The sequence below is a fragment of the Pseudomonas sp. 273 genome, from assembly GCF_029201425.1.
GTDB lineage: Bacteria > Pseudomonadota > Gammaproteobacteria > Pseudomonadales > Pseudomonadaceae > Pseudomonas > Pseudomonas delhiensis.
Window position 1 is genome coordinate 6,204,643 of sequence record NZ_CP116775.1, and the last position, 111,014, is coordinate 6,315,656.

A 111,014-nucleotide genomic window follows, 5' to 3' on the forward strand; every position below is an offset into this window, starting at 1 on the left:
CGGCCACGGCGGGCATCTTCTGCTTCAGGTCAGAGGAGCTGTAGTAGACGCCGTCGATCAGGTAGCTGGGGGTGCGCACGAACTCCGGTGCCGGCACCGCCTTGAGCTTGAGGGTGTCCAGGTAGCCGTTGAGGGTCGGCTGGGCCTTGGCGTTGCCCAGCCATTCGCTGGTGGCCAGGCCCGAGCGCCCGCCGATCTGCGGCTTGGCCTCCAGCAGGGTGACCTGCCAGCCCGACTGCTGCAGTTCATAGGCGGTGCTGAGGCCCGCCAGCCCGCCGCCGACCACGATCGCGGTCGGTTGCCTGTCCTTGCCCAACGCGAACGCGCTGAACGCCGCCAGCGCCAGCAGCGAAGCCGCGCGCAGCCATCGAATCTTCATCGTGCATCCCCCAACATGGTGCGAAGGCGCGCAGCATACGCCAGCGCCCAGTGGCCGGCCAGATGCCATCCCCTGCCGTGTGTCGCGGCGCGCGCCTTGTCCGTCCATGTCCCATTGCATAGGCTTGCCCGACGACGTCAAGAGGAGACCTGCCATGGGCCTGAACGCCGAGTGGATGCAGCGCGACCTGGAGGTGCTCTGGCACCCCTGCACCCAGATGAAAGACCACGAGCGCCTGCCGGTCATCCCGATCCGCCGCGGCCAGGGCGTGTGGCTGGAAGACTTCGAGGGCAAGCGCTACCTGGATGCGGTCAGCTCCTGGTGGGTGAATGTCTTCGGCCACGCCAACCCACGCATCAACCAGCGCATCAAGGACCAGGTGGACCAGCTGGAGCACGTGATCCTCGCCGGCTTTACCCACCAACCGGTGGTCGAGCTGTCCGAGCGCCTGGTGCGCCTCACCCCCGAAGGCCTGTCGCGGGTGTTCTACGCCGACAACGGCTCCTCGGGCATCGAGGTGGCGCTGAAGATGAGCTACCACTACTGGCAGAACTGCGGCCAGCCGGCGAAGCAGCGCTTCGTCACCCTGACCAACAGCTACCACGGGGAAACCGTGGCGGCGATGTCGGTGGGCGACGTGGCGCTGTTCACCGAGACCTACAAGTCGCTGCTGCTGGACACCCTCAAGGTGCCCAGCCCGGACTGCTACCTGCGCGCCGAGGGCGAAAGCTGGGAGGCTCATTCGCGGGCCATGTTCGAACACATGGAACGCACCCTGGAACAGCACCATGCGGAAGTCGCCGCGGTCATCGTCGAGCCGCTGATCCAGGGCGCCGGCGGCATGCGCATGTACCACCCGGTGTACCTGAAGCTGCTGCGCGAGGCTTGCGACCGCTACGGCGTGCACCTGATCCACGACGAGATCGCCGTCGGCTTCGGCCGCACCGGCACGATGTTCGCCTGCGAGCAGGCCGGCATCGCCCCGGACTTCCTGGTGCTGTCCAAGGCCCTGACCGGCGGCTACCTGCCGATGGCCGCGGTGCTCACCACCGACAAGGTCTACCAGGCCTTCTACGACGACTACGCCACCCTGCGCGCCTTCCTCCACTCGCACACCTACACCGGCAACCCGCTGGCCTGCACCGCAGCCCTGGCGACCCTGGACATCTTCGAGCAGGACAACGTCATCGAGGCCAACAAGGCCCTGGCCGCGCGCATGGCCTCGGCCACCGCGCACCTGGCCGACCACCCCCACGTGGCCGAGGTCCGCCAGACCGGCATGGCCCTGGCCATCGAGATGGTCCAGGACAAGGCCAGCCGCGCGCCCTACCCCTGGCAGGAACGCCGCGGCCTGAAGGTCTACCAGCACGCCCTGGAGCGCGGCGCCATGCTGCGCCCGCTGGGCAACGTGGTGTACTTCCTGCCGCCCTACGTGATCACCCCGGAGGAAATCGACTTTCTCGCCGAAGTGGCCAGCGAAGGCATCGACATTGCCTGCAAGGGCTCGGTAAGCGTGGCGGTCAGCCAGCGTTTCCCGGACCATCGCGATCCGGGTTGAAAGCGGCGGCAGGCTTCAGGCCACAGGCTGCAGGCGATACACTGCCGGCCTGTAGCCTGCAGCCTATAGCCTGAAGCCCTATAACATGCGCCTTTCCCGCTTCTTCATCGACGCCCCCTCTCCCTCGGCCAGCATGAGCTGCCCGAGGCCCAGGCCCACTACATCGGCCGTGTACTGCGGCATGCCGCCGGCGACGCCGTGCAACTGTTCGATGGCTCCGGCCAGGAGTTCCTCGGCGAGCTGGTGGAGGTGGGCAAGAAGAGCGTGCGCGTGGAGCTGCGCGAAAGCTTCGCCGGCCTGGCCGAGTCGCCGCTGCGGCTGCACCTGGGCCAGGGCCTGTCGCGCGGCGAGCGCATGGACTGGGCGATCCAGAAGGCCACCGAGCTGGGCGCCGCGCGCATCACCCCGATCGTCAGCGAACGCTGCGAGGTACGCCTGAAGGACGAGCGCGCCGACAAGCGCACCGCCCACTGGCGCCAGATCGCCATCAGCGCCTGCGAACAGTGCGGCCGCTCGGTGCTGCCGCAGATAGACGCGCCCGTCGGCCTCGCCGAGTGGCTGCAAGCCGCCGAGGCCGACCTCAAGCTGGTGCTGCACCCGGTGGCCGAGCCCCTGGCCAGCCACGCCCGCCCGGGCAGCCTGGCCTTCCTCATCGGCCCGGAAGGCGGCCTCAGCGACGCCGAGGTGGAACAGGCCAAGGCCGCCGGCTTCCACGCCGCGCGCCTGGGCCCGCGGGTGCTGCGCACCGAGACCGCGCCGGTGGTGGCGCTGAGCGTGGCGCAGCAGCTGTGGGGCGATTTCTGAGGCCTCGCCGGGCAACCACCGGTACATTCCTGAAACCTTATCCGCCGTTGCGAACCGTGTAGGAGCGGGCCCTGCCCGCGATTCGCGCGCAGGGCGCGCTCCTACAGGGGAATGGCGCGGGTGGGGCGGCGGTAGGAGCGGATCTCATCCGCGAATCGCGCCGGAACGCCCGGCTATCGCGGAAACGGGGGAATGCCATGCCTCACGGCGACCTGTAGGAGCGGACTCCGTCCGCGATTCGCGCGCAAGGCGCGCGCCTGCGCGCCTCAGAGCCCGCGCAGCGCCAGGCCGGCCAGGCCGAGCAGCAGCACGCCGCAGCCGGCGTAGCTGACGCGGTGCCAGAACAGCGAGGTGTTGCGCCGCAGCCAGTCCACCAGGCCGGCGCAGAGGAAGCACCAGATCAGCGACGAGAGCATGAAGCCGGCAAAGAACACCAGCGACTGCGACTGGCTCGGGGCGCCTTCGACGATGCCGGCCAGGGCGCTGCCCAGCGCGCCCCAGTAGACCACGTTCTTCGGGTTGGACAGCGAGATGGCCGCCCCGGAGGCGAAGGCGTTGCCGGCGCTGGTGGCCGCCTCCAGGTCGTCCAGCGGCGGGCGCCAGGCGTCGCGCAGGCCCTGGATGCCGAGCCAGGCCAGGTAGGCCGCGCAGGCCAGGGTCAGGGGCACACGCACCTGTTCGTGGGCCAGCAGCAGGGCCAGGCCGGTCAGCCCCAGCAATGCCCAGACCGCGTCGCCGATCAGCGAGCCGAGCTGTACCAGCAGCGCCGGGCGGAAGCCGCCGGTCAGGCCGCGGCGCAGGGTTTCGCTGAACACCGCCCCCGGCGAGACATTGAAGGCGAAGCCGAACAGCAGGGCGGCGAGGAAGATGGCGAGCATGGGGCGGTACTCCGGAAAGCGGGAATGCGCCCATTCTCCCCGGGCGATGGCGGAAAAACTTGAACCGGATTGCGCTGCTTCAGCCGCGCAGCGTGCGCTGGTAGCGGCCGGGGCTGACGCCGTAGGCGCTGCGGAAGTGGCGGGTCAGGTGGCTCTGGTCGGCGAAGCCCAGGGCATGGGCGGTATCGCCCACGGCGACGCCCGCCCGCAGCAGCGCCAGGGCGCGCCGGGTGCGCAGCTGCATGGCCCACTGCCGCGGGCTCATCCCGGTGTGCTGCTTGAAAGCCCGCAGCAGGTGGAACCTGGAGACCTGCACCTGCTCCGCCATGGCTTCCAGGCTCAAAGGCTCGGCGAGGTTGGCGGCGAGCAGCTCCTGCAGGCGCTCCACCGGGCGCCGGCCAAGGGCCGCCGTCTCCGGCGGCCGGGTACCCGCGTGCCGCGCCAGCTCGGCCAGCACCAGGGTCAGGCACTCCTCGCCGCGCTCGCGCAGGAAGGCGTCGCCGGACAGGGCCAGCTCCACCGCACGGGCCAGCTCCCCCGCCAGCTGCGGGTGCGCCAGCAGCGGCCGCTCGAAGGCCAGGCGTTGCAGGCCGAGGCTCGCGGCCAGCACGGCTTCCGGCAGGTAGAGGCTGACGAAGCGCCAGGGCTGGCCGTCGGCGGCGCCGCCGCCCTGGATCTGCCCCGGGTTGTAGAGGGTGATGTCGCCGGCACTGGCCTGGAGGCTACGGCCGTCCAGCCAGATGTCCTCGCTGCCGCAGAGGTTGGCGCTGATGACGAATTCGTCGTGGCTGTGCTTGTCGAAGCGGTGCCCGCTCAGGGCCGCGCTGGCCACTTCGAAGCCGTCGCCCAGCCAGGCGTGACGCAGCGCCATGGCCGGGCCTCAGATCAGCCCGGCATCGGCGAGCTTCTGCTCCAGCGCCACCAGGTCGGGGATGCGCACCAGCTCGTCGCCGACGCTCACCGCCGCCAGCTCCAGCGGTGCCAGTTCGGCTTCTGCGCGAGGCAGCTCGGGGCCGACCTTGAGCGAACGCGGGATGCCCTGGGCCAGCAGCGCCAGGAACTTCACGTGGGGGCGGCCGCCCAGGGCGTTGAGGACGATGACCCGCGCCCCCGGGCCGGCCTGGGCCGAGCCGCCGGACGCCGCCTCGAAGGACAGCAGCGGCAGGCGCAGGTCGCGCCAGGCCACCTGGCCCAGGTACCAGGCCGGCAGGCCCGGCTGCGCCTGGGGCGCGCGGTAGGCGATCAGTTCGGCCACGGCCACGTTGGGCAGCAGCAGGGTGCGGTCGGCCAGGGGCACCAGCAGCCCGGTCAGGCTGGCGGGTGCCTCGTCGTCGCCGAGGTTGGCCGGGGTGCCGTTCACAGGGGCTTCCTGCGGCAGGGAAAGATCACTCATGACTCCACTCCAGTGGCCGCACACTGCGCGGCCAGGTGTTCGACCAGCGCCGCGGCGAGCTCGCGCGGGTCGGCCGAGAAGGTACTGTAGCCGCCCTCGCGCAGGCTGTCGGGCATGCTCGAGCAGGCGCAGCCGTCCGCGCGCTGCGTCCAGATCTCGGCGCCCTGGCGGCGCACGTAGGCCGCCGCGGCGCTGCCGTCGCTGCACATGCCGCTGAAGACTATCACCCCGCAGCGGCTGCCGAACTGCTGGGCGAGGTTGAGCATCATCTGGTCGATGGACGGGCTGTAGGGCTCCGGCCAGGCCCGCTGGCCCAGGCGCATCCGGCCGTCGTCGACGAAACCCAGCTCGTGCTGCACCGGCACCACGACCACTTCGCCGCAGCGCAGCCAGTCGGCGTCGCGGGCGAGGTTGACGCGCCACTGGCTATGCCGCCCCACCGCCTGCGGCAGGCTCTGCTCGAACGAGGGGGCGATGTGCTGGGCATAGAGGAAGGCCAGCGGCAGGCCGCCCGGCAGCGCATCGAGGAACGCCTTGACCGCCGCCGGGCCGCCCAGGGACGCGGCCAGCAGCCAGACCTGGCGCGCCGGCTCGCCCACCTGCAGCGGCGAGGCCGCCAGCCCGTCGGGCAGGGCGATGCGGCTGGGCCGCTGGGCCTCGCTCAGCAGCGCCTCCAGGCTCTGGCCGACGTTGGCGCTGGGGTCGCCCACCAGGCGCCGCAGCTTGCCCACCAGGCGCCGTTCCCAGCGCGGGTAGTGCTCGGAAAGCCGCTCGGGGGCATGGCCCTCGCCGAACAGCACCGGCACCTGCGCCTGTTCCAGCAGGTTGTCCAGCAGCGGCGTGTCTTCCTGCTGGGCCAGGTCGACCAGCCACAGGTCGGTCTCGCAGGCGGCCAGCTGGGCCTCGTCCAGGCGCCCGGGGTCGGCATTGAGCACCACCTGGTAGCCATGCCCGGCCAGGGCCTGCTGCAGCACGTGGCGCTGCAGCGAGGTGTCGGCGATGATCGCGATCCTTGCGCCACTCTGCTCAGGCATGGGCATTCACCAGTGCCTGGATGCTGTCGAGCAGCTCGGATTCCTGGTAGGGCTTGCCCAGGTAGCGGTTGACGCCGATGGCCAGGGCCCGCTCGCGGTGCTTCTCGCCGGTACGCGAGGTGATCATGATGATCGGCAGGTCCTTCAGGCGTTCGTCGTGGCGCACCAGGGTGGCCACCTCGAAGCCGTCCATGCGCGGCATCTCGATGTCCAGCAGCATGATGTCGGGCTTGTGTTCCTGCAGCTGGGCGATGGCGTCGACACCGTCCTTGGCGGTCAGCACGTTCATGCCGTTGCGCTCCAGCAGGCGGCTGGTGACCTTGCGCACGGTGACCGAGTCGTCCACCACCATGACCAGGGTCGGGCGCTGCTGCTCGCTGTCCGCCTGCGGCGCGCTGGGCAGCGCGCGGCGCGGCTGGGCATGCAGGGCGAGGCTGGCCAGGCGGGCGCGGATGGTCGCCAGCAGGTCGAGGATCACCACCACGCGGCCGTCGCCGAGGATGGTCGCGCCGGAAATGCCGCTGACCCCGGCGAACTGCGCGCCCAGGCTCTTCACCACGATCTCGCGGGAGCCGGCCAGGGCATCCACCTGCACCGCCACGGCATGTTCCGCGGAGCGCACCAGGATCACCGGCAGCGGCAGCGACTGGCCCACCAGCTTGGGCTGCTGGCCGTTGTTCAGCAGGTCGCCCAGGTACTTCAGCTCGTAGTCCTGGCCGGCATATTCGAAGTGCGGCGCATGGCCCTGCCTGCCGCCTTCCTCGTAGAGGGCCTCCAGCTCGTAGGGCGAGACGCGGACGATGCCCTCGATGGTGTTCAGCGGCACGGCGTACAGGTCCTCGCCGGAAAGCACCATGAGCGCGCGGTTCACCGACACGGTGAAGGGCAGGCGGATGGCGAAGCGGGTGCCCTTGCCCGGCTCCGACTGGATGCTCATGGAGCCGCCGAGCTGCTTGACCTCGGCGTTGACCACGTCCAGGCCGACGCCGCGCCCGGAAATCTGCGTGAGCTTCTCGGCGGTGCTGAAACCGGCCTCGAGGATGAACTGCAGCACCTCATGGTCGGAAAGCTCGGCATCGGCCGCCATCAGCCCGCGCTCGACGGCCTTGCGGCGCACCGCGTCGAGGCGGATGCCGCCACCGTCGTCGGCCAGGCTGAGGAGGATGTCGCCACCCTCGCGGCCCAGCTCCAGGCGGATGCTGCCGGCCTCCGGCTTGCCGGCGGCGCGGCGCGCGTCGGCGGATTCGATGCCGTGGTCGACGGCGTTGCGCAGCATGTGCTCCAGGGGCGCGACTATGCGCTCCAGCACGGTGCGGTCCATTTCCCCTTCGGCGTTGCCGACGATGAACTCCACCTGCTTGCCCAGTTCGCCGGCGACCTGCCGGACGATCCGCCGCAGGCGCGGCACCAGGCGGTCGAAGGGCACCATGCGGGTGCGCATCAGGCCTTCCTGCAGCTCGGTGTTCACCCGCGCCTGCTGCAGCAGCAGGGTCTCGGCGTCGCGGTTCTTCGCCGCCAGGGTTTCCTTGAGGTCGAACAGGTCGGACGCGGACTCGAACAGCGCGCGGGACAGCTGCTGCAGTTGTGAGTAGCGGTCCATTTCCAGCGGGTCGAAGTCCTCGTAGCCGGCACGCTCGGCGTCGGCCTGGTGGCGCGAGAGAATCTGCGCCTGGGTCTCGGTGTCGAGGCGGCGCAGCTGGTCGCGCACCCGCTCGATGGTGGCGTCCATCTCCGTGAGGGTGGAGCCGACGTCGCTCACCTGTTGCTCGACGCGGCCACGGAAGATGGAGGTTTCGCCGGCCAGGTTGACCAGGTTCTCCAGCAGCGGCGCCGGGACCTTCACCAGCTCCTGCGGGGCGCGCCGCGCGGCGGCCTGCTGCGCGGCTTCCTGGGCGCGCTGGACGAAGGGCAGCACCTTGGGCGCCTCGCTGCGCGGCGGCTCGGCGACGGCCATGATGGCACCGGCGGCCAGGACCGGCAGCGGCGGCTCGGCCGGCTCCGGCTCGCTGGCGGGCGGCGGCGTGACGGCCGCGGCGCTTTCCGCGGCGGCATCGGCCTCGCCGACCTGCTGGCGCAGGTGGTCCACTTCGTTCTGCAGGCCGTCGAAGCCCGACTGCACGTCGAGCAGCAGGCTGTCCGGCCAGGGCGCGCCCTGGCGCTGGGCTTCGGTGAGGTGCTCCTCGAGGTCGTGGGCGAGGTCGCCGAGGGCGTTCTGCCCGGCCAGCCGAGCGCCGCCCTTGAGGGTGTGGAGGATGCGCAGCAGCTCGTCGAGGGCGCCGTGGTCGCCATCGGCGTCCCAGCGGCCCAGGGCGTGCTCCATGCCTTCGAGCAGGTCGTCGGCTTCTTCCAGGAAGATGTCGATGATGTCCGCCGCCGGCTCGTCGCCGCCCAGCAGGGTCGAGGCCAGCGGCTGCAGGCTGACGCTGCTGGGCATGCTCAGCTGTTCGTCGGGGTTGGCGCGGAAATCGCGGATCGCCGCGATCAGCGACTCGCCCTCGGGAACCGGCCGCCGGCCCTGCACCGCCTCGAGCATTTCCGCCAGGCGGTCGTGGCAGCGCTGGAGCAGCGCGAAGAGTCCGTCGCTGGCGCGCAGGCGCCCGCCGCAGAGGCCTTCGTAGAGGTATTCCAGTTCGTGGGCGAGGTCGCCGACGGGGCGGATCTCGGCCATGCGCGCGCCGCCCTTGAGGGTATGCAGGTCACGCTGCAGGGCCTCGAGCTCGACGCCGTTGTCGACGTTGCCCATCCAGCGCTGCAGCGCGCCGGCCGCGCTTTCCAGGATGTCGAAGCCTTCCTCGAGGAAGATGTCCACCAGTTCCTGGTCGTGCACTTCCAGCGGCTCGAACGCTGGCTCAGCCACGGGTTCGGTGTCGTCGGCCTGTTCCAGGGCCTGGGCGCTCGGGTCGCTTTCCGCCTCGTGGAGGAAGGTGGCGAGGTCGATCTCCTCCAGCACCGGATCGGCCGCCCCGGGCGCCGCGCTTTCGCTTTCCGGCTCGGGTTTGGGCTCCGACTCGGCTGCGATCCCGTCCACGACCGGCAGCGGCGGCTCGTCCAGCAGCGGTTCGGCTTCGGCTTCGGCTTCGGCTTCGGCTTCGGCTTCGGCTTCGGCTTCGGCTTCGGCTTCGGCTTCGGCTTCGGCTTCGGCTTCGGCTTCGGCTTCGGCTTCGGCTTCGGCTTCGGCTTCGGCGTCAGGCTGCTGCTCGGCCGGCGTGGCGGTCAAAGCCGTTTCGGGGTTCTGGCGGAAGGCGCGGATGCGCTGGATCAGGTCGTCGGGGTCGGTCAGCGGCTGCCCGGCCTGCAACTGGTCGAGCTGCTGCGCCAGGCAGTCGTGGCAGGCCTGGAGCAGCCCGGCAAGACCGGGGTTGGCCTGGAAGCGGCCATCGAGCAGGCCTTCGTAGAGCGACTCCAGTTCATGGGAAAGGTCGCCGATCTCGCGGATCTCGGCCATGCGCGCGCCACCCTTGAGGGTGTGCAGGTCGCGCTGCAGGGTGGACAGCGGGGCCGGAACGTCCGGGGCCTGGGCCCACTGGGCCAGGGCCTGGCCGGCGCTGTCGAGGATGTCCACGGCCTCTTCGAGGAAGATCGCCACCATTTCCTCGTCCAGCGTCGGCGCTATGCCGGACGTGCGCACGGCCTCCGGCTCGGCGGGCGCGGGCTCCGGCGCCCCGGCGAGCGGCGCCGCCGGCCATTGCAGGCCTTCGGGCAGGTCTTCCGGGGCGGTGGGACGGTCGAGCAGCAGTTCCTCGTCTTCCAGCGGGAAGTCGTCGGCGGTGAGCTGGTCGAGGTCGATGAAATCGCTCTCACCGTCGGCCTCCGGCTGCGCCGGCGCAGGATCCTCGTCGGCCTGGGCCGGCGCTTCGAGCAGGCGGTGCAGGGCCTCGACCTGCTGCGGGCAGGCGCTGACCTGCAACGCGGCGGCCACCTGGTCCATCATGCCGATCAGTGCCTCGTGGGCGTCCTCGGCGGCACCGAAGAAGTCGTCGTCCACCGCCAGCCGGCCCTGCTGCACCGCGCCGTAGACGGCCAGCAGCGCGTCGCACAGCTCGGCCATCTGCGGCAGCTCGGCCTGCTGCGCGCCGTTGGCCAGGGTCGCCAGCTCGTCGTGCAGGGCGCCCAGTTCCTGGCCTTCGTGGGGGTGTTCGCGCCAGCGGCCGAGCAGGTCCTCGGCGTCCAGCAGGATGTTCATGCCCTCGGCGAGGAACAGGCCGAGCATCTGCGGATCGCCAGCGCTCTCGCCGCTTTCGCCGCGGCGCTTGGCCTCCGCGGCCTCCAGGCGCTCCTGCTGGACCTGGGCAATGCGCCGCAGCAGCTCGTCGCCGCCGTCGATGCGCGCCAGCGGGCGGCCGGCGTCCAGCTGCTGCAGGCCGACCCTGAGCAGGCGCCCGGCCTCGCGCAGCAGCTCGGCCTCGCGCAGGTCGACCTGCAGCAGGTTGGTCTTGAACTCCTTCACCAGCCGCTCCAGCGGCGTGGCGATTTCCGCGATCGGCAGGATGCCGGCCATGTGCGCGCTGCCCTTGAGGGTGTGCAGGGCACGCTGCAGGTCGTCGGTGACTGGCTGGGGCAACTCGCGGTCGCAGTCGGCGAGGAAGCCGCCGAGGGTTTCCAGGTGGGTCTCGGCCTCGTTGCGGAAGATTTCCAGCAGTTGCGGGTCGAGCCCTTCGTCCAGGGCCGCGGCTTCGAGCGCGGGCTCCAGCGCCGCCTCGGCCGCCGGGGTTTCCCCGCCTTCCGGCGGCGGCACCGGCTCGCCCTTGGCCAGGGCGTGGGCGGTGGCGGCGAGCTGGTCGACGTCATCGCGCTGGCGCTGCACGCTGGCGGCGAACTCGTCCACCAGCGCCGGCATCAGGGCCACCACGTCGCCCACCACCTGCAGCACCGGCGCGCTGGCCGCGATGCTGCGGTCGAGCACGCGGTTGAGCAGGTTCTCGATGGACCAGGCCAGTTCGCCGACCACCAGCGCCCGGACCATGCGCCCGCTGCCCTTGAGGGTATGGAAGGCGCGGCGGATCTCGGTCAGCGCCTCGCGGTCGTCGGTGTCGGCCTGCCAGCGCGGCAGGTATTCGTTGATGGTTTCCAGGACCTCGCCGGCTTCTTCGATGAAGACCTCGCGCAGTTCCTCGTCCACCGGCTCCTCGTCGGCCGGCGGCGGCAGCAGGCTGGGCGGCACCTCGCGGGCCGGCGGGTTGATCGCCTGGGCCGGGGTGGCCATCACCTCGGCCAGGGACAGCGGCCTGGCCACCTCGGGTACGGCCGCGGGCTCGGCCGGCGGCGTCGGCAGCTCGACCTCGGGCAGGTCCAGCGCGGCCATGTCCAGGTCTTCCCAGGCCTGGTCGGCGGCACTGGGCTGGGCGACGGCCGGGGCCTCGTCGAGGTCCGGGGAGGATAGCTCGGGTAGCGCTTCCGCCAGCGGCTCAAGCGCATCGAGCGGGGCGTCCAGCTCCAGCGTGGGCAGTTCCTCGGCCGCCGGTGGCTCGTCGGCGAGGGGCTCCAGGCTCCACTCGCCCAGGCTCGGTGCGGCGTCGCCGGGTTGCGGGGCGTCGAACGAGAGGTCCCATTCGAGTTCGCCGGCCGACGCCGGCAGGGTGGTTTCCGGCTCGGCACCGGCATCCAGGGCCGGCAGCTCGTCCAGGCTCCACGTCGTATCGGGGGCGGAGGGGGTTTCTTCGTCCAGCGTCCACTGGATTTCGCCTTCCGCGGCAGCGGGGCTCGCGGCGGCATCCAGGCTCGGCAGGTCGTCGAGGGTCCAGGAATCGCCGGCGGCCGCCAGGCCCGGGGCTGCGTGCGCCACTTCGGAGCCGGTCAGCGGCTCCAGGCTGTCCAGGGACAGGCTCTCGTCCAGCGACCAACTCGGCTCCACCGCCTCGGCGGGCGATTCCAGCGGCGCGTCCAGGCTGAAGTCGACGCCGGCATCGTCGAGCGCCGGCGTCTCGGGCCCGGCCAGGGTCCAGTTGTCGTCGGAGACCAGCAACGGCGCCTCGACGTCCTCGCGGATCGGCGCCGCTTCCTCGGTGGCCGGCAGCTCCCAGGAAAGCTCGTCGCCGGCTTGGGCGAGATCGCCGGCATTGGCTGGCTCCCAGCCGGGCTCGGCGGCGAAGGCCTGCGCGGCCTCGGGCACTATGTCGTTCGGCGCCTGTAGTTCGTCGACGACGCCCTGCTCCGCCAACACGTCGGCGGCGGCGCTGCTCGCCAGCAGGTCGATTTCCGCCAGCGCCTCGTCCGCCGGGGCGGCGGGCGTGGGCGTGGGCGCATCCAGGATGGAAGGCCGCGGCTTGAGCGGGTAGCCCAGCTGATCCAGGCTCTCCTCGGCGACGTCGAGGATCAGCTCGCCGGAGCTGCCCTGGTCCTCGGAGAGGCGTTCGAGGTAGTACTCCACGCCGGTGATGGCGTCGGCCAGGGTGTCCAGGCTGTGCCAGTCCGGCACCGCCTGGCGCGCCAGCAGCTGTTCCTGGATGTAGCGGTTGCAGGCTTCCAGCAGCCGCGCCGCGCGGCCCTGGTCGATCATTTCCAGGCCACCGCGGACCTGGGTCAGCAACTCCGGCACCCGGGCTAGGTGCTCGTGGTTCCACTGCGAGGCGATGAACTCGATGATGGCGTCCTTGGCCAGCTCCAGGCCGTTGCGCGCCTCCTTGATCACCACCTGGTGGATCTGCGCCACGTCGGTGGTCGGCAGGCGGCTCTCCTCGTCGCCGTGTTCCTCGCTGGGCCCGGCCATGCCGGCCAGGGTGGCCTCGACGTAGAGCAGCGCGCCGGCGACGTCCATCAGGGTCGCGTCGCTGGGCTCGCGGCGCCCGTCGGCCAGGGCGCCGACCACTTCGAGCTGGTCGAGGATCACCCGGCGCGGCTGGCCGAAGCCGAGCACCGCCAGGGTGTCGGCGATCTGCTTGAGCGGCATCACCAGGGCCTGCAGGTCCGCCACCGCGGAGCGGTCGCTGCGCACGAAGAGGTCGAGGCTGTCCTTGACCCGCACCAGCTCCTCGCACAGGGCGCCAACCACCGAGCGCATGGCGTCACGGTCGGGGCCGGCCAGGCGGGCGCGTTCCTCGTCCACCACGGCGGCGCCGGGCAGCGCCTCGTCCAGGCGGTATTCGTCCTTGACCTCGCGCACCTTGGGCGACTGGTCGGAAGCCTTGGCCACGTAGAACAGCAGGTTCTTAATCAGTTCGTCGGGCGCCGCCTGGTTCATGCCGTCGGCGCCCTCCTCGACCAGGCGCTTGAACTCGCGGTCGACCTGGCGCAGCAGGTTGCGCACCGTGGTGCCGTTGGCGATGCTGCCGTTGGCCAGGCCCTCGACCATGGCCGAGGCGATGGTCCACAGGCGGCCCAGCGGGGCCTCCCGGCACAGCGATTCGAGGCGGGCGAAGACCCGCGCCATGTAGCCCAGGTTGGTCGGCAGGTCCTGGTTGCGGATCACCCCGACCAGCGCCACCTGCAGCATCTGCCGCAGCTTGCGCAGCAGCACCGGCAGTTCGGAGGTGCGCAGGCGCGCCAGGGCATCGTGGGGCAGCAGCGGCTTGCCACCGGACAGGTCGGGGGCGAACAGGCTGGTTTCCGAGAGCAACTTCTCGCCGCGGGCGGCGCGCAGGTCGTTGAGCAGCGGCAGCACCACCATCGGCAGGTCGCGGCGGGCGCTCTGGATGCGGTCGAGGTACACCGGCAGCTGCAGGATGGCCTGCATCAGCACTTCCAGGGCCTCGCCCTGGCTGGGCACGCGCTGGTCGATCAGCGCCTGGGTGAGCTGCTCCATTTCCTCGGCGAGCAGGGCGGCGCCATAGAACTCCACCATCTGCAGGGTGCCCCGCACCTGGTGGACGTGGGCCAGGCAGAAACCCATGCGCGTGGGGTCCTGCGGGTTCTCGACGAACGCCTCCAGGGCTTGCCGCGCCTGCTTGAGGGTTTCGGCGATCTCGCCTTTCACCCATTCCAGGGCGACATAATCGTGCCGATCACCCATAGCCACTCCACTCATGTGTCTGTGTCATCCCTTCCGGGTAAAGGCCAGAACCCGCTCGTCGGCCACCGGCACCAGGTCCGGGTGCTGCCATTCAGCCACCTCGCCGACGCCTATCACCAGCAGCCCACCCGGCGCCAGGCGCTCGGCCAGGCGGTTGAGGATGTCCCGGCGCCGCCAGCGGCGGAAGTAGATCAACAGGTTCTGACAGAAGATCACGTCCAGGCCGGACATGGGCGCCTGCCCCAGGTCCAGCACGTTCAATCGCGTACAGCACACCCGCTCGGCCAGCTCGGGTCGTACCCGGTAGCGGCCGTCGGCCTCTTCCCGGAAATAGCGTCGCTTCAGTTCGTCCCCGACATCCGCCAGCTTGCGCGCCGGGTACAGCGCCTCGCGGGCCTTGCCCAGGGCGCTGAGGCTGATGTCGGTGCCGCTCACCCCGTACAGCGCCGGCAGCTCCAGTTCGCCCAGCGCCTCGGCGACCACCATGGCCAGCGAGTACGGCTCCTCGCCGCTGGAACAGCCCACGCTCCACAGCGCCAGCGGCCGCCCCAGCGCCGGCAGGCGCTCGCGGACGTAGCCGGCGAGCAGCTCGAAGGACGGAAGGTGGCGGAAGAAGCGGGTTTCCTGGACGGTCAGGCGGTCCAGCAGGTTCGACCACTCCACCGCGCCCCGCGGGCCGTCGGTGACCTGGCGGTAGTAGCTGGCGTAGTCGCCGATGCCCAATTCGCGCATGCGCGCGCCCAGGCTGGTCTGCAGGAAGGTCCGGCGCTGTTCGTTGACCACCACGCCGGTGCGTTCTTCCAGCAGAGCCTGCCAGTCGCGGAACTCCGCCGCCGACATGTCGGCCAACGGCTGCAACGACCAGACGCCAGTTGCCTGCATGTCGCGCCTCTCGCTCAAGACTGTCGTGCGCGGTGCCCTTCAGCCCCGCGCACCTCCGCTCAGGCCCGTTCTGCCAGGTCCGGCAGCTTGAAGCCGGATACCGAGTTGCGCATCTCGCTCGCCATCTTCGCCAGGTTGCCGATGCTGCGCGCAGTGGCGGTGGTACCGGCGGAGGTCTGCGAGGTGATCTCCTGGATCACGTTCATGGTGTTGGAAATGTGGCCGGCGGACGACGCCTGCTGACGGGCGGCGTTGGAGATGTTCTGGATCAGCGCCGCCAGGGTCTTGGATACCTTCTCGATCTCTTCCAGGGCCACACCGGCGTCCTGCGCCAGGCGGGCACCGCGGACCACTTCGGAGGTGGTCTGCTCCATGGAGATCACCGCTTCGTTGGTGTCGGTCTGGATGGTCTTCACCAGCGCCTCGATCTGCTTGGTCGCGGCGGAGGAACGTTCCGCCAGGCGCTGTACCTCGTCCGCCACCACGGCGAAGCCGCGGCCCGCGTCACCGGCCATGGACGCCTGGATCGCGGCGTTCAGGGCGAGGATGTTGGTCTGGTCGGCGATGTCGTTGATCAGGCTGACGATGTCGCCGATCTCCTGGGACGATTCGCCCAGGCGCTTGATCCGCTTGGAAGTGTCCTGGATCTGCTCGCGGATGTTGTCCATGCCGGTGATGGTGTTGTGCACCACCTCGTTGCCCTTGTTGGCGATGGCTACGGAACGTTCCGCTACCGCCGAGGACTCGGAGGCGTTCGCCGATACCTGGTCGATGGACACCGCCATCTCGTTGATCGCCGCGGAGGCGCCGGCGATTTCCTGGGCCTGGTGCTCGGAAGCCTCGGCCAGGTGCATCGCCGTGGCCTGGGTTTCCTGGGCGGCGGCGGCCACCTGCACGGCGGTCAGGTTGATGGTTTCCACCAGCTCGCGGAGCTGGTCGATGGAGTAGTTGATGGAGTCCGCGATGGCACCGGTGAAGTCCTCGGTCACGGTCGCGGCCACGGTCAGGTCACCGTCGGCGAGGTCGGCGATCTCGTCGAGCAACCGCAGGATCGCCGCCTGGTTGCGTTCGTTCTTCTCGGCGGTCTCGGCCAGCCGGCGGTTGGTCTCGCGCACCATCACCAGGCCGATGAGGATGATCGAGCCGAGGGCGAGGATCGCCAGCGCGACGCTCGCCACCTGGTTGAGGTGACGGCTGCCGGCCAGGTTCTCGAAGCCGTCGGCCAGCTTGGAGGCCTTGTCCAGCAGGGTCTGCGAGCTGCTGAAGATGGTGTTGGCGGACTCGCGGACCTGGAACAGTTCCGGCGAGGTCTCGAGGATCTCGTCCACCGAGCCCGAGACGAACTCGAACAGCTCGGAAATCTCGTTGAGGCGGTCGACGGCCTCGGCGTTGGTCACCTTGGAGATGCTCATCGCCGCGTTGCCTTCCTTCATGCCCTTGAGCACCCGGCCGAACAGGCTGGCGTCGCGGCCGAAGCTGTCGGCGGCCTGCACCGAGTTCTCGTCGCCGGCGAGCACCTTGTTCACCGAGCCGAGGATACGTTCGGCGAGCAGCGACTGGCGCTGGGCCACGGCGACCTGGTCGGCCGGCGCGCCGCTTTCCAGGAGGATGTCCACCACTTCCTCGTAGGTCACCTGCAGCTGCGGGATGGTCTCGGCAAGGGTCGCGGCCACCTGGTGCAGCGAGAGCACGGTCTGCTCGCTGGCGAGGATGGAGTCGGTGTTCTTGCGCAGCAGGTCCCAGTCCTTCTGCACGTCGGCCATCGGCACCTGCACGTCGGCCGGGCTCGGCGGCAGGCCGGTGGTCTCGTCCCCCTTGAGCAGCACGTTCCAGCGCTTCTCGAAGTCGTTACGGGCGTCCTTCAGCGACTTGAACGCCTCGCTCTTGCCCGCCGCCGCTTCCGTGGCGTTCTTGGCGATCCGCTGCGACAGCACGCGCAGTTCGCCGGCGTGGCCGATGTACTGCTTGTCGTGGTTCGACTGGGTGTTGAGGTAGGCGAAGTTGGCGAACAGCAGCACGATCGAGACGATCAGGACGATGAACAGCCCCGCGATCAGTGAACTGCTGCGCGCCCCCGAAAAGAGATTGCCTGTCTTGATTTTCTTCATATACGGCCCCCGCCTGGACCCACCACGATTTCGGTTTCCATGTCACGACACGGGCCGGAAGTCCCCGACCCAACCGGTTTCAACTAGCTGGCGACGTCGAGGAAGCCCGGGTGCTGCGCCAGGGCATGCGGGCTGAATACCAGCCAGGGCTGCTCTCGATGGAATACGCCATGAACAAAGGGTTGCAGCGCCGCCTCCAGGGGCGGCAACTGCTCGCTGAAGGCGTCCACCGGGAAGTGCTGCATGCCCAGGACCTCATCGACGATGAGCCCGGCGAACACCTCCCCGTGTTCCACCACCAGCACGCGGCGCTGCTTGCGCAATGGCGACAGCTCCGCGCCGAGAAAACCGCACAGGTCCATGATCGGCAGCAGCCGACCGCGGACGTTGGCCACGCCCCGGACCCACTCGCGCACGCCGGGCAGCAGGGTGTAGCGCGGCTCGTGGAGCACTTCGCCGACCTCCCCCATGGGCGCCACGAACAGGCGCCCAGCCATGCGGAAGCCGATGCCGTTCCAGCTCTGCACGACCTCGCGCTGCGCCGGCAGGCCGGCAGCCAAGCGACGGCAGCGCTGGTCGATCTCGACGAGAAGCTGGTAGGGACTCTGGACTTCAGACATGCCGGCCCTGGCCTTTTCTAATAGTTATTCGGGCCCCGCCGGGCATCAGCCGGCGAGTACCGCATTGATGGTCTTGAGCAGCGTTTCTTCGTCGACCGGCTTGGTCAGGTAGTCACGCGCGCCCTGGCGCTTGCCCCAGACCTTGTCGGTCTCCTGGTCCTTGGTGGTGACGATGATGACCGGGATGGCGCTGGTCTCCGGGTCCTTGGACAGCTGGCGGGTGGCCTGGAAGCCGTTCAGCCCGGGCATGACGATGTCCATCAGGACCACGTCCGGCTTCTCCTGGCGCGCCAGGGCGACGCCGTCGGCGCCGTTCTCGGCCTTGAGCACCTGGTGCGAATGCTTCTCCAGCATCGCGGTCAGCTTGTACATCTCGGTCGGAGAGTCATCAACAATGAGGATTCGAGCCATTGGGGTCCCCAGGAAAAGGCATCACCGGCACGCAGGGCCGGACATCAGGAAGCTTGCTCCACCGGGGTGAAGTCTGGCACGTGGGTCTTGATGGCGCCGAGCAGCTCTTCCTTGCTGAAAGGCTTGGTGAGGTACTGATCGGAACCGACGATACGACCCTTGGCCTTGTCGAACAGGCCGTCCTTGGAGGACAGCATGATCACCGGGGTGGATTTGAAGGCGCTGTTGTTCTTGATCAGGGCGCAGGTCTGATAGCCGTCCAGGCGCGGCATCATGATGTCGACGAAGATGATGTTCGGATGGGTGTCGGCGATCTTCGCCAGCGCGTCGAAGCCATCGATGGCCGTGATGACATCGCAGCCGACTTTCTTGAGCAAGGTTTCGGCGGTACGACGGATCGTCTTGGAATCGTCGATGACCATGACCTTCAAACCATCGGAATGCTGTTCCATGTTCGCCCTTTTACCATCTCGGTGAATCGTTACTGTCTTATATTCAGTGCGCTGACGCCCTGCCACCGTTCGGGCTGCGACCCAATCGTCGGAGTCTTTTAGCACACTCTCCCGCATCCATCCATAACACCCCGGATGCGCTGGCTTTTTCCTTGACCGGGCACATATCCGGCGCCACCCTGAGCACTCTTTTCCGCCCTTTTCGGCGCGGTTTGTCGCCGCACCTGCCCCTTTCGGAGGACTTCCCCATGAGCGTACGCCTGGGCATCGTGATGGACCCCATCGCCAGCATCAACTTCAAGAAGGACAGCTCCCTGGCGATGCTGCTGGCGGCCCAGGCCCGTGGCTGGTCGCTCTTCTACATGGAACAACGGGATCTTTACCAGAAAGCGAACGCCGCGCGGGCGAAGGTCCGCTCCCTGAAGGTCTTCGACGATGCCGAACGCTGGTACGAGCTGGGCCAGGAGACCGACCTGCCGCTCGCCGAGCTGGACGTGATCCTGATGCGCAAGGACCCGCCCTTCAACAACGAGTACATCTATTCCACCTACCTGCTGGAACAGGCCGAGCGCGCCGGCGCCCTGGTGGTGAACCGGCCGCAGAGCCTGCGCGACTGCAACGAGAAGTTCTTCGCCACGCTGTTCCCGCAGTGCACGCCGCCGACACTGGTCACACGGCGCGCCGACATTCTGCGCGAGTTCGCCGCCGAACATCGTGACATCATTCTCAAACCCCTCGAAGGCATGGGCGGCACCATGATCTTCCGCCACCGCGAGGGCGACCCGAACCTCTCGGTGATCCTCGAGACCCTGACGCTGCACGGCCAGCAGCAGATCATGGCGCAGCGCTACATCCCGGAGATCAAGGACGGCGACAAGCGCATCCTGATGATCGACGGCGAGCCGGTGGAATACTGCCTGGCACGCATCCCGGCGCAGGGCGAGACGCGCGGCAACCTCGCCGCCGGCGGCCGCGGCGTGGCCCAGCCGCTGTCCGAGCGCGACCGCTGGATCGCCGGGCAGGTCGGCCCGCAGCTGCGCGAGCGCGGCCTGCTGTTCGTCGGCCTGGACGTGATCGGCGACTACCTCACCGAGATCAACGTCACCAGCCCGACCTGCATTCGCGAGATCGACAAGGCCTACGACACCCGCATCGGCGAGCGCCTGATGGACGCCATCGCCGGCAAGCTCAAGGCCCGCCAGGCGGCGGCGCAAGTTTGACGCAACCGACAACTTGACGCTTGCCGCTTGCAGGCGGCGGCCGGGGAAAGCAGACTTCGCCCACCCCGGCCGGCTCGATATGCAATGAACGCTGCAACCTCCCCCCAAGCCTTCCCGTCCTCCGGCGTCCGCCCGGCGGACCGCCTGGGCTTCACCCTGTTCGTGGCGGCGGTGCTGCATGTGGCGCTGATCCTCGGCGTGGGCTTCTCGATGCCGCACCCGAGCCAGTTGAGCAAGACGCTGGAAATCACCCTGGCCACCTTCAAGAGCGAGAAGAAGCCGGAGAAGGCCGACTACCTGGCGCAGATGAACCAGGAAGGCAGCGGCACCCTCGAGCACAAGGCCGTCCCCAAGACCACCGAGCAGGCGCCGTTCCAGGACAGCGAGGCGAAGAAGGTCGCCCCGCCGCCAACGCCGAAGCAGGCCAAGGAGGCGGAGTCGCCGAAGACCGCGGTGGCCACCAAGGCGCCGAAGCCGCAGAAGGTCCAGGCCAAGCCGCAGAAGCCCAAGGCCGAGCAGGTCGCCCAGCCGGTGCCGCAGTTCGACTCCAGCCAGCTGTCGGCGGAAATCTCCAGCCTCGAGGCGGACCTGGCCAAGGAACGCCAGGCCTACGCCAAGCGCCCGCGCATCCACCGCCTGACCGCCGCCTCGACCATGCGCGACAAGGGCGCCTGGTACAAGGAGGAGTGGCGCAAGAAGATCGAGCGCATCGGCAACCTCAACTACCCCGACGAGGCCCGCCGCCAGCGCATCTACGGCAGCCTGCGGATGCTGGTGTCGATCAACCGCGACGGCTCGCTGTACGAGGTGCAGGTGCTGGAGTCCTCCGGCCAGCCGCTGCTGGACCAGGCCGCCCAGCGCATCGTGCGCCTGGCCGCGCCCTTCGCCCCCTTCACCGGCGACCTGGCGGACATCGACCGCCTGGAAATCATCCGCACCTGGCGCTTCGAGCGCGGCGACCGGCTGTCCAGCCGCTAGGCTCTGCGGGCAGCTTGCAGGCCGCGCGCCCAAGCCTGAAACTAGCGCCATGAACACAGCGCCCACCTACCTCAAGCACCACTTCCTGATCGCCATGCCGCACATGGCCGATCCCCATTTCGCCCAGACCCTCACCTACCTGGTCGAGCACAACGAGCAGGGCGCCATGGGCCTGGTGATCAACCGCCCCAGCGGCCTGAACCTCAGCGACGTGCTCGAGCAGTTGCGCCCCGAGCCCCTGCCGCCGGCGCGCTGCCAGGGCATCACCGTCTACAGCGGCGGCCCGGTGCAGACCGACCGCGGCTTCGTCCTGCACCCGGCCGGGCAGCTGTTCCAGGCCACCCTGGAGCTGGGCGAGCTGAACCTGTCCACCTCCCAGGACGTGCTGTTCGCCATCGCCGACGGCAGCGGCCCCGCGCAGAGCGTCATCGCCCTCGGCTACGCCGGCTGGGAAGCCGGCCAGCTGGAGGCCGAGCTGGCCGACAACGCCTGGCTGACCTGCCCGGCGGACCTGCAAGTGCTCTTCGACGTGCCCGCCGAGCAGCGCCTGGCCGCCGCCGCGCAGCGCCTGGGGATCAACCTCAGCCTGCTCACCGCCCAGGCCGGGCACGCCTGATGGCCGCGCCGCGCCTGCTGCTGGGCTTCGACTACGGCACCAAGCAGATCGGCGTCGCCGTCGGCCAGGCGGTCACCGGCCAGGCCCGCGAACTCTGCGTGCTCAAGGCGCAGAACGGCGTGCCGGACTGGAACCGCGTCGAGGCGCTGATAAAGGAATGGCAGCCCGACGCCATCGTCGTCGGCCTGCCGCTGAACATGGACGGCACGCCCAGCGAGATGAGCGAGCGCGCCGAGAAGTTCGCCCGCCGCCTGCACGGCCGCTACAACCTGCCGGTGCACACCCACGACGAGCGCCTGACCACCTACGCCGCCAAGGGCGAGCGCCTGGCCCAGGGCCAGCGCGACGGCTACCGCGAACGCCCGGTGGACGCCCTGGCCGCGGCCCTGCTGCTCGAGGGCTGGCTGGAGGCGCACGGCGGCGCTTGACCTGCGGCAGTGCCGGCCGCGGCACACGCGCTAATCTTGAGCGGGTACCCGCCGCACGGGCGCCCGAGGAATCCACGGCGGCCCAGCCTGGACCGCCACGAGTCATCCAGGAGATGTCATGAACCTGCCCAGCCCCGCCGAACTCCTGCCGCGCATGGCCACCGACCTGCGCAACCACCTCGCCGAGCGCGGTATAGACGCGCCGCGCTTCGTCGGCATCCACACCGGCGGCATCTGGGTCGCCCAGGCCCTGCTCAAGGAACTGCACAGCGAGGAGATCCTCGGCATCCTCGACGTGTCCTTCTACCGCGACGACTTCACCCGCAGCGGCCTGCACCCGCAGGTCCGTCCGTCGGAACTGCCGTTCGAGATCGACGGCCAGCACCTGGTCCTGGTCGACGACGTGCTGATGAGCGGCCGCACCATCCGCGCCGCGCTCAACGAGCTGTTCGACTACGGCCGCCCGGCCAGCGTGACCCTGGTCTGCCTGCTGGACCTGAACGCCCGCGAACTGCCGATCCGCCCCGACGTGGTCGGCCAGACCCTGTCGCTGGCCCCCAATGAAAGGGTAAAATTGCGCGGTCCCGCACCACTCGTCCTCGAGCGCACCCTCATCAGCGCGCTCTGAACGCGCGCGCCACCCTTTCCACCATTCAGGGCCTGCCCCATGCCGACAGACGCCAAGCGCCCGCTGCAGCTCAACGACCAGGGCCAGCTGCGCCACTTCCTCTCGCTCGACGGCCTGCCCCGCGAGCTGCTGACCGAAATCCTCGACACCGCCGACTCCTTCCTCGAAGTCGGCGCGCGCGCGGTGAAGAAGGTCCCGCTGCTGCGCGGCAAGACCGTGTGCAACGTGTTCTTCGAGAACTCCACGCGCACCCGCACCACCTTCGAACTGGCCGCCCAGCGCCTGTCCGCCGACGTCATCACGCTGAACGTGTCGACCTCCTCGACCAGCAAGGGCGAGACCCTCACCGACACCCTGCGCAACCTCGAGGCCATGGCCGCCGACATGTTCGTCGTGCGCCACAGCGACTCCGGCGCGGCGCACTTCATCGCCGAGCACGTCAGCCCCAGGGTGGCGGTGATCAACGGCGGCGACGGCCGCCACGGCCACCCGACCCAGGGCATGCTCGACATGCTCACCATCCGCCGCCACAAGGGCGGCTTCGAGAACCTCTCGGTGGCCATCGTCGGCGACGTCCTGCACTCGCGGGTGGCGCGCTCGAACATGCTGGCGCTGAAGACCCTCGGCTGCCCGGACATCCGCGTCATCGCCCCGCGCACCCTGCTGCCCATCGGCCTGGAGGAAGTCTACGGGGTGAAGGTGTTCACCGACGCCAACGAAGGCCTCAGGGACGTCGACGTGGTCATCATGCTGCGCCTGCAGCGCGAGCGCATGCAGGGCGGCCTGCTGCCCAGCGAAGGCGAGTTCTTCAAGCTCTACGGCCTGACCGAGAAGCGCCTGAGGCTGGCCAGGCCGGGCGCCATCGTCATGCACCCGGGGCCGATCAACCGCGGCGTGGAGATCGAATCCGCGGTGGCCGACGGCGAGCAGTCGGTGATCCTCAACCAGGTGACCTACGGGATCGCCATCCGCATGGCCGTGCTGTCCATGGCCATGAGCGGGCAGAACGCCCAACGCCAGCTGGAACAGGAGGACGCGCAATGACCGTCAGCATTCACGGCGCTCGCGTCATCGACCCAGCCAGCGGCCTGGACCAGGTCTGCGACGTCCACATCGAAGCCGGCAGGATCATCGCCCTGGGCCAGGCCCCGGCCGACTTCCACGCCGCCCAGGAACTGGACGCCGCCGGCCTGATCGCCGCGCCCGGCCTGGTGGACCTGAACGTCGCCCTGCGCGAGCCGGGCTACAGCCGCAAGGGCAACATCGAAAGCGAAACCCGCGCCGCCAGCGCCGGCGGCGTCACCAGCCTGTGCTGCCCGCCGCAGACCAAACCGGTGCTGGACACCCCGGCGGTGGCCGAGCTGATCCTCGACCGCGCCCGCGAGGCCGGCAATGCCAAGGTCTTCCCCATTGGCGCGCTGACCCGCGGCCTGGCCGGCGAGCAGCTGTCCGAACTGGCCGCCCTGCGCGACGCTGGCTGCGTGGCCTTCAGCAACGGCCTGGCGCCCCTGGCCAGCAACCGCGTGCTGCTGCGCTCGCTGGAATACGCGGCGACCTTCGACCTAACGGTGATCTTCACCTCCCAGGATGCCGAACTGGCCCAGGGCGGACTGGCCCACGACGGCCCCACCGCCAGCTTCCGCGGCCTGGCCGGCATCCCCGAGAGCGCCGAGACCGTGGCCCTGGCCCGCAACCTGCTGCTGGTGGAACAGAGCGGCGTGCGCGCGCACTTCAGCCAACTGACCAGCGCCCGCGGCGTGGAGATGATCGCCCAGGCCCAGGCCCGCGGCCTGCCGGTGACCGCCGACGTGGCGCTGTACCAACTGATCCTCACCGACGAGGCCCTGGCCGACTTCTCCAGCCTCTACCACGTGCAGCCGCCGCTGCGCTCGCGCAAGGACCGCGACGCCCTGCGCGAGGCGGTGAAGAGCGGCGTGGTGCAGGCCATCGCCAGCCACCACCAGCCCCACGAGGCGGACGCCAAGAACGCCCCCTTCGCCGACACCGAGCCGGGCATCAGCAGCGTCGAGCTGCTGCTGCCGCTGGCCATGACCCTGGTGCAGGACGGCCTGCTCGACCTGCCGACCCTGCTGACGCGCCTGACCAGCGGCCCGGCCACAGCGCTGCGCCTGCCGGCCGGCCGCATCGCCGTGGGCGAGGCCGCCGACCTGGTGCTGTTCGAGGCCGAGGGCCAGACCCTGGCCGGCGAGACCTGGTACTCCCGCGGCCAGAACAGCCCGTTCATCGGCCACTGCCTGCCGGGCGCGGTGCGCTGCACGCTGGTGGATGGGCATATCGTTCACGCGGTCTGAGCTTGTCAGGCATGAAGAAGCCCGCCAGTTGGCGGGCTTTTTCGTTTTCTGTAGGAGCGAGCTTGCTCGCGAACGGTACTTTCCGGTGGCCACGGTGTATCGGCTGGCTCCGCTCCCTCTCCCTAACCCTCTCCCTGAAGGGAGAGGGGACCGTTGGGCAGAGTTGGATATTCCGTAGCTAGCCGGCTGTCTCTGCGGTTTCCAGCTGAAACCATTCCTCCTCTCGGCACGAACAAGCCCCCTCTCCCTTCAGGGAGAGGGCTGGGGAGAGGGAACGGAGGTCACCTTATGCACAGCATGGCCGGGAAGCACCATTCGCGAGCAAGCTCGCTCCTACGAAAAGCCCCCTTAGTTAGATAGTCGCCAACGCCTGCGCCAAATCCGCACGCAGGTCCTCGACATCCTCCACCCCCACCGACAGCCGTACCAATGCATCCCCGATGCCCAGCTCCGCCCGGGTAGCCGGCGGAATGGTGGCGTGGGTCATGATCGCCGGGTGCTCGATCAGGCTTTCCACCCCGCCCAGGCTCTCGGCCAGGGCGAAGATGCGCACGTTCTCCAGGAAGCGTTTCGAGCCGGCCAGGTCGGTGGCCAGGTCCATGGAGATCATCCCGCCGAAGCCGTTCATCTGCCGCCTGGCCAGTTCGTGCTGCGGGTGCGAGGGCAGGCCCGGGTAGTGCACCCGCGCCACCTGCGGCTGGCGTTCCAGCCACTGGGCCAGATCCAGGGCGTTGGCGCAGTGCCGCTCCATGCGCAGGGCCAGGGTCTTCACCCCGCGCAGGGTGAGGAAGGCATCGAAGGGGCCGGCGATGGCGCCCACGGCGTTCTGCAGGAAGCCCAGGCGCTCGGCCAGCTCGGGATTGTCGCCGACCACGGCGATGCCGCCGATGACGTCGGAGTGGCCGTTCAGGTACTTGGTCGTCGAGTGCACGACTACGTCGAAGCCCAGCTCCAGCGGGCGCTGGATGCGCGGGCTGGCGAAGGTGTTGTCGGCCACGCAGAGGATGCCGCGGCTGCGGCACAGGCGGGCGATGGCCTCCAGGTCGGCCAGGCGCAGCAGCGGGTTGCTCGGCGTCTCGATCCACACCATGCGGGTTTCCGGGCGCAACGCGGCCTCGATGGCGCCGGTGTCGGTGAGGTCGACGAAGCTGAACTCATGCCCGGCGCTGCGCCGCCGCACGCGCTCGAACAGGCGGAAGGTGCCGCCGTAGATGTCGTTGCCGGAAACGATGTGCGAACCGGCGTCGAGCAGCTCCAGGGTCGCCGAGATGGCCGCGAGCCCGGAGGCGAAGGCGAACGCCCTGCTGCCGCCCTCCAGGTCCGCCACGCAGCGCTCCAGGGCCCAGCGCGTGGGGTTGTGCGAGCGCCCGTAGTCCAGGCCCTTGTGCACCCCGGGGCTGTCCTGCAGGTAGGTGGAGTTGGCGTAGATCGGCGGCATCAGCGCGCCAGTGGAGGGGTCGGGCGCCTGGCCGGCGTGGATGACCCGCGTGGCGAAACCGCGGGGCGCTTGGGAATCCTGGCTCATGGGAGCGTTCTCCGGAGGTGGTTGAGCAAGTCGAAACGGGTGATCAGGCCGTGGAAGCCCGAGGCGTCGGCGATGATGGCGACCAGGCCGCGGTCCAGCTCGGCCTGCAGTTCGGCCAGGCTGGCGTCCGGGGCCAGGGTTTCCAGGCGGGTGGTCATGGCGCTGGCCACCGGCTGGCGGAAATGGCTGGCGTCGGCGTGCACGCCCAGCAGGATGTCGGATTCGTCGATGACCCCGGCCAGCTTGCCGTCGGCCAGCACCGGCAGCTGCGAGACGTCGGCCAGGCGCATGCGCTGGAAGGCCGTCAGCAGGGTGTCGTCCGGCCCCACGCTGATCACCCGGCCCTCCTCGAAGCGCCGCGCGATGATGTCGCGCAGGTCGCCGTAGCGCTTGCGCTGCAGCAGGCCCTGGTCGGTCATCCACTGGTCGTTGTAGACCTTGGACAGGTAGCGTGTGCCGGTGTCGCAGACGAAGCTGAGCACGCGCCTGGGCTGCGTCTGCTCGCGGCAGTAGCGCAAGGCGGCGGCCAGCAGGGTGCCGGTGGAGGAACCGCCGGGGATGCCCTCGGCGCGCAGCAGCTCGCGGGCGTGGGCGAAGCTTTCCTCGTCGCTGATGGAATAGGCGTGGCGTACGCTGGAAAGGTCGGCGATGGAGGGGATGAAGTCCTCGCCTATGCCTTCCACCGCCCAGGAACCCACCTCGCCCAGGGTGCCGTCGCGCACGTAGCCGGCCATCACCGAGCCCACCGGGTCGGCCAGGACCATCTCCAGGTCCGGCTGTACCTGGCGGAAGAAGCGCGTCAGCCCGGTGAGGGTGCCCGCCGAGCCGATGCCGACGACGATGGCGTCGAGGTCATGGCCGGTCTGCTGCCAGATTTCCGGGGCGGTGCTGGTTTCGTGGGCCAGGGGGTTGGCCGGGTTGTTGAACTGGTCGGCGAAGAAGGCCCCGGGGATGTCCCGCGCCAGGCGCGCGGCCACGTCCTGGTAGTACTCCGGGTGGCCCTTGCCGACGTCGGAGCGGGTGATGTGCACCTCGGCGCCCATGGCCTTGAGGTGCAGCACCTTCTCGCTGGACATCTTGTCCGGCACCACCAGCACCACCCGGTAGCCCTTGGCGCGGCCCACCAGGGCCAGGCCCAGGCCGGTGTTGCCGGCGGTGGCCTCGACGATGGTCCCGCCGGGCTTCAGGCGGCCGTCGCGCTCGGCGGTCTCGATCATGGCCACGCCGATGCGGTCCTTGATCGAGCCGCCGGGGTTCTGCGATTCCAGCTTGAGGAACAGGGTGCAGGGGCCGGTATCGAAGCGGGTGACCTGCACCAGCGGGGTATTGCCGATCAGGTCGAGTACGGCAGGACGAAGTTCGTTGCTCATGGCATCCACTCCTTGTCGGCGCCACGGGGATCGCCCGGCGGCGCGCCTTTATGGTCCTCCTGACCATAGGCCGGCGCCTGCCCGACCGCCAGGCGGCCACGACGAAAAGACCGGTGCGCAGGCGTGGGCCCGGCCCGCAATCGCGCGCAGGGCGCCCCCTACAGGGGAACGGCGTGGCTGGGCGGTGTAGGAGCGGATCTCATCCGCGAACCGCGCCGATACGTCCGGCTATCGCGGACAAGGTCCTACGGTGCTGGCGAGCATGGCTTCTTGCAGGAGCGGGCAAGGTCAGATCCGCTGCGGGCCGTTGCGCTCGGAGACCTGGGCGTTGAGCGTCCAGAAGTCGTAGAGCACGCCGATGAAGAACAGGCCGCCGGTGCACAGGTAGAGGATGCCGGTCAGCCACTTGCCCATGTACATGCGGTGCACGCCGAACACGCCGAGGAAGGTCAGCAGTATCCAGGCGACGTTGTAGTCCAGGGCGCCGCTGCGGTAGCGCAGGTCGGCCTCGTCGTCCATCGAGGGGATCAGGAACAGGTCGATGATCCAGCCGATGAAGAACAGCCCCAGGGTGAAGAACCAGATGGTCCCGCTCACCGGCTTGCCATAGTAGAAGCGGTGGGAACCGGTGAAACCGAAGATCCACAGCAGGTAGCCGATGACCTTGCTGTGGGTGTCGGGGGTGTTGGGCATGGAGCGCTCCTTGGCGGGGATTCCTGGATTCGACCGGCGCAATCGCGGCGGGTTTGCCATCACTGTAAGAAAAGTCGCGGGGAATACAAACCCATGGATGGCAAAAGCCCGCCTTGGGGCGGGCTTTTCGGGGCGGCGGCTCAGCGGAAGCGGCGGTTGGGGTCGTCGTCGCTCAGCTCCAGGGTCAGGCCCTGGGTCATGCTGGACAGGTGGTCGGCGTCGGTTTCCGAGCCGAGCTTGATCATCAGGCGCAGGTCGTTGGCCGAGTCGGCGTAGGCCAGGGCGTCCTCGTAGGTGATCTCGCCCTGGGAGTAGAGCTGGTACAGCGCCTGGTCGAAGGTCTGCATGCCCTGCTCGGTGGAGCGCTTCATCAGCGGCTTGAGCTCGTGCACCTCGCCCTTGCGGATCAGGTCGGCGGCCAGCGGGGTGTTCAGCAGCACCTCGATCACCGCGCGGCGGCCCTTGCCGTCCGGCGTCGGCACCAGTTGCTGGGCGACGATGGCCTTGAGGTTCAGCGACAGGTCCATCCAGATCTGCTGGTGCCGGTCGGCCGGGAAGAAGTGGATGATCCGCTCCAGCGCCTGGTTGGCGTTGTTGGCGTGCAGGGTGGCCAGGCACAGGTGGCCGGTCTCGGCGAAGGCCACGGCGTGCTCCATGGTCTCGCGCGAGCGCACCTCGCCGATCATGATCACGTCCGGCGCCTGGCGCAGGGTGTTCTTCAACGCCACCTCGAAGGTGTCGGTGTCCAGCCCCACCTCGCGCTGGGTGACGATGCAGCCCTGGTGCTGGTGGATGTACTCGATCGGGTCCTCGATGGAGATGATGTGCCCGGTGGAGTTCTTGTTGCGGTAGCCGATCATCGCCGCCAGCGAGGTGGACTTGCCGGTGCCGGTGGCGCCGACGAAGATCACCAGGCCGCGCTTGGTCATGGCCAGCTTCTTGAGGATCTCCGGCAGCTTGAGGTCCTCGATGGTCGGGATGTTGGTCTCGATGCGGCGCAGCACCATGCCCACCAGGTTGCGCTGGTAGAAAGCGCTGACGCGGAAGCGCCCGATGCCGCGGGCGCTGATGGCGAAGTTGCACTCGTGGTGCTCGGCGAAGTCGCGGCGCTGCTGCTCGTTCATCACCGCCAGCACCGTCTCGCGGGTCTGCTCGGGGGACAGCGGGGTCTTGGTCACCGGCAGCACCTTGCCGTTGACCTTCATCGACGGGGGCACGCCGGCGGTGACGAAGAGGTCAGAGGCGCCCTTCTCCACCATCAGCCGCAGCAGTTTCTCGAATTCCATGATCGATCCAACCTGATTCGTTCACGCACTGTGCGATTAGACTGTCGCCCAGGCCGCCCGTGCGTGTGCCGCGCCGCCTGGCCGGGCGCAAGGCCCGGGAGGTCAGAAGTTTTCCGGGATCTTGGCCTTTTCCTTGGCGGCGTCGCGGGTCACCAGGCCCTTGGCCACCAGGGACTTCAGGCACATGTCGAGGGTCTGCATGCCCAGCGCGCCGCCGGTCTGGATGGCCGAGTACATCTGCGCCACCTTGTCCTCGCGGATCAGGTTGCGGATCGCCGGGGTGCCGATCATGATCTCGTGGGCCGCCACCCGGCCGCCGCCGATCTTCTTCAGCAGGGTCTGGGAGATCACCGCCTGCAGCGATTCGGAGAGCATGGAACGGACCATGGCCTTCTCCTCGGCGGGGAACACGTCGACGATACGGTCGATGGTCTTGGCCGCGGAGGTGGTGTGCAGGGTGCCGAACACCAGGTGGCCGGTTTCCGCGGCGGTCAGCGCCAGGCGGATGGTCTCCAGGTCGCGCATCTCGCCGACCAGGATGATGTCCGGGTCCTCACGCAGGGCCGAGCGCAGCGCCTCGTTGAAGCCGAGGGTGTCGCGGTGCACCTCGCGCTGGTTGACCAGGCACTTCTTCGATTCGTGGACGAACTCGATCGGGTCCTCGACGGTGAGGATGTGGCTGTACTTGGTGTTGTTCAGGTAGTCGAGCATCGCCGCCAGCGAGGTGGACTTGCCCGAACCGGTCGGCCCGGTCACCAGCACCAGCCCGCGCGGCACGTCGGAAACACGCTTGAACACTTCGCCCATGCCCAGGTCCTCCATGGTCAGCACCTTGGAGGGAATGGTCCGGAACACCGCGCCGGCGCCGCGGTTCTGGTTGAAGGCGTTGACGCGGAAACGCGCCACGCCCGGCACTTCGAAGGAGAAGTCGGTTTCCAGGAATTCCTCGAAATCCTTGCGCTGCTTGTCGTTCATGATGTCGTAGATCAGCGCGTGCACCTGCTTGTGCTCCAGCGGCGGCAGGTTGATGCGGCGCACGTCGCCGTCGACGCGGATCATCGGCGGCAGGCCGGCCGAGAGGTGCAGGTCCGAAGCGCCTTGCTTGGCGCTGAAGGCGAGCAACTCGGTAATATCCATGGGACTCCCCAATCCAATGCAAGCAGGTAGAATGCCGCTGAACTTGCAGCAGCCGGGCCTCAGAGCGCAGGTAATGTCCACGATAGCAGAGAATATTGCAAAGGTTCGCGAGCGTATCCGTGAGGCGGAGCAAGCTTGCGGGCGGCCTTCCGGCGGCGTTGCGCTGCTGGCGGTGAGCAAGACCAAACCCGCCGCCGCCATCCGCGAGGCCCATGCCGCCGGCCTGGTCGATTTCGGCGAGAACTACCTGCAGGAAGCCCTGGGCAAGCAGGCGGAACTGGCCGACCTGGCGCTCACCTGGCACTTCATCGGCCCCATCCAGTCGAACAAGACGCGGCCCATCGCCGAGCACTTCCACTGGGTGCACTCGGTGGACCGCCTGAAGGTCGCCGAGCGCCTGTCCGCTCAGCGCCCGGCGCAGTCGCCGCCGCTCAACGTCTGCCTGCAGGTGAACGTCAGCGGCGAGGCCAGCAAGTCCGGCTGCGCCCCGGAGGAGCTGCCGGCCCTGGCCGCCGCCGTGGCCGCCCTGCCGAACCTGAAGCTGCGCGGGCTGATGGCCATCCCCGAACCCACCGAGGACGTCGCCGCCCAGCGCGCCGCCTTCGCCCGCCTGCGCGAACTCCTGACTGCCCTGAACCTCGGCCTGGACACCCTGTCCATGGGCATGAGCCACGACCTCGAAGCCGCCATCGCCGAAGGCGCCACCTGCGTGCGCATCGGCACCGCGCTGTTCGGCGCGCGCGACTACGGTCCCCATTCTTGATCAAGGAACGCAACCCATGAGCACCACCCGCATCGCTTTCATCGGCGCCGGCAACATGGCCGCCAGCCTGATCGGCGGCCTGCGCGCCCAGGGCGTGCCCGCCAGCCACATCCGCGCCAGCGACCCGGGCGCCGAGCAGCGCGCGAAGATCGCCGCCGAGCATGGCATCGAAGTGTTCGAGGACAATGCCAGCGCCATCGCCGGCGCCGACGTGGTGGTCCTGGCGGTCAAGCCGCAGGTCATGAAGCAGGTCTGCGAGCCGCTGGCCGCGCTGCTCGAACCCGGCCAGCTGGTCGTCTCCATCGCCGCCGGCATCCCTTGCGCCAGCCTGTCGCGCTGGCTGGGCAGCGAGCTGCTGGTACGCTGCATGCCCAACACCCCGGCGCTGCTGGGCGAAGGCGCCAGCGGCCTGTACGCCACCGCCCAGGTCAGCGCGGCCCAGCGCCAGCAGGCCGAACAGCTGCTGGGGGCGGTGGGCATCGCCCTGTGGCTGGACGAAGAGAAGCAGATCGACGCCGTCACCGCCGTCTCCGGCAGCGGCCCGGCCTACTTCTTCCTGCTGATGGAAGCCATGATCGCCGCCGGCCAGAAGCTCGGCCTGAGCCCCGAGGTGGCCACCCGCCTGACCCTGCAGACCGCCCTGGGCGCCGCGCGCATGGCCACCGGCAGCGATGTCGGCCCGGCCGAACTGCGCCGCCGCGTGACCTCGCCCAAGGGCACCACCGAAGCCGCCATCACCTCCTTCCAGGGCAATGGATTCGAAGCACTGGTCGAGCGCGCCCTGGCCGCCGCCGACCACCGTTCCGCCGAACTGGCCGAACAACTGGGGCAATGAGGAGCCTTAAATGACCGGACTTTCCACCGCTGCCATCTACGTCATCCAGACACTGGGCAGCCTCTACCTGCTGATCGTCCTGCTGCGTTTCATCCTGCAGCTGGTGCGCGCCGACTTCTACAACCCGCTCAGCCAGTTCATCGTGCGCGCCACCAAGCCGCTGCTGAACCCGCTGCGCCGGGTGGTCCCGGGCTTCGGCGGCGTCGACCTGGCGTCCCTGGTGCTGGCCATCCTGGTCCAGCTGGTGCTGATGATCGTCACCCTGACGCTGATGGGCTACGGCGTCGGCGGCTATGTTCTGCAGTTGCTGGTGTGGTCGGTGATCGCGGTGACCTCGCTGTTCCTCAAGGTGTTCTTCTTCGCCCTGATCATCAGCGTGATCCTCTCCTGGGTCGCCCCGGGCAGCTACAACCCCGGCGCCCAGCTGGTGAACCAGATCTGCGAGCCGCTGCTGGCGCCCTTCCGCAAGCTGCTGCCGAACCTGGGCGGGCTGGACATCTCGCCGATCTTCGCGTTCATCGCACTGAAACTGCTCGACATGCTGGTGATCGGCAATCTCGCCGCCATGACCGGGATGCCGCAGATACTGAGCCCGTTCATGTAATGAGCTTCTACCGCTGGGACGGCGAGGACCTGATCCTCGATTGCCACCTGCAGCCCAAGGCGAGCCGCGACGAGTTCGCCGGGCTGCACGGCGAGCGCCTGAAAATCCGCCTCACCGCCCCGCCGGTGGAGGGCAAGGCCAACGCCCACCTGCTGGCCTTCCTCGGCAAGGCCTTCGGCGTGCCGAAAAGCGCGGTAATACTCGAGAGCGGCGAGCTGAACCGCCAGAAGCGCGTGCGCATCCCCCGGCCGACGCGGCTGCCGGCGGAGCTGGGGATAACCGCTGGGTCGGCTTGACCGACCTTACATGTAGGAATGTGATGAAGGCCAATTGACGCCACCTCGCCGCGCTTCATAATCCAGGCATTCTTCTCTCGCGCAGGACGCGCAAGCACAGGACCGCCTGGATGAGCATGGAGCGACTCAGTCAGCAGATCGACGCCTACGTCACCTGGAAGCGGGAACTGGTCCGGGACATCATCCGCTACCGCAGCTGGCTGGAGCAGAGCCGGCTGAACAGCGCGGACATAGACGCGCGCCTGGAGCGCGCCCTGCGCCTGCTGCGCCTGGACCACATCACCCTGGCCTTCGTCGGCGAGTTCTCCCGCGGCAAGACCGAGCTGATCAACAGCCTGTTCTTCTCCGAGTACGGCCAGCGCATGCTGCCGTCCCAGGCCGGGCGCACCACCATGTGCCCCACCGAGATCTTCTTCGACCCGCGCTCCGAACGCCCCTACATCCGCCTGCTGCCCATCGAGACGCGGGTGGCCGACGCCAGCATCGCCCGCTTCAAGCAGGTGCCGCGGCACTGGGTGAACATCCCCCTGGACACCTCCGACCCGGCCAACATGGCCCAGGCCTTCGCGCAGATCGCCCGGACCAAGAGCCTGCCGGTGGAGCAGGCGATCCAGCTCGGCTTCCTCCCGGACATGCTCGAAGCCGCCGAACGCCCCGGCCACGTGCACGTGCCGGCCTGGCGCCACGCCCTGGTCAACTTCGACCACCCGCTGCTGCGCCAGGGCCTGCGCATCCTCGACACCCCCGGGCTGAACGCCCTGGGCAGCGAGCCGGAACTGACCCTGTCGATGCTGCCCAGCGCCCAGGCGGTGGTCTTCCTGCTGGCCGCCGACACCGGCGTCACCGCCTCGGACCTGGCGGTCTGGCAGGAGCACGTGCGGCACCTGGTGGAAGACGGCCAGTGCACCCTGTACGCGGTGCTGAACAAGATCGACGTGCTCTGGGACGACCTGGCCGGCGAGGCCTTCGTGCAGAACGCCATCCAGCGCGTGCGCGACGCCACTGCGCGGCAACTGGGCATCGCCCGCGACGCGGTGCTGCCGCTGTCGGCCAAGCAGGCGCTGCTGGCCAAGGTGCGCAAGGACGGCGAACTGCTCGCCCGCAGCCAGCTGGAAAGCCTGGAGAACCTGCTCTGCGAACGCATAGTGGCGGACAAGGAGCGCCTGCTGGAGGGCGCCGTGCTCGGCCAGGTGCTGGCCCTGCTGAACAACAGCCAGCACAGCCTGCGCGCCCGCCTGGAGCGCCTGCGCGAGCAGCAGGCGCTGCTCGAGGGCCAGCAGCAGGACAGCGGCCAGCTGCTGTTCGAGCTGACCGCGCGGACCAAGGAGGACCACGGTCGCCATCACCGCCGCCTGCTCAACCTGAAGACCAACCAGCGCCTGCTGCGCCGCCAGGGCGAACTGCTCGGCCAGACCGTGCGCGCCGAACGCCTGCAGCAGCACCTGGCCAAGGTCCACGAGAAACTGCGCGGCAGCTGGACCACCCTGGGCATCAACCAGGCCATCCTGAACTTCTTCCAGGCCGTGGAGGGCGACCTGCACAGCCTGCAGCACGAGGCCGAGCTGGGCAACCGCATGGTCGAGGCCATCTACCTGCGGCACAACCAGGAAAACCCGCTGAACGCCCTGGACGCCCCACGCTTCGACGTCGCCGGCTACCAGCGCGAACTGGCCCGGCTGCGCGACCAGGCCGACCGCTTCCGCCTGCAGCTCAAGACCCTGCTCACCGAACAGCGCCTGCTGACGCGGCGCTTCATCGCCACCCTGGCCCAGGAGGTGATCCTGCTGCACCAGCGCGTGCGCGAGGAAGTCGAGCGCTGGGCCACCGACGCCCTGATGCCGCTGATGCAGTACACCCTGGAGAACAAGCAGCTGCTGGAAACCCACATGCTGCGCCTGAAGGCCCTGGCCCAGGAAACCCAGCAGGTGCGCCAGCGCGCGCTGCTCATGGCGCGCTACCAGGAAGAGCTGGAGAAACAGCTGGCCGAAGCCTCGGACATCCTCCGCCTGCTGCGCCGCCCCTCGCCGCTGCAACGCCAGGCCCGCGTGGTCGCCCTGCCCGGCTCGCAGCGCGCCTGAACGCCTGCGGCAGGCCCGGCCTTGCCGCAGGGGGCGGTGCTCTTTAGACTGGCGCCCTCCTTTTATTCATGAGCTGGGTCGATGCCAACAGTCTTCCCCGAAGATTCCGTCGGTCTGGTCTCTCCCCAGACGCTGCACTTCAGCGAACCCCTGGCCCTGGCCAGCGGCAGGACGCTGCCCGAATACCAGCTGGTGATCGAGACCTACGGCGAGCTGAACGCCACGGCGAGCAACGCCGTGCTGATCTGCCATGCGCTTTCCGGCCACCACCACGCCGCCGGCTACCACAGCCCCGACGAGCGCAAGCCGGGCTGGTGGGACAGTTGCATCGGCCCGGGCAAGGCCATCGACACCCGCAAGTTCTTCGTGGTCGCGCTGAACAACCTCGGCGGCTGCAACGGCTCCACCGGCCCCACCAACCTCGACCCGGCCACCGGCCGCGTCTACGGCTCCGATTTCCCGGTGGTCACCGTGGAAGACTGGGTCAACAGCCAGGCGCGCCTGGCCGACCGCCTGGGCATCGCGCAGTGGGCCGCGATCGTCGGCGGCAGCCTCGGCGGCATGCAGGCGCTGCAGTGGACCATCAGCTACCCCGAGCGCGTGCGCCACTGCCTGTGCATCGCCAGCGCGCCCAAGCTCTCGGCGCAGAACATCGCCTTCAACGAAGTGGCGCGCCAGGCCATCCTCTCCGACCCGGAGTTCCTCGGCGGGCACTTCCAGGAACAGGGCGTTATACCGCGCCACGGCCTGCGCCTGGCGCGCATGGTCGGGCACATCACCTACCTGTCCGATGACGCCATGGGCGAGAAGTTCGGCCGCGACCGCAAGGCCGAGAAGCTCAACTACGACCTCTACAACGTCGAATTCCAGGTCGAGAGCTACCTGCGCTACCAGGGCGAGGAGTTCTCCACCCGCTTCGACGCCAACACCTACCTGCTGATGACCAAGGCGCTGGACTACTTCGACCCGGCCTCCGCCCACGACGGCGACCTGGTGCGCACCCTGGCCGGAGTGAAGGCGGACTTCTGCGTGATGTCCTTCACCACCGACTGGCGCTTCTCCCCGGCGCGCTCGCGGGAGATCGTCGACGCCCTGATCGCGGCGAAGAAGAACGTCTGCTACCTGGAGATCGACGCGCCCCAGGGCCACGACGCCTTCCTCATGCCGATCCCCCGCTACCTGCAGGCCTTCAGCGCCTACATGAACCGCATCAGCGTATAAGGAAGCCCCATGCGCGCCGACCTGGAAATCATCCAAGACTGGATCCCCGCCGGCAGCCGGGTGCTCGACCTGGGCTGCGGCGACGGCGAACTACTCGCCTGGCTGGCCGAACACAAGCAGGTGACCGGCTATGGCCTGGAGATCGACAGCGAGAACATCGCCAAATGCGTCGAACGCGGGGTGAACGTCATCGAGCAGGACCTGGACAAGGGCCTCGGCAGCTTCGCCAGCAACAGCTTCGACGTGGTGGTCATGACCCAGGCCCTGCAGGCCGTGCACTATCCGGACAGGATCCTCGAGGAAATGCTCCGCGTCGGCCGCACCTGCATCATCACCTTCCCCAATTTCGGCCACTGGCGCTGCCGCTGGTACCTGGCGCGCAATGGCCGCATGCCGGTGTCGGAATTCCTTCCCTACACCTGGTACAACACGCCGAACATCCACTTCTGCACCTTCAAGGACTTCGAGGCGCTGTGCCGCGAGCAGCGCCTGCGGGTGCTCGACCGCCTGGCGGTGGACCGTGACCACCGTCATCGCTGGTCCTGCCGAGTTTGGCCTAATCTGTTGGGTGAAATCGGTATCTACCGGGTCAGCGGTCCAAGCCTGCCGGACCACCGCATCGCCGTCTGAACCGCCCGGGGCCCCGAAACCCAGGAGAAGAAAACCATGCGCCGCCTAGCCTCCCTGCTGTTCTGCCTGTTCCTGGCCCTGCCGGCCTTCGCCGAGCAGGCCACCACGCTGGGGGACCTCAAGGTCCACTACAGCGTCTACAACTCCAGCTTCCTCCAGCCCAAGGTCGCCGCGGCCGTCGGCGTGGTGCGCAGCAAGGCCCAGGGTGTGATCAACATCGTGCCGCTGGACGCCAGCGGCAAGCCGGCCCAGGTCACCGTCTCCGGCACCGCCAAGAACCTCATGGGCCAGTCGACCCCGCTGACCTTCAAGCGGGTGGTCGAGGAAGGCGCGGTCTACCACATCGCCCAGTTCCCCATCGAAGGCCGTGACACCCTGACCTTCGACATCCAGGTACAAAAGGGCTCCGAAGCCCCGCAAAGCTTCGAGTTCATGCAGGAAATCTACCCAGACGAATGATCAAGCTCGACCAACTGGTGCTGGCCAGTCACAACGCCGGCAAACTCAAGGAGCTCCAGGCCATGCTGGGCGCCCACGTGAAGGTGCGCTCCATCGGCGAGTTCAGCGACGTGGAGCCGGAGGAAACCGGCCTGTCCTTCGTCGAGAACGCCATCCTCAAGGCGCGCAACGCCGCGCGCATCTCCGGGCTGCCGGCGCTGGCCGACGACTCGGGCCTGGCGGTGGACCATCTCGGCGGCGCGCCGGGCATCTATTCCGCGCGCTACGCCGACGGCAAGGGTGACGCGGCGAACAACGCCAAGCTGCTGGACGCCCTGCGCGAGGTGCCGGACGAAGAGCGCGGCGCGCAGTTCGTCTGCGTCCTGGCCCTGGTACGGCACGCCGACGACCCGCTGCCGATCCTCTGCGAAGGCATCTGGGAAGGCAGCATCCTGCGCGAGGCCCGCGGCGAGCACGGCTTCGGCTACGACCCGCTGTTCTGGGTGCCCGAAAGCGGCTGCTCCAGCGCCGAACTGCCCCCCGAGCAGAAGAACCGCCTGAGCCACCGCGCCCGCGCCATGGCCCTGCTGAAGCAGCGGTTGGGGTTATGAAGGCAGCGGCGAGCCACAAGCCGCAAGCGACAAGTGAAAGCATGGACAGCTTGCAGCTTGAAGCTCGCCGCTTTCAGCTGCCGCCCCTGGCGGCCTACGTCCATATCCCCTGGTGCGTGCGCAAATGCCCGTACTGCGACTTCAACTCCCATGCCGCCGGCCCGGAGCTGCCCGAGGACGCCTACGTCCAGGCGCTGCTGGCCGACCTGGCGGCTGACCGGCGGCACGTCCACGGGCGCAAGCTGACCTCGGTCTTCTTCGGCGGCGGCACCCCCAGCCTGTTCTCCGCCCAGGCCCTGGGCCACATCCTCGAAGGCCTGGAGCGCGAAGTCGGTTTCGAGCCAGGCATCGAGATCACCCTGGAAGCCAACCCCGGCACCTTCGAACAGGCCAAGTTCGCCGACTACCGGGCCCTGGGCATCAACCGCCTGTCCATCGGCGTGCAGAGCTTCCAGGCCGACAAGCTCAAGGCCCTGGGCCGCATCCACGACGGCGGCGAAGCCGTGCGCGCGGCGGACATGGCGCGCCGCGCCGGCTTCGACAACTTCAACCTGGACCTGATGCACGGCCTGCCGCAGCAGAGCGTGGCCGACGCCCTGGCCGACCTGGAGCAGGCCATCGCCCTGGCCCCGACGCACCTGTCCTGGTACCAGTTGACCATGGAGCCGAACACGGTGTTCTGGAGCCAGCCGCCGGAACTGCCGGAAGACGACGCCCTGTGGGAAATCCAGGAAGCCGGCCAGGCCCGCCTGGCGCAGGCGGGCTACCGGCAGTACGAGACCTCGGCCTACGCCCGCGACGGCCTGCGCGCCCGGCACAACCTCAACTACTGGACCTTCGGCGACTTCCTCGGCCTGGGCGCCGGCGCCCACGCCAAGCTGAGCAGCCCGCAGGGCCGCATCCTGCGCACCTGGAAGACGCGCCTGCCGAAGGACTACCTGAACCCGGCCAAGGCCTTCCAGGCCGGCGAGCGCGAACTGGAAGCGGCCGACCTGCCCTTCGAGTTCATGATGAACGCCCTGCGCCTGGTGGACGGCGTCCCGGCGGCGCTGTTCGAGCAACGCACCAGCCAGCCCCTGCAAGCCATCGCCGAAGCCTGCCGCGAAGCCCGCGCCCAGGGCCTGCTGGCCGAGGACGACGAGCGCCTGCGGCCGACCGAGCGCGGCCAGCTGTTCCTCAACGACCTGCTGCAGCAGTTCCTGCCCTGAGGGAGGCCAGCGCGCGGCATGCGAGCGACCATCGTCCTGGTGATCTACAAGGAAAAGCTCAGCGATTCGCAGAGCTTCCGCAGCCTTCTGCAGAACCTGGCCCTGCTGGCCGCCCATGACTTCAGCCTGGTCATCCACGACAACAGCCCCACGCCCCAGGCACTGCCGCCCGGCGAATACCCCATCGCCGTGCACTACAGGCATGACCCGAGCAACCCGGGCCTTGCCGCGGCCTACAACCTGGCGCTGCGCGATGCCCGCGAGCGCGGCAGCGACTGGCTGCTGCTGCTCGACCAGGACACCCGGCTGCCGGAGGCGTACTTCCAGGAGCTGACGGAGCGGGCCGATGGCCTGGCCGTCGATTGCGTCTGCCTGGTGCCACAAGTCAGCGATGGCCAGCGCCAGGTCTCGCCCATGGACAACAGCCGCGTGCGCGCCAGCGCGGAAGGCATCGAGGCCGGCTATCGCAGGCACCAGGTGACCGCGATCAATTCCGGCGCCTGCTGGCGCACGGCCTGGCTGGCCCGGATCGGCGGCTTCAACCCCGACTTCCCGCTGGACTACCTGGACCACTGGGCCTTCCACCGCGCACTGTCCGACGGCAAACAGGTCTACGTCATGGCCGCCCGGGTCCGCCAGAACCTCTCGATCAGCAACCGCAACCAGGTTTCCCGGGCCCGCTACGAAAGCATCTACGAGTCGGAGTATCGCTACTACAGCCAGTACCGCACCGAGCTCTTCGCCAGTTACCGGCGCCACCTGCCACTGCGCCTGATCAAGCAGCTTCTGATGTTCCGCGAGAAGAAACTGGCCTGGAAGACGTTGCAGCTGCTGCTGCGAAAAACGCCTGGCGGCTGAACCACCCACCCGTCGCTCGGGTAAACTCCCCCGTCGACCGCCCCCGACCAAGGAGCCTGCATGGACTTCGCCCTCGACCTGATCGCCAGCGCCTCCCGCTGGAGCCGCAGCCATCTGTCCGATATCGCCCTGGCGATCATGGCCACCCTGCTGGTGCTGTTCGGCCCGGCGATCAACGCCTGGGTGCAGCAGCGCATCGGCAGCCTGAACTTCGTCTTCCGCACCCTGCTGTTCGTGCTCATCTGCGCCGTGGGCTACGGCCTGGCCATGGTCTTCGTCACCCCCTGGGTGGCCCACGGCCTGAACTACTTCAACAACTACACCCTGGCGCCGGTGCTGCTGTTGCTGTTCTTCATCATCGGCATGATCGCCGACCGCAGCTGACGGGCCTGCTAGTGTTTCCCCAGTAGCCAACGCGCAACTGGGGAAACGCCATGAAACCGATCAAGCACCTGTACCTGCACTTCGTCGACGGCCAGCGCCTGGCGCTGCGCTTCCCGCAACAGAGCGAGGACCCGGTGGAGGTGGCGCAGGGCATCCGCAAGCAGCTGGAGTCGCCCTGCCTGAGCATCGAGGTGGATGGCGACCTGCTGCTGATCCCGCGCAGCAGCATCAAGTACCTGCAGATCACCCCGGCGCCGCTGAGCCTGCCGGACATCACCGTGGTCGGCGCCGAGTTGATCGACTGAGCGCGAGCGGCAAGCCGTAGGGCGCATAACGCCCCAGGCGTTATCCGCCGTCGACCTTCGCGCCAGGGCCAGCGGCGGATAACCGCGAACGGTTATGCGCCCTACGCACACCTCCCGCCCGGAGCGGACCTTGTCCGCGATGGCCGGAGATTCCGGCGCGGTTCGCGGATGAGATCCGCTCCTACACCGCGCCACCTACGCCATTCCCCTGTAGGAGCGCGCCCTGCGCGCGATCGCGGGCAGGGCCCGCTCCTACAGCGTGCAGGACGTTTCGGCGGCTCAGGGCCAACGGCGGATAACCGCGAACGGTTATACGCCCTACGCACACCTCCCGCCCGTAGGAGCGGACCTTGTCCGCGATGGCCGGAGGTTCCGGCGCGGTTCGCGGATGAGATCCGCTCCTACACCGCGCCACGCACGCCATTCCCCTGTAGGAGCGCGCCCTGCGCGCGAAATCGCGGGCAGGGCCCGCTCCTACAGCGTGCAGGACGTTTCGGCGGCTCAGTCGACGCGCTGGAACTTCAGGTCCCAGACGCCGTGGCCGAGGCGTTCGCCGCGACGCTCGAACTTGGTCACCGGGCGCTCTTCCGGGCGCGGCACGTAGGTGTTGTCCGGGGACAGGTTGCGGTAGCCGGGCGCGGCGTTCATCACTTCCAGCATGTGCTCGGCGTACTGTTCCCAGTCGGTGGCCATGTGCAGGATGCCGCCGACCTTCAGCTTGCTGCGCACCAGTTCCGCCCAGGCCGGCTGGACGATGCGGCGCTTGTGGTGGCGCGCCTTGTGCCAGGGGTCGGGGAAGAACAGCAGCACGCGGTCGAGGCTGGCGTCGGCCACGCAGTCGCGCAGCACTTCCAGGGCGTCGCAGCTGTAGACGCGGATATTGCTCAGGTCCTGCGTCAGCATGCCGTTGAGCAGCGCGCCCACACCCGGGCGGTGCACTTCGACGCCGATGAAGTCCTGGTCCGGCGCCGCGGCGGCCATCTCCAGGGTGGCGTGGCCCATGCCGAAGCCGATCTCGAAGGTGCGCGGGGCCTTGCGCCCGAACACCTGGTCGAAGTCGCGCAGGCCGTCGGCCAGCTCCAGGCCGAAGCGCGGCCAGCCCTGGTCGAGGCCGCGCTGCTGGCCTTCGGTCATGCGCCCGGCGCGCATCACGAAGCTCTTGATGGTGCGCATCGGCCGGTCGGTGGCCTGCTCGGCCTGGGGCTGCTGGGTATCGCTCATGTTCGGACCTTGGAAAAAACGGGGCAGTGAAAGTGACGACGGGCCGGCCCGCGCCTGGCGAGCCGGCCCGCTCGGGGCGCCGCGCCGGGATCAGCCGATCAGGCCGCTCATCGGCGAGGAGGCGCTGGCGTACAGTTTGCGCGGCATGCGCCCGGCCAGGTAGGCCAGGCGACCGGCGACGATGGCGTGCTTCATGGCCTCGGCCATCATCACCGGGTTCTGCGCGTGGGCGATGGCGGTGTTCATCAGCACCGCCTCGCAGCCCAGTTCCATGGCGATGGTGGCGTCGGAGGCGGTGCCCACGCCGGCGTCCACCAGCACGGGAACGCTGGCTTCCTCGAGGATGATGCGCAGGTTGTAGGGGTTGCAGATGCCCAGGCCGGAGCCGATCAGGCCGGCCAGCGGCATCACCGCGATGCAGCCGATCTCGGCCAGCTGGCGGGCGATGATGGGGTCGTCGCTGGTGTACACCATCACGTCGAAGCCGTCCTTGACCAGCACTTCGGCGGCCTTGAGGGTTTCCACGACGTTGGGGAACAGGGTCTTCTGGTCGGCCAGCACTTCCAGCTTCACCAGGTTGTGGCCGTCCAGCAGCTCGCGGGCCAGGCGGCAGGTGCGCACCGCTTCCACGGCGTCGTAGCAGCCGGCGGTGTTCGGCAGGATGGTGTAGCGGTCCGGCGGGATCACGTCGAGCAGGTTCGGCTCGCCGGGGTTCTGGCCGATGTTGGTGCGGCGCACCGCCACGGTGACGATCTGCGCGCCGGAGGCCTCGATGGCGCGGCGCGTCTCGTCGAGATCCTTGTACTTGCCGGTGCCCACCAGCAGGCGCGACTCATAGGTACGCCCGGCGAGGGTGAAAGGCTTGTCGACCGGCAGGGTGGAAGAGGCTTGGCTCATCGGATCTTTCCTCAGCAAAAGCGGGTGGGGCGGGGCCTGAATTCGGTGGACGGCGGCCTAGCCGCCGCCGATGGCCTGCACCACTTCCACCTGGTCACCCTCGCGGAGGGCGGTGGCGGCGTGCTGGCTGCGCGGCACTATGTCCAGGTTCAGTTCGACCGCGACGCGGCGCCCTCCCAGTTCCAGGCGCTCGAGCAGGTGGGCCACGCTCTGGCCGTCGGGCAGCTCGTAGGGTTCGCCGTTCAACTGGATATGCATGGGCAGCACCGTCGCGATTGGAGGGGTGGGCATTCTAGCCCGAGAGCCGGCGATGACCAAGGCGCAAGCGGGCCATCGGCCGGCGATTCTGACGTCCGGGTCAGCCCGTCAGCCTCCAGGCCGCCAGGCCCAGGCACAGCCAGCCGGCGAGGAAGCAGACGCCGCCGATGGGGGTGATGGCGCCGAGCACCGGGGTGGCGGTCAGGGTCAGCAGGTAGAGGCTGCCGGAGAAGATCAGGATGCCGGCGACGAAGAACCCGCCGGCGAAGCCCACCAGGCGCCCGCCCAGGTGCGCCGAGAGCAGCGCCACGCCGAACAGGGCCAGGGCGTGGAGCATCTGGTAGTGCACGCCGGTCTGGAAGATCGCCAGGTAGTCGGCGCTCAGCCGGCTCTTCAGGCCATGGGCGGCGAAGGCGCCGAGGGCCACGCCGGTGAAGCCGAAGAAGGCGGCGAACAGCAGGAAGGTACGCAACATGGGAAAACTCCCTGGAAGGTCAAGCCCGTTATAATGACGCGCACTATCGCCCGGGAAAACCCATGCGCACTCTGTTCCGCCGCCTGATCAAGTTTCTTCTCTACTTCGCCCTGGGCAGCGTGGCCGTGGTCGTCGTCCTGCGCTGGGTGCCGCCGCCGGGCAGCATGCTGATGGTCGAGCGCAAGGTACAGTCCTGGTTCAATGGCCAGCCCATCGACCTGCAGCGCGACTGGCGCAGCTGGGACGAGATTTCCGGCAACCTCAAGGTGGCGGTCATCGCCGGCGAGGACCAGAAGTTCGCCGAGCACCACGGCTTCGACCTGCCGGCCATCGAGCAGGCCCTGGCCCACAACGGCCGCGGCAAGAGCATTCGCGGGGCCAGCACCATCAGCCAGCAGACCGCCAAGAACCTGTTCCTCTGGCCCGGCCGCAGCTGGCTGCGCAAGGGCCTGGAAGCCTGGTTCACGCTGCTGCTGGAGACCTTCTGGCCGAAGCAGCGCATCCTCGAGGTCTACCTGAACAGCGCCGAGTGGGACGACGGCGTGTTCGGCGCCCAGGCCGCCGCGCGCCATCACTTCGGCGTCGACGCCAGCCGCCTGTCGGCGCAGCAGGCCGCGCAGCTCGCCGCAGTGCTGCCCAACCCGCGCCAGTGGAGCGCCGCGCGCCCCAGCGGCTACGTCCGCCAGCGCGCCGCCTGGATCCGCCAGCAGATGTGGCAGCTCGGCGGCCCCGATTACCTGGAGCGCCTGCGCTGAGCCGCGCTCAGTGCGCCAGGCTCTCCCGTGGTACCACCTGCAGCCAGACCAGCTCGCCATTGCGGTGCAGCAGCGTCAGGCCGCGCTCGGGGTAGATCCAGGCCTCGCCGCGGTCGGTCTGCAGGCGCAGGCGCGGCGGGCCGAAGCTGGCCACCAGGCGGCCGACGCTCAGCGCCTGGCTGGGCGCCAGCAGCACCGAGGCCACCGCCTGCCGGCGCAGTTGCTCCAGCATGCCGTCGCTGAGCGGCTGGTCGGGCGCCCCCGGCGCTATGCCGGTAGCCTTCTGCAGGCTGCCGCGTTCCTCGTCGCTCAGCACCAGCTCGGCCTCCACCCGCCAGGGACCGTCGGGCGTACCCAGGGTGCCGCGGTAGCTCAGCTGGGCGCCCTGCCCGTCACGGGTCAGCCACAGCGCGCCGTCCTGCCAACTGTGCAACTGGCCGAGGTCGAGGGTGCCGTCGGCCAGGGGCCCGAACACCTCGCGCTGCCAGTCCTCCAGCCAGGCCGGCGGCGGCAGCGGCGTCGTGGAGCGCGCCACCCAGAGCCCGGCGGCGAAGGCCAGCAAGGCAAAGGCGAGGATCAGCAGGCCATGGGCCGGGCGTAGTCGGGGCATCGGGTCTCCGGGCATGCGCGGGCAGAAAAAAACCGCACCCCGAGGGGTGCGGTCTTCAGTCTAGCGGTGCAGCGGGCGCTTATGCCTCGATGCGCCCCTTGAGCTTGTTCATCGCGTTCTTTTCCAGCTGACGGATGCGCTCGGCGGACACGTTGTACTTGGCCGCCAGGTCGTGCAGCGTCGCCTTCTCCTCGGCCAGCCAGCGCTGGTGGAGGATGTCGCGGCTGCGCTCGTCCAGGCCTTCCAGCGCCTCGTGCAGGCTGGCGGTGGAGCTGTCGCTCCAGTCCGCTTCCTCCAGCTGGCGCGCCGGGTCGTAGCGATGGTCTTCCAGGTAGTGCGCCGGGGACTGGTAGGCGCTTTCGTCGTCGGCGTCGGCCGCCGGGTCGAAGGCCATGTCCTGGCCGCTCAGGCGGCTTTCCATCTCGCGCACTTCCCGGGCTTCCACGCCCAGGCTCTCGGCCACGCGCTCGACTTCGTCGTTGCTCAGCCAGGCCAGACGCTTCTTCTGGCTGCGCAGGTTGAAGAACAGCTTGCGCTGCGCCTTGGTGGTGGCGACCTTGACGATCCGCCAGTTGCGCAGGATGAACTCGTGGATTTCCGCCTTGATCCAATGCACGGCGAAGGACACCAGACGCACACCCATTTCCGGGTTGAAGCGCTTCACGGCCTTCATCAGGCCGACGTTACCCTCCTGGATCAGATCGGCCTGGGCCAGGCCGTACCCGGAATAACTCCGGGCGATGTGCACGACGAAGCGCAGGTGCGCCAGCACCATTTGCCGTGCCGCTTCCAGATCTTGCTCATAGAAGAGGCGTTCGGCCAGCTCGCGCTCCTGCTCCGGCGTCAACAGCGGGATGCTGTTCACCGAGTGCACGTAGGCTTCCAGGTTTGCACCGGGAACCAGGGCATAGACAGGTTGCAGGGAAGTGGTCATGCGAATCCTCCGATTCACGAAACTCGCGCAGTGTAGCACTGGGCGATCTGACTGCAAGCGGGTGTAAAAGTTCCTTTACAGCCAAAAAGAAAACAGGGGAAATCAGTCAGTTGTCAGCGCGGCGCCAGCTCCCGCAGGTGCCGCGCCACGGCCAGCCAGGCGCCGATCCAGCCCAGCAGCACCGCGCCTATGGTCAGCGACAGGCCGTCGTTCAAGGGCACGCCGGCCAGGGCGAAATCGCTGCCGTAGAGGCCGGCGAGGTTGACCACCGAGGCGTTCAGCCAGTTCAGGCCGAACTCCAGCAGGGCCCAGGACAGGATGCCGGCGCCCAGGCCGTAGAGCGCCCCCATATAAAGGAAGGGCCGGCGAACGTAGCCGTCGGTCCCGCCGACCAGCTTGATCACTTCGATTTCGTTACGACGGTTTTCGATGTGCAGACGAATGGTATTGCCGATCACCAGCAGCAGGGTCAGCACCAGCACCACGGTCAGGCCGAAGACGAAACGGTCGCCCAGCTTGAGGATGGCCGACAGCCGCTCGACCCACACCAGGTCCAGTTGGGCCTGTTGTACCCCGGGCAGCTCGGCCAGGCGTTGACGCAGGGCATCGAGCTGGTTGCGATCGACCTGCTTGGGCGTCACCGAGATCACCGCCGGCAGCGGGTTCTCCGGCAGCTCCTTGAGCGCCTCGCCCAGGCCGGACTGTTCCTGCAGCTCTTTCAGCGCGTCCTCGCGGCTGATCAGCTGCGCCTCGATCACGTCGGGCATGCGCTCGATCTGCTCGCGCAGGTCCTGGCCCTGGCTTTCGCTGGTCTTCAGGTCCAGGTACAGGGAAATCTGCGCCGCGCGCTGCCAGGAGCCGCCCAGGCGCTCGACGTTGCCCAGCAGCAGCGACAGGCCCATGGGCAGGCTCAGGGTGATGCCCATCACCAGGCAGGTGAAGAAGCTGCCGAAGGGGTGGCCGAACATCCGCTTGAGGCTGTCCACCAGGCTGGCGCGGTGGCTTTCGCCGTAGGCGCTGAACAGTTGGCCCCAGTCGGTGGATTCCTTCTCCACGCGCTCGCGGCTCTTCTTCGGCTGCGTGCCCTCTTCCGGGGCGTGCGGCAGTTGCTGGTCGTTCATCAGGCCTCCTCCTCGCGGTCCGCGATGATCCGCCCGCGCTGCAGGGTGATCATGCGATGGCGCATGCGCGCGATCAGCGCCAGGTCGTGGCTGGCGATCAGCACGGTGGTGCCGAGGCGGTTGATGTCCTCGAACACGCCCATGATCTCCGAGGCCAGGCGCGGGTCGAGGTTGCCGGTGGGTTCGTCGGCGAGCAGCAGCGCCGGGCGGTGCACCACCGCGCGGGCGATGCCGACGCGCTGCTGCTGGCCGGTGGAGAGGTCGGACGGCAGGTCCTCGGCCTTCTCCTTGAGGCTCACGCGGTCGAGCGCCGCCTCCACCCGCTGGGCGATCTCCGCCTTGGGCAGACCGAGGATCTGCAGCGGCAGGGCGACGTTGTCGAACACCGTGCGGTCGTTGAGCAACTGGTGGTTCTGGAACACCACGCCGATCTGCCGGCGCAGGAAGGGAATCTGCGCGGTGGTGATGCGCGCCAGGTCCTGGCCGCCGAGCAGCAGCTTGCCGGAAGTCGGCCGCTCCATCGCCAGGATCAGCCGCAGCAGGGTGCTCTTGCCGGCGCCGGAGTGGCCGGTGACGAAGAGGATCTCGCCGCGGTGGATGCGGAACGAGGCGTCATGCAGGCCGACGTGGCCGTTGGGATAGCGTTTGCCGACCTGCTCGAAGCGGATCATGCGGTCTCCCGGGTCTCGAACAATGCACGGACGAAAGCGTCGGCCTCGAAGGTGCGCAGATCGTCGATCCCTTCGCCGACGCCGATGTAGCGGATCGGCAGGCCGAACTGCTTGGCCAGGGCGAAGATCACCCCGCCCTTGGCGGTGCCGTCCAGTTTGGTCAGGGCCAGGCCGGTGAGTTCCACGGCGTTGTTGAACTGCTTGGCCTGGTTGATGGCGTTCTGCCCGGTGCCGGCGTCGAGCACCAGCAGCACCTCGTGGGGAGCCGTGTCGTCCAGCTTGCCGATGACCCGGCGCACCTTCTTCAGCTCTTCCATCAGGTTGTCCTTGGTGTGCAGGCGCCCGGCGGTGTCGGCGATCAGCACGTCGACGCCACGGGCCTTGGCGGCCTGCACGGCGTCGAAGATCACCGAGGCCGAGTCGGCGCCGGTATGCTGGGCGATCACCGCGATGTTGTTGCGCTCGCCCCACACCTGCAACTGCTCCACGGCGGCGGCGCGGAAGGTGTCGCCGGCGGCCAGCATGACCTTCTTGCCGTCCATCTGCAGCTTCTTCGCCAGCTTGCCGATGGTGGTGGTCTTGCCCACGCCGTTCACCCCGACCACGAGGATCACGTAGGGCTGTTTTTCAGCGGTGATGGCCAGCGGCTGCTCGACCGGGCGCAGCAGCCCGGCCAGCTCTTCCTGCAGGGCCTTGTACAGCGCCTCGCTGTCGGCCAGCTCCTTGCGCGCCACGCGCTTGGTCAGGTTCTGCACGATGGCGGTGGTGGCCTCGACGCCGACGTCGGCGGTCAGCAGGCGCGTCTCGATCTCGTCGAGCAGGTCGTCGTCGATGGCCTTCTTGCCGAGGAACAGGCTGGCCATGCCCTCGCCGAGGCTGGCGCTGGTCTTCGACAGGCCCTGCTTGAGGCGGGCGAAGAAGCCGGGCTTGGCCGGTTCGACGGCGGCGGGCTTCTCGACGGCGGCGGGCGCGGGCGCTGCGACCGGCGGTTGTTCCGCGGCCGGAGCCGGAGCCGGAGCCGGAGCCGGAGCCGGAGCCGGAGCCGGAGCCGGAGCCGGAGCCGGGACAGGCTCGACCACGGGCGCGGCGGGGGCAACGGGCGCTACCGCCTCGACCGGGGGCTGCGGTTCGCTGGCGACCTGAGGCTCGGCCGGGCGGACCGGCTCCAGCGGCTCGGCGGGCAGGCTTTCGGCCGGCGGGGCTGGCGCCAGCGGTTCGGCGGGGGCAACGGGCAGCGGCGTGCGCAGCTCATCGATGGGCGCCGGCCGGGGCGCTTCGGCTGCCGGGGCCGGTGCGGCCTGCTCAGGCTGCGCCGCCGGGCTTTCCGCCGGCTGCGCGGGGGCCGCCTCGGCTTCGGAGGCTGGCGCTACGGTCTCTTCGGCCTGGGGTTTCTTGCGGAACCAGCTGAACAGGCCTTTCTTGTCCCCGCCCTGCGGGGCCTTCTTGTCGTCGTTGGAACCAAACATGAATGGCTTGCATCTCAAGGGAGCGGCACGGGACGTGGCCGCCCGGAAAACGGATGGGTATCCTAGCATCTCCTCGCCTGCCGGGGTTAGGCGGCTGCCCGACAGTCATCCCGCCACCCAACGGGCCATCAGCAAGGATCCGTTCGACCATGAAAAACCCTCCACGCCGCACGCTCGGCCTGCTCTGGGGCGTGCTCTGCCTGCCGCTGTTCGCCCTCGCCGCCGAACCCCAGCCGACCCACGAATACGTACTGGACAACGGGCTCAAGCTGGTAGTTCGCGAAGACCACCGCGCCCCCGTGGTGGTCTCCCAGCTCTGGTACAGGATCGGCTCCAGCTACGAGACGCCCGGCCTCACCGGCCTGTCCCACGCCCTGGAGCACATGATGTTCAAGGGCAGCAGCAAGATGGGCCCGGGCGAGGCCTCGCGCATCCTGCGCGACCTCGGCGCCGAGGAGAACGCCTTCACCACCGACGACTACACCGCCTACTACCAGGTGCTGGCCAAGGACCGCCTGCCGGTGGCCTTCGAGCTGGAGGCCGACCGCATGGCGCACCTGACGCTGCCGGCCGACCAGTTCAAGAGCGAGATCGAGGTGATCAAGGAAGAACGCCGCCTGCGCACCGAGGACAAGCCCTACGCCCTGGCCTACGAGCGCTTCAAGGCGGCGGCCTACCTGTCCAGCGGCTACCACTCGCCGACCATCGGCTGGATGGCCGACCTGCAGCGCATGACCATCGACGACCTGCGCGCCTGGTACAAGGCCTGGTACGCGCCGAACAACGCCACCCTGGTGGTGGTCGGCGACGTCCAGCCCGAGGAGGTCAGGGCCCTGGCCCAGCGCTGGTTCGGCGACATCCCGCGGCGCGAACTGCCGCCGGCGCGCAAGCCGCTGGAAGTGCCCGACCCGGGCGAGCGCCGGCTGACCCTCCAGGTGCGCACCCAGCTGCCCAGCCTGATCATGGGCTTCAACGTGCCCAGCCTGGGCAGCAGCGAGAACCCGCGCGAGGCGCACGCCCTGCGGCTGGTCTCCGCGCTGCTCGACGGCGGCTACAGCGCCCGCCTGTCCTCGCGCCTGGAGCGCGGCCAGGAACTGGTGGCCGGCGCCTCCGCCTCCTACGATGCCTTCGCCCGCGGCGACACCCTGTTCACCCTGAGCGCCACCCCCAACGTGCAGAAGGGCAAGACCCTGGAGCAGGTGGAGAAGGCCCTCTGGCAACAGCTCGACGAGCTCAAGACCACCCCGCCCAGCCAGGAAGAACTGGAGCGCGTGCGCGCCCAGCTGATCGCCGGGCTGGTCTTCGAGCGCGACTCCATCGCCGCCCAGGCCAGCAGCATCGGCCAGCTGGAGAGCGTCGGCCTGTCCTGGCGCCTCGCCGACCAGGACCTGGAAGCCATCCGCCAGGTCACCGCCGAAGACATCCAGAAGGCCGCCCGCACCTATTTCGTCCGTTCGCGCCTGACCCTCGCCCAGGTGCTGCCGCAAGCCGATACCGACAAGGAGCCGACCCATGAGTGAACGAAACGGCCTGCGCTACGGCCTGCTCGGCCTGGTCGTCCTGCTGCTGGTCGCCGGCCTGGCGTTCTGCGTCAGCCGCCCCGCCGGCGGCAGCAACCCCACCCCGCAGGCGCCGGCCACGGCAACGCCCAGCGGCCTGCAGTCGCTGGCCGAGGCCGCCGGCAAGAAACCCGGACACCGCCAGCTGGACATCCAGCGCTGGACCACCGCCGAAGGCGCCCGCGTGCTCTTCGTCGAGGCCCACGAGCTGCCGATGTTCGACCTGCGCCTGACCTTCGCCGCCGGCAGCAGCCAGGACGGCGACGCCCCCGGCCAGGCCATGCTGACCAACGCCATGCTCAACGAAGGCGTGCCGGGCAAGGACACCAGCGCCATCGCCGCCGGCTTCGAGGACCTGGGCGCCGACTTCATGAACGGCTCCTACCGCGACATGGCGGTGGCCGGCCTGCGCAGCCTGAGCGAGAAGGACAAGCGCGACGCCGCCGTGGCCCTGTTCGACCAGGTGGTGGGCCAGCCGACCTTCCCCGAGGAAGCCCTGGCGCGCATCAAGAACCAGGTGCTGGCCGGCTTCGAGTACCAGAAGCAGAACCCCGGCAAGCTGGCCGGCCTGGAACTGTTCAAGCGCCTCTACGGCGACCACCCCTACGCCCATTCCAGCGACGGCAACGAGCAGTCGGTGCCGAAGATCGGCACCGCCCAGCTGCGCGCCTTCCACCAGAAGGGCTACGCCGCCGGCAACACGGTGATCGCGCTGGTCGGCGACCTCAGCCGCGCCGAGGCCGAGGCCATCGCCGCCAAGGTCTCCGCCTCGCTGCCCAAGGGCCCGGCGCTGCCGCCGGTGGCCATGGCGCAGGTGCCCAAGCCCGGCGCCAGCCACATCGAGTTCCCCTCCAAGCAGACCCACCTGCTGCTGGCCCAGCTCGGCATCACCCGCAACGACCCGGACTACCCGGCGCTCTACCTGGGCAACCAGATCCTCGGCGGCGGCGGCTTCGGCACCCGCCTGATGGACCAGGTGCGCGAGAAGCGCGGGCTGACCTACGGCGTATCCTCCGGCTTCACCGGCATGCAGGCGCGCGGCCCCTTCACCATCGGCCTGCAGACCCGCGCCGAGCTGAGCGAGGGCACCCTCAGGCTGGTCCAGGACATAGTCCGCGACTACGTGAAGAACGGCCCGACGCAGAAGGAACTGGACGACGCCAAGCGCGAGCTGGCCGGCAGCTTCCCGCTGTCCACCGCGAGCAACGCCGACATCGTCGGCCAGCTCGGCGCCATCGGCTTCTACGGCCTGCCCTCGGACTACCTGGAGACCTTCCTGGCCCAGGTCCAGGCGCTGGACGTGGACAAGGTCAAGGCGGCCATGCAGCGCCACGTCGACCCGGACGCCTTCGTCGTCGTCACCGCCGGCCCGACCGTGCCGCAGAAACCGCTGCCGCCGCCCACCGACAAACCGGCCGAACAGCCCCTCGGCGTTCCGGAGCATTGATGAACAGACGACCCAAGGCCCCCGCCCAGGCCGCCCGCCAGCACGGCGGGCAGGGCCAGCTGCGCATCATCGGCGGGGAATGGCGCAGCCGCCGCTTCGCCTTCCCCGAGGGCCCGGGCCTGCGCCCGACCCCCGACCGGGTGCGCGAAACCCTGTTCAACTGGCTGGCCGCCTACGTGCCCGGCGCCCGCGTGCTCGACCCCTTCGCCGGCAGCGGCGCGCTCTTCCTCGAAGCGCTGTCCCGCGGCGCCAGCCGCGGCACCGCCCTGGACCTGAACCGCGAAGCCGTGGCCGCCCTGCGCGGCCACCTGGCCACGCTGAAATGCGAGAACGGCGAAGTGCAGCTGCAGGACGCCCTCGCCTACCTGGCCAAGCCGGCCCCCGAGCCGGTGGACCTGGTATTCCTCGACCCGCCCTTCCACCAGGACCTGCTGCAGAACGCCTGCCGCCTGCTGGAGGAAAACGGCTGGCTGGCCCCCGACGCCTGGGTCTACACCGAGAGCGAAAGCGTCCCCTCCAGCCTCGGCCTGCCGGCCAACTGGCGGCTGCATAGGGAGAAGCAGGCGGGGAATGTGCATTACGCGCTGTGGCGGCGCAGCAGCCAATAAGCCAAACCACCTGGCGCAAGGAGCAGCCAATGGACGAACCGACGCAGAGCCCCATCGCCATTTATCAGGCGGATGACAGCGGCCAGACCACCGAAGTTCGTCTGGAAGGCGAAAGCGCCTGGCTGACTCAGAGGCAGATGGCAGAGCTGTTCGCCACGACGCCGGAAAACGTGCTGATGCACCTGAGGAACATCTACCGGGAAGGCGAGTTGCAGGAAGAGACAACTACTAAGGATTTCTTAGTAGTTCGCGAGGAAGGCCGGCGAAAGGTGCAGCGCCGGCTCAAGCATTACCACCTCGACGCCATCATCTCCGTCGGCTACCGCGTCAACTCCCGGCAAGGCACACGCTTCCGCATCTGGGCCAACCAGGTGCTCAAGGACTACCTGGTTCAGGGTTACGCACTCAACGAGCAACGCCTGAAAGCCCAGCAGGCACGGGTTCGCGAACTGGAACGGACGCTGTTCCACGACCAGGCCAGCCTGCCCGAGGCGCGGGGCCTGGTGAGCGTCATCGCCGGCTATGCGCGCACCTTGGTAGCCACTTCAAACACGACGACGAACCGAAGATCAACCACAATGCCCTGGCTGCCATCGCACTGCTCGTGGCGCAGAGCATGAACCTCATCCGCAACTGACCCGTGCCCACATGACGACCGCCTTCCAATCCGCCTGGTGGCTCCCCGGCCCGCATCTGCAGACGCTCTACGGCTCGCTGCTGCGCAAGGCGCCGGTGCTGCAGCGCGAGCGCGAGCGGCTGTGGCTGGAGGATGGCGACTTCCTCGACCTCGACTGGCATGGCCCGCACAACGCCCGCACGCCGCTGGTGCTGGCCGTCCACGGGCTGACCGGTTCTTCCGACTCGCACTACATCCGCGGCCTGCAGTTCGCCCTGCAGGCCCGCGGCTGGGCCAGCGTGGCGCTGAACTGGCGCGGTTGCTCGGGCGAGCCCAACCTGCTGCCGCGCGGCTACCACTCGGGCATCAGCGAGGACCTGGCGGCGGTCATCGAGCACCTGCGGCGCATGCGCCCGCTGGCGCCGCTGTACGCGGTGGGCTATTCGCTGGGCGGCAACGTGCTGCTCAAGTACCTTGGCGAGCGCGGTGGCGACAGCCCGCTGCGCGGCGCCGTGGCGGTGTCGGTGCCGTTCCGCCTGGACCGCTGCGCCGACCGCATCGGTATCGGTTTCTCGCGCATCTACCAGGCGCACTTCATGCGCGAACTGGTGGCCTACGTGCGCAACAAGCAGCAGAGCTTCGCCGAGCGCGGCGCCCAGGAGCACCTGGCGGCCCTGGAGCGCCTGGGCCCGCTGGACGGCATGCGCACCTTCTGGGATTTCGACGGCCGCGTCACCGCGCCGCTGCACGGCTTCGCCGACGCCCACGACTACTACAAGCGCGCCTCCAGCCGCTTCTACCTGGGCGGCATCCATACCCCGACGCTGGTCATCCACTCCAGCGACGACCCCTTCATCGACGCCGGCAGCATCCCGCCGGCGGACGAACTCTCGGCCAGCACCCAGTTGGAGCTGCACGAGCACGGCGGCCATGTGGGCTTCATCGGCGGCACGCCGGGACGACCGGACTACTATCTGGAAAGGCGCATCCCCGACTGGCTGCTGGCCCTGCACGGCAGCGCCGGCTGACGCGGGCTTGACCGGGATCAGCATCGGCCGGCCAGCGATGGTCCAGGCTGGAGGCGCCAAAGGGCAAGGAGGGGAAGCCATGAGCGAAGCGACCATCCGGATTCACCGCGTCACCTCACTGGACGACGCCCAGTGCGTTGGCATAGCGGCGCTCTACCGCACCGTCGGCTGGGGCCACCCGAACGACGCGGACGAATTGCGCGATCTCTGCGAATCTTCCGGCTACGTGCTGCTGGCCAGCGAGGGCGAGCAGGTGGTCGGCCTGCTCCGCGCCGAGCCGGAGAACGCCCAGACCACCTGGCTGGCCGAGCTGGCGGTGCTGCCCGCTCACCAGGGCCGTGGCATCGGCACTTCGCTGATGCAGCGCTTCATCGCCGACCATCCCGGCGCGCGCCTTTATACCGACGCGACCGATGGCGTCGAGGATTTCTTCCTCCGCCATGGCCTGGAACTGCGCCAGCCGCTGGTGCCTGGGCCGCGCAAAGATTGATACCGGCGGGGCCGATTCGGCTTTTCGTAGGATGGGTATTGCTTCGCTCAACCCATCCTACGACGGTGCTCTTCTCTGCCATGTAGGAGCGAGCTTGCTCGCGAACGGGCGTCTGCCGGTTGCTTCGGTGCGAAGCTGAGTTCCTTTCCCTCTCCCCAGCCCTCTCCCTGAAGGGAGAGGGGGCTTGTCCGTGCCGAGACAAGGCAAGGTTTCAGCCGGAAGCCTTCGGTGTTGCCGGCTGACTACGGGACCTCCAACCCTGCCCAACGGTCCCCTCTCCCTTCAGGGAGAGGGTTAGGGAGAGGGCGCTCTTGGGCGAACACCAAACACTCACCGGCAGACGCCCGTTCGCGAGCAAGCTCGCTCCTACGAAAAGCCAAACGTAGGACGCAGTCCGCGATCATCCCTGTGGATAACTCACACGCCCTGCGAAGAACTTTCCGTCAACGGCACGTACAGCCTTTCGGCGATCCGCTCCACCGCCGCCTGCGAATCCTCGGCGATGTGCCCGCTCTCCAGCGCCAGCACCTGGTAGATGCCGCGCCGCAGCAGCTCCTCGCTGAGGTCGCCGGTGACCTGGTGGGTGGTGCAGAGGAAGCGTACCCAGGAGGTGAGGATGATCCAGGCGTTGAGGGTCAGGGCCTCCAGCTGGATCTCGTCCATCCGCAGGATGCCGGCCTCGACGAAGCCGCGGTAGATGGCCTTGGCGTTCACCAGCGCGCGCCGGGCGAAGGCGCGGTAGGCCGCGGCCAGCTCCGCGTCGCTTTCCAGCAGGTGCTCCAGGTCCCGGTGCAGGAAGCGGTAGCGCCACATGGCCGCCAGCAGCGCCTCCAGGTAGAAGGTCTTGTCCTCGATGGTCAGCGCGCGGCCGTCGGGCAGGCGCAGGAAGTCGTCCACCCGCGCCTCGTACTCGGCGAACAGCTCGGCGATGATCGCCTGCTTGTTGCGGAAGTGGTAGTACAGGTTGCCCGGGGAAATCCCCAGGTGCGCGGCGATGTGGTTGGTGGTGACGCTGCGCTCGCCCTGGGCGTTGAACAGCGCCAGGCTCTCCTGGACGATGCGGTCGCGGGTCTTGATGCGTGGGGCCATGCGCGGGCTCGGAATCACTTTTCTACGGCAAGGGGCAAAGGTACACGGATTGCTACGTACGGTGCAGCCGGCGTAACACTCCGGGCGCTCGCCCAGCTTTTCGTTGGGTGGGCCGCGCGGCGTTGGCGCGGCATGCTATTTGACACTTTAGAGTAATTGCTCTAAAAATCCAGCGACAAGCACAACGCGAAGCGCCCCCCACCCGGAGCGCTTCCCCCAGCCGGTCCGCCGAGGAGCCCGCCATGGTCGCCGACATCGCCTACCTGCAGCAGACACAGCAGGACATCAACCAGCTTCAGAGCCTGTTCGAGCGCCAGCGCCAGGCCTACCGCGCCAACCCGCTGCCCAGCGCCGGCCAGCGCCAGCAATGGCTCAGGAGCCTGGCCGACCTGCTGGTGCGCGAGCAGCAGCCGATCATCGACGCCATTTCCCGCGACTTCAGCAACCGCTCCGCCGACGAGACCCGCCTGGCCGAGATCATGCCCAGCCTGCACGGCGTGCACTACGCGCGCAAACGCGTGGCGCGCTGGATGAAGCCCTCGCGGCGCAGCGTCGGCATGCAGTTCATGCCGGCCTCGGCCCGCGTGGAGTACCAGCCGCTGGGCGTGGCCGGGGTGATAGTGCCGTGGAACTACCCGCTGTTCCTCGCCATCGGCCCGCTGACCGCGGCCCTGGCCGCCGGCAACCGGGTGATGATCAAGATGAGCGAGTCCACCCCGGCCACCGCCCAGGTGCTCAAGGAGCTGCTGGCCAAGGTCTTCCCCGAGGACCTGGTGGCCGTGGTCCAGGGCGAGGTGGACGTCGGCGTGGCCTTCTCCAAGCTGCCCTTCGACCACCTGCTGTTCACCGGCGCCACCAGCGTCGGCAAGCACGTGATGCGCGCCGCGGCGGAGAACCTCACCCCGGTCACCCTGGAGCTGGGCGGCAAGTCGCCGGCGCTGGTCTCGGAGAACGTGCCGATCAAGGACGCCGCCGAACGCATCGCCTTCGGCAAGTCGCTCAACGCCGGGCAGACCTGCGTGGCGCCGGACTACGTGCTGGTGCCGCAGCAGCGCGTCGAGGAATTCGTCAGCGCCTACCGCGAGGTGGTGCAAGGCTTCTTCCCCAGCGTGGAGAACAACCCGGACTACACTGCCATCATCAACGAACGCCAACTGGCCCGTCTCAACGGCTACCTGAGCGACGCCGAGGCCAAGGGCGCGCAGGTCATCCGCCTGCTGCCGGAAGCCAGCGGGCGGCGCCTGCCCCAGGCGCTGCTGCTGAACGTCGACGACGACATGAAGGTGATGCAGGACGAAATCTTCGGCCCGCTGCTGCCGATCATCCCCTACCAGCGCCTGGACGAGGCCCTGGCCTACATCAACGACCGGCCGCGGCCGCTGGCGCTGTACTACTTTGGTTACGACAAGCGCGAGCAGGACCACGTGCTGGCGCAGACCCACTCCGGCGGCGTATGCCTGAACGACACCCTGCTGCACGTCGCCCAGGACGACATGCCCTTCGGCGGCGTCGGCCCCTCGGGCATGGGCCACTACCACGGCCACGAAGGCTTCCTCACCTTCAGCAAGGCCAAGGCGGTGTTCAGCAAGCCGCGCTTCAACGCCGCCCGGGTGATCTACCCGCCCTACGGCAAGTCGCTGCAGAAACTGGTCTACAAGCTGTTCATCCGCTGAGACCGCGTACTCCACCCAGGTGAAACAACAAGAATGACAGACACCTCCCTGAGCGCGCCGGGACTCTCCCGGCGCGGCGTGCTCAAGATCGGCCTGCTCGGCGGCGCCTTCCTGGCCACGGCCGGCGTCACCGCCACCCTCAGCGGCTGCTCGGCCAGCACCCCGGCCAGCGGCATGAAGGTCATCCGCGAATCCGACCTGCCCTTCCTGCGCGCCCTGATCCCGGTGATGCTGGCTGGCGCCGTGCCGGCCGAGCGCATGGCCGAGGCGGTGCAGGGCACCCTCGCGGGCCTGGACCACACCCTCGACCACCTCTCGCAGGAGATGCTCAAGCTCACCGTGCAGCTGTTCGACGTGCTGGCCCTGCCGGTCACCCGCGGCCCGCTCACCGGCGTCTGGGGCAGCTGGGAGAAGGCCAGCGCGGACGACGTGCGGCATTTCCTGGAGCGCTGGCAGAACAGCGCCATCGGCCTGCTGAAGATGGGCCACAGCTCGCTGCTGCAGCTGGTGATGATGGCCTGGTACGGGCGCCCGGAATCCTGGGCGCACTGCGGCTACCCCGGGCCGCCGAAGGTCTGAGCCCCGCCACTCCCATAACAAGAATTCCCGAGAGTACCCCTGATGCCCGTACCCGATCTGTTCGCCGAAGGCCTGGCCCGCGGCTGGAAAGTCCACGACGGCTCGCGCCTGGACAACGACCTGACACTGGAAACCGACGTGGTCGTCATCGGCTCCGGCGCTGGCGGCGGCACCACCGCGGAAATCCTCAGCGGCGCCGGCTACAAGGTGCTGCTGGTGGAGGAAGGCCCGCTCAAGACCAGCTCCGACTTCAAGCTGCAGGAGCCGGAGGCCTACTCCAGCCTGTACCAGGAAGGCGTCGGGCGGATGAGCAAGGACGGGGCCATCACCATCCTCCAGGGCCGCGCCGTGGGCGGCACCACCCTGGTCAACTGGACCTCCAGCTTCCGCACCCCGGACGCTACCCTGGAACACTGGGCCAAGGAGCATGGCGTCAAGGGCCACAGCCCGGCGGAGATGGCGCCCTGGTTCGCCAGGATGGAAGAGCGCCTGGGCGTGGCGCCCTGGATCATGCCGCCGAACTTCAACAACGATGTGATCCGCCTGGGCTGCGAGAAGCTCGGCTATCACTGGAAGGTCATCCCGCGCAACGTGCGCGGCTGCTGGAACCTCGGCTACTGCGGGATGGGCTGCCCGACCAACGCCAAGCAGTCGATGCTGGTCACCACCATCCCGGCCACCCTCGACAGGGGCGGCGAACTGCTGTTCCTGGCCCGCGCCAACCGCCTGCTGCTGGACGGCGACAAGGTCGGCGGCCTGGAATGCCTGGCCATGGACGCCCGCTGCGTGGCGCCCACCGGCCGCAAGGTCACCGTCAAGGCGCGCCACTACGTGCTCGCCGGCGGCGGCATCAACAGCCCGGCGGTGTTGCTGCGCTCCAAGGCCCCGGACCCCAACGGCCGCGTCGGCCAGCGCACCTTCCTGCACGTGGTGAACTTCAGCGCCGCGCTGTTCGAGCAGGTGGTCAACCCCTTCTACGGCGCGCCGCAGTCGATCTACTCCGACCACTTCCAGTGGGACGACGGCGCCACCGGGCGCATGTCCTACAAGCTCGAAGTGCCGCCGCTGCAACCGGCGCTGGCCGCCACCCTGCTGGGCAGCTTCGGCGTGGAGAACGCCCTGCGCATGGAGCAGCTGCCGCACACCAACATGATCCTCGCCCTGATGCGCGACGGCTTCCACCCGGACAGCGCGGTGGGCAGCGTGAGCCTGCGCGGCGACGACACCCCGGTGCTCGACTACCACATGACCGACTACACCTGGGACGGCATCCGCCGCGCCTTCCACACCATGGCCGAGGTGCAGTTCGCCGCCGGCGCCCGCGAAGTGCTGCCGCTGCACACCGACGCCGGCTACGTGAAGACCCCGGCCGAGGCCCGCGCGCTGATCGACGGCCTGAGCCTGGAGCTGTACCGCACCCGCCTGGGCAGCGCCCACGTGATGGGCGGCTGCGCCATGGGCGAGGACCCGAAGCAGTCGGTGTGCGACAGCCTCGGCCGCCACCACCAGCTGGAGAACCTGTCGATCCACGACGGCTCGCTGTTCCCCACCAGCATCGGCGCCAACCCGCAGCTGTCGGTCTACGGCCTCACCGCGCAACTGGCCAGCGGCCTCGCCGAACGCCTCGGCAAGGCCTGAGCCCCGCTCCCGGCGCGAAGGCTCTGCCACGGGCCTTGCGCGCCGGCCGGCGGCATTCGCCGGGAAAAATCAGGTAGTCCGCGCCGGCGGGCACTACCAAGGTCGCTTGGCCCATCCGGGCTGCTGCGTTACCATCCAGCCCCGCCAATGCCCACGCCTGCCCCTTGAACCACCAGGACGCTGCGATGAACCGAGTGCTGTACCCGGGTACCTTCGACCCCATCACCAAAGGCCATGCCGACCTGGTCGAGCGGGCCTCGCGCCTGTTCGACCAGGTGATCATCGCCGTCGCCGCCAGCCCCAAGAAGAACCCCCTGTTCCCCCTGGAACAACGGGTCGAACTGGCGCGCCAGGTCACCTCGCACCTGCCCAACGTCGAAGTCGTCGGCTTCTCCACCCTGCTCGCGCACTTCGTCAAGGAGCAGAACGCCAACATCCTGCTGCGCGGCCTGCGCGCGGTATCGGACTTCGAGTACGAGTTCCAGCTGGCCAACATGAACCGCCAGCTCGCCCCGGACGTGGAGAGCATGTTCCTCACCCCCTCGGAGAAGTACTCGTACATCTCCTCGACCCTGGTCCGCGAAATAGCCGCCCTGGGCGGCGACATCACCAAATTCGTGCACCCGGCGGTATCCGCCGCCCTGGCCGAGCGCTTCAAGCGCTGATCCAGCGCCTGCGCGCCGCCAGGGAAGGCGGCAATTGATCCGGCCGGCGTGCAACGCGCACGCCAATGCGGCAAAATTGCAGCAATTCCCTTGCTGACAGCCTGGCCACGCGCCAAGGCCGGAGTTTTTCGATGTCCCTGAAAATCACCGACGACTGCATCAACTGCGACGTCTGCGAACCCGAGTGCCCGAACGGCGCCATCTCCCAGGGCGAGGAGATCTACGTGATCGACCCCAACCTGTGCACCGAGTGCGTCGGCCACTACGACGAGCCGCAGTGCCAGCAGGTCTGCCCGGTGGACTGCATCCCCCTCGACGACGCCCATGTCGAGAGCAAGGACGAACTGATGCAGAAGTACCTCAAGCTCACCGGCAAGGCCTGACCCCGGCGGCTTGACAGGCCGATCGCCGGCTTCCCACAGCGCACTCGGCAACCGCGAAGCAGCGGGATTGTCTATCCTCCCAATTCGCTCCCGTGGTTTTTCCCGGACGCCGGTCCGGGGCCGCCCGACGATTCGTGAGATGCCATGTCCCTGCTGAACCGCTGTTTCCATTCCCTCGCCCTCTCCTGCGGCCTGCTGCTGCTCGGCGCCGCCAGCGTCCACGCCGCCAGCCAGCCGGTGGCCCAGGCCACCGTGGCCAGCGCCCACCCGGCGGCCACCGTGGCCGGCCTGGAAACCCTCGCCGGCGGCGGCAACGCCTTCGACGCCGCGGTGGCCATCGCCGCCGCGCTGGCGGTGGCGGAGCCCTACAGTTCGGGCCTGGGCGGTGGCGGCTTCTTCCTCCTGCGCCAGGCCGGACCGACGCCCAGCTACCGCTTCATCGACGCCCGCGAGCGCGCGCCGCTGGCCGCCAGCGCGCAGATGTACGTGCGCAACGGCAAGGTGCAACCGGAACTGTCGCTGAACGGCCCCCTGGCCGCCGCCATCCCCGGCCTGCCCGCGGCCCTGGTGGAAATCACCAGCCGCTTCGGCCGCAAGCCGCTGGCCGACAACCTGGTGCCGGCGATCCGCCTGGCCACCGACGGCGTCTCCGTCGACCGCATCTACATCACCCGCGCCGCCGGCCGCCTGGAGGCCATGCGCAAGGACCGCGAGACCTCGCGCATCTTCCTGCAGCAGGGCAACCTGCCCGAGGAATGGGACCTGCTGCGCCAGCCGGAGCTGGCCGACACCCTGTCGCGCCTGGCGCGCTACGGCCGCAGCGGCTTCTACGAAGGCGAGACGGCGGACAAGCTGGTGCAGGGCGTGCGCGCCGCCGGCGGCATCTGGAGCCTGGAAGACCTGCGCAGCTACCAGGTGGTGGAGCGCCAGCCGCTGCGCTACCCGCTGGGCGAAGGCCGCGAGCTGGTCAGCGCGCCGCCGCCCTCGGCCGGCGGCGTGGCCATCGCCCAGAGCCTGGGCATGCTGGCCCAGCTGCCCTGGCAGAAGGCCGAGCCGATCCAGCGCGTGCACTACGTGGCCGAAGTCCTGCGCCGCGCCTACCACGACCGCAGCATGCTCGGCGACCCCGACCGCATCGCCAACCCGGTGCAGCAACTGCTGGCCCCCGACTACCTCAAGCGCCTGGCCGCCGGCATCGACCCGCGCCGCGCCACCCCCAGCGCCACCCTGCCGCCGGCGCCGAGCTGGCGCGAAGGCGACCACACCACGCACTTCGTGGTGATCGACGAACAGGGCAACGCGGTGGCCGCCACCCTCTCGGTCAACCTGCCGTTCGGCGCCGCCTTCACCGCGCCCGGCACCGGCGTGCTGCTCAATGACGAAATGGACGACTTCGCCGCCGACATCCAGGGCAGCAACGCCTATGGCCTGGCCGGCAGCGCGGCCAATGCCATCGCCCCCGGCAAGCGCCCGCTGTCGAGCATGAGCCCGAGCTTCATCGAGAGCCCCGGGGAACTGGCGGCCTTCGGCACCCCGGGCGGCAGCCGCATCCCCAGCATGGTGCTGCTGGCCATGCTGCAGTACCTGGACGGCCGCTCGGTGCAGAACTGGGTGGGCGCGCCGCGCTACCACAACCAGTACCTGCCCGACGTGCTGGAGCACGAGCCGCGCACCTTCACCGATGCGCAGAAGGCCGAGCTGGCCGGCCGTGGCTACAGCCTCAAGGAAGTCGCGCCGTCCTACGGCAACCAGCAGGTGCTGCTGTGGCGCAAGAAGACCGGGAACGTGGACGCCGCCAGCGACCCGCGCGGCATCGGCCTGGCCGCCGGGACCACGGTACACTACTGAGTCAGGGCACCGGCAGCGGCGACGCCTCGTCGGCGGCGCGCTCGGGCAGGGCGCCGTCCAGGCCCTGCTCGACGCGCAGCTGCAGCACGTTGCGCAGGCTCTGCACGATACGGCTGGCGTAACCCAGGTCGTTCATCAGCGAGCTGGTCTGGGCGCCGTCCAGTTCATGGCGGCGCACCGCGGCGAACAGGTGGTTGCGGAAGGCGCCGTCGAACTGCGCGGCCTGCTCGTCGAACAGCGCCAGGCGCGCGGCCCAGGCGCCTTCCGGTAGCTGGCGGGGGTCCAGGGCGCCGATGGCGCGTACCTCGCGCAGCGCGCCCAGCAGGTGGCGGCGCAGTTCCAGGTAGCAGTCCCGCGCCACCGAAGGCTCGCCCTGCAGGGCCACGCCCAGGTTCTTCTGCAGGTGCTTGGCGTCCTTCACCGCGTCCACCAGTTGCAGCGCCGCCACCTGGCAGGCCATCCAGAAATGCTGGTGGGCCTCGTCCAGCGGCGTCTCCAGGCGCCCCATGAAGCTCAGCAGGTCGCCGTACACGCCCTTGATGTGCTGCTGGTAGAGCGCCTGGGCGTCCATGGCGAAGCGCTCCGGCCCCGCCTGCAGGGCGGCCTCGTCCACCTTCGGCTGGTTGAGCAGGTCCACCGGCAGGTAGAGCGCGTGGCAGATCACCTCGATGCTCAGGCGCCCCAGGTGCTGCAGCTCCTGGGTCACCGCGCTGGCGGCGGCGTCCGCCGAGTCCAGGGCGCGCTCGCTGAGGTAGCGCGCATGGGTGCGCTCCGGCAGTGGCGCCGCCGTCGCCGGGGCCAGGTCGGTGATCAGCACCGAAGGCTCCTCCACGTCCGGCAGCCAGCGGATCAGCCACTGCGCCAGGCACGTCTGCAGCGGCCAGAACAGCAACACTCCCATGCCGTTGAACAGGGTATGGAACAGCGCCAGCTGGATCAGCAGGTTGTCGCCCAGGCCGACCTGGGCGGTCAGCCAGCGCACCAGCCAGGTCAACGGCGCCAGCAGGGCGAAGGCGAGTACCCCGCTGACCAGGTTGAACAGCACGTGGGCCAGGGCCAGGCGCTGGCCGTTGCGGTTGCCGCCCAGGGAGCCGACGAAGGCGGTGGTGACGCTGCTGCCGACGTTGGAGCCGATGGCGATGGCCAGGCTCTGGCCCAGCTCCAGCTGGCCGCCGGCCAGGGCCGCCAGGGTCAGCATCAGGGTGGCATGGCTGGACTGCAGCACCACGGTGATCAGCGTGCCGATGCCGACGAACAGCAAGGCCCCCAGCACGCCTTCGGCCTGCAGGCCGGTCATGTCCAGGGCGTCGCCAAAGCTGGAGAAGCCGTCCTTGATCTGGTCGATGCCCAGGAAGATGAAGGCGATGCCCATGAGGATGCGCCCGGCGGCCTTGCTCTTCGGCCCGTTGAAGCCGGCCAGCACGCCGAACACCAGCAGCGGCAGGGCCAGGGGGCTGAGGCTCAGGTTCTGCCCGGCCAGGGCCAGCAGCCAGATGCCGCTGGTGGCGCCGAGGTTGGCGCCGAAGAGGATGGCGATGCCGCTGGCCAGCTGGATCAGCCCGGTGCTGATGAAGGCGATGGTGAGCAGCGAGACCAGGGTGCTGGACTGCAGCACGAAGGTGCCGCACAGGCCGAACAGCAGGCTCTTGGACGGTGTCGAGGTGCTGCGTTCGAGCCACAGCTCCAACTGGCTGCCGGCCAGGTCGCGCAGGCCCTCCTCCAGGCACTGCATGCCGAACAGGAACAGCGCCAGGCCGGCGCCCAGCTGCAGCAGCCCGGCGCTGGACCAGAAGGCGTAGCCGAGCACGCCCGCCGCCAGCAGCAGGAGCAGCGGGCGCAGGTGCTTCTTCAATTCGCTACGGGCCATGACCCCCTCGGGAAGGGCGCGCCGGCATCACCGGCGCGGCAGGGTCAGTCCTGCTTGTAGCCGCTTTCGGTGCAGCCCAGGCAGCGCACGAAGGTGGCCTTGCCCGGGTCCACCACCAGGGCCTGGCCGGCTTCCTTGACGTTGCCGCCCAGGGCGGTGAACGGCAGGCTGACGATGAAGGCCGCGGTGCCGATCACGGTGGCGCCCAGCAGCAGCGGGCGGGCGATGATCAGGTCGCCGAGCATCTTGTAGAACGGCGGCGAGTTGGTGCTGTAGATCGGGTCCCCGCTGGAGGTGTTGCTGATCGCGTCGGAGGCCTGGGCGGGAACGGCCGACAGGCCGAGGGTCAGGGCCAGAACGACGGCCAGGGCGCGGAACAGGTTCATGGCGTAAATCCTTTTTCATGCTGGGTTGGCAGGCAGACTGCCATTAACTATATCAGCGCGACAGGGCTTGTCAGCGTGATGGCCATCAACCGCCGAGGAAGGCGTATGCCGGCTTGCGCGGTACGAAGGGGCGGTAGAAGGCCAGCATCCGCCCCAGGTCGGCCGCTTCGTCGCCGCTGGGCCAGAACGGCTCGCCGATGACGATGCGCCGGTTGCCGTAGTCCAGCGCGGCCAACACCACCGGAACCCCGGCGCCGCGGGCGATGTGGTAGAAGCCCATCTTCCAGCGCTCGACCTTCTTGCGCGTGCCCTCGGGGGAGATGATCAACATCATCTCGCGGCTGTCGCGGAAGGCCTGCACCGCCTGGTCCACGGTGTTCAGCTTGAGGTGGCGCCGGATCGGGATGCCGCCCCAGCGCCGCAACAGGCCGCCGAACGGCCGGCGGAACAGGGTGTGCTTGGCGAACCAGCGGGCGTTCAGGCGCAGCACGAACTTGGCCGCCAGGAACAGCATGAAATCCCAGTTGGAGGTGTGGTGCGCGCCTATCACCACGAACTTGTCCAGGGCCGGCAGCGCGCCTTCGATGCGCCAGCCGGCGGCTTTCAGCATGCTGCGGCCGAGCCACTCGGCGAAGGGGTTGGGGGCAGGTAGTTGCCGGACATCGATGGACCTTCTTGTTGTTATGGGTGCAGGGGCATGGTTCGCGAGCAAGCTCGCTCCTACAGACGGCCGCTCTTCGCGAACCGCCCAATAGCAATAGCGGAAAAGCGCCCGCTCAGCGTTGGCAGCGCGGACAGTAGACGCTGGCGCGCTGGCCCAGGCGCACCTCGCGCAGGGTGCCGCCGCAGACCTTGCAGAACTCCCCGCCGCGGCCGTAGACGAACAGCTCCTGCTGGAAGTAGCCCGGCTGGCCGTCGCCGCCGACGAAGTCGCGCAGGGTGGTGCCGCCGCGCTCGATGGCGATGGCCAGGATGCGCTTGATCTCCTCGGCCAGCTTCAGGTAGCGCGCCCGCGAGATGCTCCCGGCCTCGCGGCGCGGGTCGATGCCGGCGGCGAACAGCGCCTCGGTGGCGTAGATGTTGCCCACCCCGACCACCACGGCGTTGTCCATGATGAACGGCTTGACCGCCATGCTGCGGCCGCGGGACAGCTGGAACAGGCGCTCGCCCTCGAAGGCGTCGGTCAGCGGCTCCGGGCCCAGGTGGCGCAGCAACTCGTGCTCCAGCGGCGCCTGGCTCCAGAGCAGCGCGCCGAAGCGCCGCGGGTCGGTGTAGCGCAGCGCCAGGCCCGACTCCAGCTCGATGTCCACGTGCTCGTGCTTGGCCGCCGCCAGCCCGCATTCCACCAGGCGCAGGCTGCCGGACATGCCCAGGTGGCTGATCAGCGTGCCCGCCTCGGCCTCCAGCAGCAGGTACTTGGCCCGCCGCCCCACGCTCAGGATGCGCTGCCCGGACAGGCGCACGTCCAGGTCCTCGGGCACCGGCCAGCGCAGGCGCCGGTCGCGGACGACCACACGGCTGACGCGCTGGCCTTCGAGATAGGGCGCGATGCCCCGGCGGGTGGTTTCGACTTCGGGTAATTCAGGCATGGAAAGTCACGGCGATGATGATCGGTCTGTAGGCGCAAGCTTGCTCGCGAACCGCTTCGCTTGCCAGTAGGAGCTGGCCCTGCCCGCGAAATCGCGCGCAGGGCGCGCTCCTACAGGGGAATGGCGCGGAGGCGTGGCGTAGGAGCGGATCTTATCCGCGAATCGCGCCGGTGTGTCCGGCTATCGCGGACAAGGTCCGCTCCTACGGGAAGCGATTTCGCGCGCAGGGCGCGTGAAATCAATCCAGCGCGCGGGCCAGCTGGATCAGCTCGTCGCGCCAGGCGGCCGCCTTCGGCAGGGCCAGGAAGGAGCCGTTCAGGTAATCCTCGCGGGCCTCGTAGGTGAAGGCCTCGCCGCGCAGGTCCAGCACTTCGCCGCCGGCGCCTTCCAGTACGCCCTGGGCCGCGGCGGTGTCCCACTGCGAGGTGGGCGCCAGGCGCGGGTAGCAGTCGGCCGCGCCCTCGGCGAGCAGGCAGAACTTCAACGAGCTGCCGATGTTGGCCAGCGTCAGGTCGCCGAAGCGCTCGCCCAGGCCGGCCAGCAGGCGCTCCTGGGCCGGGCTGGAGTGGCGCTTGCTGGCCACCACGGTGAAGGCTTCGGCGGGCGCGTTGCGCACGCTGATCGGTTCCGGCGCGCCGCCCGCGTCCTGGCGCCAGGCGCCCAGACTGGCGCCGCCGTGGTAGCAGCGGCCGGTGGCCGGCACGCCCACCACGCCGAACAGCACCTTGCCGTGCTCGATGAGGGCGACGTTGACGGTGAATTCCTCGCTGCCGGCGATGAACTCCTTGGTGCCGTCCAGCGGATCGACCAGCCACCAGCGCGACCACTGGCGGCGCTCGGCCAGGGCGATGGCGCAGTCCTCCTCGGACAGCACCGGCACTTCCGGCGCCAGCGCCCGCAGGCCCTCTTCCAGCACACGGTGGGCGGCCAGGTCGGCGGCGGTCACCGGCGAGGCATCGGCCTTCACGTCGACTTTCAGTTCGCTGCGCCAGAACGGCAGGATGACGTCGCCGGCGCGCTGTACCAGCGCCACGACGGATGGAATCAGGTCTTGCATCAGAGCTGCAGCTCCCCACGCTGGGTCAGGATATCGCGCACCAGGTAGAGCGCGGCCAGGGCGCGGCCTTCGCTGAAGGCGGCGTTCTGCGCCAGGCTCGACAGCTCGCGCAGGTTGATGCGGTCCACCCGCAGCGGCTCAGGCTCGTCGCCCGGCAGGCTTTCGGGGTAGAGGTCGCGGGCCAGCACCACCTGGATGCGCTGGCTCATGTAGCCCGGCGACAGCGACAGCTCGGTGATGTGCTCCAGCCGCCCGGCGCCGTAGCCGGCTTCTTCCTTCAGCTCGCGGTTGGCCGCGGCCAGCACGTCCTCGCCCGGCTCCACCAGCCCCTTGGGCAGCGACAGCTGGTACTCGTCGACGCCGGCGCAGTATTCCTCCACCAGCACCGCGTGCTCGGCGTCCAGCAGCGCCACCACCATCACCGCGCCGTAGCCCTGGCCCTTGCCCACCAGGCGCTCGTAGGTCCGCTCGACGCCGTTGGCGAAGCGCAATTGCAGCTCTTCGACTGCGAACAGGCGGCTCTTGGCGACGATCTCGCGGGCGAGCACCTCGGGTTTCTGACGCATGGGACGACTCCTGGGGCGGGTCCGGGTGGGCTATGATACCCGCCTTTTCCGATAATCCGTGCCGAACCTTGCGCCCCGGCGGCGACAGGGCGGCACTTCGCGACAGGGCAGAGCATGCCACGCCTGGACTGGGCCGGGATCGACAGCGTATTGCTGGACATGGACGGCACCCTTCTCGACCTGCACTTCGACAACCATTTCTGGCTGCAGCACCTGCCGCAGCGCTACGCCGAGCACCACGGCATCAGCCGCGAGCAGGCCGACGCCGAGCTGCTGCCGCTGTTCCGCGACAACGCCGGGCAGCTCAACTGGTATTGCCTGGACTTCTGGAGCCGCGAACTGAGGCTGTCGGTCCGCGACCTCAAGCGCGAGGTGGCGCACCTGATCGCCCTGCGCCCGGACGCCGACACCTTCCTCGCCGCATTGCGCGGCGCCGGCAAGCGCGTGGCGCTGATCACCAACGCGCACCGCGATTCGCTGTCGCTGAAGCTGGAACGGGTGGAGCTGGCGCCCTGGTTCGACCGCCTGATCAGCTCCCACGACTACGGCTTCCCCAAGGAAGACCAGCAGTTCTGGCAGGCCCTGCACGCCGACTTCGGCTTCGAGCCGGCGCGCAGCCTGTTCATCGACGACAGCCTGCCGATCCTGCGCAGCGCCCGCACCTTCGGCATCGCCCACCTGCTGGCGGTACGCCAGCCGGACAGCCGCCAGGGCGCAAAGGACACCGCGGAATTCGCGGCGGTGGACGACTATCGCAGCCTGATCGAGGGGCTTTAAGAGCGGCTACAGGCTGCAGGCCGCAGGCTACAGGCAAAAGCCCAGCTCGCTCTTCGCCTGCAGCCTGCCGCCTGAAGCCTGCCGCCGCTTTTATTCCGGAATCCGCAGCACCTGCCCCGGGTAGATCTTGTCCGGGTGGCTGAGCATCGGTTTGTTGGCCTCGAAGATCTTCATGTAGGCGTTGGCGTTGCCGTACTCGGCCTTGGCGATGGCGCTCAGGGTGTCGCCCTTCTTCACCGTCACGAAGCGCGCCTCCGGCGCCGCCTGGGCCACGGTGATGCTGTCCTCCACGCCGGCCACGCCCTCGACGTTGCCCAGCGCCAGGAGGATCTTCTCCTTCTCTTCCTGGCTGGCCGCCTCGCCGCTGACGATCACCTTGTCGCCCTCGACGCTGACCTGGATGTTCGGGTTGCCCAGGCCGACCTTGGCCACGTGCTCCTTCAGCGACTCGGCGGCCTGCGCCTTGTCGCCCAGCAGGCCGCCCAGCAGCTTCTCGCCGGCTTCCTTAACGAATGACAGAATGCCCATGTCCTTTCTCCTTGCGATTAGAGTTCCTGCGGCCGGCTCAGGGCTGACCGCGCCGCCAGGAAGTCTAGACGCCAGCGCCGGGGGCAACGATAGGAGCCGTCCGAAAGCCGCCGGCCGCCGACGAAAAGCCCGCGACGGTCGCCGCGGCGCCGTGATAGATGGCGTCGATCAAGGCATTGGCACTACCGATTAGACGCTCCCGCGGCGGGGCCCTAGGCTGGCGTCACTATTCCAATACAGGGCCCCAGCCCATGCCTTGCCAGCCCCAATGCCCGGCGCCCGCGGATGCCACGGCCCGCGGCGCCTATGCCTACGCCGAACTGGGCGCCGAGCCCGCTTCCGACCGCGCCGAGCTGGCCGAGGAGGTGGCCCTGGCGATCGCCTACAACGGCCTGAGCCAGGCCGTGATGATGACCTCCCCCGAGGACATCGAGGACTTCATCCGCGGCTTCAGCCTGAGCGCCGGCCTGGTCGAGTCCATCGACGACATCTATGACATCCGCCTGAACCGCTTCGCCGAGGCCGTCAGCGCCGAGGTGCAGATATCGAGCCGGGCCTTCTGGGCGCTCAAGCAGCAACGCCGGCGCCAGGCCGGCACCAGCGGCTGCGGCCTGTGCGGCGTGGAGGCGCTCGAGCAGGCACTGCCCGAACTGCGTCCGCTGGAGCCGGCGCCGCTGCCGCCGGCGGCCCACCTGCTGGGCCTGCGCCAGCGCATCGACCAGGTGCAGAAGCTGGCGCGGCGCAGCGGCGCGCTGCATGCGGCGCTCCATGTCGACGGCGCCGGCCAGGTCGCCCTCTGCCGCGAGGACATCGGCCGGCACAACGCCCTCGACAAGCTGATCGGCGCGCTCAAGCGGCGGCGCCTGGACTGCCGCGACGGCTTCGCCGTGGTCACCAGCCGCTGCAGCCTGGAGCTTATCCACAAGGCCGTGCGCGCCGGCATAGCCACCCTGGTCAGCCTGTCCGCGCCCACCGCGCTCACCGTCGAGTGGGCGCGCCGGCACCGGCTGAACCTGATCCACCTCCCCCATCACAACGCGCCGCGGGTCTACAGCCCGGCGCCGGCCTCCCACTGACGCCCGACATCCCGATGAGCCTGCAACCGATCAACCCCCGTTACCAACCCTACAAGGGCCCGGCCGCCGGCTGGGGCGCGCTGATCAGCGTCACGCGCTTCTGGCTGGACAGCAAGCAGCCGTTCAAGAACCTGCGCGCGCTGCTCAAGACCAACCAGAACGGCGGCTTCGACTGCCCCGGCTGCGCCTGGGGCGACTCCCCCGAGGACGGCCGGGTGAAGTTCTGCGAGAACGGCGCCAAGGCAGTGAACTGGGAAGCCACCAAGCGCCGCGTGGACGCCGCCTTCTTCGCCCGCCACAGCGTCAGCGCACTGCGCCAGCAGAGCGACTACTGGCTGGAGTACCAGGGCCGGCTGACCGAGCCGATGCGCTACGACCGCGCCAGCGACCGCTACGTGCCGGTCGGCTGGGACGAGGCCTTCGCCCTGGTGGCGAAACACCTGCACAGCCTGGAAAGCCCCGACCAGGCCGAGTTCTACACCTCCGGCCGGGCCAGCAACGAGGCGGCCTTCCTCTACCAGCTGTTCGTCCGCGCCTTCGGCACCAACAACTTCCCGGACTGCTCGAACATGTGCCACGAGGCCAGCGGCGTGGCCCTGGGGCAGAGCGTCGGGGTCGGCAAGGGCACCGTCACCTTCGACGATTTCGAGCACGCCGACGCCATCTTCGTGTTCGGCCAGAACCCCGGCACCAACCACCCGCGCATGCTCGAACCACTGCGCGAGGCGGTGAAGCGCGGCGCCCAGGTGGTGGCCTTCAACCCGCTCAAGGAGCGCGGCCTGGAACGCTTCCAGCATCCGCAACACGCCCTGGAGATGCTGACCAACGGTTCCGAACCGCTGAACACCGCGTTCTTCCGCCCCGCCCTGGGCGGCGACATGGCCGCCGTGCGCGGCATGGCCAAGTTCCTCCTGCAGTGGGAGCGCGAGGCCCAGGCCAAGGGCGAGCCGGCGGTGTTCGACCACGCCTTCATCGCCGAACACACCCACGGCGTCGAGGCCTACCTGGCCGAACTGGATGCCACCGCCTGGGACGCCATCGAGCGCCAGTCGGGCCTGAGCCTGGCCGAGATCGAGGCGGCGGCGGCCATGTACCGCCGCGCCGAGCGCGTCATCATGTGCTGGGCCATGGGCCTGACACAGCACCGCCATTCGGTGCCGACCCTCCAGGAAGTGGTCAACCTGCAACTGCTACGCGGCAACATCGGCCGGCCCGGCGCCGGCCTGTGCCCGGTGCGCGGCCACAGCAACGTGCAGGGCGACCGCACCATGGGCATCAACGACCGGCCGCCGGCGGCGCTGCTCGACGCCCTGGAGAAGCGCTTCGCCTTCAAGGTGCCGCGGCACAATGGCCACAACACCGTAGAGGCCATCAACGCCATGCTCGAAGGCCAGGCCAGGGTCTTCATCGGCCTGGGCGGCAACTTCGCCCAGGCCACGCCGGACAGCCCGCGCACCCACAGCGCCCTGCAGCGCTGCGCGCTGACCGTGCACATCAGCACCAAGCTCAACCGCAGCCACCTGACCTGCGGCGAGGACGCGCTGATCCTGCCCTGCCTGGGCCGCACCGACATCGACCGCCAGGCCGGCGGCCCGCAGGCGGTGACCGTGGAAGACTCCTTCAGCATGCTCCACGCCTCCTACGGCCAGCTGGAGCCTCTGTCGGCGCAGATGCGCTCGGAACCGGCGATCATCGCCGGCATGGCCAAGGCCACCCTGGGCGACCACCCGGTGGACTGGGACGCGCTGATCGCCGACTACGACCGCATCCGCGAGCTGATCGCCGACACCATCCCCGGCTTCGCCGACTTCAACCAGCGGCTGAAGCACCCCGGCGGCTTCTACCTGGGCAACGCGGCCAGGGAGCGGCGCTGGAACACCGCCAGCGGCCTGGCCAACTTCAGTGCCGCGCCGCTACCCGAGGACCTGCTGCCGGAACAGGTGCGCCGCACCGGCGAGCGCCCCCACCTGATCCTCCAGACACTGCGCTCCCACGACCAGTACAACACCACCATCTACGGCCTGGACGACCGCTACCGCGGCGTGCGCGGCCAGCGCGAGGTGGTCTTCGCCAACGAGGCGGACATCCGCCGGCTGGGCTTCGAGCCCGGGCAGAAGGTGGACATGGTTTCGCTGTGGGACGACGGCGTGGAACGGCGGGTCAGCGGCTTCACCCTGCTGGCCTTCGACATCCCCGCGGGCCAGGCGGCCGCCTACTACCCGGAGACCAACCCGCTGGTGCCGCTGCAGAGCCACGGCGAGGGCAGCTTCACCCCGACCTCGAAGTTCGTCGCGGTACGCCTGGAAAACGCCCGGGACGACGGCCGCATCCTCTGAAGCCGGGGCAAACCATGAGCGGATGGCAACGAAGGCTCATCCGCCCTGCGCGTTCGTCCGGAAAATTCGATGGGAAGGTCCGAGGCCGGCCTGAGGTTTTCGAGTGCGCCTCATCGCGTGAAATGCCATCATTGCAACAGCACTTTGTGTGAATAACACGCGAAATTCATACCCTCGGAATGTCATTCAGACAGCCCGAAATAGAAAAAGTTCTGTCCTTAAATCAAATACTTGCATTTTTTGATGAAAGTCGCGTCACTCGTCGGCAGAGGCTTGTAAGCCTTGTCACGCAACAGCAGCATCGGCGCCAACATCCACACAGAGAACCTCTCTATGAAGTACTCCTCGATGCTCCTGTTGTCTCTTGCGCTGGTCGGTGGTTCCGCCTTCGCGGACGGCGACACCCGTGCCGGCGTCGGTGGCGCCCTGGGCGGGGTATTGGGTACCGTCGTCGGCCAGGCGGTCGGCGGCAGCACCGGCGCAGCCATTGGCGCCGGTGTCGGTGGCGCGGCCGGCGGTGCGGTCGGCGCCCGCCATGGCAACAAGACCGAAGCGGCCATCGGCGGCGGCCTCGGCGCAGCCGGCGGCCAGGTCATCGGCAACAAGATCGGCGGCAGCACCGGCGGCCTGATCGGCGCGGCCCTGGGCGGCGGCGGCGGTGGCGCGCTGGGCAACCACTATGCCGACAGCAACCGCCACGACGATGACGACGACTACCGCGGCTACCGCCGCGCCCGCTACGACGACCGTCGCCACTGGCATGACAATGGCCGTCATCGCGGCTGGTACAAGCACCATCGCCGCCACAAGCACTGGGATTGACCCAGGGCAGGCGCCCCGCGATAAACCCTGCAGCTCAGCCGGACACCCTTGTCCGGCTGTTTTGCGTTCGGAACAATGCTTCCGACGCTCCCTCTCTGAAAGGTTAGAACATGCGCAAGACTCTCTCGGCCCTGGCCCTCGGCCTGGTCGCCAGCCAGTACGCCCTGGCCGGCGACAACACCAACGCGGCGGTCGGTAGCGGCCTGGGCGGTGCCCTGGGCAACGTCGTCGGCGGCGCCCTGGGCGGCAGCACCGGCGCGGCCATCGGCGCCGGCGTCGGCGGTGCGGCCGGCGGCGCCGTGGGCGCCAAGGATGGCAAGAAGACCGAGGCCGCCATCGGCGGCGGCCTGGGCGCAGCCGGCGGCTCGGTGCTGGGCAACAAGGTCGGCGGCTCCACCGGCGCGGCCATCGGCGCCGGCCTGGGCGGCGCAGCCGGCGGCGCGGTGGGCAGCTCGCTGGCCGATGACGACGACCACCACGACAGCGGCCACAAGCACAAACACAAGCGCAAGCATAAGCACCGCGACTGAGCCATCGGTCGCTCGGGCAAGACAAAAACGCCGTTTCCTCCATAGGGGGAAACGGCGTTTTTCATGGTGCCTGGCGCCCCTGACCGTAGCGGATCTGTGCCGGCTGCGCCGCCCAGGCCCGCACCGATGGCCGCGCCGGGGTGCTCTTCGTAGGATGGGTTGAGCCTTGGCGAAACCCATGCGGCCATGGCGATGGGTATCGCTTCGCTCAACCCATCCTACGGGGCGCCGTGTTTGAACCGTCGCCGGGCTGCTCTTCGTAGGAGCTTGCTCGCGAACAGGTTCCGCAGCGGGGGCTCATTCGCGAGCAAGCTCGCTCCTACGAGAGGCCGTGCCTGCCGCTGCGCGCTCCTGCAGGAATATGACGAGACCTGGCCTCAGCCGACCAGCAGCGCCTGCATAGCCTCGCGCAGGCCGGCGGGAATCGGCACCGGGCGGTTGCTCGCGCGTTCGACGAAGACGTGCACGAAGCGCCCGGCGGCGCAGGCCAGTTCCTCGCCCTCGCGGAACACCGCCAGTTCGTACTGCACCGAGCTGCTGCCCAGCTTGCCGACGCGCAGGCCGACCTCGATGCGCTCGGGGAAGGCCACCGGGGCGAAGTAGTCGCAGCTGGAGCTGACCACGAAGCCGACCACCTCGCCGTCGTGGATGTCCAGCCCGCCCCGCTCGATCAGGTAGGTGTTCACCGCGGTGTCGAAGAAGCCGTAGTAGGTCACGTTGTTCACGTGGCCGTAGACGTCGTTGTCGTGCCAGCGCGTGGTGATCGGCTGGAAGTGCCGGTAGTCGGCGCGGCTGGGGTGTTCGCTCATGTCGTCCTCAGTAGGCGGCGCGGTAGATCGCCAGGGCATCGGCCTCGCCGACCTCGCGCGGGTTGTTGACCAGCAGGCGTTGCTGCTGCATGGCGTCGCTGGCCAGCACGACCAGCGTGTGCTCCGGCACGCCGGCATCGCGCAGCCGCGAAGGCAGGCCGCAGCGGGGGCTGAGGGCCGCCAGTTCGTCGATGAACTGCTCGACCAGGCCGTCGCGGTCGCCGGCGCGCAGACGCTCGCCAAGCAGCAACGGCGCCAGCTCCGCGTACAGCGCAGCGGCGGCCGGCGCATTGAAGCGCATCACCTCCGGCAGCACCAGGGCATTGGACAGGCCGTGGGGAATGTGGAAGTGCCCGCCCAGCGGGTAGGCCAGGGCGTGCACCGCCGCCACCGGCGCGTTGGCGAAGGCCTGGCCGGCCAGGCAGGCGCCCAGCAGCATGGCCTGGCGCGCCTCGCGGTTGGCGCCGTGGTGCACCACCGTATCGAGGTTCTGCGCCAGCAGGCGCAGGGCCTCGCGGGCCAGCAGGTCGGACAGCGGGTTCTTCTTCAGCTTGCTGGTATAGGCCTCGATGGCGTGGACCATGGCGTCGATGCCGGTGGCGGCGGTCACCGCCGGCGGCAGGCCGAGGGTCAGGTCGGCATCGAGCAGGGCCAGGTCCGGCAGCAGGTGCGGGCTGACCACGCCGCTCTTGGTGGTGGCGCCGGTGGTGACGATGGCGATGGGGGTGACTTCCGAACCGGTGCCAGCGGTGGTCGGCACCTGGATCAGCGGCAGCCGCGGGCCGCGGGCATTGCCCACGCCGAACAGCTCCGGCAGGGCCTGGGTCGCCTGCGGGTGGGCCAGCAGCGCCACCAGCTTGGCCACGTCCATGGAACTGCCGCCACCGAAACCGACGACCAGTTGCGCGCCCATCTCCAGCGCCTGCATGGCGGCCTGCAGGACCACGGCCTCCGGCGGGTCCGCCAGCACCTGGTCGAACACCTGCACCGCCACCCCGGCGGCGGCGAACCCCGGCAGCACCTCGTCGAGCAAGCCCAGGCGGGTGATGCCGGGGTCGCTGACGATGAGCACGCGCGCGGCACCGCGCTCCCGGCAAAGCGCGCCGAGGCGGGCGGCGGAGCCGCTCTCGCAGAGGATCTGCGCGGTGGTGGCGAAGCTGAAAGGCTGCATGACGTTTCCCCATTGTTATCGTTGTACAGCGGAAAGGGCATGGCGCGCCGCGACCTTCGCTCAGGGCACGGCACAAGTGCATCGGGGCCGTCCGGACGGCGACGGGCGATCGGGCCAGCATAGCAAGGCGTGGCGATCAGGCGGAACCTTGTATCGCTATGCGGAATGAAGCACTACCAATCGAATGGATAAGCGCACCGGCGGGCGGTATCTACGAAGAGCACAGCACCTTGGCGCGATTGAAAACAACATAGGAGCAGACCTTGTCCGCGATAGCCGGACATCCCGGCGCGGTTCGCGGATGAGATCCGCTCCTAGAATCCGCTCCCGCGCCATTCCCATGTAGGAGCGCGCCCTGCGCGCGAAATCGCGGACGGAATCCGCTCCTGGGGAAGGACGGAACGGGAAGAAGACCCCCGCCACATGGGCGGGGCGGAGAGGCAAGCGGTCAGACGGCGACGGGCGCCTTGATGTGCGGATGGGCTTCGTAGCCGACCAGTTCGAAGTCCTCGAAGCGGAAGTCGAACAGGTCCTTCACCGCCGGGTTGAGCTTCATGGTCGGCAGCGCCAGCGGCTCGCGGGTCAGCTGCAGGTCGGCCTGCTCCAGGTGGTTGGCGTACAGGTGGCAGTCGCCGCCGGTCCAGATGAAGTCGCCCGGCTGCAGGCCGGCGACCTGCGCCACCATCAGCGTCAGCAGGGCGTAGCTGGCGATGTTGAAGGGCACGCCGAGGAAGATGTCCGCCGAACGCTGGTACAGCTGGCAGCTGAGCTTGCCGTCGGCGACGTAGAACTGGAACAGCGCGTGGCACGGCGGCAGGGCCATCTCGTCGATCAGCGCCGGGTTCCAGGCCGAGACGATCAGCCGGCGCGAGTCCGGGTTGTTCTTCAGCATCGTCATCAGGTTGGCGATCTGGTCGATGTGGCGGCCGTCGGGCGCCGGCCAGGAGCGCCACTGGTAGCCGTAGACCGGGCCCAGCTCGCCGTTCTCGTCGGCCCATTCGTCCCAGATGGAGACGCCGTTTTCCTTCAGGTAGGCGATGTTGGTCGAACCCTTGAGGAACCACAGCAGCTCGTGGACGATCGATTTCAGGTGGCACTTCTTGGTGGTCACCAGGGGGAAGCCTTCGCCCAGGTCGAAGCGCATCTGATGGCCGAACACGCTGTAGGTGCCGGTGCCGGTACGGTCGCTCTTGAAGGTGCCGTGCTCGCGCACGTGGCGCATCAGGTCGAGGTACTGTTTCATGGAAAACCCGTGTCGTAGAGAGGTCCGCGAGGCACGCCGGAGGTTCGGCGCGGGCGCATTCGCCCTGCAGAATCGCGAGATGCCGCAATACTAAGGGGCAGGCCCGCGTATCGCCACCCTTGGTTGGCGCGCGCCGACGATAAGCCAGAAGGCCGGGCACGACCCGGCCCGCGACACCGTGATCCCTCCGCGGCCCCGGGCCGCCGCTGCCTGTTGAACGAGAGGTCCGCATGCCAGACCAGCCACGCTTTTCCCTGTCCCGCCGGCGCCTGCTGGCCATGGCCTGCGGCGGCGCCGTGGCCGGCGGCCTGCTGCTGGGCCCTGCGGCCCTGGCCTGGGCCGCGCTGACGCCCCAGGCCGAAGCGGAACTGGCGATCTTCATGACGCTGTCGCAGCGCCTGACCGGCCGCAGCAACCTCGACGAGCGCATCGGCCAGCGCCTGTACCTGGCCCTGGCGCAGCGCGACACCGCCCTCGCCCAGAGCCTGGGCGAGCTGCAGGCGCGCCTGGGCGACGGCCCGCAGCGCTGGGGCGAACGCCAGCAGTGGCTGGCCCGGCAGATCCTCGCCGCCTGGTACCTGGGCTACGTCGGCGAGGACGAGCGCCCCAGCCTGGTCACCTACGAGGGCGCCCTGATGTTCCGCGCCGTGGACGACGTGCTGCTGCCGCGCAGCTACTGCAGCAACCAGCCGGGCTTCTGGGCCGCGCAACCGGTCGAGCGGGGGGCCTGAGCATGGCCGACACGCAAAGCGCCGACTACGTGGTGGTCGGCTCCGGCGTCGCCGGCGCCCTGGTCGCCCACCAGTTGGCCCTGGCCGGCAAGGACGTGCTGATCCTCGAGGCCGGCCCGCGGCTGTCGCGCTGGGAGATCGTCGAGCGCTTCCGCAACCAGGCCGACAAGTCCGACAACCAGGCGCCCTACCCATCCATGGCCCACGCACCGCACCCGCAGTACCACCCGGACAACCACTACCTGGTGCAGAAGGGCGAGCACCCCTACGACGTGCAGTACCTGCGCGTGGTCGGCGGCACCACCTGGCACTGGGCGGCCTCGGCCTGGCGCTTCCTGCCGGCCGACTTCAGGCTGCGCAGCCTGTACGGCGTGGGCCGCGACTGGCCTATCGAATATGCCGAGCTGGAGCCCTGGTACCAGCGCGCAGAACAGGCCCTCGGCGTCTGGGGCCCGGCCGACGAGGACCTGGGCTCGCCGCGCAGCCAGCCCTACCCCATGGCGCCGCTGCCGCTGTCGTGGAACGAGCAGCGGGTGAAGGACGTGCTCAACGCCAACGGCTACCGCGTGGTCACCGAGCCGGTGGCCCGCAACAGCCGCCCCTACGACCAGCGGCCGACCTGCTGCGGCAACAACAACTGCATGCCGATCTGCCCGATCGGCGCCATGTACAACGGCATCGTCCACGTCGAGAAAGCCGAGGCCGCCGGCGCCCGGCTGATGGACAACAGCGTGGTGTTCCAGCTGGAAAAGGGCGATGGCGGGCGCCTGGTCGCGGCCCTCTGCAAGGACCCGCAGGGCAACGAGACGCGGGTGGAGGGCAAGGTCTTCGTGCTCGCCGCCAACGGCGTGGAGACACCCAAGCTGATGCTGATGTCCGAGGTCGGCAACGCTTCGGGCATGGTCGGCCGCAACCTCATGGACCACCCCGGCACCGCGGTGCGCTTCTATGCCAGCGAGAAGCTCTGGCCCGGACGCGGGCCGCAGGAGATGACCTCGATGGTCGGCTTCCGCGACGGCGCCTTCCGCAGCCAGTACGCGGCGAAGAAGATCCACCTGTCCAACCTCTCGCGGGTCGACCAGGTGGCCGCCGAGCTGATCCGCCAGGGCCCGCTGCTGCTCGGCCGCGAACTGGAGGCGCAGATCCGCGAGCGGGCCGCGCGCTTCGTGCGCTTCGACAGCTTCCACGAGATCCTGCCGCGCCCGGAGAACCGCATCCTGCCCAGCGCCAGCGAGCGCGACGCCCTGGGCATCCCCAAGCCGGAGTTCACCTACGCCATGGACGACTACGTGCGCCGCAGCGCGGCGCACACCCGCGAGGTCTACGCCCATGCCGCCCGGCTGCTCGGCGGCAGCGAGGTGCAGTTCGAGGACAGCTTCGCCAACAACAACCACATCGCCGGTACCGCGCTGATGGGCGACGACCCCGCCGACTCGGTGGTGGACCGCGACTGCCGCAGCCACGACCACCCCAACCTGTTCCTCGCCGGCAGCGCGGTGATGCCCACGGTGGGCTCGGTGAACTGCACCCTGACCCTCGCCGCCCTCGCCCTGCGCCTGGCCGAGCGCCTGAAAGGGGAGGCCTGAGCATGTCCGCCCGCCTGCTGGCCACCCTGCTCCTGCTGCCCTGCCTGGCCCGGGCCGCCCCGGCCCTTGACCCGGCGCCGGCAGAGCTGCTGCAGCGCGGCGAATACCTGGCCCGCGCCGGCGACTGCGCGGCCTGCCACACCGCCCCCGGCGGCCAGCCCTTCGCCGGCGGCCTGCCGCTGACCACCCCGCTGGGCGCGGTGTATTCCACCAACATCACCCCCGACCCGCGTACCGGCATCGGCGCCTACAGCTACGAGGATTTCGCCCGCGCCCTGCGCGAAGGCGTGGCCAAGGGCGGCCTGCACCTCTACCCGGCGATGCCCTACACCGCCTACGCCAAGATCGACGATACGGACATGCAGGCCCTCTACGCCTACTTCCTGCGCGGCGGCGTCGAGGCCGTGGCCCAGGCCAACCGCGACAGCGACATCCCCTGGCCACTGAACATGCGCTGGCCGCTGGCCCTCTGGAACGCGCTGTTCCACGACGACCGCCCCTTCCAGCCCAACCCGAAGCAGAGCGAGGCCTGGAACCGCGGCGCCTACCTGGTGCAGGGCCTGGCCCACTGCGGCACCTGCCACACCCCGCGCGGCCTGGCCTTCCAGGAGAAGGCGCTGGACGAAAAGGCCGCCGGCTACCTCTCCGGCGCCGCCCTGGGCGGCTGGTACGCCTACAACATCACCAGCGACACCCACAGCGGCATCGGCGGCTGGAGCGATGCCGAGCTGGCGCAGTACCTGCGCAGCGGCCGCCTGCCCGGCAAGGCCCAGGCCGCCGGGCCCATGGCCGAGGCCGTGGAACACAGCTTCCAGTACCTGCGGCCTGCCGACCTGCAGGCGATCGCCGGCTACCTGCGCAGCGTCAGGGCGGTCGGCGACGGCGAGCGCAAGCCGCGCTTCGCCTGGGGCGAGCCCGCCGACGACCTGGTGGCGCTGCGCGGCGAGGACTTCGACGCCCAGGCCCGCGACGACGGCGCCCGGCTGTTCCTCGGCAACTGCGCCAGTTGCCACGGCTGGAGCGGCCAGGGCACGAAGGACGCCTACTACCCCATGCTCAGCCGCAACACCACGGTGGGCGCACGGCAGCCGGACAACCTGGTGCAAGTCGTGCTCACCGGCGTACACCGCGAAAGCGCCGGGCAGGAGGTGTTCATGCCCGGCTTCGCCGGCGCCCTCGACGACCAGCAGATCGCCACCCTGGTCAACTACCTCACGGCGCAGTTCGGCAACCCGGCGGTGAAGGTGGACAGCGCCCGGGTCGCTGCCATCCGCCAGCCCTGAACCTGGCCTCACACTCAAGGGTGAAGCCGGCCACCCCCCGGCCGGGGGTTTGACATCCCCCCGGCTGTCACTGAAGCTGCTGCCACCGTGATACATGCCTGCCCGAACAACGGACGTCCGCATGCAGAAGCCTGCCAAGAAGAAAGACCGGAAAGGGGCCGCACCGGCCCACACCCCCTCCACCCCGCGCCTGGCGCGGAACCTGGCCACCGCGCTGGTCGCCGTGCTGTTGCTGGCCAGCGCCGCCGCCTGGTGGTACGTGGAACACAGCGCCCCGTCGCTGCCCATCGCGGCCCCGCCCGCGCCCCCGGCGAAGCCCGTGGTGGCCGAGGCACCGAAAGCCGGCTTCGTCGACGAGCAGCAATGCCAGGGCTGCCACCAGGGCCAGTTCCAGGATTGGCAGGGCTCGCACCACCACAAGGCGATGCAGGTGGCCAGCGAGGCCAACGTGCTGGGCGACTTCGCCGACGCGAAGTTCAAGGGCGAGGCCGAAAGCACCCGTTTCTTCCGCAAGGGCGGGGAGTTCTGGGTCAACACGCCCGGCGCCGACGGCAAGCCGGCGGACTTCAGGGTGGCCTACACCTTCGGCGTGGCCCCGCTGCAGCAGTACCTGCTGGAATACCCCGGCGGCCGCCTGCAGGCCCTGGGCGTGGCCTGGGATACCCAGAAGCACCGCTGGTTCGAACTCAACCCCGGGCAGCACGTCGACTTCAAGGACGAGCTGCACTGGACGCGCCCGACGCAGAACGCCAACTTCATGTGCATCGAGTGCCATACCACCGACTTCAAGCGCAACTTCGACGCCGACAAGAACGCCTTCGCCAGCCACTGGCAGAGCCTGGGCGTCGGCTGCCAGGCCTGCCACGGCCCGGCCTCGCGCCACCTGGAATGGGCGAAGAAGCCCGACGGCGACGCCAGCCGCGGCTTCGACAAGCCGCTGGGCGCCAGCACCGCCGCCAGCGAGCTGGTGGAGAACTGCGCGCGCTGCCACGCCCGCCGCGCGCCGCTGGGCGACGGCTTCCAGCACCGCCACCGGTTCATGGACGACTACCTGCCCAGCCTGCTGACCCGCGAGCTGTACCAGATCGACGGCAAGATCAAGGACGAGGTCTTCGAGTGGGGTTCCTTCACCCAGAGCAAGATGTTCGAGAAGGGCGTGAAGTGCACCGACTGCCACAATCCCCACAGCGGCCAGGTGAAGATCGCCGGCAACGGCCTCTGCCTGCAGTGCCACAACAAGGCCGGCAAGCCGGTGCGCCCGGGCATCGACGGCAAGGGCCTGCTGGCGAAGGACTACGACTCGCCCGAGCACCATCACCACGAACCCGGCACCCCGGGCGCGCAGTGCACCGCCTGCCACATGCCGGGCAAGTACTACATGGTCAACCACTACCGGCATGACCACAGCTTCAGCATCCCCGACCCGCAGCACGCGCAGAAGATAGGCGCGCCGGACGCCTGCATGGGCTGCCACCGCGACAGCGCCTCGAAGGTCGCCGAGCAGTTCCGCCTGTGGTACGCCAGCGACGCGAAGCAGCCCGGCAGCGTGCCGCGCTACGACGACACCCTGTGGAAGGCCCGCAACGGCCAGCCCGGCGCCTCGCGGGCGCTGCACCTGCTGCTGGCCAGCAACGAACTGCCGGCGATCCGCCGCGCCACCCTGCTCGCCGAACTGCCCGCCTACCCCAGCTCGCGCTCCCTGGAGCTGGCCAGCCAGGGCCTGCGGGACGCCGACCCACAGGTGCGCAACGCCGCCATAGGCGCGGTCGCCGCCCTGGCCGGCCCGCCGCGCCAGGCGCTGCTGCTGGCGCCGCTGCTGGACGACCCGCTGCGCGCCGTGCGCCTCTCCGCCACCTGGCAGCTGGCGCAACTGCCGCCGGAAGTGCGCGCCGGGCTGCAGGCGCCGCTGGCCAAGGGCCTGAAGGAGTACGAGGAAGTCCAGCTGAGCCTGGCCGAGCGCGCCGAGTCCAACCTCAACCGCGCCATGCTCTACCAGGTCACCGGCCGCGACGCCGAAGTGGAGCCGGCGCTGCGCGCGGCCCTGGTGCGCGACCCCGACTTCCTGCCGGCGCTGGTCAGCCTCTACCAGTGGCTGGAAGCCCGCCAGCGCCCCGACGAAGCCCGCCAGCTGCTGGACGGCGCGCTCAAGCGCCACCCGCAGTCGGGCCTGCTGCACCACGCCCTGGGCCTGGCGCTGATCCGCCAGGGCCAGCGCGATGCGGCGCTCAAGGAGCTGCAGGAGGCGGTGCGCCTGGCCCCGGACAGCGCGCAGTTCCGCTACATCCTGGCCATCGGCCTGCACGACAGCGGCCAGGCCGACGCCGCCTGCCGCCAGCTGGAGCAACTGCTGCAGCGCCAGCCGGCGAACCGCGACGCACGCCTGGCGCTGATCGCCTACCTGCGCGAGATCGGCCAGCTGGAGAAGGTGCAGATGCAACTGGCCGAGCTGGAACAGCAGAACCCCGACGACCCGGCGCTGAAAGGAGAATGACGGCACCGCTCGGAAGCGCCTGATTCCACCAGGCGCTCCGGAACTCGCCGGCGGGCAGGCACTCTGAGGGGACGCGAACGCAGTCACCCAAGGAGCACCCATGCGTATCCCCGGAGCGGCCCTGGCCGTCGCCCTGTCCACCCTTCCCTTCGCCGCCGCCCAGGCCGAAGACGCCGGCTTCTGGCGCGGCGTGCTGTCCACCGGCGCCACCACCGCCTCCAGCTACCTGACCAGCCGCGACGACCACAAGCTGGTCGGCCCGCTGGCCGACGACGCCGGCAGCTTCGTCGCCAGCGCCGGCGCCATCCGCGGCCCCTGGCTGGAAGCCGAACTGCAGCGCCTGCGCAGCGACTACCCGCAGTTGCAGCAGCGCAGCGACCTGGAGCTGGCCAGCGCGCTGCTGGCCGGCGAACGCTGAACGGCAATCCCCCGACACGCAAAAGAAAAGCCCGCGCCCCTCACGGGGCAGCGGGCTTCCCGATGCACTGGCTTCGGGCGTATTCGGCGATCAGGCTCTCGGCGGGTATCCCCAGGTTGCGGTGCAGCTTGCGGATCATCGGCAGCGTCAGGCTGCGCTTGCCGGACAGCACCTCGTAGACGCGGTTGGGCTGGCCGATGGAAGGGACCAGGTCCTTGACGGTCAGGCCACCCTGCTCCATGCGGAACTTGATGGCCTCGATGGGATGCGGCGCCTCGATGGGGTAATGCCTGGTCTCATAGGCCTCGACCAGCGTCAGCAGCACTTCGAAACGATCCCCCTCGGGCGTACCGGGTTCCGGCTCATTGTCGAAATACGCGGACAGCTCCTTCAGGCTGGCCTTGTAGTCTTCATGGGTGTGGATGGGTCGGATGTTCATGCCATCACTCCGGCAGGGAAACTCATTCAAACGCAATCCTCGCGCATCGGTCACCCATTTTGTCGAAAACCGTGGCAACACGGGCCTGGGAATGGCCATCGGGAAGTTTCCCTGAACTAGCCGGCGCATATCCGGCTCATAAGGTCATGCGGACCTACGGAGGAGAAACTCCCATGCGCATGCTCAAACTGACCGGCATCCTCGCCCTCTTCAGCCTGCTGCCCCTGGCCCCGGCCATGGCCGACGGCTTCTGGCGCGACATCATCTCCTCCGGGGCCACCACCGCCTCGACCTACCTGACCTTCAAGCACGACCACAAGCTGATCCTCGCCGCCCGCGACGACGCCGGCAGCTACGTGGCCAGCGACGGCGCCATCCGCGGCCCCTACCTGGAAGCCGCGCTGCAGCGCCTGCGCAACGACCATCCGGAGCTGCAGCAACGCAGCGACATGGAGCTGGCCAATGCCATCCTGATGAGCCAGGAGGGCGTGGCGCAGTAACGGCTCTTCGTAGGATGGGTTGGGCGAAACCCATGCGGTCGTGGCGATGGGTATCGCTGCGCTCAACGCCATCCTACGGTTTGCCTCCACACCGTGCCCTTGTAGGAGCGCGCCCTGCGCGCGAATCGCGGGCAGGGCCCGCTCCTACAGGGGGGCTCGGCATTTCGTAGGCGCGGATTTTCTCACTCCCGGTACTCGTCCACCGGCACGCAGGCGCAGAACAGGTTGCGGTCGCCGAACACGTTGTCCACCCGGTTCACCGCCGGCCAGTACTTGAAGGCGCGGGTGTGTTCGCTGGGCGTCACTGCTTCGGCTATGCCGTAGGGCCGCTCCCAGGGGCCGGTGACGTCGGCCAGGGTGTGTGGGGCGCGCTTGAGCGGGTTGTCCTCGGCCGGCCATTCGCCGGTCTCGACCTTGGCGATCTCCGCGCGGATGCTCAGCATGGCCTCGACGAAACGGTCCAGCTCGTGCAGCGACTCGCTCTCGGTGGGTTCCACCATCAGCGTGCCGGGCACCGGGAAGGACATGGTCGGCGCGTGGAAGCCATAGTCCATCAGGCGCTTGGCCACGTCTTCCTCGCTGATCCCGGTCTGCGCCTTGAGCGGCCGCAGGTCGAGGATGCACTCGTGGGCCACGCGCTCGTTGCGCCCGCGGTAGAGCACCGGGAAGGCGCCGTCCAGGCGCTGGGCCAGGTAGTTGGCGTTGAGGATGGCCACCTCGGTGGCATCGGCCAACTGCGGGCCCATCATGGCGATGTACATCCAACTGATCGGCAGGATGCTGGCGCTGCCCCAGGGCGCGGCGCTGACCGCGTCATTCAGCGGGTTGGGCCCCTCGATGCGGATCACCGGGTGGTTGGCGACGAACGGCGCCAGGTGCTGCTTCACGCCGATCGGGCCCATGCCCGGCCCGCCGCCGCCGTGGGGGATGCAGAAGGTCTTGTGCAGGTTCATGTGCGAGACGTCCGCGCCTATGTCCGCCGGCCGCGCCAGGCCGACCTGGGCGTTGAGGTTGGCGCCGTCCATGTACACCTGCCCGCCGTGGCTGTGGATAACCTCGCAGATCTCGCGGATGCCCTCCTCGTACACGCCGTGGGTCGAGGGGTAGGTGATCATCAGGCAGGCCAGCTGGGCGCCGGCCTCGGCGGCCTTCAGCTTGAGGTCCTCCAGGTCGACGTTGCCACCCTTGTCGCATTCCACGATCACCACGCGCATGCTCGCCATGATCGCCGAGGCCGGGTTGGTGCCGTGGGCCGAGGACGGGATCAGGCAGACGTTGCGGTGCCCCTCGCCGTGGCTCTCGTGGTACCTGCGGATGGCCAGCAGCCCGGCGTACTCGCCCTGGGCCCCGGAGTTGGGCTGCATGCAGATGGCGTCGAAGCCGGTGATGGTGCGCAGCCAGCTCTCCAGCTCGTCGATCATCAGGCGGTAGCCCTCGGCCTGCTCGCGCGGCACGAAGGGGTGCAGGTTGGCGAACTCCGGCCAGGTGATGGGGATCATCTCGCTGGTGGCGTTGAGCTTCATGGTGCAGGAGCCCAGCGGGATCATCGCCTGGTTCAGCGCCAGGTCCTTGCCTTCGAGCTGGCGCAGGTAGCGCAGCATCTCGGTCTCGCTGTGGTGGCGGTTGAACACCGGGTGGCCGAGGTAGCCGGAACGGCGCTGCAGGGTGCCGGGAATGCCGTCGGAGAGATCGCCGGCATCCAGCACGGCGATGCTCAGGCCGTGGCCGGCGCCGAGGAAGATGTCGAACAGGGTGGCGACGGTCTCGGCGCTGCAGGTTTCATCCAGGCTGACGCCCAGCCGGTCCTCGCCGACGATGCGCAGGTTGTAGCGCGCCGCGCGGGCTCGCTCGAGGATGGCCGCCTGCTGCGCGCCCACTTCCAGGGTCAGGGTGTCGAAGAAATGCGCGTTGACGCGCTTGAGGCCCTTGGCGAACAGCCCGGCGGCGAGGATCGCGGTCAGCCGGTGCACGCGCTGGGCGATGCGCCTGAGGCCCTCGGGGCCGTGGTAGACGGCGTACAGGCTGGCGATGTTGGCCAGCAGCACCTGCGAGGTGCAGACGTTGGAGTTGGCCTTCTCGCGGCGGATGTGCTGCTCGCGGGTCTGCAGCGCCATGCGCAGCGCGGTGTTGCCGCGGGCATCGCGGGACACGCCGATGATCCGTCCGGGCATGGCCCGCTTGAACTCGTCGCGGGTGGCGAAGAAGGCCGCGTGGGGCCCGCCGTAGCCCATGGGCACGCCGAAGCGCTGGGCGCTGCCCAGCACCACGTCGGCGCCCAGCTCGCCCGGCGGGGTGAGCAGCAGCAGGCTGAGCAGGTCGGCGGCGACGCAGGCGATGGCCTGGCGGGCGTGCAGGGCGTCGATCAGCGGGCGCAGGTCGCGGACCTCGCCGCGGCTGTCGGGGTACTGCAGCAGCGCCCCGAACACCGCGTGCTGGCCCAGGTTGTCCAGCTCGTCCAGCACCAGGTCGAAGCCGAAGGCCTGGGCGCGGGTGCGCACCACGGAAATCGTCTGCGGGTGGCAGTTCACGTCGACGAAGAACAGGTTGCTCTTGGCCTTGGCCACGCGCTTGGCCAGGGCCATGGCCTCGGCGGCGGCGGTGGCCTCGTCCAGCAGCGAGGCGCTGGCCAGGTCCAGGCCGGTGAGGTCGATGGTCAGTTGCTGGAAGTTCAGCAGCGCCTCCAGGCGGCCCTGGGCGATCTCCGGCTGGTAGGGGGTGTAGGCGGTGTACCAGCCGGGGTTCTCCAGCACGTTGCGCAAGATCACCGTGGGCGTGACCGTGCCGTAGTACCCGGTGCCGATCAGGCTGGTCCACAGCTGGTTCTGCCGGGCGTAGCCGCGCAGCCTGGCCAGGGCGCCCTGCTCGTCCAGCGCCGGCGGCAGCTCCAGCGGGCGGTTCAGGCGGATGGCCGGCGGCACCGTCTGCACGATCAGGTCGTCGAGGCTGGCGACGCCCAGGGCCTCGAGCATCGTCCGTCGCTCCGCCTCGTCGGGGCCGAGGTGGCGGCGCAGGAAGGCATCGGGCTGGTTCAGCTGGGATAGCGAAGGGCTTTTCGACATGGCCTGGACCTCGATCGGGAATGCACGATCAACACAGGATAGGCCAGGGTGGAAGAACAAGGCCCCGACTGAGCGGGGCCTTGTGGGGGGTCGGCAGGGCGATCAGGCGTCTGCGTCGCAGGCGGCCTGGTAGCCGGCGGCGTCGAGCAGCTTGTCCAGCTCGGCCGGGTTGCTCGGCTTGAGCTTGAAGAACCAGGAGCCGTAGGGGTCGTTGTTGACTTCCTCGGGGGTGTCGGCCAGGACCTCGTTGATGGCGATCACCTCGCCACCGACCGGGGCGTAGATGTCCGAAGCGGCCTTGACCGATTCCACCACGCCGGCTTCCTGGCCAGCGTTGAGTTGCTTGCCGAGTTCCGGCAGCTCGACGAAGACCACGTCGCCCAGGGCTTCCTGGGCATGGTCGGAGATGCCCACGGTGACGGTACCGTCGGCTTCCAGGCGCGCCCACTCGTGGCTGGCGGCGTAACGCAGGTCGGCGGGAATATTGCTCATCTTGTTTTCCTCGGGGACGGGGCAACGGCGACGACGGGTCGCCTATGCAATTTAGATCAGGGCCTTGCCATGACGCACGAAATTCGGCTGAACGACGCGCACCGGGTACCACTTGCCACGGATTTCCACCTCGGCGCGGTCGCCGGTGGCCGCCGGCAGGCGGGCCAGGGCGATGGACTTGCCGAGGGTCGGGGAGAAGCTGCCGCTGGTGATCTCGCCTTCGCCGATGCCGGCCACCCGCACCACCTGGTGGGCGCGCAGCACGCCGCGCTCCTCCAGCACCAGGCCGACCAGCTTCGGCTGGTCGCCGGCGGCGCGCTGGGCCTCCAGGGCCTGGCGGCCGATGAAGTCGCGATCGGCCGGCTCCCAGGCGATGGTCCAGCCCATGTTGGCGGCCAGCGGCGAGATGTCCTCGTCCATGTCCTGGCCGTAGAGGTTCATCCCGGCTTCCAGGCGCAGGGTGTCGCGCGCGCCCAGGCCGGCGGGGGCGATGCCGGCGCCCACCAGTTCGTTGAGGAAGCCCGGCGCCTCGGCGGCCGGCAGCATGATCTCCAGGCCATCCTCGCCGGTGTAGCCGGTGCGGGCGATGAACCAGTCGCCATCGGCCTTGCCCTGGAAGGGCTTGAGTTCGCGGATCAGGGTGGCGCGGGAGGAGCTGACCAGCTCGGCGGTCTTGTCCCGCGCGTTGGGGCCCTGGACGGCCAGCATGGCCAGGTCCGGGCGCGCGTGCAGCTGGACCTCGAAGCCCTCGGTGTGGGCCTGCATCCAGGCCAGGTCCTTCTCGCGGGTGGCGGCGTTGACCACCACGCGGTAGCCATACACGCCCAGGTAGACGATGAGGTCGTCGACCACCCCGCCACGCTCGTTGAGCATGCCGCTGTACAGCGCCTTGCCGGGCACCTGCAGGCGTTCGACGTCGTTGGCCAGCAGGCGCTGCAGGTATTCCTTGGACTGCGGACCAGTGACGTCGACCACGGTCATGTGGGAGACGTCGAACACGCCGCAGTCGCGACGGACCTGGTGGTGCTCTTCGACCTGGGAGCCGTAGTGAAGGGGCATGTCCCAACCGCCGAAATCGACGATTTTCGCGCCGAGCGCGACATGCAGGTCGTAGAGCGGGGTGCGCTGTCCCATGGGTGTTCTCCTTCCGGGAATGGCGGATGCGGAGCGCGAGGGCGGCCCGCACGAAACCGGCGCATTGTAGCCGCTAGGCGGGAGCCTGGACACCTCGGCCGACGGCCGAGTCGCGCCCCGCCGCGCTGGCCGCGGAACGGCGGATCAGCAGCACCACCGGCAGCAGCCCGGCCAGTACCAGGCTCAGCGCCGGCAGCGCGGCCCGGGCCCATTCGCCCTCGCTGGTCATCTCGAACACGCGCACGGCCAGGGTGTCCCAGCCGAAGGGGCGCATCAGCAGGGTAGCCGGCATTTCCTTCAATACATCGACGAACACCAGCAGCGCGGCGCTCATCAGCCCCGGCGCCAGCAGCGGCAGGTAGACCCGCGCGAACAACGCCGGCCCCGCCACGCCGAGGCTGCGCGAAGCCTCGGCGAAGGACGGGCGGATGCGCACCAGGGTGCTTTCCAGCGGGCCCTCGGCCACCGCCAGGAAGCGGATCAGGTAGGCCAGCAGCAGCGCCCCCAGGCTGCCCAGCAGCAGCGGCTTGCCGGCGCCGCCCAGGGCGCTGGAGAGCGGGATCACCCAGTGGTTGTCCAGCCAGCTGAAGGCCAGCATGATCGCCACCGCCAGCACCGAGCCGGGCACCGCGTAGCCGAGGTTGGCCAGGCCCACCGCGGCGCGCACCGGCCTCGCCGGCGCCTGGCGGCGGGCGAAGGCCAGCAGCAGGCCGACCGCCACGCACAGCGCCGCCGCCGTGGCGCCCAGGCCGAGGCTGTGCCAGAGCAGGCCCCAGTAGCGCTCGTCGAGGTCGAAGCGGCCGCGTTGCCAGCACCACACCAGCAACTGCGCCACGGGAATGGCGAAGGCACAGGCGAACACCAGGCCGCACCAGGCGCTGGCGGCCCAGGCCCGGACCCCGCGCAGGCGGTACAGCGGCGCGGTGCGCGGCTTCTCGCTGCCGGCCACGACGCGGCCACGGCTGTGGCGCTCGCCGAGCACCACCAGGAACACCCCGAGCAGCAGCAGGCTGGCCAGCTGGGTGGCGCTGGACAGGCTGTAGAAGCCGTACCAGGTCTTGTAGATGGCGGTGGTGAAGGTGTCGAAGTTGAACACCGAGACGGCGCCGAAGTCGGCCAGGGTCTCCATGATCGCCAGCGCAAGCCCTGCGCCGATGGCTGGCCGCGCCATGGGCAGCGCCACGCGCCAGAAGGCCCGCCAGGGCGACAGCCCGAGCACCCGCGCCGCCTCGGTGAGGCCGCGGCCCTGGGCCAGGAAGGCGCCGCGCGCCAGCAGGTACACGTAGGGGTAGAAGACCAGCACCAGGACCAGGATCACCCCGCCGGTGGAACGCACCCGCGGCAGCCGCAGGCCGCTGCCGAACCACTCGCGCAGCAGGCTCTGCAAGGGCCCGGCGAAATCCAGCAGGCCGACGAAGACGAACGCCAGCACATAGGCCGGGATGGCGAAGGGCAGCATCAGCGCCCAGTCCAGCCAGCGCCGCCCGGGGAACTCGCAGAGCGCGGTGAGCCAGGCCAGGCTGGTGCCCAGGACGGTCACCCCGACGCCCACGCCGAGCACCAGCACCAGGCTGTTGCCCAGCAGGCGCGGCAACTGGGTGTCCCACAGGTGCGCCCAGATTTCCGTGTCGACCTCGCCCCAGCTCAGCGCCAGCACGACGAGCGGCAACGCCACCAGGGCGGCGATGGCGAAGGAGAACCCGCGCAGGGGCATGTCAGGTGGGCCGCAGGCTGCAGGCTACAGGCCGCAGGCGAAGAGCGGGGGCGGGCTTTTCGTAGGAGCGAGCTTGCTCGCGAACGCCTCGGCACGCGGCCCGGGTTCGCGAGCAAGCTCGCTCCTACAGGGGAAGCAGGCCACGGCTCTGTCGCTCTGGCCTGCAGCCTGTAGCCTGCCGCCTGCAGCCATCAGTTCCACCCTGCCCGATCCATCAGCTTGATGGCTTCGGCCTGGCGCTTGCCGGCGACTTCCACCGGGATGCTGTCGGCCTTGAAGCTGCCCCAGGCCGCCACTTCCTCGGAGGGCGCGACCTTGGGGTTGGCCGGGAATTCCTGGTTCAGCGAGGCGAACAGGGCCTGGGCGTCGGGGCCGGTCATCCATTCCACCAGGGCCTTTGCCTGCTCGGGGTGCGGCGCATGTTTGGTCAGGCCGATGCCCGAGAGGTTGACGTGCACGCCGCGGTCGGCCTGGTTCGGCCAGAACAGCTTGATCGGCAGGTCCGGCTTCTGCTTGTGCAGGCGCCCGTAGTAGTAGGTGTTGACGAGGCCGACGTCGCACTGGCCGGCGGCGATGGCCTGGAGCAGCGCGGTGTCGTCGGAGAACACGTCGGTGGCCAGGTTGCCCACCCAGCCCTTGAGGATCTGCTCGGTCTTCTGCTCGCCGTGGGTCTCGATCAGGGTGGCGGTCAGCGACTGGTTGTAGACCTTCTTCGCCGTGCGCAGGCACAGGCGGCCTTCCCACTGCTGGTCGGCCAGGGCCTCGTAGGTCGAGAGTTCCTCCGGCTTCACCCGCTGGGTGGAATAGGCGATGGTCCGCGCGCGCAGCGACAGGCCGGTCCAGCTGTCGGTGCCGGAGCGGTACTGCGGGGGAATGTTGGCGTCCAGGGCCGGCGAGTCGAACGGCTGCAGGATGCCCATCTTCTCGGCCTGCCAGAGGTTGCCGGCGTCCACGGTGAGCAGCAGGTCGGCCGGGGTGTTGGCGCCTTCGGCCTTGATCCGCGCCATCAGCGGCGCTTCCTTGTCGGTGATGAACTTGACCTGCACCCCGGTCTTCTGGGTGTAGGCGTCGAACACCGGCTTGATCAGCTCGTCGATGCGCGAGGAGTAGACCACCACCTCGTCGGCGGCCTGGGCGGCGCCGGCCAGGGCGGTGAGGGCGAGGGAAGCGAGAAGGCCTTTGCGTACCGACATGCTGGCGGCTCCTGGGTAGCGGAATGAGGTTCCAGATGATAAGGAACCTCATTTAGCCCCGGAGCCGGCCTTTGTGACTGGGTGTTTCACCACCCCGCGACACGGGGTCGCGGCGCCTCAGACGCGAGCGAGCGCCGGCAGGTCGCCGGACAGCCCCAGCGCCTGGCGGACGAACAGGCCCTTGGCCTCGTGGTGGCGGTCGACCAGGCGCAGGCCGGCGTTGCGCAGCCAGCGCACGGCCAGCGGGTCGGCCTGGAACAGGCGCTGGAAGCCTTCCATCGCCGCCATCATCGCCAGGTTGTGCGGCATGCGCCGGCGCTCGAAACGGCTCAGCACGCGCTCGTCGGCGATGCGCTCGCCACGGGCGTGGGCGTGCATCAGCACCTCGGCCAGCACCGCGGCGTCGAGGAAGCCCAGGTTGACGCCCTGCCCGGCCAGCGGGTGGATGGTGTGCGCGGCGTCGCCGATCAGCGCCAGGCCCGGCTCCACGTAGCGCTTGGCGTGGCGCTGGCGCAGCGGGATGCATAGGCGCGGGTCGACCTGCTCGATGCCGCCCAGGCGCTGCTCGAAGGCCCGGCCGAGGGCGGCGCGGAAGCCGTCGTCGCCCAGCGCCATCAGGCGTTCGGCCTGCTCCGGGGTGGTCGACCAGACGATCGAGCACCAGTGCGTATCGCCCCCGCGGGACAGCGGCAGGAAGGCCAGCGGGCCGTCGTCGGTGAAGCGCTGCCAGGCGGTGGCCTGGTGCGGCTTTTCGCAGCGCACGCTGGTGACGATGGCGTGGTGCAGGTAGTCCCACTCGCGGGTGGCGCAGCCGGCCAGGCGGCGCACGGCGGAGTTGGCGCCGTCGGCGGCGACCACCAGCGGCGTGCGGATCTGCCGGCCGTCGGCCAGGGTCAGCAGCCAGTCGTCGCCGGAATGGCGCAGCTGCTCCAGGCGCGCGCCGGGCAGCAGGCCGAGTGTGGTGTCGTGCAGGCGCTCCATCAGGGCGTCCTGCACCACGCGGTTCTCGACGATGTGGCCGAGCACCTCGGCGTGCACGCTGGCCGCGCTGAAATGCACCTGGCCGGTGCCGGAGCCGTCCCACACGTGCATCTCGCGGTAGGGCTCGGCGCGCCGCGCGAGTATGCCGTCCCAGGCGTGCAGGCGCTGGAGGATGCGCCGGCTGGCCTCGGACAGGGCGCTGACGCGCGGCTCGAAGCGCGCCTCGCGGTCGAAGGGCTTCACGCTCAGCGGCGAGCCGTCGAGCAGCAGGATTTCCAGGCCGCTGCCCTGCAACGCCAGGGCCAGCGCGCTGCCGACCATCCCCGCCCCGACAATCACCAGATCCGCGTGCATCTGCATTCCTTTTTCCATGTCGTCAGCCGGCCTTGCGCAGGCGCGGCTTGAGCCTGATGTAGAGGGTCTTCTGCACCCGCGCGACCAGCGTGCCCTCGCCGTCGCGCACCTCGGCGTGCAGCCTGGGCAGGAACTTGCCGCCGTCGGCGGTGCGCTCGCGGGCCTCGTCCAGCAGTTGCTGGTCGATGCGGAACTCGGCGTACACCGGCCCCTTGCCCGGGGTGATGAATTCGATGTTGGCGGCCTTGTCCCAGACGATGTAGTCGCGCCCCAGGTTCTCCATCAGCATGAGCATGAAGAAGGGGTCGGTCATGCTGTACAGGCTGCCGCCGAACTGGGTGCCGACGTAGTTGCGGTTGAACCAGGACAGCACCATCTTCACCCGCACCTCGCGGAAGTCCGGGCTGATGTGGCGCACCCGCACGCCGGCGCCGATGTACGGCGGGTAGAGGTTGAGGCCGAAGCGCAGCAGGCGGGCGCGGCGGGCCATCTTGCCTGAGGACATCGCCGCTCCCTAGACCGGCCGCGCGCCCAGGCCCATGGCCTGGCGGGCGAACCAGCGCTTGGCCGGCGGCAGCAGGTCGAGGCCGAGCAGGCCCAGGTTGCGCCCGGTGGCCAGCACCGGCTGGGCGTTGGAGAACAGGCGGGTGACGCGGTCGGAGAAGCCGACGGTCATCTGCTGGTCCAGGCGCTGGGCGTCCAGGTAGCGCTGCAGCACCGCGAAGTCGCCGGGCGCGGCGTCCGCGCCGAGCAACTGGTCGGCCAGGGCCTGGGCATCGCGCAACGACAGGTTGAAGCCCTGGCCGGCGATGGGGTGCAGGCTGTGGGCGGCGTTGCCGAGCACCACCAGGTGCGGGCGCACCTGTTCCTCGGCCTCGCTCAGGGTCAGCGGGTAGCAGTAGCGTGCGCCAACCTGGCGGAAGCCGCCCAGGCGGTAGCCGAAAGTGGCCTGCAGCTCGTCGAGGAACTGCCGCTCGGGCAGCTCGCGCAAGCGCTCGGCGTCGCGCGGCAGGCGCGTCCAGACCAGCGCGCAGCGGTTGTCCGGCAGCGGCAGCAGGGCCATGGGCCCCTGTTCGGTGAAGCGTTCGAAGGCCTGGCCGCGGTGTTCCTCGCTGGGGCTGACGTTGGCGATCAGCGCGGTCTGCCCGTAGGGCGCCTCGCGCACGCCGATGCCCAGCTGTTCGCGCAGGCCGGAGCGGCCGCCGTCGGCCAGCACGGCCAGGTCGCAGTCCAGCAGCGAGTCGTCGTCCAGGGTCAGCCGGTAGCCGTCGTCCAGGGCCTCCATGCGGCGCACTTCGGCCGGGCAGCGCCAGCTCACCACCTCGTGGTCCAGGGCCTGCCACAGGCACTGGCCGAGCCAGGCGTTCTCCACCACGTAGCCCAGCGCCGGCACGCCCTCCTCCATTGCGGTGAGGCGCGCGGAGCCGAAGCGCCCGCGGTCGGACACGTGGATCTGGCTGATCGGCGCGCCGCGCTGGGCGATGCGTTGCCACACTCCCAGGCGCTCGTAGATCTGCCGGCTGCCGAAGGACAGCGCCGAGGAGCGGGCGTCATAGCTGGGCTGGTAGGCATCGCCGGGGGCGAAGGGCTCGACCAGCACGATGCGCCAGCCGCGCTCGCGGGCGCCGGCCTGCAGGATCAGCGCCAGGCTGGCGCCGACCAGGCCGCCACCGATGATCGCCAGGTTCGCGCGTTGCATCTCAGGCCGCCTGGGCCTTGGCTTCGGCCATCAGCGCCTCGATCGCGGCGACGGTCTTGGGCACGCCGTTGGTCAGCACTTCGCAACCATTCTTGGTCACCACTACGTCGTCCTCGATGCGCACGCCGATGCCGCGCCATTTCTTCGGCACGTCGGTGTTGTCCGGCGCGATGTAGATACCCGGCTCGACGGTCATCGACATGCCCGGCTCGAGCACGCGCCATTCGCCGCCGACGCGGTACTCGCCGACGTCGTGCACGTCCATGCCCAGCCAGTGGCCGGCGCGGTGCATGTAGAAGGCCTTGTAGGCTTCGCTGGCGATCAGTTCGTCGACGTCGCCCTTGAGCAGGCCGAGCTTCACCAGGCCGGCGGTGATGACGCGCACGGTGGCCTCGTGGGCCTCGTTCCAGTGGCGGCCGGGGGCGATGTAGTCGAAGGCGGCCATGTTGGCCTCCAGCACCAGCTCGTAGATGGCCTTCTGCTCGGGACTGAACTTGCCGTTGGCCGGGAAGGTGCGGGTGATGTCGCTGGCGTAGCAGTCGATCTCGCAGCCGGCGTCGATCAGGATCAGGTCGCCGTCCCTGATCTGCGCGTCGTTCTCCCGGTAGTGCAGGATGCAGGCGTTGCGCCCGGTGGCGACGATCGAGCCGTAGGCCGGCATCTTCGCCCCGCCCAGGCGGAAGGCGTATTCCAGCTCGGCCTCCAGGTGGTATTCGTAGAGCCCCGGCCGACAGGCCTGCATGGCGCGGATGTGGGCGCCGCAGGAAACCTCGGCGGCGTAGCGCATCACCTTCACTTCGCCGGCGCTCTTGTACAGGCGCAGGTCGTGCAGCAGGTGGTCGAGGGCGACGAACTCGTTCGGCGGCTGCGCGCCCTGGCGGGCCTTGGAGCGGATCACGTTGATCCAGTCCATCAGCCGGCGGTCGAACTCGGGGTTGGCGCCCAGCGCGTAGTAGACGCGGTCGCGGCCCTCGATCAGGCCGGGGAGGATGTCATCGATGTCGCCGATGGGGAAGGCGTCGTCGGCGCCGAAATCCCTGACCGCGCCGTCCTGGCCGGCGCGCAGGCCGTCCCAGAGTTCGCGCTCGGGGTCGCGCTCACGGCAGAACAGCACGTATTCGCCATGCTCGCGGCCGGGGATCAGCACCATCACCGCTTCCGGCTCGGGGAAGCCGGTGAGGTACTGGAAGTCGCTGTCCTGGCGGTAGACGTGCTCGACGTCGCGGTTGCGGATGTACATCGGCGCCGCCGGCAGGATGGCGATGCTGTTGGGCTCCATCTGCGCCATCAGCGCCTTGCGCCGACGGGCGTATTCCGGTTTGGCGATACGGATCATGCAGCTACCTCAGTGCAGGGAGGGTTTGTCGGCCGGCGCCGGCACCTTGCCGAATTCGGAGAACAGCAGCAGCGGGGCGACCCGCAGGTATTCCTGGACTTCCATGTAGTCCGTCTCGCCGTCCTCGGACTCTTCCAGCTGGCCCTGGACCTGGGCGATGGCGGCGATGTCCTGGAGCACTTCGTCGGCCTCGTCGGACAGGCTGGCCTGGCGCAGCGCCAGGCCGAAACCGGCGAGGAAGCCCTGGCACCACTGGCCCAGGGCCTGGGCGCGCTCGGCCAGCGGGGCGTCGTCGTTGGGCAGCATCAGCACCACGGCCATCTCGCCGGCGCTCAGGTCCTGCTGGACCATGCCCAGCAGGCCGCCCAGGGCTGCCTGCAGGCGTTCGCTGAGTTCGCCGCCGAGCAGTTCGGCGGCGGCCTGCAGCCACTCGCCCTGGTCGAAGCCGGCGCCGGCGCAGACGCGCCCGAGCAGGTGGCCGTGCAGTTCCGCGGGCGAGATCGGCAGGGCCGCCTCGGCGAGCAGGTTGGCGAAAGCGGTGTAGGCGGAATTTACTGTGGACATGCGCGGGACCTGAATATCGACGCTAGGCGCCACCAGGCGCTATGCATAGAATGAGAGTGGCTATCCTAGCACCGCCGGGCGCGCTCAGACCATGCGACGGCGTGTCGGGCAGCCCGGTGCGCTGCCGCACCCTGTATAGTTTCCGGTCATCCCCTTGCCCAAGCGAGAGCCCATGGAAGACGCCGACCTGCAAACGCTGATCGCCAAATTCGACCTCCTGCTCCAGCGCCTGGAACAGCTCAAGGCGGAGAACCGGCTGCTGCGGGCCAACGAGAAGAGCTGGCGCGAGGAGCGCGCTCATCTGATCGAGAAGAACGAATTGGCGCGCCACAAGGTCGAAGCGATGATTTTGCGCCTGAAAGCCCTGGAGCAGGACTCATGAGCCAGACGAACACCCTGAACGTGCAGATTCTCGACAAGGAATACTGCATCACGTGCCCCGCCGAGGAGCGCGTCAACCTGGAAAGCGCCGCGCGCTACCTGGACAGCAAGATGCGCGAGATCCGCTCGAGCGGGAAGGTCATCGGCGCCGACCGCGTCGCCGTGATGGCCGCGCTGAACATCACCCACGACCTGCTGCACAAGCAGGAGCGCATGGACAACGAGCACAGCTCCACTCGCGAGCGCGTGCGCGAGCTGCTCGAACGCGTGGACCGCGCCCTTACCACCGATCAGCCCGGGCGGGAAGACTGACCCCGGAGAAAACCCTGGGGTATACTGGCCACGCTCCCTGGTGTGTTGGCCAGTCGGTGATGTCCCTGAGCCGATAATCGCAACAACGGAGGTTGCCAGTTGGGCTGGTGTGCATGTCCGCACGACGGAAAGCCTTAAAGCCTACTGCAACCGCCACCTTGAACTTTCGGGTTCAAGGGCTAACCCGACAGCGGCATGTCCGGGGAGCTTTCCTCCTGCCATGATCCACGCCCAAGACCTTTCCCGCGCTGCCCTGCGCCGCCTGCTGCGCCAGGCCCGCCGCCAGCTCAGCGCGCAACAGCAACGCCAGGCCGCCCGCGACCTGCAGCGCCGCATGGCGCAACACCCGCTGTTCCGCCGCGCCCGCCACATCGCCCTGTACCTGCCCGCCGACGGCGAGATCGACCCGCGCCCGCTGCTCAAGGCCGCGCAGAAACGCGGCAAGGCCACCTACCTGCCGGTGCTCAGCCGCTGGCCGCACACCCACATGACCTTCCAGCGCGTCGGCAACGGCGAGCGTTGGCGGAACAACCGCTACGGCATCGCCGAGCCGCTGCCGGACCGCGGCCGCCAGCGCGAGCCCTGGGCGCTGGACCTGGTGCTGCTGCCGCTGGTGGGTTTCGACGAACGGGGTGGGCGCCTGGGGATGGGCAAGGGGTTCTACGACCGCACCCTGGCGTACCTGGGCAGGCGCAAAATCTGGCGCAAACCGACACTTTTGGGCCTGGCGCACGAATGCCAGAAGGTGGACAGGCTGGACCTGGCCAGCTGGGATGTGCCGCTGCAGGGCATCGTCAGCGACGCCGGCTGGTACGGCGCGCTCGCACAGGCGCCGCGTTCCCTGCGGCGCCCGGCGGGGTGAATCAGGGCTGTTTGGTCACCTGGACCGGAACCTCGCCCTGGCGGTCCCACAGGCTCTGGGTGTAACCGGTGGTGACGACACCCAGGCCGAACAGGATCACCAGCACCCACAACAGATCGGGCTTACGCTTCATCGATTGCCTCCCCCTTCCAGGCAAACTGTCAACGATGGCCGGCGGTGGTTTTTGGTCCGTCCGGCGCGTGCCAAGCTGAAAAACGGCGGCATTCTCCGACAATGGAAAGCGTCTCGCAATTCCATGCCTGGTCCAGTCGTCGGAGTCAGCCACTTCCCACAAAAACGGCGAAACTGGAGCAAGGATCATGCCGCACTGGTTGATGAAATCCGAACCCGACGAACTGTCGATCCACGACCTGCAGCGCCTGGGCAAGGCGCGCTGGGATGGCGTGCGCAACTACCAGGCGCGCAACTTCGTGCGCAACATGCAGCCCGGCGAGCTGCTCTTCTTCTACCACTCCAGCTGCCCGCAGCCGGGCGTGGCCGGCATCGGCCGGATCGAGGGCGAGGCCTACCCCGACCCCACCGCGCTGGACCCGCAGAGCCCCTACCACGACGCCAAGGCCAGCGCCGAGAAGAACCCCTGGAGCGCGCGGGACGTGAGTTTCGTCGAGGCGTTCAGGGAAGTGCTGCCGCTGGCCACCCTCCGGGCCGCCGCCGGGCTGGAGGAACTGGCCCTGGTGCAGCGCGGCAGCCGTTTGTCGGTGATGCCGGTGAGCGAGGAGCAGTGGAAGATCATTCTCGGGTTGGCCAAGCGCTGAAGCGCGCTCGGCTGTAAATCCTCCTGGCCACCGGCCGGCGATCGGCAAATCGCGGACGGAGTCCGCTCCTACGTCCGTGCTCGACCGTAGGGCGAATAACCGTTCGCGGTTATCCGCCGCCGGCCGAACAGCGGTGCCCGGGACCATTGGCGGATAACGCCGTAGGCGTTATGCGCCCTACGGTTTCCGTGCCGCTGCGGGGGTCGGGGCAATCGTCCGCTCCTACGAAGACAGGCCGGGCGTAGGGCGTATAACGCTCCGCGTTATACGCCGCCTGACCTTCACTGCCGGCGCGCTCCGGGTTCGCCCCCGGGGCACCTGCCCCCTACGCCATCTGCGAAATGGTCCTGCGGAACCGCCACAACGCCCCACAGAAAAATGCCGCGCCTATGCCGATGATCGCCAGGAACTGCGGCCAGACGATGGCCAGCCCGGCGCCGCGGAACAGGATGGCCTGGGCCAGGCTGACGAAGTGGGTGGTCGGGGCGAACAGCATGATGTTCTGCACCAGCTCCGGCATGCTCTCGCGCGGCGTGGTGCCGCCGGAGAGGATCTGCAGCGGCATCAGGGTGAGGATCACCAGCAGGCCCAGCTGCGGCATCGAGCGCGCCACCGTGCCGAGGAAGATGCCCATGGAGGTGGTGGCGAACAGGTGCAGCGCCGCGCCCAGCAGGAACAGCGCCACCGAGCCGCTGATCGGCACGTCCAGCCAGCCGCGCACCACCAGCTGCAGCGACAGCGCGGCCGCCGCCAGCACCACCACGCCCATGGACCAGACCTTGGCCAGCATGATCTCGAAGGCGGTCAGCGGCATCACCAGCAGGTGCTCGACGGTGCCGTGCTCGCGCTCGCGGATCAGCGCCGCGCCGGTGAGGATGATCGACAGCATGGTGATCTGGTTGATCACCTCCATCACCGCGCCGAACCAGGCCTGGGTCAGGTTCGGGTTGAACTCCATGCGCACCGCCAGCTCCGCCGGCATGCTCGGCTCGGCGCGGTAGCGGCTGACGAACTCGCGCACCTCGGTGGCGACGATGTTCTGGATGTAGCCGGCGCCGGAGAAGGCCTGGGCGGTCTGGGTGGCGTCGACGTTGACCTGGATCGCCGGCTGCCGGCCGGCCAGCACGTCGCGCTGGAAGTCCGGCGGGATGTCCAGGGTGAAGGTGTACAGGCCGGTGTCCATGCCGCGGTCCATCTGCGCGTGGCCGATCATTTCCGGCGGGCGGAAGTACGGGGGCTGGAAGGCGTTGACGATGCGCGAGGAGAGCTGCGACTGGTCCTCGTCGACCACCGCGATGGGCGCGTGGTGCAGCGTCTCCGGCACGCCAGTGGCGGAGCTGTAGACGCCCAGGGTGAAGGCCCAGGCGATCAGGATCAGCATCGCGTAGTCGCGGCCGAGGCTGCGGAACTCCTTGATGCCCAGGTTGAAGATGTTGGCCAGCTTGCGCATCTCAGTCCTCCTGCTTCTTCAACAGGAGCACGCTGAACAGCGTCAGCACGCCGATGGCCGCCAGCAGCGGCAGGTAGTACGGCCACAGGTCGGCCAGGCCCAGGGCCTTGGAGAAGGCGCCGCGGCTGATGACCAGGAAATGGGTGGTCGGGTAGAGCTTGCCGATCAGCGCCGCCGCGCCCTCCAGCGAGGACACCGGGTGGATCAGCCCGGCGAACTGGATGGCCGGGATCATGGTGGCGATGGCGGTGCCGAACACCGCGGCGATCTGGCTCTTCATGAAGGTCGACAGCAGCAGGCCAAGGCCGGTGCTGGTGATCACGTACAGCAGCGCGCCGAGGCTCAGGGCCAGCAGGCTGCCCTTGAGCGGCACACGGAACAACAGCACCGCCATGGCCAGCATCAGCACGAAGTTGACCATGCCCATGCCGATGTACGGCAGCTGCTTGCCGAGCAGGAACTCCAGGCGCGTCACCGGGGTGACGTAGAGGTTGGTGATCGAGCCCAGCTCCTTCTCGCGCACCACGCCCAGGGCGGTGAGCATCGCCGGGATCATGATCAGCAGCAGCGGGATCACCGCCGGGACCATGGCCTTGAGGCTCTCCACGTCGGGGTTGTAGCGGTAGCGCACCTCGGTGCTGGCCGCCGCGCTGGCCTCGGCGTTGCCGCTCTGCCGGGCCAGGTCGGCCAGGTAGCTGCTGTGCAGGCCCTGCACGTAGCCCTGCACGGTGTTGGCGCGGGTGGGCATGGCGCCGTCGATCCACACGCCGATGGCCGGGTCGTCGCCGCGCTTGAGGTCGCGGCCGAAGTGCGGCGGGATTTCCACCGCCAGGCTCAGCTCGCCGCTGCGCAGGCGCCGGTCGAGGTCGTCGGGGTCGCGGATCGCCGGGTGCTCGATGAAGTAGCGCGAGCCGGCGATGTTCAGCGCATAGGCCTGGCTGGTGGTGGTCTGGTCACGGTCGAGCACGGCGTAGGAGAGGTCCTCGACGTCCATGTTGATGCCGTAGCCGATGATGAACATCAGCAGCGCCGTGCCCAGCAGCGCCAGGGTCAGGCGGATGGGGTCGCGGCGCAGCTCCATGGATTCGCGCCGCGCATAGCTGAACAGGCGCAGCGGGCTGAAGCGCTGGCGCTGCGGCTTGTGCGGCGCCTGCCCGACGCTGGCCGGCGCCGGCGGCTCGGGCGGCGGCGCGGCGCTGCCGGCGGCCTCTTCCAGGTAGGCGATGAAGGTCGCCTCCAGGGTCGGCAGCCCGCGCTTGTCCATCAGGCCCTGCGGGATGTCGCTGTCCAGCACCTTGCCGGCGTGCATCAGCGAGATGCGGTCGCAGCGCTGGGCCTCGTTCATGAAGTGGGTGGAGATGAAGATGGTCACCCCGTCGCGCCGCGACAGCTCGACCATCAGCTGCCAGAAGCCGTCGCGGGCCACTGGGTCGACGCCCGAGGTGGGCTCGTCGAGGATAAGGATCTCCGGCTTGTGGATAACCGCCACGGCCAGCGACAGGCGCTGGCGGATGCCCAGCGGCAGGCTGTCGGGCAACTCGTCGCGGACCTTGCCGAGGTCGAAGCGCGCGAGCATCTCCTCCACCCGCGGGCCTATCGCCTCGGCCGGCAGGTGGAACAGCCTGGCGTGCAGTTCCAGGTTCTGCAGCACCGTCAGCTCGGCATACAGCGAGAAGGCCTGGGACATGTAGCCGACGCGGCGGCGAGTGTCCATGTCCTTGGCGTTCACCGGCTGGCCGAACAGTGCGCAGCTACCCTCGCTGGCCGGCAGCAGGCCGGTGAGCATCTTCATGGTGGTGGACTTGCCGCAGCCGTTGGAGCCGAGGAAGCCGAAGATTTCCCCGCGTTCGATGCGGAAGCTGACGTGGTCCACCGCGACGAAGTCGCCGAAGCGGCAGGTCAGGCCCTCGGCCTCGATGGCGATCTGCGGCGCGCCTTCGCTGTGCTGGCGCGGCGGGATCACCAGGGCGTGGTGGCCGGCGCGCTTGCGCTCGGGCAGCAGGGCGACGAAGGCCGCCTCCAGGTTGTGGGTGCCGGTCCGCTCGCGCAGCTCGGCGGGAGTGCCGGTGGCCAGCACCTTGCCCTCGTCCATCGCCACCAGGGTGTCGAAGCGCTCGGCCTCCTCCATGTAGGCGGTGGCCACCAGCACGCTCATGCCCTCGCGGCCGGCGCGGATGCGCCCGATCAGTTCCCAGAACTGGTTGCGCGACAGCGGGTCGACGCCGGTGGTGGGCTCGTCGAGGATCAGCAGGTCGGGGTCGTGGATCAGCGCGCAGCACAGCCCGAGCTTCTGCTTCATGCCGCCGGAGAGCTTGCCCGCCGGGCGCTCGGCGAAGGGCGCAAGGCCGGTGCTGTGCAGCAGGTCGGCGATGCGCCGCTCGCGCTCGGCCTTGTCGTGGCCGAACAGGCGGCCGAAGAAGTCGACGTTCTCGAACACCGAGAGCGTCGGGTAGAGGTTCTTGCCCAGGCCCTGGGGCATGTAGGCGATGCGCGGGCACACCGCGCGGCGGTGGCGGGCGTCGCGCATGTCGCCGCCGAGGACGTGCACCTGGCCGTCCTGCAGCTTGCGCGCGCCGGCGATCAGCGCCAGCAGGCTGGACTTGCCGACGCCGTCCGGGCCGATCAGGCCGACCATGCGGTTGGCCGGGATGTCCAGGCTGACGTCGTCCACCGCGCGGGTCTGCCCGTAGCGCAACGAGACGCCGGCCAGGCTGGCCACCGCGCCGTGCCGGGCGCTCATTGCGGGACCTTGATCTGCAGGTGGTCCGGCCATTGCGCCTCAGGGTCCAGGCGCAGGTAGGCCATGCCCGGCACGCCGGTCTTCACGTAGGTGATGTATTTCTCCAGCAGCGCCGGGTCCAGCCGCGCCTTGACGCGGAACATCAGCTTCTCGCGCTCGTTGGCGGTCTCCACGGTCTTGGGGGTGAACTGGGCGACGCTGGCGACGTAGGAGACCTTGGCCGGGATCACGTACTGCGGCACCGCGTCTATCACCAGGCGCACCTCCTGGCCCAGCTCCACGCGGCCGGCCTGGGCGGAGGGCAGGAAGAAGGTCATGTAGACGTCGGTCAGGTCGACCATGTTGAGCAGCTTGCCGCCGGCGGCCAGCACCTCGCCGGGCTGCGCCACGCGGTACTGCACGCGGCCGTCGCGGGGGGCGCGCAGCAGGCTGTCGTCAATGTCGGCCTGCAGCCGGGCGACGCTGGCGGTGGCGGCCTCGATGGCCGACTGCGCCTCGATCACCTGGGAACGCCCGGCCTCGATGGCGGCCTGGGCCGAGATCACCTGGGAGCGCGCGGCGGACAGCGCGGCCTGGGCGCTCTGCAGCACGGCGCGGTCGTCGTCCAGTTGCTGCTGCGGCAGGGCGTTGCGTTTGACCAACTGCTCGGTGCGGGTGAAGCGTTTCTGCGCGGCGGTGAGCTCGGCCTGGCGCTGCGCCACCACCGCCTCGGCGGTGCTCTTCTCGCTGTTGCGCTGGGTCACCACGGATTCGGCGGTGAGCTTGGCGTTCTGCGCCTGGCGCACCTCGGCCTGGGCCTGGGCCAGCTGCGCTTGCAGCACCTGGGTGTCCATGCGCGCGACCACTTCGCCGGTCTTGACGAAGTCGCCCTCGTCCACCTTGATCTCGGCCACGCGGCCGGGCAGCTTGGTGGCCACGTCCACCTCGGTGGCCTCGATGCGCCCGTTGCCACTGGCGAAACCCTCGCCCAGCCCGTTCGGCTTCAGCGTCTGCCAGGCCAGGGCGGCGACCACCGCGCAGGCGGCGAGCACGCCGCCACGGAACAGCCAGCGTTTCGAATTACCCTTCATCGTACCCCCTGATCAACGCTCATTCCGAGCGATCTTGTAGGGATCTTCAGCGAAGGGAGGGGAAAAGGCCTTGATACAGGTCAGAGCTGCCCGAAAAGACCTGGATAACGGGCGAAACCTGCTCCGTCTCAGGGCTGCACGATCAGGTTGTTGAACAGCAGATCGTCCACCAGTGGCTTCCCTTCCTCTTCTTTGAGGACCGTCTGTACCTGCTTGAGCGCCTCCTGGCGCAGTTTCTCCTTGGCCTCGACGCTGCCGAGGGTCTCGTCGGTCTGCTGGGCGAACAGCATGATCAACTGGTTGCGGATCAGCGGCTCGTGGTGCTCGACCTTCTCCTCGGCCTCCTTGCCGGTGACCTTCAGGGCGATGTCGGCCTTGTAGTACTTCAGCTTCGGCCCGCTGCCGTAGTTGCCGACCAGGGCCGGTGTGAGGTCGACGAACAACGGCTTGTTGGCGTCTTCCGGCTTGGCTTCCTCCTCCGAGGCCATCACGGGGGCGAGGAACAGCATCAGGGTCAGGGCGATCAGGGCTTTCAAGGCGACTTCTCCATGCACGATGCCGGCAAGCATAGCCATACCGGGCGCGCGGCCCAAGCCCGGCGGTTATGCAGCGGCATAAGCCGGGACCATACTGATTTGCCCCCCGCCCTACCACTCCTACACTGCCGGGCATTACACGAAAGGAGTACACCCCCGATGAAAGCCGTGCTGTGCAAAGCCTTCGGCCCCGCCGAAACCCTGGTGCTGGAAGAAATCGCCAGCCCGACGCCTGCGAAGAACGAGGTGCTGCTGGACGTCCACGCCGCCGGGGTGAACTTCCCCGACACCCTGATCATCGAGGGCAAGTACCAGTTCAAGCCGCCCTTCCCCTTCGCCCCGGGCGGCGAGGCCGCCGGCGTGGTCGCCGCGGTGGGCGAAAAGGTTTCCCACGTCAAGCCCGGCGACCGCGTCATCGCCCTGACCGGCTGGGGCAGCTTCGCCGAGCAGGTGGCGGTGGGCGCCTACAACGTGCTGCCGATCCCGGCGGGTATGGACTTCACCACCGCGGCCGCCTTCGGCATGACCTACGGCACCTCGATGCACGCGCTCAAGCAGCGCGGCAACCTGCAGCCGGGCGAGACCCTGCTGGTGCTCGGCGCCTCCGGCGGCGTGGGCCTGGCGGCGGTGGAGATCGGCAAGGCGATGGGCGCCAGGGTCATCGCCGCGGCCAGCAGCGACGCCAAGCTGGAAGTGGCCAGGGCAGCGGGAGCCGACGTGCTGGTCAACTACAGCGAGGGCAGCCTGAAGGACAAGCTCAAGGAAATCACCGGCGGCCAGGGCGTGGACGTGATCTACGACCCGGTGGGCGGCGAGATGTTCGAGGAAGCCTTCCGCAGCATCGCCTGGAACGGCCGCCTGCTGGTGGTCGGCTTCGCCAGCGGGACCATCCCCTCGCTGCCGGCCAACCTGCCGCTGCTCAAGGGCGCTTCCCTGGTCGGCGTGTTCTGGGGCGCCTTCGCCCAGCGCCAGCCGCAGGACAACGCGGCGAACTTCCAGCAGCTGTTCCAGTGGTTCGCGGAGGGCAAGTTGAAGCCGTTGGTTTCGCAGACCTATCCGTTGGAGAAGGCTGGGGAGGCGATCGATCACCTGGGGCAGCGGAGGGCTGTCGGGAAGGTGGTGGTGCAGGTGCGCTGAGGGTGTTCGGCCTGATGTAGCGGTGTGGGGGATGGGCCTCGTTCCCTCTCCCTAACCCTCTCCCTGAAGGGAGAGGGGACCGTTCGGTGTGAAGTGTGATATCGGCGCTCGTCGGCCACGCCGGTGTTGCCGGATGGCACGAAAACCACCAGCGGCACGGATAGCCCCCTCTCCCTGAAGGGAGAGGGCTGGGGAGAGGGTTGCGGAGTCCATCCAATACACCGAGCTCACAGGCGAGCACTGTTCGCGAGCAAGCTCGCTCCTACGAAGAGCCGTTATCCGCCCTGCGCTCAGGCGTACAGCTGCTTGAAGCGCTCGCGCAGCTGGTTCTTCTGCACCTTGCCCATTACGTTGCGCGGCAGCGCGTCCACGAACACCACCCGCTTGGGTTGCTTGTAGCGCGCCAGATGACCGTCCAGGCCGGCGAGGATGTCCGCCTCGCTCGGCGCCTCGCCGGGCCTGGCCACCACCACCGCCGTCACGCCTTCGCCGAAGTCGCGGTGCGGCAGGCCTATCACTGCCGATTCGGCCACGCCGGGCAGGGTGTCGATGATCTGTTCCAGCTCCTTCGGGTACACGTTGTAGCCGCCGCTGATGATCATGTCCTTGCTGCGCCCGACGATCTGCACGTAGCCCTTGTCGTCGATGAAGCCGATGTCGCCGGTCATGAAGAAGCCGTCGCCGCGCAGTTCCTCGGCGGTCTTCTCCGGCATGCGCCAGTAGCCGCGGAACACGTTGGGGCCGCGCACCTCGATCATCCCCGGCTCGCCTTGCGGCAGCAGCTTCGCCTCCTTCTCGGCCGGGTCGGTGATGCGCAACTCCACGCCCGGCAGCGGGAAGCCGACGGTGCCGGCGATGCGCTCGCCATCAAGCGGGTTGGAGGTGTTCATGCCGGTTTCGGTCATGCCGTAGCGCTCGAGGATGGCCACCCCGGTGCGCTCGCGGAAGGCCTTGTGGGTCTCGGCGGTGAGCGGCGCCGAGCCGGAGACGAACAGGCGCATGTGCGCCACCGCCTCGCGGGTCAGCCCCGGTTGGTCGAGCAGGCGGGTGTAGAAGGTCGGCACGCCCATCAGCAGGTTCACCTGGGGCAGCAGGCGCAGCACTTCGGCGGCGTCGAACTTCTCCGTGTAGAGCAGCGAGCCGCCGGCCATCAGCAGGCTGTTGATGGCCACGAACAGGCCGTGGATGTGGAAGATCGGCAGCGCGTGCAGCAGCCAGTCGGCGCTGGTGATGCCCCAGGCCTCGACCAGCGCGCGGGCGTTGGAGACCAGGTTGCCGTGGCTGATCATGGCGCCCTTGGAGCGCCCGGTGGTACCGGAGGTGTAGAGGATGGCGGCGAGGTCGTCGCGGCTGCGCGCGACGTCGGCGAAACGCGCCGGCTTGCCTTCCACGTGGCGCATCAGGCTGCCTTCGCAGTGCTGCCCGAGGGTCGCCACGCGGGCCACGCCGCACTGTTCGGCCAGGGCCTTGGCCTGCTCCTCGAAGGCCGGGGTGCAGACGAACAGCGAGGGTTCGGCGTCGCCGAGGAAGTAGCTCAGCTCCTCGCTGGTGTAGCCGCTGTTCAGCGGCAGGTAGACGGCGCCGGCGCGCAGGGTGCCGAGGTAGAGCATGATCGCCTCGGGGCTCTTGTCCACCTGCACGGCGACGCGGTCGCCCGGCTGCACGCCCAGTTCCACCAGGGCGTGGGCGAACTGCGCGCTGCTGCGCAGCATCTCGGCATAGCTGTAGCCGCCGCCATCCGGGGTGCGGAGGAAGGGCTTGTTGAGGTCTTCGGGCAGGTGCTCGCCGACGGCGGCGAAAAGGCTCTGGTTCATGGCGGTTCCTAGCGGCGGGGCTTGGCCGGTGGGGCGAGATGTCGCTTGACCTCGTTGGCGGCGATCACCGTGCCCTGGTTGGCGTAGGCTTCGTGGTTTTTCTCGATCTGACGCAATTCGTAGCGGTAGTTGACCATCAGCCCGGCGGCCTGGCGCAGGCCGCCGGCGGAGAGGTCGCCGCGCCAGTTCAGGCGCTCCAGGCGGGCGCCGTTGCCCAGGTGGAAGCGCGCCACCGGGTCCGGCGGCAGGCCCTGGGCATTCTTGGCCTGCAGGAAGTATTCGGCGGCCAGCGCCAGCAGCGGCTGTTCAAGGCGCGGGGGCGGCGGCGCGTCGGGCTTGAGCGCCTTCAGGCATTCGGCGACCTCGGGGCGCTCGGCCTGGCTGTCGAGCCAGCGGCGGAAACCGGGCACCGGCGAGAGGGTGACGTACTGCTTGAGGCCGGGCACTTCGCGAGCCAGTTCCTCCACCACCTGCTTGATCAGGAAGTTGCCGAAGGAGATGCCGCGCAGGCCCTCCTGGCAGTTGCTGATCGAATAGAACACCGCGGTATCCGGCGCATCGGCGGCCTCGCCGGGTTGTTCGAGGATTTCGGCGATGGCGGCGGGCATCTGCCGGGTCAGCGCCACCTCGACGAAGATCAGCGGCTCCTCCGGCAGCGCCGGGTGGAAGAACGCGAAGCAGCGGCGGTCGGCCGGTTGCAGGCGGCTGCGCAGGTCGTCCCAGTCCTTGATGGCGTGCACCGCCTCGTAGCGGATGATCTTTTCCAGGATCGCCGCCGGGGTCGACCAGTCGATGCGCCGCAGCACCAGGAAGCCGCGGTTGAACCAGGAGGCCAGCAGGTGCTGCAGGTCGTGGTCCACCGCCGCCAGTTGCGGCCGCGCCTTGAGCTCCTGCAGCAGCAGGCGGCGCATGGCGATCAGCTCAGCGGTGCCGCCGGGGGCCTGGTTGAGGCGGCGGAACAGTTCCTGGCGCGGCGGCTCGCAGGCCTCGAACAGCGCGGTGACCTGCTCCGCGCCGGGGTTTTCCAGGTAGCGCCGGCAGGCGTCGGCCAGGGCCTCGGCGGGCGGCGCGAAGTCGTTGAGCAGGTTGTCGAAGAAGGCCTTCTGCTGTTCCGGCGGGCAGTCGCGGTAGGCGCACAGCACCTGCCGCGCCAGGGCCACGCCGGAGGCCTCGCCGTGGCCGGAGAGCAGGCGGCGGCTGGCCTCCACCAGCGACGCCGCGCTGATCGGCACTGGCTCGCGGGACTCCAGCAGCTGGCGACCGCGTTCGCTGATGCTCTGCAGCAGTTCCTGGAAGAAGCTGACGTTCATCGAACCTCCTTCTTCGGCGCGCGCCTCACTGCGCCAGCAGCGGCGGCGGGCAGCGCCGGTACCATTGGGTGGCCTGCTCGTAGGCATGGGCCAGTTGCAGCACGGCCATGTCGGCCTGGTGCCGGCCGATGATCTGCAGGCCCATGGGCAGGCCCTGTTCATTGAAGCCTACCGGCACGTTGGCGACAGGGCATCCGGACAGGGTGCCGGGGATCACCACTTCCATCCAGCGGTGGTAGGTGTCCATGGCGCGGCCGGCGACTTCCTTCGGCCAGTGCAGGTGCTTGTCGAAGGGGAACACCTGGGCGCTGGGCAGCAGCAGGTAGTCGTAGCGCTCGAACAGGCGCTGGATGGCGCGGTACCAGTCGCTGCGCGCCACCGTGGCCTGGAACACCTCCATGGCCGACAGGCGCAGGCCGTTCTCCACTTCCCAGCAGGCCTCTTCCTTGAGCAGCGCGCGCTTGGCCGGGTCGGCGTAGGCCGCGCCCAGGGAGCCGGCGACGAACCAGTGGCGCAGGGTGCGCCAGCAGTCCCACAGGCGTTCGGCGGGGAAGCCCAGCTCGCAGGGCTCGACCTCGCAGCCGATGGCCTGGAAGTCGGCGAACGAGCGCTGGCACAGCTCCAGCACGCCGCGCTCCATGGCCAGGTGGCCGCCGAGGTCGCCCAGCCAGCCCAGGCGCGCGCCCTTGAAGTCGCGCTCCAGCGGGCCGGCGAAGGCCTTGCCGGATTCGGCGATGGACAGCGGCGCGCGGGCGTCCGCCCCGGCCTGCACCGACAGCAGCAGGGCCACGTCGCGCACGCTGCGGCCCATGGGGCCTTCGTAGCCGAGCTGGTCGCAGAACAGGTCGGCGGCGTCGTCGAAAGGCACGCGGCCCTGGGACGGACGGAAGCCGACGATGTTGTTGAAGGCCGCCGGGTTGCGCAGCGAGCCCATCATGTCGCTGCCGTCGGCCACCGGCACCAGTTGCAGGGCCAG

General features: G+C 69.2%; 104 protein-coding genes, 1 other RNA gene and 2 pseudogenes (2 of these 107 only partly in view). 52 read left to right on the forward strand and 55 right to left on the reverse strand.

Annotation, left to right across the window (positions count from 1 at the left end):
* Positions 1–379, reverse strand: partial view of a flavin monoamine oxidase family protein gene (locus PKO50_RS28460; RefSeq protein ID WP_275627899.1) — the 5' end (the start) only. 1,106 nt of this gene lie to the left of the window's left edge; only the first 379 of its 1,485 coding nucleotides appear in the window; its start codon is at positions 377–379; its stop codon lies beyond the left edge, outside the window.
* Between the two features lie 154 nt (positions 380–533).
* Between PKO50_RS28460 and PKO50_RS28465 the strand changes: the two genes are divergently transcribed.
* Both PKO50_RS28465 and PKO50_RS28470 read left to right on the forward strand, forming a co-directional pair.
* On the forward strand, positions 534–1,937 hold the full coding sequence (locus PKO50_RS28465) for an adenosylmethionine--8-amino-7-oxononanoate transaminase (protein ID WP_109933630.1): 1,404 nt from the start codon (positions 534–536) through the stop codon (positions 1,935–1,937).
* Between the two features lie 85 nt (positions 1,938–2,022).
* A pseudogene (locus PKO50_RS28470) lies at positions 2,023–2,741 on the forward strand (16S rRNA (uracil(1498)-N(3))-methyltransferase).
* A gap of 266 nt (positions 2,742–3,007) precedes the next feature.
* Here the strand turns inward: PKO50_RS28470 and PKO50_RS28475 are convergent.
* The 10 genes from PKO50_RS28475 to pilG form a co-directional block, all read right to left on the reverse strand.
* Entirely contained in the window at positions 3,008–3,619 is a 612-nt protein-coding gene (locus PKO50_RS28475) for a LysE family translocator (protein WP_109935213.1), read from the reverse strand.
* Between the two features lie 79 nt (positions 3,620–3,698).
* Positions 3,699–4,490, reverse strand: coding sequence for an AraC family transcriptional regulator (locus tag PKO50_RS28480; protein WP_275627900.1), 792 nt, complete (start codon positions 4,488–4,490; stop codon positions 3,699–3,701).
* A gap of 9 nt (positions 4,491–4,499) precedes the next feature.
* Complete coding sequence (locus PKO50_RS28485) at positions 4,500–5,012, reverse strand: chemotaxis protein CheW (RefSeq protein ID WP_275627901.1); 513 nt, start codon at positions 5,010–5,012, stop codon at positions 4,500–4,502.
* Positions 5,009–6,046: a chemotaxis protein CheB gene (locus PKO50_RS28490; protein WP_109935797.1), complete on the reverse strand. Its 1,038-nt coding sequence runs from the start codon at positions 6,044–6,046 to the stop codon at positions 5,009–5,011. Before PKO50_RS28490 ends, PKO50_RS28485 begins: the two co-directional genes overlap by 4 nt.
* Positions 6,039–13,991 (reverse strand): Hpt domain-containing protein, encoded by a 7,953-nt coding sequence (locus PKO50_RS28495; protein ID WP_275627902.1) that lies wholly within the window; start codon positions 13,989–13,991, stop codon positions 6,039–6,041. The genes PKO50_RS28490 and PKO50_RS28495 overlap by 8 nt, the downstream gene beginning before the upstream one ends.
* 24 nt (positions 13,992–14,015) lie before the next feature.
* On the reverse strand, positions 14,016–14,873 hold the full coding sequence (locus PKO50_RS28500; protein WP_275627903.1) for a protein-glutamate O-methyltransferase: 858 nt from the start codon (positions 14,871–14,873) through the stop codon (positions 14,016–14,018).
* Positions 14,874–14,932: 59 nt separating this feature from the next.
* A complete protein-coding gene (locus PKO50_RS28505; RefSeq protein ID WP_109937102.1) occupies positions 14,933–16,981 on the reverse strand; it encodes a methyl-accepting chemotaxis protein in 2,049 nt (682 codons plus the stop codon).
* Positions 16,982–17,064: 83 nt separating this feature from the next.
* Positions 17,065–17,601 carry a chemotaxis protein CheW gene (locus tag PKO50_RS28510; protein WP_089390939.1) on the reverse strand — a complete coding sequence of 179 codons (537 nt, stop codon included), beginning with the start codon at positions 17,599–17,601 and terminating at the stop codon, positions 17,065–17,067.
* Between the two features lie 45 nt (positions 17,602–17,646).
* The gene (gene pilH / locus PKO50_RS28515; protein ID WP_009615257.1) at positions 17,647–18,012 is read right to left on the reverse strand and encodes a twitching motility response regulator PilH; all 366 of its coding nucleotides are present in this window, start codon (positions 18,010–18,012) and stop codon (positions 17,647–17,649) included.
* A gap of 44 nt (positions 18,013–18,056) precedes the next feature.
* A complete protein-coding gene (pilG, locus tag PKO50_RS28520) occupies positions 18,057–18,464 on the reverse strand; it encodes a twitching motility response regulator PilG (RefSeq protein WP_009615249.1) in 408 nt (135 codons plus the stop codon).
* A 248-nt stretch (positions 18,465–18,712) separates the two neighbouring features.
* Between pilG and gshB the strand changes: the two genes are divergently transcribed.
* From gshB to PKO50_RS28555, 7 genes are all read left to right on the forward strand, one after another.
* On the forward strand, positions 18,713–19,684 hold the full coding sequence (gshB, locus tag PKO50_RS28525; protein ID WP_109937103.1) for a glutathione synthase: 972 nt from the start codon (positions 18,713–18,715) through the stop codon (positions 19,682–19,684).
* Between the two features lie 84 nt (positions 19,685–19,768).
* Positions 19,769–20,662, forward strand: coding sequence for an energy transducer TonB (locus tag PKO50_RS28530; RefSeq protein WP_275627904.1), 894 nt, complete (start codon positions 19,769–19,771; stop codon positions 20,660–20,662).
* A 49-nt stretch (positions 20,663–20,711) separates the two neighbouring features.
* Entirely contained in the window at positions 20,712–21,278 is a 567-nt protein-coding gene (locus PKO50_RS28535; protein ID WP_275627905.1) for a YqgE/AlgH family protein, read from the forward strand.
* Positions 21,278–21,706, forward strand: a complete 429-nt coding sequence (gene ruvX, locus PKO50_RS28540; protein WP_074986425.1) for a Holliday junction resolvase RuvX — start codon at positions 21,278–21,280, stop codon at positions 21,704–21,706. The genes PKO50_RS28535 and ruvX overlap by 1 nt, the downstream gene beginning before the upstream one ends.
* Positions 21,707–21,824: 118 nt before the next feature.
* Complete coding sequence (gene pyrR / locus PKO50_RS28545; RefSeq protein ID WP_089390943.1) at positions 21,825–22,334, forward strand: bifunctional pyr operon transcriptional regulator/uracil phosphoribosyltransferase PyrR; 510 nt, start codon at positions 21,825–21,827, stop codon at positions 22,332–22,334.
* A 39-nt stretch (positions 22,335–22,373) separates the two neighbouring features.
* Positions 22,374–23,378: an aspartate carbamoyltransferase catalytic subunit gene (locus PKO50_RS28550; protein WP_089390944.1), complete on the forward strand. Its 1,005-nt coding sequence runs from the start codon at positions 22,374–22,376 to the stop codon at positions 23,376–23,378.
* Positions 23,375–24,646, forward strand: coding sequence for a dihydroorotase (locus tag PKO50_RS28555; RefSeq protein ID WP_109937107.1), 1,272 nt, complete (start codon positions 23,375–23,377; stop codon positions 24,644–24,646). The genes PKO50_RS28550 and PKO50_RS28555 overlap by 4 nt, the downstream gene beginning before the upstream one ends.
* A 352-nt stretch (positions 24,647–24,998) precedes the next feature.
* On the opposite strand, the gene PKO50_RS28560 is transcribed toward PKO50_RS28555, so the two are convergent.
* The 5 genes from PKO50_RS28560 to pilT all read right to left on the reverse strand — a co-directional run bounded on the left by PKO50_RS28560 (position 24,999) and on the right by pilT (position 30,657).
* Positions 24,999–26,171 carry a cystathionine gamma-synthase gene (locus PKO50_RS28560; RefSeq protein WP_275627906.1) on the reverse strand — a complete coding sequence of 391 codons (1,173 nt, stop codon included), beginning with the start codon at positions 26,169–26,171 and terminating at the stop codon, positions 24,999–25,001.
* Positions 26,168–27,541 carry a pyridoxal-phosphate dependent enzyme gene (locus PKO50_RS28565; RefSeq protein ID WP_275627907.1) on the reverse strand — a complete coding sequence of 458 codons (1,374 nt, stop codon included), beginning with the start codon at positions 27,539–27,541 and terminating at the stop codon, positions 26,168–26,170. Before PKO50_RS28565 ends, PKO50_RS28560 begins: the two co-directional genes overlap by 4 nt.
* A 288-nt stretch (positions 27,542–27,829) precedes the next feature.
* Positions 27,830–28,234, reverse strand: coding sequence for a TM2 domain-containing protein (locus PKO50_RS28570; protein WP_275627908.1), 405 nt, complete (start codon positions 28,232–28,234; stop codon positions 27,830–27,832).
* A gap of 140 nt (positions 28,235–28,374) precedes the next feature.
* The gene (pilU, locus tag PKO50_RS28575) at positions 28,375–29,520 is read right to left on the reverse strand and encodes a type IV pilus ATPase PilU (RefSeq protein WP_074977840.1); all 1,146 of its coding nucleotides are present in this window, start codon (positions 29,518–29,520) and stop codon (positions 28,375–28,377) included.
* 102 nt (positions 29,521–29,622) lie between these two features.
* Complete coding sequence (gene pilT / locus PKO50_RS28580) at positions 29,623–30,657, reverse strand: type IV pilus twitching motility protein PilT (RefSeq protein WP_109932577.1); 1,035 nt, start codon at positions 30,655–30,657, stop codon at positions 29,623–29,625.
* Between the two features lie 73 nt (positions 30,658–30,730).
* Here pilT and PKO50_RS28585 point away from each other — a divergent pair, with 73 nt between their 5' ends.
* From PKO50_RS28585 to PKO50_RS28645, 13 genes are all read left to right on the forward strand, one after another.
* Entirely contained in the window at positions 30,731–31,420 is a 690-nt protein-coding gene (locus PKO50_RS28585) for a YggS family pyridoxal phosphate-dependent enzyme (protein ID WP_275627909.1), read from the forward strand.
* A 16-nt stretch (positions 31,421–31,436) separates the two neighbouring features.
* Positions 31,437–32,255: a pyrroline-5-carboxylate reductase gene (gene proC, locus PKO50_RS28590; protein ID WP_275627910.1), complete on the forward strand. Its 819-nt coding sequence runs from the start codon at positions 31,437–31,439 to the stop codon at positions 32,253–32,255.
* Between the two features lie 10 nt (positions 32,256–32,265).
* Positions 32,266–32,859 (forward strand): YggT family protein, encoded by a 594-nt coding sequence (locus PKO50_RS28595; RefSeq protein ID WP_089390951.1) that lies wholly within the window; start codon positions 32,266–32,268, stop codon positions 32,857–32,859.
* Entirely contained in the window at positions 32,859–33,155 is a 297-nt protein-coding gene (locus PKO50_RS28600; protein ID WP_089390952.1) for a DUF167 domain-containing protein, read from the forward strand. Before PKO50_RS28595 ends, PKO50_RS28600 begins: the two co-directional genes overlap by 1 nt.
* Before the next feature lie 110 nt (positions 33,156–33,265).
* Entirely contained in the window at positions 33,266–35,233 is a 1,968-nt protein-coding gene (locus PKO50_RS28605) for a dynamin-like GTPase family protein (protein WP_109932581.1), read from the forward strand.
* Between the two features lie 81 nt (positions 35,234–35,314).
* Positions 35,315–36,454 (forward strand): homoserine O-acetyltransferase, encoded by a 1,140-nt coding sequence (locus PKO50_RS28610; RefSeq protein ID WP_109932583.1) that lies wholly within the window; start codon positions 35,315–35,317, stop codon positions 36,452–36,454.
* A gap of 9 nt (positions 36,455–36,463) precedes the next feature.
* The gene (metW, locus tag PKO50_RS28615) at positions 36,464–37,084 is read left to right on the forward strand and encodes a methionine biosynthesis protein MetW (RefSeq protein WP_109932585.1); all 621 of its coding nucleotides are present in this window, start codon (positions 36,464–36,466) and stop codon (positions 37,082–37,084) included.
* Between the two features lie 36 nt (positions 37,085–37,120).
* Positions 37,121–37,543, forward strand: a complete 423-nt coding sequence (locus PKO50_RS28620) for a DUF4426 domain-containing protein (protein WP_109932587.1) — start codon at positions 37,121–37,123, stop codon at positions 37,541–37,543.
* The gene (rdgB, locus tag PKO50_RS28625; RefSeq protein WP_275627911.1) at positions 37,540–38,133 is read left to right on the forward strand and encodes an RdgB/HAM1 family non-canonical purine NTP pyrophosphatase; all 594 of its coding nucleotides are present in this window, start codon (positions 37,540–37,542) and stop codon (positions 38,131–38,133) included. The genes PKO50_RS28620 and rdgB overlap by 4 nt, the downstream gene beginning before the upstream one ends.
* A 41-nt stretch (positions 38,134–38,174) precedes the next feature.
* Positions 38,175–39,341 carry a radical SAM family heme chaperone HemW gene (gene hemW / locus PKO50_RS28630; RefSeq protein WP_275627912.1) on the forward strand — a complete coding sequence of 389 codons (1,167 nt, stop codon included), beginning with the start codon at positions 38,175–38,177 and terminating at the stop codon, positions 39,339–39,341.
* Positions 39,342–39,359: 18 nt separating this feature from the next.
* A complete protein-coding gene (locus PKO50_RS28635) occupies positions 39,360–40,199 on the forward strand; it encodes a glycosyltransferase (RefSeq protein WP_275627913.1) in 840 nt (279 codons plus the stop codon).
* Positions 40,200–40,259: 60 nt separating this feature from the next.
* A complete protein-coding gene (locus PKO50_RS28640; protein WP_009615221.1) occupies positions 40,260–40,583 on the forward strand; it encodes a DUF3392 domain-containing protein in 324 nt (107 codons plus the stop codon).
* A 50-nt stretch (positions 40,584–40,633) separates the two neighbouring features.
* Positions 40,634–40,888 (forward strand): hypothetical protein, encoded by a 255-nt coding sequence (locus PKO50_RS28645; RefSeq protein ID WP_009615219.1) that lies wholly within the window; start codon positions 40,634–40,636, stop codon positions 40,886–40,888.
* 501 nt (positions 40,889–41,389) lie between these two features.
* Here PKO50_RS28645 and trmB read toward each other — a convergent pair.
* From trmB to PKO50_RS28665, 4 genes are all read right to left on the reverse strand, one after another.
* Entirely contained in the window at positions 41,390–42,061 is a 672-nt protein-coding gene (gene trmB, locus PKO50_RS28650) for a tRNA (guanosine(46)-N7)-methyltransferase TrmB (RefSeq protein WP_275630541.1), read from the reverse strand.
* A gap of 138 nt (positions 42,062–42,199) precedes the next feature.
* Positions 42,200–43,006 carry a thiazole synthase gene (locus PKO50_RS28655; protein WP_275627914.1) on the reverse strand — a complete coding sequence of 269 codons (807 nt, stop codon included), beginning with the start codon at positions 43,004–43,006 and terminating at the stop codon, positions 42,200–42,202.
* A gap of 57 nt (positions 43,007–43,063) precedes the next feature.
* Complete coding sequence (gene thiS / locus PKO50_RS28660) at positions 43,064–43,264, reverse strand: sulfur carrier protein ThiS (RefSeq protein WP_089390964.1); 201 nt, start codon at positions 43,262–43,264, stop codon at positions 43,064–43,066.
* Positions 43,265–43,364: 100 nt separating this feature from the next.
* Positions 43,365–43,739: a DUF423 domain-containing protein gene (locus PKO50_RS28665; protein WP_089390965.1), complete on the reverse strand. Its 375-nt coding sequence runs from the start codon at positions 43,737–43,739 to the stop codon at positions 43,365–43,367.
* Positions 43,740–43,801: 62 nt separating this feature from the next.
* Here PKO50_RS28665 and mtgA point away from each other — a divergent pair, with 62 nt between their 5' ends.
* On the forward strand, positions 43,802–44,494 hold the full coding sequence (gene mtgA / locus PKO50_RS28670) for a monofunctional biosynthetic peptidoglycan transglycosylase (protein ID WP_109934088.1): 693 nt from the start codon (positions 43,802–43,804) through the stop codon (positions 44,492–44,494).
* A gap of 7 nt (positions 44,495–44,501) precedes the next feature.
* On the opposite strand, the gene PKO50_RS28675 is transcribed toward mtgA, so the two are convergent.
* The 5 genes from PKO50_RS28675 to ftsY form a co-directional block, all read right to left on the reverse strand.
* Positions 44,502–45,104, reverse strand: a complete 603-nt coding sequence (locus tag PKO50_RS28675) for a hypothetical protein (protein ID WP_109934087.1) — start codon at positions 45,102–45,104, stop codon at positions 44,502–44,504.
* Positions 45,105–45,183: 79 nt separating this feature from the next.
* Positions 45,184–46,038, reverse strand: coding sequence for an RNA polymerase sigma factor RpoH (gene rpoH, locus PKO50_RS28680; protein ID WP_109934086.1), 855 nt, complete (start codon positions 46,036–46,038; stop codon positions 45,184–45,186).
* A gap of 113 nt (positions 46,039–46,151) precedes the next feature.
* Entirely contained in the window at positions 46,152–47,159 is a 1,008-nt protein-coding gene (gene ftsX / locus PKO50_RS28685; protein WP_109934085.1) for a permease-like cell division protein FtsX, read from the reverse strand.
* Positions 47,159–47,830 (reverse strand): cell division ATP-binding protein FtsE, encoded by a 672-nt coding sequence (gene ftsE / locus PKO50_RS28690; RefSeq protein ID WP_009615202.1) that lies wholly within the window; start codon positions 47,828–47,830, stop codon positions 47,159–47,161. The genes ftsX and ftsE overlap by 1 nt, the downstream gene beginning before the upstream one ends.
* Entirely contained in the window at positions 47,827–49,296 is a 1,470-nt protein-coding gene (ftsY, locus tag PKO50_RS28695; protein WP_275627915.1) for a signal recognition particle-docking protein FtsY, read from the reverse strand. The genes ftsE and ftsY overlap by 4 nt, the downstream gene beginning before the upstream one ends.
* Positions 49,297–49,445: 149 nt before the next feature.
* Here ftsY and PKO50_RS28700 point away from each other — a divergent pair, with 149 nt between their 5' ends.
* The 6 genes from PKO50_RS28700 to PKO50_RS28725 all read left to right on the forward strand — a co-directional run bounded on the left by PKO50_RS28700 (position 49,446) and on the right by PKO50_RS28725 (position 55,044).
* Positions 49,446–50,816 (forward strand): pitrilysin family protein, encoded by a 1,371-nt coding sequence (locus tag PKO50_RS28700; protein WP_275627916.1) that lies wholly within the window; start codon positions 49,446–49,448, stop codon positions 50,814–50,816.
* Positions 50,809–52,302 carry a pitrilysin family protein gene (locus tag PKO50_RS28705; protein WP_275627917.1) on the forward strand — a complete coding sequence of 498 codons (1,494 nt, stop codon included), beginning with the start codon at positions 50,809–50,811 and terminating at the stop codon, positions 52,300–52,302. Before PKO50_RS28700 ends, PKO50_RS28705 begins: the two co-directional genes overlap by 8 nt.
* Positions 52,302–52,910, forward strand: coding sequence for a 16S rRNA (guanine(966)-N(2))-methyltransferase RsmD (gene rsmD / locus PKO50_RS28710; protein ID WP_275627918.1), 609 nt, complete (start codon positions 52,302–52,304; stop codon positions 52,908–52,910). Before PKO50_RS28705 ends, rsmD begins: the two co-directional genes overlap by 1 nt.
* 29 nt (positions 52,911–52,939) lie before the next feature.
* The gene (gene rhuM / locus PKO50_RS28715) at positions 52,940–53,530 is read left to right on the forward strand and encodes a RhuM family protein (RefSeq protein WP_275627919.1); all 591 of its coding nucleotides are present in this window, start codon (positions 52,940–52,942) and stop codon (positions 53,528–53,530) included.
* Between the two features lie 28 nt (positions 53,531–53,558).
* Positions 53,559–54,554 carry a hydrolase gene (locus tag PKO50_RS28720; RefSeq protein ID WP_275627920.1) on the forward strand — a complete coding sequence of 332 codons (996 nt, stop codon included), beginning with the start codon at positions 53,559–53,561 and terminating at the stop codon, positions 54,552–54,554.
* A 79-nt stretch (positions 54,555–54,633) separates the two neighbouring features.
* Entirely contained in the window at positions 54,634–55,044 is a 411-nt protein-coding gene (locus tag PKO50_RS28725) for a GNAT family N-acetyltransferase (protein ID WP_275627921.1), read from the forward strand.
* 417 nt (positions 55,045–55,461) lie between these two features.
* On the opposite strand, the gene PKO50_RS28730 is transcribed toward PKO50_RS28725, so the two are convergent.
* Positions 55,462–56,133 (reverse strand): TetR/AcrR family transcriptional regulator, encoded by a 672-nt coding sequence (locus tag PKO50_RS28730; protein WP_275627922.1) that lies wholly within the window; start codon positions 56,131–56,133, stop codon positions 55,462–55,464.
* Positions 56,134–56,375: 242 nt separating this feature from the next.
* Here PKO50_RS28730 and PKO50_RS28735 point away from each other — a divergent pair, with 242 nt between their 5' ends.
* From PKO50_RS28735 to ggt, 6 genes are all read left to right on the forward strand, one after another.
* On the forward strand, positions 56,376–57,806 hold the full coding sequence (locus PKO50_RS28735) for a coniferyl aldehyde dehydrogenase (protein WP_109935092.1): 1,431 nt from the start codon (positions 56,376–56,378) through the stop codon (positions 57,804–57,806).
* Positions 57,807–57,839: 33 nt separating this feature from the next.
* Positions 57,840–58,385 carry a twin-arginine translocation pathway signal protein gene (locus PKO50_RS28740; RefSeq protein WP_275627923.1) on the forward strand — a complete coding sequence of 182 codons (546 nt, stop codon included), beginning with the start codon at positions 57,840–57,842 and terminating at the stop codon, positions 58,383–58,385.
* 42 nt (positions 58,386–58,427) lie between these two features.
* Complete coding sequence (locus PKO50_RS28745) at positions 58,428–60,023, forward strand: GMC family oxidoreductase (protein ID WP_275627924.1); 1,596 nt, start codon at positions 58,428–58,430, stop codon at positions 60,021–60,023.
* Positions 60,024–60,208: 185 nt separating this feature from the next.
* Positions 60,209–60,688 (forward strand): pantetheine-phosphate adenylyltransferase, encoded by a 480-nt coding sequence (gene coaD, locus PKO50_RS28750; protein WP_109935089.1) that lies wholly within the window; start codon positions 60,209–60,211, stop codon positions 60,686–60,688.
* A 131-nt stretch (positions 60,689–60,819) separates the two neighbouring features.
* Positions 60,820–61,071, forward strand: a complete 252-nt coding sequence (locus PKO50_RS28755) for a YfhL family 4Fe-4S dicluster ferredoxin (protein ID WP_089390982.1) — start codon at positions 60,820–60,822, stop codon at positions 61,069–61,071.
* A 144-nt stretch (positions 61,072–61,215) separates the two neighbouring features.
* Positions 61,216–62,919, forward strand: coding sequence for a gamma-glutamyltransferase (gene ggt, locus PKO50_RS28760; protein WP_275627925.1), 1,704 nt, complete (start codon positions 61,216–61,218; stop codon positions 62,917–62,919).
* A 1-nt stretch (position 62,920) separates the two neighbouring features.
* On the opposite strand, the gene PKO50_RS28765 is transcribed toward ggt, so the two are convergent.
* The 6 genes and pseudogenes from PKO50_RS28765 to nudE form a co-directional block, all read right to left on the reverse strand.
* Positions 62,921–64,786, reverse strand: coding sequence for a Na/Pi symporter (locus PKO50_RS28765; protein WP_275627926.1), 1,866 nt, complete (start codon positions 64,784–64,786; stop codon positions 62,921–62,923).
* A gap of 44 nt (positions 64,787–64,830) precedes the next feature.
* On the reverse strand, positions 64,831–65,172 hold the full coding sequence (locus PKO50_RS28770; protein WP_089390985.1) for a multidrug transporter: 342 nt from the start codon (positions 65,170–65,172) through the stop codon (positions 64,831–64,833).
* 85 nt (positions 65,173–65,257) lie between these two features.
* Positions 65,258–65,835: pseudogene (locus PKO50_RS28775) on the reverse strand (lysophospholipid acyltransferase family protein).
* Positions 65,836–65,948: 113 nt separating this feature from the next.
* Positions 65,949–66,761, reverse strand: a complete 813-nt coding sequence (gene mutM / locus PKO50_RS28780; protein ID WP_109935085.1) for a bifunctional DNA-formamidopyrimidine glycosylase/DNA-(apurinic or apyrimidinic site) lyase — start codon at positions 66,759–66,761, stop codon at positions 65,949–65,951.
* A gap of 238 nt (positions 66,762–66,999) precedes the next feature.
* Entirely contained in the window at positions 67,000–67,818 is an 819-nt protein-coding gene (gene cysQ, locus PKO50_RS28785; RefSeq protein WP_109935084.1) for a 3'(2'),5'-bisphosphate nucleotidase CysQ, read from the reverse strand.
* The gene (gene nudE / locus PKO50_RS28790) at positions 67,818–68,384 is read right to left on the reverse strand and encodes an ADP compounds hydrolase NudE (protein ID WP_089390989.1); all 567 of its coding nucleotides are present in this window, start codon (positions 68,382–68,384) and stop codon (positions 67,818–67,820) included. Before nudE ends, cysQ begins: the two co-directional genes overlap by 1 nt.
* A 114-nt stretch (positions 68,385–68,498) precedes the next feature.
* Here nudE and yrfG point away from each other — a divergent pair, with 114 nt between their 5' ends.
* Entirely contained in the window at positions 68,499–69,161 is a 663-nt protein-coding gene (gene yrfG / locus PKO50_RS28795; protein ID WP_275627927.1) for a GMP/IMP nucleotidase, read from the forward strand.
* Positions 69,162–69,251: 90 nt separating this feature from the next.
* Here yrfG and lysM read toward each other — a convergent pair whose 3' ends face one another.
* A complete protein-coding gene (lysM, locus tag PKO50_RS28800; protein WP_109935082.1) occupies positions 69,252–69,689 on the reverse strand; it encodes a peptidoglycan-binding protein LysM in 438 nt (145 codons plus the stop codon).
* Positions 69,690–69,940: 251 nt separating this feature from the next.
* Between lysM and fdhD the strand changes: the two genes are divergently transcribed.
* The 4 genes from fdhD (at position 69,941) to PKO50_RS28820 (ending at position 74,453) form a co-directional block, all read left to right on the forward strand.
* Positions 69,941–70,765, forward strand: coding sequence for a formate dehydrogenase accessory sulfurtransferase FdhD (gene fdhD, locus PKO50_RS28805; protein WP_109935081.1), 825 nt, complete (start codon positions 69,941–69,943; stop codon positions 70,763–70,765).
* A 14-nt stretch (positions 70,766–70,779) separates the two neighbouring features.
* The gene (locus PKO50_RS28810; RefSeq protein ID WP_109935080.1) at positions 70,780–73,101 is read left to right on the forward strand and encodes an FdhF/YdeP family oxidoreductase; all 2,322 of its coding nucleotides are present in this window, start codon (positions 70,780–70,782) and stop codon (positions 73,099–73,101) included.
* A 333-nt stretch (positions 73,102–73,434) separates the two neighbouring features.
* A complete protein-coding gene (locus PKO50_RS28815; protein WP_109935079.1) occupies positions 73,435–73,923 on the forward strand; it encodes a hypothetical protein in 489 nt (162 codons plus the stop codon).
* 110 nt (positions 73,924–74,033) lie between these two features.
* A complete protein-coding gene (locus tag PKO50_RS28820) occupies positions 74,034–74,453 on the forward strand; it encodes a glycine zipper domain-containing protein (protein WP_275627928.1) in 420 nt (139 codons plus the stop codon).
* 377 nt (positions 74,454–74,830) lie between these two features.
* Here PKO50_RS28820 and PKO50_RS28825 read toward each other — a convergent pair whose 3' ends face one another.
* The 3 genes from PKO50_RS28825 to PKO50_RS28835 form a co-directional block, all read right to left on the reverse strand.
* Positions 74,831–75,262 carry a thioesterase family protein gene (locus tag PKO50_RS28825; protein WP_109935077.1) on the reverse strand — a complete coding sequence of 144 codons (432 nt, stop codon included), beginning with the start codon at positions 75,260–75,262 and terminating at the stop codon, positions 74,831–74,833.
* A 7-nt stretch (positions 75,263–75,269) separates the two neighbouring features.
* Positions 75,270–76,433 (reverse strand): iron-containing alcohol dehydrogenase, encoded by a 1,164-nt coding sequence (locus PKO50_RS28830; RefSeq protein WP_275627929.1) that lies wholly within the window; start codon positions 76,431–76,433, stop codon positions 75,270–75,272.
* 448 nt (positions 76,434–76,881) lie between these two features.
* Complete coding sequence (locus PKO50_RS28835; RefSeq protein WP_275627930.1) at positions 76,882–77,676, reverse strand: thymidylate synthase; 795 nt, start codon at positions 77,674–77,676, stop codon at positions 76,882–76,884.
* A gap of 230 nt (positions 77,677–77,906) precedes the next feature.
* Here PKO50_RS28835 and PKO50_RS28840 point away from each other — a divergent pair, with 230 nt between their 5' ends.
* The 5 genes from PKO50_RS28840 (at position 77,907) to PKO50_RS28860 (ending at position 84,185) form a co-directional block, all read left to right on the forward strand.
* Positions 77,907–78,407 (forward strand): sugar dehydrogenase complex small subunit, encoded by a 501-nt coding sequence (locus PKO50_RS28840; RefSeq protein WP_275627931.1) that lies wholly within the window; start codon positions 77,907–77,909, stop codon positions 78,405–78,407.
* A 2-nt stretch (positions 78,408–78,409) separates the two neighbouring features.
* Positions 78,410–79,993 (forward strand): GMC family oxidoreductase, encoded by a 1,584-nt coding sequence (locus tag PKO50_RS28845; protein WP_275627932.1) that lies wholly within the window; start codon positions 78,410–78,412, stop codon positions 79,991–79,993.
* 2 nt (positions 79,994–79,995) lie between these two features.
* Positions 79,996–81,276 carry a cytochrome c gene (locus tag PKO50_RS28850; RefSeq protein WP_275627933.1) on the forward strand — a complete coding sequence of 427 codons (1,281 nt, stop codon included), beginning with the start codon at positions 79,996–79,998 and terminating at the stop codon, positions 81,274–81,276.
* A gap of 121 nt (positions 81,277–81,397) precedes the next feature.
* Entirely contained in the window at positions 81,398–83,767 is a 2,370-nt protein-coding gene (locus PKO50_RS28855) for a tetratricopeptide repeat protein (RefSeq protein WP_275627934.1), read from the forward strand.
* Between the two features lie 100 nt (positions 83,768–83,867).
* A complete protein-coding gene (locus PKO50_RS28860) occupies positions 83,868–84,185 on the forward strand; it encodes a DUF2388 domain-containing protein (protein WP_275627935.1) in 318 nt (105 codons plus the stop codon).
* A gap of 40 nt (positions 84,186–84,225) precedes the next feature.
* Here PKO50_RS28860 and PKO50_RS28865 read toward each other — a convergent pair whose 3' ends face one another.
* Positions 84,226–84,624 carry a transcriptional regulator gene (locus PKO50_RS28865; protein ID WP_275627936.1) on the reverse strand — a complete coding sequence of 133 codons (399 nt, stop codon included), beginning with the start codon at positions 84,622–84,624 and terminating at the stop codon, positions 84,226–84,228.
* Positions 84,625–84,797: 173 nt separating this feature from the next.
* Here PKO50_RS28865 and PKO50_RS28870 point away from each other — a divergent pair, with 173 nt between their 5' ends.
* Positions 84,798–85,124, forward strand: coding sequence for a DUF2388 domain-containing protein (locus PKO50_RS28870; RefSeq protein ID WP_275627937.1), 327 nt, complete (start codon positions 84,798–84,800; stop codon positions 85,122–85,124).
* A gap of 182 nt (positions 85,125–85,306) precedes the next feature.
* Here PKO50_RS28870 and gcvP read toward each other — a convergent pair whose 3' ends face one another.
* The 10 genes from gcvP to PKO50_RS28920 all read right to left on the reverse strand — a co-directional run bounded on the left by gcvP (position 85,307) and on the right by PKO50_RS28920 (position 97,650).
* Positions 85,307–88,183 carry an aminomethyl-transferring glycine dehydrogenase gene (gene gcvP / locus PKO50_RS28875; RefSeq protein WP_275627938.1) on the reverse strand — a complete coding sequence of 959 codons (2,877 nt, stop codon included), beginning with the start codon at positions 88,181–88,183 and terminating at the stop codon, positions 85,307–85,309.
* 102 nt (positions 88,184–88,285) lie between these two features.
* A complete protein-coding gene (gcvH, locus tag PKO50_RS28880; RefSeq protein WP_009615120.1) occupies positions 88,286–88,675 on the reverse strand; it encodes a glycine cleavage system protein GcvH in 390 nt (129 codons plus the stop codon).
* A gap of 51 nt (positions 88,676–88,726) precedes the next feature.
* Positions 88,727–89,809, reverse strand: coding sequence for a glycine cleavage system aminomethyltransferase GcvT (gene gcvT, locus PKO50_RS28885; protein ID WP_109935064.1), 1,083 nt, complete (start codon positions 89,807–89,809; stop codon positions 88,727–88,729).
* A 73-nt stretch (positions 89,810–89,882) separates the two neighbouring features.
* The gene (locus tag PKO50_RS28890) at positions 89,883–91,523 is read right to left on the reverse strand and encodes an iron ABC transporter permease (RefSeq protein WP_275627939.1); all 1,641 of its coding nucleotides are present in this window, start codon (positions 91,521–91,523) and stop codon (positions 89,883–89,885) included.
* Between the two features lie 191 nt (positions 91,524–91,714).
* Positions 91,715–92,716, reverse strand: a complete 1,002-nt coding sequence (locus PKO50_RS28895) for an extracellular solute-binding protein (RefSeq protein WP_275627940.1) — start codon at positions 92,714–92,716, stop codon at positions 91,715–91,717.
* Positions 92,717–92,833: 117 nt separating this feature from the next.
* Entirely contained in the window at positions 92,834–94,051 is a 1,218-nt protein-coding gene (locus PKO50_RS28900) for a 2-octaprenyl-3-methyl-6-methoxy-1,4-benzoquinol hydroxylase (RefSeq protein WP_275627941.1), read from the reverse strand.
* 22 nt (positions 94,052–94,073) lie between these two features.
* Positions 94,074–94,556 carry a DUF4442 domain-containing protein gene (locus tag PKO50_RS28905; RefSeq protein WP_089391009.1) on the reverse strand — a complete coding sequence of 161 codons (483 nt, stop codon included), beginning with the start codon at positions 94,554–94,556 and terminating at the stop codon, positions 94,074–94,076.
* 9 nt (positions 94,557–94,565) lie between these two features.
* Positions 94,566–95,750: a 2-octaprenyl-6-methoxyphenyl hydroxylase gene (gene ubiH / locus PKO50_RS28910; protein ID WP_275627942.1), complete on the reverse strand. Its 1,185-nt coding sequence runs from the start codon at positions 95,748–95,750 to the stop codon at positions 94,566–94,568.
* A gap of 1 nt (position 95,751) precedes the next feature.
* Positions 95,752–97,086, reverse strand: a complete 1,335-nt coding sequence (gene pepP, locus PKO50_RS28915) for a Xaa-Pro aminopeptidase (RefSeq protein ID WP_275627943.1) — start codon at positions 97,084–97,086, stop codon at positions 95,752–95,754.
* 9 nt (positions 97,087–97,095) lie between these two features.
* Positions 97,096–97,650, reverse strand: coding sequence for a UPF0149 family protein (locus tag PKO50_RS28920; RefSeq protein WP_109935059.1), 555 nt, complete (start codon positions 97,648–97,650; stop codon positions 97,096–97,098).
* A gap of 172 nt (positions 97,651–97,822) precedes the next feature.
* Here PKO50_RS28920 and PKO50_RS28925 point away from each other — a divergent pair, with 172 nt between their 5' ends.
* The 4 genes from PKO50_RS28925 to PKO50_RS28940 all read left to right on the forward strand — a co-directional run bounded on the left by PKO50_RS28925 (position 97,823) and on the right by PKO50_RS28940 (position 99,205).
* Positions 97,823–98,032: a TIGR02449 family protein gene (locus PKO50_RS28925; protein ID WP_009615100.1), complete on the forward strand. Its 210-nt coding sequence runs from the start codon at positions 97,823–97,825 to the stop codon at positions 98,030–98,032.
* Positions 98,029–98,343, forward strand: a complete 315-nt coding sequence (locus PKO50_RS28930; protein WP_009615099.1) for a cell division protein ZapA — start codon at positions 98,029–98,031, stop codon at positions 98,341–98,343. Before PKO50_RS28925 ends, PKO50_RS28930 begins: the two co-directional genes overlap by 4 nt.
* 31 nt (positions 98,344–98,374) lie before the next feature.
* Positions 98,375–98,553, forward strand: a non-coding RNA gene (ssrS, locus tag PKO50_RS28935) — 6S RNA.
* 10 nt (positions 98,554–98,563) lie between these two features.
* Positions 98,564–99,205, forward strand: coding sequence for a 5-formyltetrahydrofolate cyclo-ligase (locus tag PKO50_RS28940; protein ID WP_109935058.1), 642 nt, complete (start codon positions 98,564–98,566; stop codon positions 99,203–99,205).
* A gap of 1 nt (position 99,206) precedes the next feature.
* Here PKO50_RS28940 and PKO50_RS28945 read toward each other — a convergent pair whose 3' ends face one another.
* Positions 99,207–99,338: a hypothetical protein gene (locus tag PKO50_RS28945; RefSeq protein ID WP_009615095.1), complete on the reverse strand. Its 132-nt coding sequence runs from the start codon at positions 99,336–99,338 to the stop codon at positions 99,207–99,209.
* 187 nt (positions 99,339–99,525) lie between these two features.
* Here PKO50_RS28945 and PKO50_RS28950 point away from each other — a divergent pair, with 187 nt between their 5' ends.
* Complete coding sequence (locus PKO50_RS28950; protein ID WP_275627944.1) at positions 99,526–99,981, forward strand: EVE domain-containing protein; 456 nt, start codon at positions 99,526–99,528, stop codon at positions 99,979–99,981.
* Positions 99,982–100,306: 325 nt separating this feature from the next.
* On the opposite strand, the gene PKO50_RS28955 is transcribed toward PKO50_RS28950, so the two are convergent.
* The 4 genes from PKO50_RS28955 to PKO50_RS28970 all read right to left on the reverse strand — a co-directional run bounded on the left by PKO50_RS28955 (position 100,307) and on the right by PKO50_RS28970 (position 105,777).
* Entirely contained in the window at positions 100,307–101,431 is a 1,125-nt protein-coding gene (locus tag PKO50_RS28955; protein WP_109935056.1) for an ABC transporter permease, read from the reverse strand.
* Between the two features lies 1 nt (position 101,432).
* A complete protein-coding gene (gene rbbA, locus PKO50_RS28960) occupies positions 101,433–104,171 on the reverse strand; it encodes a ribosome-associated ATPase/putative transporter RbbA (RefSeq protein ID WP_275627945.1) in 2,739 nt (912 codons plus the stop codon).
* Entirely contained in the window at positions 104,168–105,241 is a 1,074-nt protein-coding gene (locus PKO50_RS28965; protein ID WP_275627946.1) for an HlyD family efflux transporter periplasmic adaptor subunit, read from the reverse strand. The genes rbbA and PKO50_RS28965 overlap by 4 nt, the downstream gene beginning before the upstream one ends.
* A 128-nt stretch (positions 105,242–105,369) precedes the next feature.
* Positions 105,370–105,777, reverse strand: a complete 408-nt coding sequence (locus PKO50_RS28970; RefSeq protein WP_089391018.1) for a flagellar basal body-associated protein FliL — start codon at positions 105,775–105,777, stop codon at positions 105,370–105,372.
* Positions 105,778–105,936: 159 nt separating this feature from the next.
* Between PKO50_RS28970 and PKO50_RS28975 the strand changes: the two genes are divergently transcribed.
* On the forward strand, positions 105,937–106,914 hold the full coding sequence (locus PKO50_RS28975; RefSeq protein WP_275627947.1) for an NADPH:quinone oxidoreductase family protein: 978 nt from the start codon (positions 105,937–105,939) through the stop codon (positions 106,912–106,914).
* 290 nt (positions 106,915–107,204) lie between these two features.
* Here PKO50_RS28975 and PKO50_RS28980 read toward each other — a convergent pair whose 3' ends face one another.
* The 3 genes in view from PKO50_RS28980 to PKO50_RS28990 are tightly spaced (at most 25 nt apart) and all read right to left on the reverse strand, a layout consistent with a single transcriptional unit that may run on beyond the window.
* Positions 107,205–108,728, reverse strand: coding sequence for a malonyl-CoA synthase (locus PKO50_RS28980; RefSeq protein WP_275627948.1), 1,524 nt, complete (start codon positions 108,726–108,728; stop codon positions 107,205–107,207).
* 8 nt (positions 108,729–108,736) lie between these two features.
* The gene (locus tag PKO50_RS28985) at positions 108,737–110,038 is read right to left on the reverse strand and encodes a malonyl-CoA decarboxylase (RefSeq protein WP_109936438.1); all 1,302 of its coding nucleotides are present in this window, start codon (positions 110,036–110,038) and stop codon (positions 108,737–108,739) included.
* A gap of 25 nt (positions 110,039–110,063) precedes the next feature.
* Positions 110,064–111,014: the 3' portion of an amidase gene (locus PKO50_RS28990; RefSeq protein ID WP_275627949.1), read on the reverse strand. It continues 507 nt past the right edge of the window; 951 of the gene's 1,458 nt are visible here — the last part of the coding sequence; its start codon lies off the right edge, out of view — the gene reads right to left on this strand; it ends in the stop codon at positions 110,064–110,066.

Coding starts and splice junctions, on each gene's coding strand:
- PKO50_RS28865 (WP_275627936.1), bottom strand. CDS start 84,624: ATGAACATCCGACCCATCCACACCCATGAAGACTACAAGGCCAGCCTG.
- PKO50_RS28700 (WP_275627916.1), top strand. CDS start 49,446: ATGAAAAACCCTCCACGCCGCACGCTCGGCCTGCTCTGGGGCGTGCTC.
- ggt (WP_275627925.1), top strand. CDS start 61,216: ATGTCCCTGCTGAACCGCTGTTTCCATTCCCTCGCCCTCTCCTGCGGC.
- PKO50_RS28655 (WP_275627914.1), bottom strand. CDS start 43,006: ATGAGCCAAGCCTCTTCCACCCTGCCGGTCGACAAGCCTTTCACCCTC.
- PKO50_RS28965 (WP_275627946.1), bottom strand. CDS start 105,241: ATGAAGGGTAATTCGAAACGCTGGCTGTTCCGTGGCGGCGTGCTCGCC.
- ftsX (WP_109934085.1), bottom strand. CDS start 47,159: ATGAACGACCAGCAACTGCCGCACGCCCCGGAAGAGGGCACGCAGCCG.
- PKO50_RS28475 (WP_109935213.1), bottom strand. CDS start 3,619: ATGCTCGCCATCTTCCTCGCCGCCCTGCTGTTCGGCTTCGCCTTCAAT.
- PKO50_RS28905 (WP_089391009.1), bottom strand. CDS start 94,556: ATGTCCTCAGGCAAGATGGCCCGCCGCGCCCGCCTGCTGCGCTTCGGC.
- PKO50_RS28840 (WP_275627931.1), top strand. CDS start 77,907: ATGCCAGACCAGCCACGCTTTTCCCTGTCCCGCCGGCGCCTGCTGGCC.
- pilG (WP_009615249.1), bottom strand. CDS start 18,464: ATGGAACAGCATTCCGATGGTTTGAAGGTCATGGTCATCGACGATTCC.
- PKO50_RS28565 (WP_275627907.1), bottom strand. CDS start 27,541: ATGAGCAACGAACTTCGTCCTGCCGTACTCGACCTGATCGGCAATACC.
- pilH (WP_009615257.1), bottom strand. CDS start 18,012: ATGGCTCGAATCCTCATTGTTGATGACTCTCCGACCGAGATGTACAAG.
- PKO50_RS28845 (WP_275627932.1), top strand. CDS start 78,410: ATGGCCGACACGCAAAGCGCCGACTACGTGGTGGTCGGCTCCGGCGTC.
- trmB (WP_275630541.1), bottom strand. CDS start 42,061: ATGCGCACCATCAAGAGCTTCGTGATGCGCGCCGGGCGCATGACCGAA.
- PKO50_RS28600 (WP_089390952.1), top strand. CDS start 32,859: ATGAGCTTCTACCGCTGGGACGGCGAGGACCTGATCCTCGATTGCCAC.
- PKO50_RS28610 (WP_109932583.1), top strand. CDS start 35,315: ATGCCAACAGTCTTCCCCGAAGATTCCGTCGGTCTGGTCTCTCCCCAG.
- PKO50_RS28900 (WP_275627941.1), bottom strand. CDS start 94,051: ATGCACGCGGATCTGGTGATTGTCGGGGCGGGGATGGTCGGCAGCGCG.
- PKO50_RS28745 (WP_275627924.1), top strand. CDS start 58,428: ATGCCCGTACCCGATCTGTTCGCCGAAGGCCTGGCCCGCGGCTGGAAA.
- PKO50_RS28465 (WP_109933630.1), top strand. CDS start 534: ATGGGCCTGAACGCCGAGTGGATGCAGCGCGACCTGGAGGTGCTCTGG.
- fdhD (WP_109935081.1), top strand. CDS start 69,941: ATGCCTTGCCAGCCCCAATGCCCGGCGCCCGCGGATGCCACGGCCCGC.
- PKO50_RS28855 (WP_275627934.1), top strand. CDS start 81,398: ATGCAGAAGCCTGCCAAGAAGAAAGACCGGAAAGGGGCCGCACCGGCC.
- PKO50_RS28675 (WP_109934087.1), bottom strand. CDS start 45,104: ATGCCCCGACTACGCCCGGCCCATGGCCTGCTGATCCTCGCCTTTGCC.
- PKO50_RS28930 (WP_009615099.1), top strand. CDS start 98,029: ATGAGCCAGACGAACACCCTGAACGTGCAGATTCTCGACAAGGAATAC.
- PKO50_RS28735 (WP_109935092.1), top strand. CDS start 56,376: ATGGTCGCCGACATCGCCTACCTGCAGCAGACACAGCAGGACATCAAC.
- gcvP (WP_275627938.1), bottom strand. CDS start 88,183: ATGTCGAAAAGCCCTTCGCTATCCCAGCTGAACCAGCCCGATGCCTTC.
- PKO50_RS28730 (WP_275627922.1), bottom strand. CDS start 56,133: ATGGCCCCACGCATCAAGACCCGCGACCGCATCGTCCAGGAGAGCCTG.
- PKO50_RS28860 (WP_275627935.1), top strand. CDS start 83,868: ATGCGTATCCCCGGAGCGGCCCTGGCCGTCGCCCTGTCCACCCTTCCC.
- PKO50_RS28555 (WP_109937107.1), top strand. CDS start 23,375: ATGACCGTCAGCATTCACGGCGCTCGCGTCATCGACCCAGCCAGCGGC.
- PKO50_RS28500 (WP_275627903.1), bottom strand. CDS start 14,873: ATGCAGGCAACTGGCGTCTGGTCGTTGCAGCCGTTGGCCGACATGTCG.
- PKO50_RS28595 (WP_089390951.1), top strand. CDS start 32,266: ATGACCGGACTTTCCACCGCTGCCATCTACGTCATCCAGACACTGGGC.
- PKO50_RS28920 (WP_109935059.1), bottom strand. CDS start 97,650: ATGTCCACAGTAAATTCCGCCTACACCGCTTTCGCCAACCTGCTCGCC.
- PKO50_RS28770 (WP_089390985.1), bottom strand. CDS start 65,172: ATGAACCTGTTCCGCGCCCTGGCCGTCGTTCTGGCCCTGACCCTCGGC.
- rsmD (WP_275627918.1), top strand. CDS start 52,302: ATGAACAGACGACCCAAGGCCCCCGCCCAGGCCGCCCGCCAGCACGGC.
- PKO50_RS28815 (WP_109935079.1), top strand. CDS start 73,435: ATGAAGTACTCCTCGATGCTCCTGTTGTCTCTTGCGCTGGTCGGTGGT.
- PKO50_RS28895 (WP_275627940.1), bottom strand. CDS start 92,716: ATGTCGGTACGCAAAGGCCTTCTCGCTTCCCTCGCCCTCACCGCCCTG.
- PKO50_RS28835 (WP_275627930.1), bottom strand. CDS start 77,676: ATGAAACAGTACCTCGACCTGATGCGCCACGTGCGCGAGCACGGCACC.
- PKO50_RS28740 (WP_275627923.1), top strand. CDS start 57,840: ATGACAGACACCTCCCTGAGCGCGCCGGGACTCTCCCGGCGCGGCGTG.
- ubiH (WP_275627942.1), bottom strand. CDS start 95,750: ATGCAACGCGCGAACCTGGCGATCATCGGTGGCGGCCTGGTCGGCGCC.
- PKO50_RS28985 (WP_109936438.1), bottom strand. CDS start 110,038: ATGAACGTCAGCTTCTTCCAGGAACTGCTGCAGAGCATCAGCGAACGC.
- PKO50_RS28605 (WP_109932581.1), top strand. CDS start 33,266: ATGAGCATGGAGCGACTCAGTCAGCAGATCGACGCCTACGTCACCTGG.
- mutM (WP_109935085.1), bottom strand. CDS start 66,761: ATGCCTGAATTACCCGAAGTCGAAACCACCCGCCGGGGCATCGCGCCC.
- pilU (WP_074977840.1), bottom strand. CDS start 29,520: ATGGAATTCGAGAAACTGCTGCGGCTGATGGTGGAGAAGGGCGCCTCT.
- thiS (WP_089390964.1), bottom strand. CDS start 43,264: ATGCATATCCAGTTGAACGGCGAACCCTACGAGCTGCCCGACGGCCAG.
- PKO50_RS28510 (WP_089390939.1), bottom strand. CDS start 17,601: ATGTCTGAAGTCCAGAGTCCCTACCAGCTTCTCGTCGAGATCGACCAG.
- PKO50_RS28620 (WP_109932587.1), top strand. CDS start 37,121: ATGCGCCGCCTAGCCTCCCTGCTGTTCTGCCTGTTCCTGGCCCTGCCG.
- rdgB (WP_275627911.1), top strand. CDS start 37,540: ATGATCAAGCTCGACCAACTGGTGCTGGCCAGTCACAACGCCGGCAAA.
- proC (WP_275627910.1), top strand. CDS start 31,437: ATGAGCACCACCCGCATCGCTTTCATCGGCGCCGGCAACATGGCCGCC.
- PKO50_RS28980 (WP_275627948.1), bottom strand. CDS start 108,728: ATGAACCAGAGCCTTTTCGCCGCCGTCGGCGAGCACCTGCCCGAAGAC.
- gshB (WP_109937103.1), top strand. CDS start 18,713: ATGAGCGTACGCCTGGGCATCGTGATGGACCCCATCGCCAGCATCAAC.
- PKO50_RS28640 (WP_009615221.1), top strand. CDS start 40,260: ATGGACTTCGCCCTCGACCTGATCGCCAGCGCCTCCCGCTGGAGCCGC.
- rhuM (WP_275627919.1), top strand. CDS start 52,940: ATGGACGAACCGACGCAGAGCCCCATCGCCATTTATCAGGCGGATGAC.
- nudE (WP_089390989.1), bottom strand. CDS start 68,384: ATGCGTCAGAAACCCGAGGTGCTCGCCCGCGAGATCGTCGCCAAGAGC.
- gcvT (WP_109935064.1), bottom strand. CDS start 89,809: ATGGGACAGCGCACCCCGCTCTACGACCTGCATGTCGCGCTCGGCGCG.
- PKO50_RS28810 (WP_109935080.1), top strand. CDS start 70,780: ATGAGCCTGCAACCGATCAACCCCCGTTACCAACCCTACAAGGGCCCG.
- hemW (WP_275627912.1), top strand. CDS start 38,175: ATGGACAGCTTGCAGCTTGAAGCTCGCCGCTTTCAGCTGCCGCCCCTG.
- PKO50_RS28665 (WP_089390965.1), bottom strand. CDS start 43,739: ATGTTGCGTACCTTCCTGCTGTTCGCCGCCTTCTTCGGCTTCACCGGC.
- PKO50_RS28850 (WP_275627933.1), top strand. CDS start 79,996: ATGTCCGCCCGCCTGCTGGCCACCCTGCTCCTGCTGCCCTGCCTGGCC.
- PKO50_RS28705 (WP_275627917.1), top strand. CDS start 50,809: ATGAGTGAACGAAACGGCCTGCGCTACGGCCTGCTCGGCCTGGTCGTC.
- rpoH (WP_109934086.1), bottom strand. CDS start 46,038: ATGACCACTTCCCTGCAACCTGTCTATGCCCTGGTTCCCGGTGCAAAC.
- coaD (WP_109935089.1), top strand. CDS start 60,209: ATGAACCGAGTGCTGTACCCGGGTACCTTCGACCCCATCACCAAAGGC.
- PKO50_RS28635 (WP_275627913.1), top strand. CDS start 39,360: ATGCGAGCGACCATCGTCCTGGTGATCTACAAGGAAAAGCTCAGCGAT.
- PKO50_RS28975 (WP_275627947.1), top strand. CDS start 105,937: ATGAAAGCCGTGCTGTGCAAAGCCTTCGGCCCCGCCGAAACCCTGGTG.
- PKO50_RS28485 (WP_275627901.1), bottom strand. CDS start 5,012: ATGAGTGATCTTTCCCTGCCGCAGGAAGCCCCTGTGAACGGCACCCCG.
- PKO50_RS28570 (WP_275627908.1), bottom strand. CDS start 28,234: ATGCCCAACACCCCCGACACCCACAGCAAGGTCATCGGCTACCTGCTG.
- mtgA (WP_109934088.1), top strand. CDS start 43,802: ATGCGCACTCTGTTCCGCCGCCTGATCAAGTTTCTTCTCTACTTCGCC.
- PKO50_RS28950 (WP_275627944.1), top strand. CDS start 99,526: ATGCCGCACTGGTTGATGAAATCCGAACCCGACGAACTGTCGATCCAC.
- ftsY (WP_275627915.1), bottom strand. CDS start 49,296: ATGTTTGGTTCCAACGACGACAAGAAGGCCCCGCAGGGCGGGGACAAG.
- PKO50_RS28755 (WP_089390982.1), top strand. CDS start 60,820: ATGTCCCTGAAAATCACCGACGACTGCATCAACTGCGACGTCTGCGAA.
- PKO50_RS28645 (WP_009615219.1), top strand. CDS start 40,634: ATGAAACCGATCAAGCACCTGTACCTGCACTTCGTCGACGGCCAGCGC.
- PKO50_RS28870 (WP_275627937.1), top strand. CDS start 84,798: ATGCGCATGCTCAAACTGACCGGCATCCTCGCCCTCTTCAGCCTGCTG.
- PKO50_RS28725 (WP_275627921.1), top strand. CDS start 54,634: ATGAGCGAAGCGACCATCCGGATTCACCGCGTCACCTCACTGGACGAC.
- metW (WP_109932585.1), top strand. CDS start 36,464: ATGCGCGCCGACCTGGAAATCATCCAAGACTGGATCCCCGCCGGCAGC.
- PKO50_RS28490 (WP_109935797.1), bottom strand. CDS start 6,046: ATGCCTGAGCAGAGTGGCGCAAGGATCGCGATCATCGCCGACACCTCG.
- PKO50_RS28585 (WP_275627909.1), top strand. CDS start 30,731: ATGTCCACGATAGCAGAGAATATTGCAAAGGTTCGCGAGCGTATCCGT.
- pyrR (WP_089390943.1), top strand. CDS start 21,825: ATGAACCTGCCCAGCCCCGCCGAACTCCTGCCGCGCATGGCCACCGAC.
- PKO50_RS28505 (WP_109937102.1), bottom strand. CDS start 16,981: ATGAAGAAAATCAAGACAGGCAATCTCTTTTCGGGGGCGCGCAGCAGT.
- rbbA (WP_275627945.1), bottom strand. CDS start 104,171: ATGAGCGCCCGGCACGGCGCGGTGGCCAGCCTGGCCGGCGTCTCGTTG.
- yrfG (WP_275627927.1), top strand. CDS start 68,499: ATGCCACGCCTGGACTGGGCCGGGATCGACAGCGTATTGCTGGACATG.
- PKO50_RS28940 (WP_109935058.1), top strand. CDS start 98,564: ATGATCCACGCCCAAGACCTTTCCCGCGCTGCCCTGCGCCGCCTGCTG.
- ruvX (WP_074986425.1), top strand. CDS start 21,278: ATGGCCGCGCCGCGCCTGCTGCTGGGCTTCGACTACGGCACCAAGCAG.
- PKO50_RS28495 (WP_275627902.1), bottom strand. CDS start 13,991: ATGGGTGATCGGCACGATTATGTCGCCCTGGAATGGGTGAAAGGCGAG.
- PKO50_RS28480 (WP_275627900.1), bottom strand. CDS start 4,490: ATGGCGCTGCGTCACGCCTGGCTGGGCGACGGCTTCGAAGTGGCCAGC.
- cysQ (WP_109935084.1), bottom strand. CDS start 67,818: ATGCAAGACCTGATTCCATCCGTCGTGGCGCTGGTACAGCGCGCCGGC.
- PKO50_RS28720 (WP_275627920.1), top strand. CDS start 53,559: ATGACGACCGCCTTCCAATCCGCCTGGTGGCTCCCCGGCCCGCATCTG.
- PKO50_RS28530 (WP_275627904.1), top strand. CDS start 19,769: ATGAACGCTGCAACCTCCCCCCAAGCCTTCCCGTCCTCCGGCGTCCGC.
- pepP (WP_275627943.1), bottom strand. CDS start 97,086: ATGATCCGTATCGCCAAACCGGAATACGCCCGTCGGCGCAAGGCGCTG.
- PKO50_RS28925 (WP_009615100.1), top strand. CDS start 97,823: ATGGAAGACGCCGACCTGCAAACGCTGATCGCCAAATTCGACCTCCTG.
- PKO50_RS28955 (WP_109935056.1), bottom strand. CDS start 101,431: ATGCGCAAGCTGGCCAACATCTTCAACCTGGGCATCAAGGAGTTCCGC.
- lysM (WP_109935082.1), bottom strand. CDS start 69,689: ATGGGCATTCTGTCATTCGTTAAGGAAGCCGGCGAGAAGCTGCTGGGC.
- PKO50_RS28550 (WP_089390944.1), top strand. CDS start 22,374: ATGCCGACAGACGCCAAGCGCCCGCTGCAGCTCAACGACCAGGGCCAG.
- PKO50_RS28825 (WP_109935077.1), bottom strand. CDS start 75,262: ATGAGCGAACACCCCAGCCGCGCCGACTACCGGCACTTCCAGCCGATC.
- PKO50_RS28535 (WP_275627905.1), top strand. CDS start 20,712: ATGAACACAGCGCCCACCTACCTCAAGCACCACTTCCTGATCGCCATG.
- gcvH (WP_009615120.1), bottom strand. CDS start 88,675: ATGAGCAATATTCCCGCCGACCTGCGTTACGCCGCCAGCCACGAGTGG.
- pilT (WP_109932577.1), bottom strand. CDS start 30,657: ATGGATATTACCGAGTTGCTCGCCTTCAGCGCCAAGCAAGGCGCTTCG.
- ftsE (WP_009615202.1), bottom strand. CDS start 47,830: ATGATCCGCTTCGAGCAGGTCGGCAAACGCTATCCCAACGGCCACGTC.
- PKO50_RS28560 (WP_275627906.1), bottom strand. CDS start 26,171: ATGAGCCAGGATTCCCAAGCGCCCCGCGGTTTCGCCACGCGGGTCATC.
- PKO50_RS28890 (WP_275627939.1), bottom strand. CDS start 91,523: ATGCCCCTGCGCGGGTTCTCCTTCGCCATCGCCGCCCTGGTGGCGTTG.
- PKO50_RS28765 (WP_275627926.1), bottom strand. CDS start 64,786: ATGGCCCGTAGCGAATTGAAGAAGCACCTGCGCCCGCTGCTCCTGCTG.
- PKO50_RS28820 (WP_275627928.1), top strand. CDS start 74,034: ATGCGCAAGACTCTCTCGGCCCTGGCCCTCGGCCTGGTCGCCAGCCAG.
- PKO50_RS28945 (WP_009615095.1), bottom strand. CDS start 99,338: ATGAAGCGTAAGCCCGATCTGTTGTGGGTGCTGGTGATCCTGTTCGGC.
- PKO50_RS28830 (WP_275627929.1), bottom strand. CDS start 76,433: ATGCAGCCTTTCAGCTTCGCCACCACCGCGCAGATCCTCTGCGAGAGC.